Source organism: Devosia equisanguinis, from assembly GCF_900631955.1.
GTDB lineage: Bacteria > Pseudomonadota > Alphaproteobacteria > Rhizobiales > Devosiaceae > Devosia > Devosia equisanguinis.
The window spans coordinates 1-87515 of record NZ_UZWD01000049.1; the positions used below are offsets into that span (position 1 = coordinate 1).

Annotated in this window: 87 protein-coding genes; 48 read left to right on the plus strand and 39 right to left on the minus strand. The window is 62.6% G+C overall.

Going from position 1 to position 87515, the window contains the following annotated elements:
* Positions 1–448: 448 nt before the first annotated feature.
* A complete protein-coding gene (locus DEVEQU_RS17805; protein WP_126151947.1) occupies positions 449–1579 on the plus strand; it encodes a flagellin N-terminal helical domain-containing protein in 1131 nt (376 codons plus the stop codon).
* Between the two features lie 97 nt (positions 1580–1676).
* Here the strand turns inward: DEVEQU_RS17805 and DEVEQU_RS17810 are convergent, their stop codons facing one another.
* The 4 genes from DEVEQU_RS17810 to DEVEQU_RS17825 all read right to left on the minus strand — a co-directional run bounded on the left by DEVEQU_RS17810 (position 1677) and on the right by DEVEQU_RS17825 (position 4034).
* Positions 1677–2000: a hypothetical protein gene (locus DEVEQU_RS17810; RefSeq protein WP_126151948.1), complete on the minus strand. Its 324-nt coding sequence runs from the start codon at positions 1998–2000 to the stop codon at positions 1677–1679.
* A 129-nt stretch (positions 2001–2129) separates the two neighbouring features.
* On the minus strand, positions 2130–2501 hold the full coding sequence (locus tag DEVEQU_RS17815) for a hypothetical protein (protein WP_126151949.1): 372 nt from the start codon (positions 2499–2501) through the stop codon (positions 2130–2132).
* Positions 2502–2599: 98 nt separating this feature from the next.
* Positions 2600–2911, minus strand: coding sequence for a rod-binding protein (locus DEVEQU_RS17820; protein WP_126151950.1), 312 nt, complete (start codon positions 2909–2911; stop codon positions 2600–2602).
* Position 2912: 1 nt separating this feature from the next.
* Positions 2913–4034: a flagellar basal body P-ring protein FlgI gene (locus DEVEQU_RS17825; protein WP_126151951.1), complete on the minus strand. Its 1122-nt coding sequence runs from the start codon at positions 4032–4034 to the stop codon at positions 2913–2915.
* A gap of 244 nt (positions 4035–4278) precedes the next feature.
* On the opposite strand from DEVEQU_RS17825, the gene DEVEQU_RS17830 reads away from it, so the two are divergent.
* Both DEVEQU_RS17830 and dksA read left to right on the plus strand, forming a co-directional pair.
* Complete coding sequence (locus tag DEVEQU_RS17830; protein ID WP_126151952.1) at positions 4279–4698, plus strand: flagellar assembly protein FliX; 420 nt, start codon at positions 4279–4281, stop codon at positions 4696–4698.
* Between the two features lie 169 nt (positions 4699–4867).
* Positions 4868–5284 carry an RNA polymerase-binding protein DksA gene (gene dksA, locus DEVEQU_RS17835; RefSeq protein WP_126151953.1) on the plus strand — a complete coding sequence of 139 codons (417 nt, stop codon included), beginning with the start codon at positions 4868–4870 and terminating at the stop codon, positions 5282–5284.
* Between the two features lie 61 nt (positions 5285–5345).
* On the opposite strand, the gene DEVEQU_RS17840 is transcribed toward dksA, so the two are convergent.
* From DEVEQU_RS17840 to flgF, 9 genes are all read right to left on the minus strand, one after another.
* Positions 5346–5768 carry a YciI family protein gene (locus DEVEQU_RS17840; protein ID WP_126151954.1) on the minus strand — a complete coding sequence of 141 codons (423 nt, stop codon included), beginning with the start codon at positions 5766–5768 and terminating at the stop codon, positions 5346–5348.
* Positions 5769–5929: 161 nt separating this feature from the next.
* Positions 5930–6343: a curlin gene (locus tag DEVEQU_RS17845; protein ID WP_126151955.1), complete on the minus strand. Its 414-nt coding sequence runs from the start codon at positions 6341–6343 to the stop codon at positions 5930–5932.
* A 225-nt stretch (positions 6344–6568) separates the two neighbouring features.
* On the minus strand, positions 6569–6955 hold the full coding sequence (gene csgH, locus DEVEQU_RS17850) for a curli-like amyloid fiber formation chaperone CsgH (protein WP_126151956.1): 387 nt from the start codon (positions 6953–6955) through the stop codon (positions 6569–6571).
* Positions 6956–7017: 62 nt separating this feature from the next.
* On the minus strand, positions 7018–7452 hold the full coding sequence (locus DEVEQU_RS17855; protein ID WP_126151957.1) for a curlin: 435 nt from the start codon (positions 7450–7452) through the stop codon (positions 7018–7020).
* 171 nt (positions 7453–7623) lie between these two features.
* Positions 7624–9120 carry a carboxypeptidase M32 gene (locus DEVEQU_RS17860; protein WP_126151958.1) on the minus strand — a complete coding sequence of 499 codons (1497 nt, stop codon included), beginning with the start codon at positions 9118–9120 and terminating at the stop codon, positions 7624–7626.
* A gap of 218 nt (positions 9121–9338) precedes the next feature.
* Positions 9339–10076, minus strand: a complete 738-nt coding sequence (gene flgH / locus DEVEQU_RS17865) for a flagellar basal body L-ring protein FlgH (protein WP_126151959.1) — start codon at positions 10074–10076, stop codon at positions 9339–9341.
* A gap of 15 nt (positions 10077–10091) precedes the next feature.
* On the minus strand, positions 10092–11039 hold the full coding sequence (gene flgA / locus DEVEQU_RS17870) for a flagellar basal body P-ring formation chaperone FlgA (protein ID WP_126151960.1): 948 nt from the start codon (positions 11037–11039) through the stop codon (positions 10092–10094).
* A gap of 13 nt (positions 11040–11052) precedes the next feature.
* A complete protein-coding gene (gene flgG, locus DEVEQU_RS17875; RefSeq protein ID WP_126151961.1) occupies positions 11053–11838 on the minus strand; it encodes a flagellar basal-body rod protein FlgG in 786 nt (261 codons plus the stop codon).
* A 15-nt stretch (positions 11839–11853) separates the two neighbouring features.
* Positions 11854–12591 (minus strand): flagellar basal-body rod protein FlgF, encoded by a 738-nt coding sequence (flgF, locus tag DEVEQU_RS17880; RefSeq protein ID WP_126152025.1) that lies wholly within the window; start codon positions 12589–12591, stop codon positions 11854–11856.
* A 285-nt stretch (positions 12592–12876) separates the two neighbouring features.
* Here flgF and DEVEQU_RS17885 point away from each other — a divergent pair, with 285 nt between their 5' ends.
* From DEVEQU_RS17885 to DEVEQU_RS17905, 5 genes are all read left to right on the plus strand, one after another.
* Positions 12877–13410, plus strand: coding sequence for a flagellar basal body-associated FliL family protein (locus tag DEVEQU_RS17885; RefSeq protein ID WP_126151962.1), 534 nt, complete (start codon positions 12877–12879; stop codon positions 13408–13410).
* Positions 13410–14597 carry a flagellar motor switch protein FliM gene (gene fliM / locus DEVEQU_RS17890; RefSeq protein ID WP_126151963.1) on the plus strand — a complete coding sequence of 396 codons (1188 nt, stop codon included), beginning with the start codon at positions 13410–13412 and terminating at the stop codon, positions 14595–14597. Before DEVEQU_RS17885 ends, fliM begins: the two co-directional genes overlap by 1 nt.
* Complete coding sequence (locus DEVEQU_RS17895; protein WP_126151964.1) at positions 14597–15025, plus strand: DUF6468 domain-containing protein; 429 nt, start codon at positions 14597–14599, stop codon at positions 15023–15025. The genes fliM and DEVEQU_RS17895 overlap by 1 nt, the downstream gene beginning before the upstream one ends.
* Positions 15022–16041 (plus strand): MotE family protein, encoded by a 1020-nt coding sequence (locus tag DEVEQU_RS17900; RefSeq protein ID WP_126151965.1) that lies wholly within the window; start codon positions 15022–15024, stop codon positions 16039–16041. The genes DEVEQU_RS17895 and DEVEQU_RS17900 overlap by 4 nt, the downstream gene beginning before the upstream one ends.
* A 181-nt stretch (positions 16042–16222) precedes the next feature.
* The gene (locus DEVEQU_RS17905; RefSeq protein ID WP_126151966.1) at positions 16223–19519 is read left to right on the plus strand and encodes a hypothetical protein; all 3297 of its coding nucleotides are present in this window, start codon (positions 16223–16225) and stop codon (positions 19517–19519) included.
* 11 nt (positions 19520–19530) lie between these two features.
* On the opposite strand, the gene fliP is transcribed toward DEVEQU_RS17905, so the two are convergent.
* Both fliP and DEVEQU_RS17915 read right to left on the minus strand, forming a co-directional pair.
* Positions 19531–20286, minus strand: a complete 756-nt coding sequence (gene fliP, locus DEVEQU_RS17910; RefSeq protein ID WP_206437887.1) for a flagellar type III secretion system pore protein FliP — start codon at positions 20284–20286, stop codon at positions 19531–19533.
* A 58-nt stretch (positions 20287–20344) separates the two neighbouring features.
* Complete coding sequence (locus tag DEVEQU_RS17915; protein WP_126151967.1) at positions 20345–20962, minus strand: FliO/MopB family protein; 618 nt, start codon at positions 20960–20962, stop codon at positions 20345–20347.
* Positions 20963–21134: 172 nt separating this feature from the next.
* On the opposite strand from DEVEQU_RS17915, the gene DEVEQU_RS17920 reads away from it, so the two are divergent.
* The 6 genes from DEVEQU_RS17920 to flhB are packed head-to-tail and all read left to right on the plus strand — an operon-like array spanning position 21135 to position 24491.
* Complete coding sequence (locus tag DEVEQU_RS17920) at positions 21135–21539, plus strand: flagellar basal body rod protein FlgB (protein WP_126151968.1); 405 nt, start codon at positions 21135–21137, stop codon at positions 21537–21539.
* 12 nt (positions 21540–21551) lie between these two features.
* Positions 21552–21962 carry a flagellar basal body rod protein FlgC gene (gene flgC, locus DEVEQU_RS17925; protein ID WP_126151969.1) on the plus strand — a complete coding sequence of 137 codons (411 nt, stop codon included), beginning with the start codon at positions 21552–21554 and terminating at the stop codon, positions 21960–21962.
* A 20-nt stretch (positions 21963–21982) separates the two neighbouring features.
* On the plus strand, positions 21983–22315 hold the full coding sequence (locus DEVEQU_RS17930; RefSeq protein ID WP_329601478.1) for a flagellar hook-basal body complex protein FliE: 333 nt from the start codon (positions 21983–21985) through the stop codon (positions 22313–22315).
* 50 nt (positions 22316–22365) lie between these two features.
* Positions 22366–22632, plus strand: a complete 267-nt coding sequence (gene fliQ, locus DEVEQU_RS17935; RefSeq protein WP_126151970.1) for a flagellar biosynthesis protein FliQ — start codon at positions 22366–22368, stop codon at positions 22630–22632.
* Positions 22632–23402 (plus strand): flagellar biosynthetic protein FliR, encoded by a 771-nt coding sequence (fliR, locus tag DEVEQU_RS17940; RefSeq protein ID WP_126151971.1) that lies wholly within the window; start codon positions 22632–22634, stop codon positions 23400–23402. The genes fliQ and fliR overlap by 1 nt, the downstream gene beginning before the upstream one ends.
* 3 nt (positions 23403–23405) lie before the next feature.
* Positions 23406–24491 (plus strand): flagellar biosynthesis protein FlhB, encoded by a 1086-nt coding sequence (flhB, locus tag DEVEQU_RS17945; RefSeq protein WP_126151972.1) that lies wholly within the window; start codon positions 23406–23408, stop codon positions 24489–24491.
* Positions 24492–24497: 6 nt separating this feature from the next.
* On the opposite strand, the gene DEVEQU_RS17950 is transcribed toward flhB, so the two are convergent.
* From DEVEQU_RS17950 to DEVEQU_RS17960, 3 genes are read right to left on the minus strand one after another with little or no spacing between them, the layout of a single operon-like run.
* Positions 24498–24941, minus strand: coding sequence for a hypothetical protein (locus DEVEQU_RS17950; RefSeq protein WP_126151973.1), 444 nt, complete (start codon positions 24939–24941; stop codon positions 24498–24500).
* Between the two features lie 58 nt (positions 24942–24999).
* The gene (locus DEVEQU_RS17955) at positions 25000–25710 is read right to left on the minus strand and encodes a hypothetical protein (RefSeq protein WP_126151974.1); all 711 of its coding nucleotides are present in this window, start codon (positions 25708–25710) and stop codon (positions 25000–25002) included.
* A gap of 48 nt (positions 25711–25758) precedes the next feature.
* Positions 25759–26106: a hypothetical protein gene (locus DEVEQU_RS17960; protein ID WP_126151975.1), complete on the minus strand. Its 348-nt coding sequence runs from the start codon at positions 26104–26106 to the stop codon at positions 25759–25761.
* A 415-nt stretch (positions 26107–26521) separates the two neighbouring features.
* On the opposite strand from DEVEQU_RS17960, the gene DEVEQU_RS17965 reads away from it, so the two are divergent.
* From DEVEQU_RS17965 to DEVEQU_RS17975, 3 genes are all read left to right on the plus strand, one after another.
* Positions 26522–26698: a DUF4169 family protein gene (locus DEVEQU_RS17965; protein WP_126151976.1), complete on the plus strand. Its 177-nt coding sequence runs from the start codon at positions 26522–26524 to the stop codon at positions 26696–26698.
* A gap of 141 nt (positions 26699–26839) precedes the next feature.
* Positions 26840–28129, plus strand: coding sequence for an MFS transporter (locus tag DEVEQU_RS17970; RefSeq protein WP_126151977.1), 1290 nt, complete (start codon positions 26840–26842; stop codon positions 28127–28129).
* A gap of 73 nt (positions 28130–28202) precedes the next feature.
* Positions 28203–28781 carry a hypothetical protein gene (locus tag DEVEQU_RS17975; protein WP_126151978.1) on the plus strand — a complete coding sequence of 193 codons (579 nt, stop codon included), beginning with the start codon at positions 28203–28205 and terminating at the stop codon, positions 28779–28781.
* A gap of 3 nt (positions 28782–28784) precedes the next feature.
* Here the strand turns inward: DEVEQU_RS17975 and DEVEQU_RS17980 are convergent, their stop codons facing one another.
* Positions 28785–29216, minus strand: coding sequence for a VOC family protein (locus tag DEVEQU_RS17980; protein WP_126151979.1), 432 nt, complete (start codon positions 29214–29216; stop codon positions 28785–28787).
* 194 nt (positions 29217–29410) lie between these two features.
* Between DEVEQU_RS17980 and eno the strand changes: the two genes are divergently transcribed.
* The gene (gene eno, locus DEVEQU_RS17985; RefSeq protein ID WP_126151980.1) at positions 29411–30688 is read left to right on the plus strand and encodes a phosphopyruvate hydratase; all 1278 of its coding nucleotides are present in this window, start codon (positions 29411–29413) and stop codon (positions 30686–30688) included.
* Between the two features lie 122 nt (positions 30689–30810).
* Positions 30811–31497 carry an aquaporin Z gene (gene aqpZ / locus DEVEQU_RS17990; protein ID WP_126151981.1) on the plus strand — a complete coding sequence of 229 codons (687 nt, stop codon included), beginning with the start codon at positions 30811–30813 and terminating at the stop codon, positions 31495–31497.
* Between the two features lie 33 nt (positions 31498–31530).
* Here aqpZ and DEVEQU_RS17995 read toward each other — a convergent pair whose 3' ends face one another.
* Entirely contained in the window at positions 31531–32151 is a 621-nt protein-coding gene (locus tag DEVEQU_RS17995; RefSeq protein WP_126151982.1) for a hypothetical protein, read from the minus strand.
* Between the two features lie 51 nt (positions 32152–32202).
* Complete coding sequence (locus tag DEVEQU_RS18000) at positions 32203–33678, minus strand: AMP nucleosidase (protein WP_126151983.1); 1476 nt, start codon at positions 33676–33678, stop codon at positions 32203–32205.
* 169 nt (positions 33679–33847) lie between these two features.
* Between DEVEQU_RS18000 and DEVEQU_RS18005 the strand changes: the two genes are divergently transcribed.
* Entirely contained in the window at positions 33848–34321 is a 474-nt protein-coding gene (locus DEVEQU_RS18005; protein ID WP_164550477.1) for a methyltransferase family protein, read from the plus strand.
* 195 nt (positions 34322–34516) lie between these two features.
* Here the strand turns inward: DEVEQU_RS18005 and DEVEQU_RS18010 are convergent, their stop codons facing one another.
* Complete coding sequence (locus tag DEVEQU_RS18010) at positions 34517–35131, minus strand: DUF1176 domain-containing protein (protein ID WP_126151985.1); 615 nt, start codon at positions 35129–35131, stop codon at positions 34517–34519.
* A gap of 74 nt (positions 35132–35205) precedes the next feature.
* Here DEVEQU_RS18010 and folD point away from each other — a divergent pair, with 74 nt between their 5' ends.
* Together folD and DEVEQU_RS18020 are read left to right on the plus strand one after the other, a co-directional pair.
* Positions 35206–36108: a bifunctional methylenetetrahydrofolate dehydrogenase/methenyltetrahydrofolate cyclohydrolase FolD gene (gene folD, locus DEVEQU_RS18015; protein WP_126151986.1), complete on the plus strand. Its 903-nt coding sequence runs from the start codon at positions 35206–35208 to the stop codon at positions 36106–36108.
* Entirely contained in the window at positions 36105–36653 is a 549-nt protein-coding gene (locus DEVEQU_RS18020) for a DUF1643 domain-containing protein (RefSeq protein WP_126151987.1), read from the plus strand. Before folD ends, DEVEQU_RS18020 begins: the two co-directional genes overlap by 4 nt.
* A 3-nt stretch (positions 36654–36656) precedes the next feature.
* Here the strand turns inward: DEVEQU_RS18020 and DEVEQU_RS18025 are convergent, their stop codons facing one another.
* The 3 genes from DEVEQU_RS18025 to metH form a co-directional block, all read right to left on the minus strand.
* Complete coding sequence (locus DEVEQU_RS18025) at positions 36657–37598, minus strand: patatin-like phospholipase family protein (protein WP_126151988.1); 942 nt, start codon at positions 37596–37598, stop codon at positions 36657–36659.
* A 43-nt stretch (positions 37599–37641) separates the two neighbouring features.
* Positions 37642–37986 carry a hypothetical protein gene (locus tag DEVEQU_RS18030; protein WP_126151989.1) on the minus strand — a complete coding sequence of 115 codons (345 nt, stop codon included), beginning with the start codon at positions 37984–37986 and terminating at the stop codon, positions 37642–37644.
* A gap of 124 nt (positions 37987–38110) precedes the next feature.
* Positions 38111–41878, minus strand: coding sequence for a methionine synthase (metH, locus tag DEVEQU_RS18035; protein ID WP_126151990.1), 3768 nt, complete (start codon positions 41876–41878; stop codon positions 38111–38113).
* A gap of 253 nt (positions 41879–42131) precedes the next feature.
* Here metH and DEVEQU_RS18040 point away from each other — a divergent pair, with 253 nt between their 5' ends.
* The 7 genes from DEVEQU_RS18040 to DEVEQU_RS18070 all read left to right on the plus strand — a co-directional run bounded on the left by DEVEQU_RS18040 (position 42132) and on the right by DEVEQU_RS18070 (position 49597).
* Positions 42132–43175, plus strand: coding sequence for a septal ring lytic transglycosylase RlpA family protein (locus DEVEQU_RS18040; RefSeq protein WP_223214284.1), 1044 nt, complete (start codon positions 42132–42134; stop codon positions 43173–43175).
* A gap of 60 nt (positions 43176–43235) precedes the next feature.
* Positions 43236–44378, plus strand: a complete 1143-nt coding sequence (locus tag DEVEQU_RS18045; protein ID WP_223214285.1) for a D-alanyl-D-alanine carboxypeptidase family protein — start codon at positions 43236–43238, stop codon at positions 44376–44378.
* Positions 44379–44719: 341 nt separating this feature from the next.
* Positions 44720–45406: a dTMP kinase gene (gene tmk, locus DEVEQU_RS18050; RefSeq protein ID WP_126151991.1), complete on the plus strand. Its 687-nt coding sequence runs from the start codon at positions 44720–44722 to the stop codon at positions 45404–45406.
* Positions 45403–46428: an AAA family ATPase gene (locus DEVEQU_RS18055; RefSeq protein WP_164550478.1), complete on the plus strand. Its 1026-nt coding sequence runs from the start codon at positions 45403–45405 to the stop codon at positions 46426–46428. The genes tmk and DEVEQU_RS18055 overlap by 4 nt, the downstream gene beginning before the upstream one ends.
* Positions 46425–47975: a methionine--tRNA ligase gene (metG, locus tag DEVEQU_RS18060; protein ID WP_126151993.1), complete on the plus strand. Its 1551-nt coding sequence runs from the start codon at positions 46425–46427 to the stop codon at positions 47973–47975. Before DEVEQU_RS18055 ends, metG begins: the two co-directional genes overlap by 4 nt.
* A gap of 1 nt (position 47976) precedes the next feature.
* The gene (locus DEVEQU_RS18065; protein ID WP_126151994.1) at positions 47977–48756 is read left to right on the plus strand and encodes a TatD family hydrolase; all 780 of its coding nucleotides are present in this window, start codon (positions 47977–47979) and stop codon (positions 48754–48756) included.
* A gap of 4 nt (positions 48757–48760) precedes the next feature.
* Positions 48761–49597: an MBL fold metallo-hydrolase gene (locus DEVEQU_RS18070; RefSeq protein WP_126151995.1), complete on the plus strand. Its 837-nt coding sequence runs from the start codon at positions 48761–48763 to the stop codon at positions 49595–49597.
* Between the two features lie 206 nt (positions 49598–49803).
* Here DEVEQU_RS18070 and DEVEQU_RS18075 read toward each other — a convergent pair whose 3' ends face one another.
* The 7 genes from DEVEQU_RS18075 to DEVEQU_RS18105 all read right to left on the minus strand — a co-directional run bounded on the left by DEVEQU_RS18075 (position 49804) and on the right by DEVEQU_RS18105 (position 57511).
* A complete protein-coding gene (locus DEVEQU_RS18075; protein ID WP_126151996.1) occupies positions 49804–51006 on the minus strand; it encodes a molybdopterin molybdotransferase MoeA in 1203 nt (400 codons plus the stop codon).
* The gene (moaC, locus tag DEVEQU_RS18080; protein ID WP_126151997.1) at positions 51003–51485 is read right to left on the minus strand and encodes a cyclic pyranopterin monophosphate synthase MoaC; all 483 of its coding nucleotides are present in this window, start codon (positions 51483–51485) and stop codon (positions 51003–51005) included. Before moaC ends, DEVEQU_RS18075 begins: the two co-directional genes overlap by 4 nt.
* Positions 51485–52297: an indole-3-glycerol phosphate synthase TrpC gene (trpC, locus tag DEVEQU_RS18085; protein WP_126151998.1), complete on the minus strand. Its 813-nt coding sequence runs from the start codon at positions 52295–52297 to the stop codon at positions 51485–51487. The genes moaC and trpC overlap by 1 nt, the downstream gene beginning before the upstream one ends.
* A complete protein-coding gene (trpD, locus tag DEVEQU_RS18090) occupies positions 52294–53316 on the minus strand; it encodes an anthranilate phosphoribosyltransferase (protein WP_206437884.1) in 1023 nt (340 codons plus the stop codon). Before trpD ends, trpC begins: the two co-directional genes overlap by 4 nt.
* The gene (locus tag DEVEQU_RS18095; protein WP_126152000.1) at positions 53313–53912 is read right to left on the minus strand and encodes an anthranilate synthase component II; all 600 of its coding nucleotides are present in this window, start codon (positions 53910–53912) and stop codon (positions 53313–53315) included. The genes trpD and DEVEQU_RS18095 overlap by 4 nt, the downstream gene beginning before the upstream one ends.
* Before the next feature lie 185 nt (positions 53913–54097).
* Positions 54098–55606: an anthranilate synthase component I gene (gene trpE, locus DEVEQU_RS18100; RefSeq protein ID WP_126152001.1), complete on the minus strand. Its 1509-nt coding sequence runs from the start codon at positions 55604–55606 to the stop codon at positions 54098–54100.
* 33 nt (positions 55607–55639) lie between these two features.
* Positions 55640–57511 carry a peptidylprolyl isomerase gene (locus DEVEQU_RS18105; protein ID WP_126152002.1) on the minus strand — a complete coding sequence of 624 codons (1872 nt, stop codon included), beginning with the start codon at positions 57509–57511 and terminating at the stop codon, positions 55640–55642.
* A gap of 123 nt (positions 57512–57634) precedes the next feature.
* Here DEVEQU_RS18105 and tpiA point away from each other — a divergent pair, with 123 nt between their 5' ends.
* From tpiA to DEVEQU_RS18130, 5 genes are all read left to right on the plus strand, one after another.
* Positions 57635–58387 (plus strand): triose-phosphate isomerase, encoded by a 753-nt coding sequence (tpiA, locus tag DEVEQU_RS18110; RefSeq protein WP_206437885.1) that lies wholly within the window; start codon positions 57635–57637, stop codon positions 58385–58387.
* 207 nt (positions 58388–58594) lie between these two features.
* Positions 58595–59032: a preprotein translocase subunit SecG gene (gene secG, locus DEVEQU_RS18115; RefSeq protein ID WP_164550479.1), complete on the plus strand. Its 438-nt coding sequence runs from the start codon at positions 58595–58597 to the stop codon at positions 59030–59032.
* Between the two features lie 112 nt (positions 59033–59144).
* Complete coding sequence (locus DEVEQU_RS18120; protein ID WP_126152004.1) at positions 59145–60773, plus strand: CTP synthase; 1629 nt, start codon at positions 59145–59147, stop codon at positions 60771–60773.
* A gap of 269 nt (positions 60774–61042) precedes the next feature.
* Complete coding sequence (cckA, locus tag DEVEQU_RS18125) at positions 61043–63610, plus strand: cell cycle histidine kinase CckA (RefSeq protein ID WP_126152005.1); 2568 nt, start codon at positions 61043–61045, stop codon at positions 63608–63610.
* A 1-nt stretch (position 63611) separates the two neighbouring features.
* Positions 63612–64004, plus strand: a complete 393-nt coding sequence (locus tag DEVEQU_RS18130) for a DUF2237 family protein (protein WP_223214286.1) — start codon at positions 63612–63614, stop codon at positions 64002–64004.
* A gap of 407 nt (positions 64005–64411) precedes the next feature.
* Here the strand turns inward: DEVEQU_RS18130 and DEVEQU_RS18135 are convergent, their stop codons facing one another.
* Together DEVEQU_RS18135 and araD1 are read right to left on the minus strand one after the other, a co-directional pair.
* Entirely contained in the window at positions 64412–65443 is a 1032-nt protein-coding gene (locus DEVEQU_RS18135; protein ID WP_126152006.1) for an aldo/keto reductase, read from the minus strand.
* A 152-nt stretch (positions 65444–65595) separates the two neighbouring features.
* Positions 65596–66591 (minus strand): AraD1 family protein, encoded by a 996-nt coding sequence (gene araD1, locus DEVEQU_RS18140; RefSeq protein WP_126152007.1) that lies wholly within the window; start codon positions 66589–66591, stop codon positions 65596–65598.
* 284 nt (positions 66592–66875) lie between these two features.
* On the opposite strand from araD1, the gene recA reads away from it, so the two are divergent.
* Both recA and alaS read left to right on the plus strand, forming a co-directional pair.
* Positions 66876–67949 (plus strand): recombinase RecA, encoded by a 1074-nt coding sequence (recA, locus tag DEVEQU_RS18145; protein WP_126152008.1) that lies wholly within the window; start codon positions 66876–66878, stop codon positions 67947–67949.
* 342 nt (positions 67950–68291) lie between these two features.
* The gene (gene alaS / locus DEVEQU_RS18150) at positions 68292–70931 is read left to right on the plus strand and encodes an alanine--tRNA ligase (protein ID WP_126152009.1); all 2640 of its coding nucleotides are present in this window, start codon (positions 68292–68294) and stop codon (positions 70929–70931) included.
* A gap of 78 nt (positions 70932–71009) precedes the next feature.
* Here the strand turns inward: alaS and DEVEQU_RS18155 are convergent, their stop codons facing one another.
* Positions 71010–71894, minus strand: a complete 885-nt coding sequence (locus DEVEQU_RS18155; protein WP_126152010.1) for a DMT family transporter — start codon at positions 71892–71894, stop codon at positions 71010–71012.
* A 290-nt stretch (positions 71895–72184) separates the two neighbouring features.
* On the opposite strand from DEVEQU_RS18155, the gene DEVEQU_RS18160 reads away from it, so the two are divergent.
* Positions 72185–73879: a VWA domain-containing protein gene (locus tag DEVEQU_RS18160; protein WP_126152011.1), complete on the plus strand. Its 1695-nt coding sequence runs from the start codon at positions 72185–72187 to the stop codon at positions 73877–73879.
* Between the two features lie 126 nt (positions 73880–74005).
* Here DEVEQU_RS18160 and DEVEQU_RS18165 read toward each other — a convergent pair whose 3' ends face one another.
* From DEVEQU_RS18165 to DEVEQU_RS18175, 3 genes are all read right to left on the minus strand, one after another.
* On the minus strand, positions 74006–75217 hold the full coding sequence (locus tag DEVEQU_RS18165) for an NADP-dependent isocitrate dehydrogenase (RefSeq protein ID WP_126152012.1): 1212 nt from the start codon (positions 75215–75217) through the stop codon (positions 74006–74008).
* 105 nt (positions 75218–75322) lie between these two features.
* Positions 75323–75658, minus strand: a complete 336-nt coding sequence (locus DEVEQU_RS18170) for a TfoX/Sxy family protein (RefSeq protein ID WP_206437886.1) — start codon at positions 75656–75658, stop codon at positions 75323–75325.
* Complete coding sequence (locus DEVEQU_RS18175; RefSeq protein ID WP_126152013.1) at positions 75655–76092, minus strand: GFA family protein; 438 nt, start codon at positions 76090–76092, stop codon at positions 75655–75657. The genes DEVEQU_RS18170 and DEVEQU_RS18175 overlap by 4 nt, the downstream gene beginning before the upstream one ends.
* 78 nt (positions 76093–76170) lie before the next feature.
* On the opposite strand from DEVEQU_RS18175, the gene DEVEQU_RS18180 reads away from it, so the two are divergent.
* From DEVEQU_RS18180 to DEVEQU_RS18215, 8 genes are all read left to right on the plus strand, one after another.
* Positions 76171–76773: a GNAT family N-acetyltransferase gene (locus DEVEQU_RS18180; protein WP_126152014.1), complete on the plus strand. Its 603-nt coding sequence runs from the start codon at positions 76171–76173 to the stop codon at positions 76771–76773.
* A 93-nt stretch (positions 76774–76866) separates the two neighbouring features.
* Positions 76867–77463, plus strand: a complete 597-nt coding sequence (locus DEVEQU_RS18185; RefSeq protein WP_126152015.1) for a GNAT family N-acetyltransferase — start codon at positions 76867–76869, stop codon at positions 77461–77463.
* A 200-nt stretch (positions 77464–77663) separates the two neighbouring features.
* The gene (locus DEVEQU_RS18190) at positions 77664–79187 is read left to right on the plus strand and encodes a GGDEF domain-containing protein (RefSeq protein WP_126152016.1); all 1524 of its coding nucleotides are present in this window, start codon (positions 77664–77666) and stop codon (positions 79185–79187) included.
* On the plus strand, positions 79123–79926 hold the full coding sequence (locus DEVEQU_RS18195; protein ID WP_126152017.1) for an RNA methyltransferase: 804 nt from the start codon (positions 79123–79125) through the stop codon (positions 79924–79926). The genes DEVEQU_RS18190 and DEVEQU_RS18195 overlap by 65 nt, the downstream gene beginning before the upstream one ends.
* 252 nt (positions 79927–80178) lie before the next feature.
* Positions 80179–81417, plus strand: coding sequence for an MFS transporter (locus DEVEQU_RS18200; RefSeq protein ID WP_126152018.1), 1239 nt, complete (start codon positions 80179–80181; stop codon positions 81415–81417).
* Between the two features lie 175 nt (positions 81418–81592).
* Positions 81593–82210: a 30S ribosomal protein S4 gene (rpsD, locus tag DEVEQU_RS18205; RefSeq protein WP_126152019.1), complete on the plus strand. Its 618-nt coding sequence runs from the start codon at positions 81593–81595 to the stop codon at positions 82208–82210.
* Positions 82211–82308: 98 nt separating this feature from the next.
* Positions 82309–82578: a type II toxin-antitoxin system ParD family antitoxin gene (locus DEVEQU_RS18210; protein WP_126152020.1), complete on the plus strand. Its 270-nt coding sequence runs from the start codon at positions 82309–82311 to the stop codon at positions 82576–82578.
* Entirely contained in the window at positions 82578–82886 is a 309-nt protein-coding gene (locus DEVEQU_RS18215) for a type II toxin-antitoxin system RelE/ParE family toxin (protein WP_126152021.1), read from the plus strand. Before DEVEQU_RS18210 ends, DEVEQU_RS18215 begins: the two co-directional genes overlap by 1 nt.
* 361 nt (positions 82887–83247) lie before the next feature.
* Here DEVEQU_RS18215 and DEVEQU_RS18220 read toward each other — a convergent pair whose 3' ends face one another.
* Entirely contained in the window at positions 83248–84657 is a 1410-nt protein-coding gene (locus DEVEQU_RS18220) for a peptide transporter (RefSeq protein ID WP_126152022.1), read from the minus strand.
* A gap of 179 nt (positions 84658–84836) precedes the next feature.
* Here DEVEQU_RS18220 and ttcA point away from each other — a divergent pair, with 179 nt between their 5' ends.
* From ttcA to DEVEQU_RS18235, 3 genes are read left to right on the plus strand one after another with little or no spacing between them, the layout of a single operon-like run.
* On the plus strand, positions 84837–85697 hold the full coding sequence (gene ttcA, locus DEVEQU_RS18225) for a tRNA 2-thiocytidine(32) synthetase TtcA (protein ID WP_126152033.1): 861 nt from the start codon (positions 84837–84839) through the stop codon (positions 85695–85697).
* Positions 85698–85708: 11 nt separating this feature from the next.
* On the plus strand, positions 85709–86512 hold the full coding sequence (locus DEVEQU_RS18230; RefSeq protein WP_386849540.1) for an inositol monophosphatase family protein: 804 nt from the start codon (positions 85709–85711) through the stop codon (positions 86510–86512).
* A gap of 35 nt (positions 86513–86547) precedes the next feature.
* Positions 86548–87360, plus strand: a complete 813-nt coding sequence (locus tag DEVEQU_RS18235) for an inositol monophosphatase family protein (protein ID WP_126152024.1) — start codon at positions 86548–86550, stop codon at positions 87358–87360.
* Positions 87361–87515: the final 155 nt, after the last annotated feature.

Genomic DNA, 87515 nt, shown 5'->3' on the forward strand with positions numbered 1-87515 from the left:
CCCCAGGGGGAGGGAGATGGGCCGGTGCTTTTGACTAACTCTTGCCCAGAACGCGATGCGGCTCCTCCCCCTTCTTCAGGGGGAGGCTGGGAGGGGGTGTGCAGCACGCTCAAACCCATCTGCGATAGCCCTGCCTTGAGGGGGAGGGTCGCGGTGGGCGATAGTGCAGTGATCCATCGATGCCCCCGGTCAGCCCCGATAAGACACTCATCCGCGTCTCTGGCCACTTCGCTTGAGCCGCCCCGACCACCCGGTTTGCACCTCTATAAAGCCCCCGAATTTCCCGCCGCTTACCACTGAAACCCCAGCTTTCCCAAGGGTTTCCGAGATAGATACAATTTGAATTAATTTGCGATTTTTCGTGAAAAGAGGCCGCAGGACTTGGAGCCTAAACCTGATCTCGCCGGCAAGAAACGCCGGGAAAAATTCAGGAACAGGAAGTCCACAAATGAGCGTCTCTCTCTCTGCAAACACCCGTGCTGGCCTCACCGTTCTGCGCAATGTCGCTGATCAGATGTCGACAACGCAGAACCGCCTGGTCACCGGCAAGGCCGTGAACAGCCCGCTGGACAACGTGTCGAAGTTCTTCACCGCCTCCTCGATGGACTCTCGTGCCGCTTCGATCGATGCGCTCATGGACAATATCAATTCCGCCAAAAGCTCGATGAAGGCCGCCAGTGAAGGCATCAAGGGTATTCAGGGTCTGATCAAGGAGGCCCGCTCGCTCACCAGCCAGGCGCTGACCTCTTCGGCCACCACCGGCCAGGTCACGGGTTCGACCAACCTGACCAACGGCACCACCTTCGCCTCCATGGGCTTTGAAGCAGCCGATACGGTCACTGTCAGCGATGGCACCACCACCGCGACTTTCACCACCGCGGCAGGTACCGATGTCGAAGACTTCATCACTGCGGTGAACGGCACTGCCAATCTCAACGTCAAGGCAAGCCTCGACGACAGCGGCAAGCTGAAGCTCGAAAACGTCAAGGGCGGCAATGTGGTTATCGGCGGCGCTGCCGATGCCGACGAACTCGGCGCCCTGGGTGTTGCCGCCGGCACCACCAATGGTACTGCCAACGCCACCCGTACCTCGCTGGCCAAGCAGTTCGACGCCCTCCGCTCGGAAATCGACCGGATCGCCAAGGATGCCGGCATCAACGGCACCAACCTCTTGGCTGGTGACAAGATCAAGCTGGCTCTGAATGAGAATGGATCGTCCTCGACCACAATCGAAGGTACCGCTGTGAGCGCCTCATCCCTCAATATCGAAGAAGCCGCCGACAGCTGGCAGAGCGATACCGCTGTCAATGACGCCCTGAGCTCGCTGATCGACGCAGCCGACTCGCTGCAGGCCACCGCCGCCTCGTTCTCCTCGAACAAGTCGATCATCGATGCCCGTGCCGACTTCAATGCTTCGCTGTCCGACATTCTCAAGGCCGGTTCGTCCGACCTGACCGCCGCCGACATGGACCAGGAAGCCGCCAATCTGATGGCTCTCCAGACCCGTCAGCAGATGGCCACCACCTCGCTCTCCATCATGCGCTCGGCTGAAACCACCGCCCTGAGCCTGCTGCGCTAAGCACGCAGCGCAACCAAACGGAGAGGCCCGCCAGTTTGGCGGGCCTTTTGCGTTTTGGTTTTTGTTGTTGCGGAACCAAGGGCAATGCGGCGTCGCCCTAAATGGTTTTGTCGGTCAGCTGGAAAGAACCTTCGGGAGGTGTCCAGTCGCGGTGAAGACGGCGGGCGATTTCCAGTTTGGAGAGACCTTGATTGCGATCTTCCATCGCCAGCAAGGTGGTTTCGAACAGCGTTTCGCTCTCGGCGTCGCTCGATTCGGCCGGCGCGGCTGACGATGAGGCCGGTGGCGCTTCGGCATCGATATCGGCCGCTGTCGCATCTGGTATCGGCCGGCGTTTGAAGTCACGTTCGCGGCGAGGCAGATTGGGCGACCAATAGCCGCTTCGTTTCGCACGCAGCATAGGCTCGATGCCTGGGCTCATTGTCCTGTCCTTCGGCGGGACTCCGCCGAGGTCAGGCTATGGTGCCGGTGCTACGCCACCCTTGCTTTCGTTCGTAAAGCTTTCATAGATCGTTCAGAATGCGGTTAACCTCTGCTTCACCATCCGCGCTCACATGGCGCGGTTGACCGCGATACCGCGTGCCGATGCGGTTTTTGGCATGCCGACATAGCCGGTCTGGTTATACGTCTTGGTGCGGTCCTGCTGCCCAACCGCCTCGGCTACGTCGGTCAGCAAGTTCTCCGCCAGCGTCTTGGCCGTGGCAATTATGCGAAGGTTTTCAGCCATTTGGGTAGCCAGACTCTCATGGCAGTGCTGCAATCGGGCCAAGGCCTCGGGCGCTTCGGCGGCCAGCCGCTGGTTTTGCCGCTGCACGGCGCGGGCGAGGACCACATAATCCTGAGCCAGCTGGGTCTTGTTGGCGGTCAACTCACCCGCCTGCTTGTAACGCCCGGCGCGAAGCAACATGGTTTCTTCGTTCATGACGTTCACCAACGCGGTGAGCGTAGTCTCGGCCTCCGCACACAAAGTCAAGGCAGGCATGGAATCGAGGGCTGCAATGCGTTTTGCGGCTGCGGACATTAGCGATACGCTCCGTTTACTGGGATATTATTTGTCTGGCTGGCTTCCTGAACGGAAAGCATCTGCGACAGGATTTGATCGGCAATGCCGATGCCGCCGTTCTGGGCCATGGAATTGGCGAACTGCTCGGCCTGCATGCCCCGCCAGGTCTCCTCACCGAAGCCGCCGCCGAAATTCTTGTCGGGCTTGATGCCGGCAAACATTTCCTTGGTCAGCATGGTCAGAAAAACGCCTTCAAATTCCTCGGCTTGCTGGCGCATGCGCAATGTCTGGGCGGAGGAAAGGCCGGTCGCGGCATTGATGGAATTCATGTCAGAGCACCTCGATTTCGGCCTGCAGCGCGCCGGTCGCCTTGATCGCCTGAAGAATAGCGATCAGGTCGCGCGGCGAGATACCCAGCGCGTTGAGCCCATCGACCAATTGCTGCAGCGTCACCGTCTCCGGCACGACCTGCAGGGCGGTATCTGTCTGCAGCACATCAAGATTCGTATTGGGATCGACATTGGTCTGCCCCAGGCTCAGCGGATTGGGCTGCACCGTCTGCGGGTTTTCCGCGATGGTCACGGTCAGGTTGGACTGCGCCACCGCCACGCTCGACACCCGAACGTCCTTGCCCATGACGATGATGCCGGAATTCTCGTCGATGACGATCTTGGCGCTCTGGTCGGTTTGGACGATCAGCTGTTCGATATCGGTCAGCAGGTCGACAATATTGCCGTTGAAATTGCGGGGCAGGGTCAGGCGGACGGTGCTCGGATTCTCCGGGACTGCGGTGGGTACGCCGATGAAATCATTGACGGCCAGGGCGATCCGGCGGGCCGTGGTCAGGTCGGGATTGCGCAGCGACAGGCGCAGCGAATGCTGCGCGCCGAGGCTGAACTCGATCTCGCGCTCGATCAGGGCGCCGGAGGAAATGCGGCCGGTCGTGGGCACACCCGAGATGACGGTGGCGGCATCGCCCTGCGCCTTGAAGCCGTTGATCAGCACCGGGCCCTGGGCGATGGCATAGACTTCGCCATCGGCGCCGAGCAGCGGGGTCACCAGCAGGGTGCCGCCCTGGAGGCTATCGGCATCGCCCAGCGCCGCGACGCTGACATCCATGCGCGAGCCCTGGGTGGCGAAGGGCGGCAGGTTTGCCGTCACCATCACCGCCGCGACATTGGCAGTGCGGACATTTTCGCCTTGGGTGTTGACGCCCAGTCGTTCGAGCATGGATTGCAGCGACTGCTTGGTGAAGGGCGAATTGTTGAGGCTGTCACCCGTGCCGTTGAGGCCGACCACAAGGCCGTAGCCCACCAGTTGGTTCTCGCGGATGCCCTCCATGTCGACGATGTCCTTGATCCGCGCCGGGGCTGCGGCCGTGGTGACGGGCGGCAGTGCCAGAGTGGCGCTGAGCACCAGGGCAAGGCAGATTCTGAACAGGCGGTTTGGCATTGACGTCCTCGAAGCGATGGCCCCGGGGATATGATGGGGCCTTCGCTCATAGCGATGCCAGAAGCGTGCCACTCTACGAGGGGGTTGTTATCTATATGAAAAGAAAAGGAAAAATCTGGAGGCCTCGTATCTGGTCCATGCCGCTTGACCGTCGGTAAGCAATTCTTGCCGGGTGCATTAAGGCTCTGTTAACCCTCGTCGGCAGATTTTGCCGTGAGGTTCAGCCAGAGGGTGAGTCTGCTTCGTGCGTATTGATACCACCATTCGTTCGACCGGGATTCCCGGGCGTGCTGCCGCCGGCAAGGCCGGCTCGGCGCCAGCCTTCGTGCCTGCGGGAATGGGTGGGGCGGCGCGGGCTTCGGCGGCGACGCCCGCAATGCCGATGGCTGGACTTGATGCCATCCTGGCGCTGCAGACCGTTGGCGACTTCCGCGAAAGCAGGCGCCGCTCGGTCAAGCGCGGCGCGTCAATGCTGGATGCTCTCGAATCCATCAAGGCCGACCTGCTGGTGGGCAATGTTTCCGCCGACCGTCTCGACGCCCTGGTGGGGCAATTGGCCAGCATGCGCGAGCGTGGTGAGCCTGACCTGGATGCCGTGATCGATGACATCGAATTGCGCGTCAGGGTGGAGCTCGCCAAGTTCGGACGCTTCCCGCCCTTGTAGTCTTGCAATAGTCAAGACGGCTCGCTTCATCAAATTGTTGCTACTCCCGCGCTATGCACCTGTTGCAAGCGGCGTTTTCTGCGTTAACGAGCGGCGTTCTGCGTGCTTGCCCCAGAAGAGCGAGGCGCATATATAGGCCGCCAAGGGCGCATTGGAGTTGAGTCTGCTAATGTCTTCGGTTGAACTGACAGAATATCGGCCCACTGACGACGAGCCGTTCATGAACCCGCGCCAACGCGAATACTTCCGGGGCAAGTTGTTGTCCTGGAAGGACGAAATTCTTCGCGAAAGCCGTGAGACCCTCGAAAACCTCCAGGAAGAAAGCCAGAACCATCCGGACATGGCCGACCGGGCCAGCTCGGAAAGCGACCGCTCCCTGGAACTGCGCACCCGCGACCGTCAGCGTAAGCTGATTTCCAAGATCGACGCGGCGCTGAAGCGTATCGACGATGGCACCTATGGCTATTGCGAGGAAACCGGCGATCCCATCGGCATTGCCCGGCTCGACGCCCGCCCGATCGCGACGCTGAGCCTGGAAGCCCAGGAGCTGCATGAGCGTCGCGAAAAGGTCTATCGCGACGAGTGACCGGCGCATCCCGGCCAATTGGAAAAGCCCGCAGCGATGCGGGCTTTTTGTTTGATCGGTATTACTTGCCGCCGGAGCGTTCGATATTGCGGTCGTAGATTTCCTGGATTTCGGGGGTCATGACCTCATCGAAGGCTTCGGCCTCATAGACGGGGCGGATATCGATGTCGCTGTCGGTGAACATGGGATTGGGGCAGCGCTTGACCCATTCGACCGCCTCGTCCATGTCGCGCACCTGCCAGATCCAGTAGCCGGCCACCAGCTCCTTGGTTTCGGCGAAGGGCCCATCGATGACGGTGCGATTGGCGCCACTGAAGCGCACGCGCTTGGCGCTGGAACTGGGACGAAGGCCATCGCCACCCAGCATGATGCCGGCATTGATCAGCTGCTCGTTATATTTGGTCATGGCCTCGAGCAGTTCGGTGGTCGGCATGCGACCCTCTTCGCTGTCCTGGGTGGCCTTTACGAAAACGACGACGCGCATTGATGTTCTCCTCATGCGGCGTGGGCGAAATTGCCCATCTGGCCAACCGACGATCCAGGCGGCAGGCGTTCGACAAATTTGCCTGCGATATTATGCGACCTTCGAAAAACAGAAAGGGCGGAGCCCGGGGCCCCGCCTCTTTGCGTCGCTTGCCGGCTTGGTCAGAAGCCGAAGACGGTGGTGATGCCGGTCTGGTCGTTGCCGTTCTGCATGCACTGGGCATTTGTGGCCTGGCCGAACTGGAACAGGCCGCAGGTATTGTTGTTGCCGTTCTGGCTGATGGTGCCGTTATGGCCATTGCCGTCCTGGAAAATCACGCCGTGGTTGCCGCTGCCGTTCTGGTTGAAGCCGGCCGAATTGCCATTGCCATTCTGGTAGGCATTGGCGCCGGTGGCCGACATGCCCTTGACCAGCGAGAACATCTTGAGGCCCATGCCCAGTGCCTGGGCCTGTTCCGGATCGCTGGGGGTGAAGCCGATGGAAATCTGGCCGGCGGCCATCGCGGGGGCGGAGCCGACGCCGATCAGAGCGGCAGTGGCGAGGGCGGCGATGATCTTGGTGAAGCGGGTGGTCATTTGGTCTCTCCGAAGTTGAATTTGCGTTCCCTGGTTGCTGGTCTTTCCAGCTCATGAAACGACATTAGGGCCCGGCAACTGAACCGGTTCGGAGCGGCGCATTCAGATTTCGTTCACTTGGAAAATTAAGGTTTTGGCGGTTGAGGATAGGCCAACTCCAAACGGAAAAAAGCCCCGGCGGGCCGGGGCTGAGTGGGGAGGTCGGGAAGGAATAGGCAGGCTTGTTCAGGTGCGGGCGGCGAATTGCTGGGAGCAATCGAGCTGCTTGCCATTGGCGGTGACCGAAAAGTCGACATCGATCTTGGAGCCGGCATTGACCATGACACGGCCGAGTGAGACGGCGGCGTCAGGTGCGGCCGAGAAGGCGCCGCCCTGGCTGACATTGGTCGAACCGCCGCCGCCTGAACTCTTGAGCGCGAAGCGATATTCGCCGTTGAGCGCGGTGGGGCTCTGCAACACGCCCTCGACGGCCAGCATGCCGTGTTCGGTCTTGGTGCTGACGCCGCAGGCGATATCGGTGCCGGCGGCATTGGCGCTGGCACCGGCGCCCAGCGCTGCAAGGCTGATGGCGAGGGCCGCCATGGTGCCGATGGTGATGGGGGTCTGGATCATTTCATCCTCCTGGGAGTGAGCGGAGGGGCCGGCTCTGGTGCCGGCCCCGTTCGGAGCGGAGGTTACGGGCAGGCCTGCACGAAGGCGGTCACATTGCCCGAGCCCTGCTGCACCACATTGGCGTTGCAGCCATTGCCGACCTGTACACCGGCGGCGACATTGCCATTGCCGTCCTGGGTGATCATGGCGTTGTGGTTGTTGCCGAACTGGCCGACGCCACCCTGGTTGTTCCAGCCGTTCTGCCAGACATCGCCATAGTTGTGGTTGCCCTGCTGGCCGATGGCCGAAACGTTGTTGCCGCCGAACTGCTGGCTCACGCCCTTGTTGTTCCAGCCGGTCTGCTTGACACCGAACTTGTTGTTCCAGCCGGCCTGGCCGCCGCCGACCTGGTTGCCGATGCCGAACTGGTCGACGAAGATGTCGTTGGACATTGCGGGGGCGGCCGAAGCGGCGATGACGGTGGCGGCCAGGGCGGTGATGATGAACTTGCGGATCATTTTAGGCGTCTCCTTGTTGGGTTGCGGTCCCTCCGACCGCGTCGTTGATGGAGACTGTTTTACGGGTGTGATTTGGAACAGCTGCTGAAGTGGCGATTCATAATCCGTTCAGAAATGAAAAAAGGCGGAGTTTGAATCCGCCTTTTTATTTATGCCATTGATTTTAAAGGATTATGCTCCGTAGCGCCGCTTGAGATGGGCCTTGAAATGGTCGGCGTTGAGCGGTTCACCGGTGGCGCGGGTGATCAGATCGGGCGTCGAATAGCGCGATGCCTGGCTCCACACCTTGTCGGCGCGCCACTGATTGATGGCGGTGAAATCGCCCTGGCGCATCTGGGCACCCATATCCGGGATATCCTTGGCCATAGCCGAACCCAGCTGGGCCGCGATCATGGCGCCCAGCGTGTAGCTGGGGAAATAGCCGAAGGCGCCGCCCGGCCAGTGCACGTCCTGCATGGGGCCATCCTTGGGATCATTGATAGTCGAGATGCCGAGATATTCGGTCATCTTGGCGTCCCAGGCCTCGGGGATCTGGCTGGCTTCGAGCTTGCCTGCGACCAGATCCTGCTCGAGCTCGTAGCGCAGGATGATATGCAGCGGATAGGTGATTTCGTCAGCATCGACGCGGATATAGCCGCGCTCGATGAAATTCACCTCGCTCAGGATATCGGGGATGTCCCAGCCGGGAATCGCGGTCTCGCCGAGATGCTGGTGAATTAGCGGCAGCATGAATTCCCAGAAATCGCCGCTGCGGGCGATCTGCATTTCCACGAACAAGCTCTGGCTTTCATGCATGCCCATGCCGCGCGCCTTGCCAAGCGGCCAGTGCGACCACTCCTTGGGCAGGCCCTGCTCATAAAGAGCATGGCCGGTCTCGTGCAGCACGCCCATCAGCGAGGTGAGGAATTCGTCGGTACGATAACGTGTGGTCATGCGCACGTCGGTCGGCACGCCGCCACAGAAGGGGTGGTGCGACACCGCCAGCGAGCCATGGGTGAAGTCGAAGCCGGTCGCCCGCATGGCAGCGAGTCCCAGCTCGCGCTGTTTTTCGATCGGATAGGGGGCATTGAGGCTTTTACGCGGGCGCTGGGCCAGGCGCTGTTCCTGCACGGCCAGGGCGGTGGGCAAAAAGTCCTTCAGGAAGCCCTTGAGGTCGGCAAACACGCCGTCGATTTCGGCCGTGCGATTGCCCGGGTCGTATTGATCCATCAGCGCGTCATAGGGGGCGAGGCCGGTGGCGTCGGCGCGCAGCGCTGCCTCCTCGCGCACCAATGCGACCACGCCTTCCAGCGCTGGCAGGAAGCTGTCCCAATCGCCCTTTGCTCGCAGGTCGCGCCAAAGTTGCTCGGAGCGCATGGTGGCGGCGGTGCGGCGCTGCACGAACTCGGTGGGCAGGCAGGTGGCGTTGACATAGTTGCGCTCGAATTCGCCCAACGCCAGGGTCTGGTCGGTGTCGAGAGCCTCGGCCTTGGCGGCTTCGATCCAGTCGGCGATTTCGGGAGCGGTGGCCTGGGCATGATACATGCCCGCCAGTTGCGACATGGCCTCGGCGCGCTTCTCGCCACCACCCACGGCCATATGGGTGGCCTCGTCGGCACCCAGAATGGAGAGAGCGTGTTCGAGCGCTTCCAGCCGGTGGCCGAGTTCGTCGAGTTTGGCAAAGGACATGGAAAGGCTCCTGACTATCGAGCCCGATCTCTCCCACAGCCATGCCATGGGATCAAGGCTGGCGACCGGCCCGATCGTTGCGGAAACGGGGAAGGCGCAGCTGGGGGGAGCTGCGCCTTGGGGAGGGCCCTTGTGCTTCTGCGGGGCCGGTCGGTCCATCCTGGACCGACGGGGATTGCGGTGGCGCCCATGGGGGGATGGCGCCACCGGATTGGGGGTCAGAACGGCAGGATGGCGTCGAGAACCTGCTGACCGTAGCGCGGCTGCTGCACATCGGTGATCTGGCCGCGGCCGCCATAGGAGATGCGTGCCTCGGCGATCTTGGTGGAGGGGATCGTGTTGTTGGCCTGGATATCGGAGGGGCGAACGATGCCAGCGACGATGAGGTCGCGGACCTCGAAGTTCACCCGCACTTCCTGGCGGCCTTCGATGACCAGATTGCCATTGGGCAGCACCTGGGTCACCACGGCGGCGACAGAGGTCTCCAGCGCTTCCGAGCGGTTGACCGAGCCATTCCCGGTATCCTTGACGCCCGACGTGAGGTCGATGGCGGCCTTGGGGTCAAAGCTGCCGCCGCCAATACCGTCCACGGCAGCGCCGAACAGCCCGCCCATGCCCGCCGAATTGGTCGAGTTGCGGCTGCGCTGGGTCTGGTTGTTGATCTTGGCGCTGTCGTCGATGGTGACCACCACGGTCAGGATGTCACCGATGCGGTGGGCGCGCTCGTCCTTGAAGAAGCCCCGGGCCGAAGTACGGTAGAGCGAATTGGCCTGGTAGGTATCGGCCATCGGCTCGGGCATCGGCATGCGCACCGGCTGGTAGCCGGCCGTGGCGGTGGGGTCCTGGATCGTGGTCAGGACCGGAGCCTGCCCGATATTGGCCAGACGGTCGGTGGTATTGCAGGCACCAAGCGATGCGGCCAGGGTCAGGATTGTGGCGATCTTGAAGATGTTCATTGCTTTGGGTCCTGCTTAGAGGCCGGCCAGGGCGAGCGGCGCAGTGCTGACTTCGACGGCGCCTGGAGCGATGGCCGTGGCGCTGATGACGCGCTTGGACATGAGATTGAGGATCTGGACATTGGTGCCCTGGGCACCACCGGTGATGGCTTGTCCCTTCACCGTCAGGGTCATCGGACCCTTGCGGTAAAAAATGGTCACGAGGTCGTTTTTGGCGATGGTCAGGGGGGTGCTGACATCGCTGGCCTTGAGCAGCATGCCTTCGCGGCTCGGGCGGTTGAGGGCCATGCCGACCAACTGGTCGAGCTGGGCCACGCCCTGGGCATCGGCCTGGCGCACGGGGAGGGGGCGCATGACGATGTGGCTGGGCTGCAGGACGGTGCCGGCGGGGAGGGCGGCAGCCAGGTGCGGGACGTCGACGGTGAGATCGAGCGTACCGCTGAGTTCGACAAGACGGTCAGCGCCGGTGACTGAGAAACGGGCGGTGAAGCTGTCATTGCCGGGGTGGTAGCGCAGCTGTTCCAGCCGTGCGGGGGTATCGGCGACTGCGACCTTGATGGGGGAAATCAGGTCGTTGAAGTAAACGTTGACCTTCATGCTTGAGGTGACGATGCCACGCAGGCGCAGATCGTTGATGACGAGATCGCCGAGCAGCACGTCGTCGATGACGGTGGCGGCGCGCGAGACGCTGACGGCGCTGAGACCGTTGACCTCGAAAGTGTCGAGACCAATGCGGGCGGCCGCCGAGCGGATTGCCGGTAGATCGACTTGCCCGGTGGTGCCGGGCTGGGGGGCCCGGAACAGGGCGGTGTCGGCCAAGGATCCGGCATCGTCGAACATGTCGCCGACGGTAACGACCGGACCGACCACCTGCACATCGGCACGCAGCACGGGCAATGCCCAGGCGCTGGTGCCGCAGAGGGCGAATGCGAAGGCGGCGATTATGGAACGAAGCGGTTTCATCTGGCCCTCCTCATCAACGCAGCTGGCTGGTGGCGCGCATCATTTCGTCCGCGCCGGAGATGACGCGGGCGTTCATTTCGTAGGCGCGCTGCGCGGCGATCAGGTCGGCAATTTCGGTGACCGAATTGACGTTGGCCATTTCGAGATAGTTCTGCAGCAGGTCGCCGGTGCCATCGGAATTGGGAATGTTCACCTGGGCCGGGCCACTGGCTGCGGTTTCGAGGAACATGTTGTCGCCCATGGATTCAAGGCCCGACTTGTTGACGAAGCGCGCCAGCTGGAGCTGACCGAGCTGGGTCGGGGTGGTGTCGGTGCCCAGAAACGCCTCGACGGTGCCATTGGGCGAGATCGACACGCCCTTGGCATTGCCGGGGATGGAAATGCCCGGATTGAGCGAATAGCCCTGGGAGTTTACCAGCGTGCCATTGGGGTCACGCTCGAAGGAGCCGTCGCGGGTATAGGCGGTGCGGCCATCGGGCAGCTGGATCATGAAGAAGCCTTCGCCGCGGATGGCCACGTCGAGCTCGCGCTCGGTCATGCTCACATTGCCCTGGCTCATCACGCGTGGTGTGGCGACGGTGCGCACGCCCGAACCGATTTCGAGCCCGGCCGGCACCATGCTGCCCTGGTCTGAGGTTTGCGAGCCGGCGCGGGTGATCTGCTGGTAGAGCAGGTCCTGGAATTCGGCGCGCTGGCGCTTGAAGCCAGTGGTGCGCATATTGGCGATGTTGTTGGAGATGACTTCGACATTGCGTTCCTGGGCGCTCATGCCGGTCGATGCGATGTAGAGAGCTTTCATGGCAGAACCTCAGGATCAGGCGTTGGCATCGCCGAGGCGCTGGATGGCGCTGCGACGCAGCTCATCCTGCTTCTCGGTCAACGAGGCGAGGGATTCGTAGGAGCGGGTGACGCGGATCATCTCGGCCATTTCGGACACGCCCGAGACATTGGAGCGCTCGAGAAAGCCCTGCATGACGCTGGTGCCAGTGGCCGGGGTCGGCGTGCCGCCGGCGAAAAGATTGGAGCCGTCGCGGGTGAGGGCCTGCGGATTGGCGAATTCGACGATGCGCAGGCGCCCCTTCGGGCCGGCATCGGTGGCGACAGTGCCATCGGATGCCACGGTGAAGCTGGTTTCGGTGGCGCCGAACTGAATCGGGCCGCCTTCGCCCAGTACCGGGTTGCCCGACAGATCGACCAGGGTTCCGGTGCTATTGATCTGGAAGGAGCCTGAACGGGTCCAGCGCTCGCCAGCTGGCGTCTGCACGGCAAAGAAGCCTTCGCCATTGAGCGCCATATCCAGGTCGTTGCCGGTCTGCAGCATCGGACCATTGGCCAGGTCATGAACGGTGGCCCAGTCCTGCACATAAGACAGGGGTTGGTCGAGGCGCTGGAAATCCTGGTGGCGGGCCACCGGCATCACATATTCCTCAAACAGCAATTGCTCCGACTTGAAGCCAGTGGTGTTGATGTTGGCGATATTGTTCGCCACTACATCCATCTGGCGCTGCAGAGCGATCTGCCGGCTGAGGCTGATCAGTTGCGCATTCTCGATCATCTCGGTCCCCGTCTACTTCCCCGAGACCGCCGACTTCCCCAAGCCCGCCGTCTCGCCATTAACATTGCAGAAACCATGCCAGGCGGAGATTTTTAATGAAATCATACGCTTAGCAGTCTCGAAGTCTTGGCCTGCCCGGCGTTAATTTCCTGCACTGGGAAAATGCTGCCCGGCAAAAATTGCCGACAGAAGGGTGTTTGTAACCATTCGTTAACCAAGTGGGCCTTAGCTGGTCCCAGGGCCGGAATCGTCCGGAAATGCTGATATCTGGTGGGGCGTTAGATGGCTGCGGAAGCAGAAGTTTCAGGCGAAGCGCCGGCCAAGAAGGGCATTCCCAAGCTCTTCATTTTCATTGGCGCCGCGGTGCTCGTGGTGCTGCTGGCCGGCGGCGGCATCTTCTTCTTCCTGTCGTCTTCTGGTGGCTCGGCTGATGCGGCGGCTGCCTCCGGCGAGCATGGAGCAGCTAGTGCCGATGCCGGTCATGGCGCCCTCGCAGGCGACGCGCCGGCCAATACGTTCATCTTCAACCTGCCGCCGATGATGGTGAACCTCAACAGCGATGGCGGCACCCAAGCCTTCATGAAGCTGACCGTGGCGCTGGAAGTCGCCGACGAGCACATGATGACCGAAATCCAGCCCCGCCTAGCCAAGGTGGTGGATTCCTTCCAGGTCTATCTGCGCGAGATGCGCAAGAGCGATCTCGAAGGCTCGGCTGGCATCTATCGCCTCAAGGAAGAGCTGCTGCGTCGGGTCAATCTGGCGATCTATCCCGCGCGGGTGGAAAGCATCCTCTTCAAGGAAATCCTGGTGCAGTAATGGCTGGACCAAGCGATCAGGACAAATTGGCTGAGGATTGGGGGCTCGACGATATCGATGCCGCTCCGATCCCGTCCTTCGACGACGGCGATGGCCTGAGTGACGACGACATTGCCGCCGCCGCTGCTGCCGAATGGGCGGCGATGCTCGAAGGCGGCACGTCCGAGGCCGATGGTGGTGCAGATCGCGTGCTCAACCAGGACGAGATCGACAGCCTGCTCGGTTTCGACGCCACGGCGGCCAGCAATGTCGAGTTGACCGGCGTCCAGGCGCTGATCAACTCCGCGCTGGTGAGCTATGAACGCCTGCCGATGCTGGAGATTGTCTTCGATCGGCTGGTGCGCCTCGCCACCACCTCGCTGCGCAATTTCACCTCCGACAATGTGGAAGTGGCGCTCGACTCCATCTCCTCGGTACGTTTCGGCGACTACCTCAATTCCATTCCGCTGCCCGCCATTCTCTCGGTGATCAAGGCGGAGGAGTGGGAGAATTACGGCCTGCTCACCGTCGATTCCAACCTCATCTATTCGATGATCGACGTGCTGCTGGGCGGTCGCCGTGTCGGCGGCAATATCCGCGTCGAGGGGCGTCCCTACACCACGATCGAGCTGGCGCTGGCCCGGCGCATGATCGAGGTGATCCTCGAGGATACCCACCGCGCCTTCGAACCGGTGACGCAGGTCAATTTCAAGCTCGAGCGCATGGAAACCAATCCGCGCTTCGCCGCAATTTCCCGTCCGGGCAATGCCGCCATTCTCATCGAATTACGCATCGAAATGGACGATCGCGGCGGCAAGATCGAAATCCTGCTGCCCTACGCCACCATTGAGCCCATCCGCGAGCAGTTGCTGCAGATGTTCATGGGCGAAAAGTTTGGCCGCGACCCGATCTGGGAAGGCCATCTGGCGACCGAGATCTACCACGCCGACGTCGAGATCGAGGCCGTGCTGCATGAACAGGACCTGCCGCTGTCGACCTTGATCGATCTGCGCCCCGGCCAGACCATCATGTTCGAGCGCTCTCCGTCCGACCCCATTCGCCTGCGTTGCGGCGATGTCGAACTCACCGAGGCCATTATGGGCCATATCGGCAAGCATGTATCGGTGCGGGTCACGCGCCCGCTCAACCCGCCCAAGGTCACCATGGCGGCCTTCGAGGCAATCGACGAGACAATGGAAGGACGATGATGTTCGGCTTGCCCCTGGGGATATTTGTGGAAGGCGCCGTTGCCGTTCTGCTGGCGACCACCGTCGTCTATTGCATCATGCTCAACCAGCGCCTCAAGCGCCTGCATGCGGACCGCGATGCGCTGCGGCAGATGGTGGCCGACCTGGTCGGCGCCACCAATCTCGCCAATCAGGCGATCAAGGAGCTGAAGGCGACTGCCGTCGAGGCCGATCTGACGCTCAGCGCCCGCCTCGAGGAGGCCGAGCGCTTCGGGGTCGAGCTCGCCAATCACGTCAATGCCGGCACGGTGCTGATGGAACGCATCGCCAAGATCACCAGCGTCGCGCGCCACAGTCAGGCCATGGAGCCGGTTGAAGAGCCCAGCAAGGCGCAGTCGGCCTTGCAGCAATTGCAGTCGCGCGTGCGCAATCGCGGAGCCGCCGCGTGACCAATATCCGCCTGTTGCCCGTTGTCATCCTGGTGATTTCGGCCCTTCTGGTCCTCAAGACCGTTGGGCTCGTCACCAATGGTGGCTATGTGCTGACAGGCGTGAGCCTGGCGCAGGCAGCCGGGGGCGGTGGTGGCCATGGTGGTGGCTCTGCGCCGGCCGAAACACCGCCGGGTGACAATGCCACACTGCCGGCCGAACCAACTTTGACCGATGCCAGCCCGACCCTGTCCGATTCGGCGCCGACCATGGGTGAAACCAAGAGTGGTGGTGGTGGCCATGGCGCGCCGGCGCCGACCGACGCAGGTGGTGGTCACGGCGATGCCGCCGCCACTGGCAGTGATGCCGCAGCGCCCGCGACCGACGCCCATGGCCAGCCCATTGCCAATACCGTCGCCGCCGAAAATGCCTGCGATCCGCGCCCGGCCTCGCCCGACAAGGCGGCCTCGACGGCCGATGGGCAGCTGATGATCATTCCCGGCGACTGCCCGCCGCTCACCGATGCGGTACCGCAATTGCTGACCGATCGCGGCCCGGTGCCGATGACCTCGACCGATAGCGTGCCCACCGAGCAGGTGCTGCTGGAGCGCCTGTCGACGCGCCGCGCCGATCTTGACGCTTATGAGCAGGAGCTGGCCATGCGCGCTTCGCTGGTGGAAGCCGCCGAGAAGCGCATCGAGGAACGGACCCAGACCCTGCAGGCCCTGGAAGGGCAGATTGCCGCGCTGGTCGAAGAGCGCAAGAAGATGGAAGAGGGGCAGTTCGCCGAGCTGGTGGCCATGTATTCGAACATGAAGCCCAAAGACGCGGCCAGCATCTTCAACGATCTCGACATGAACATCCTGGTTCGCGTCGCCAAGCAGATTACACCCCGCAAGATGTCGCCTATCCTCGCCGCGATGAGCACCGCCCGTGCTCAGGAACTGACTGTTCGCCTGGCCTCGCTCGATGGCGGGCCGGTGGAGGAAATGAGCTCCTCCGACCTTGCTGCCCTGCCGCAGATCGTCGGCCAATAGCTTTGTGGTTTTCTTTAGGGGGGTGTTAAGCCCGCCTCGCTAGGGTTCGGCATCGAGTGTTGTAAACCTCGCATGCCGAGCCGGCGGAAAGAACTTTCTGCAGTCGGATGCGATAATAGTGCGTCGGGCGGGCAGAAAGCCGGTGAAGACCGCAATACAGTCAGGTTGGCAGCGAGCCGTTATGGTCGTCGCTGCCACGGCGATGGCCATGTACCTGGCTATGGCTGCCGCTGCCTTTGCACAGGTGCAGGGCCAGCTTTTCGGCACCGAAGAACAGGGCTATGCCCGCCTCATCCTGAGCTTTCCCTCGCGCGATGACCTGCCCGAATATACGGTCAAGGTCGAGAACGGGGTGATGTCGATCCTGTTCACCGAACCGGTTTCGATCATCCTGCCCGATGTGGCTGTCCAGCTTCCCAATTATCTCACCGTCGCGCGCGTGGACCCCGATGGCATGGGTCTGCGCATCGGCCTGCGCTCCAGCTTCACCTTCAATCGCATCGAGGCCGCCGAGCGCCTGTTCATCGACCTGATGCCGCCGGAGTGGCAAGGCATGCCGCCGCCGCTTCCGCAGGACGTCATCGACCAGTTGGCGGAGCGGGCGCGCCTGGCCGCCATCGAAGCCGAGCGCAACCGCAAGGCTGCGCTGGCCGCAGAGCTCAATCCGCAGGTCGCCCTGCGCATCGGCCGCAACCCCAGCTTTATCCGCCTGCAGTTCGATTGGTCGGTGCCCACCGAGGGTGCCTATGCCAAGCAAGAAAATACTGGCCTGATCAATTTCGAATGGCCGATCGGCATCGATGTGCGCGATCTTGTGGCCGACCTGCCCAAGGAAATCGCCTCGGTCGAAAACGTGGTGACGGCGGATGGTAGCGACATCTATCTCGAATTTGCCCGCGCGGTCGAGCCGCGCTTTTATGAGGTTACGCCCTCTCAATATGTGCTCGATATCGACATCAAGGGGCAGGGGCTGCCCGAACTGAAGGTCGAGGATCTGGCGGCGGCCGCAGCGCAGGTCAAGGCAGAGACACCAGAGGCGCCCAAACCCCAGACGTCGGCGCTTCAGGCCAATGCCGCCGAAACCATCGTCCCGTTCATCAATGTGCTGGGCAATACGGTGCGCGTGGTCTTCCCCTTCGAGCAGGATACGCCCGCCGCCGTGTTCCGGCGCGGTGACTCGGTGTGGATGGTATTCGACACCATCAGCGGCATTGCCGCTCCCGCGGCTTCGACCGATTTCGATGCCGTCGCTAGCGCTTTCGACGTCATCTCCTCGGGTGATACGCAGGTGGTGCGGATCGATCTGTCCAAGGATCGCCTGGCCACTATGGGCTCCGAAGGCATGGCCTGGGTGCTGTCGCTGGGCGACGTCATGCTGAGCCCCACCGAGCCGGTCACCCTCTCCCGCCGCCGTAATTTCGAGGGCACTTTCGAAATGGCCGCCGATATCGTGCGGCCGGCCCGTGTCCACGATTTCCGCGACCCGCTGGTCGGCGACATGCTCAAGATCGTTACCGCCTATCCGCCGGCGCGCGGCCTGACGCGTTCGCTCGACTATGTCGATTTCACCGCCCTGCGCAGCGTCCATGGTCTGGTGCTCAAGCCCAAGGCTTCCAATCTGCAGGTGGCGCTGGACGGGCAGTTCGCCGTGATCAGCACCAATGGCGGTCTGACGGTGTCCGCGCTCGACAGTCTGCGCAATTCCGGCACTCAGGGCGACGAGGCCTCGCGCAGCTCCTATATCGACCTCGCCACGCTCGAGCAGCCGGCGCCCACCAAGTTCCTCAAGCATCGCGATGAACTCGAGCAGATGGCCGCCGAGAGCGATGGCCGCAATCGCGACAATGCCCGCCTGGGGCTGGCGCAATACTATGTGGCCAATCAGTTCGGCCCCGAGGCCCTTGGCGTGTTGCGGGTGCTGGCCGCCGATCTGCGTTCGGAGGACCTGACGCGCAAGCTGCGCATGACCGAGTCGATCGCCAATATCTTGGCCGGTCGCCCCAAGGAAGCACTTCAGGTGCTCAATACGCCCTCGTTCGACCAGGACCTGGACGCCCTGTTCTGGCGCACCATTGCGCGCGCCGCCGACAACGATTATTCCGGCGCCCGGCTCGATGCGCTCGAGGCGCGCAGCGTCGCCGAGACCTATCCCGTCTGGGCCCGCAATGCGTTCTATCTCGCCGGCGCCCGCGGCGCGGTCGAGGGCAATGACGCCACCACCGCCAACCGCATGCTGGATGAGATTGCCTATTCCAATCTCAGCAGCCAGGACATGTCGCTCTATTCGCTGCTTACAGCGCGCTTGGACGAACTCAATGGCCATGATCAGGCGGCGCTCGACGCCTATGGGCAGGTGATTGCCTCCGAGGTGCGCCCAACCCGCGCCGAGGCCGTCTATCGCACGCTGATGCTGCTGGACAAGCAGGGCCGGCTCGATCTCGGCCGCGCCATCAAGACGCTGTCGGCCGAAACCATGCTCTGGCGCGGCGATGCGCTGGAGGCCGAAATGCAGACGCTGCTGGCCCGGCTCTACTTCCGCAAGGCCGATTATCGCCTCGGCTTCGAGGCCGTGCAGGCGGCAGTCGCCAATTATCCGGAAAGCCCGCAGGTCAATCAGCTGCGCGACGAGGCGCAGGTCATGTTCTCAGACCTGTTCCTCAACGGCGTCGCCGACTCGCTTGGCCCGGTCGAGGCCCTTGGCATCTATTATGATTTCCGCCAGCTCACCCCCTCCGGCGCGCGCGGCGACGAGATGGTGCGCAATCTGGCGCGGCGGCTGGTGCGCATGGACCTCTTGCCGCAAGCCGCCGACCTTTTGCGTTACCAGCTCGACAACCGCCTCACCGGCGTGGCGCGCAGCCAGGTGGCTGCCGATCTCGCGGTGATCTACCTTGCCGACCGCAAGCCCAATGAGGCATTGCGGGTGCTCAACGATACGCGCGTTCCCGACCTGCCGGCCTCGCTTACCCGGCAGCGCCGCATCCTCGAGGCGCGCGCGCTGATCGATGGCGGACGCGACCAGCTCGCCCTCGATCTCGTGCGCGATATGGATGGCAAGGACGTCAAGGTGTTGCAGATCGACGTGCACTGGAAGGCCCGTCGCTACAGCCAGGCCGGCGAAATGATGGAAGCGCTCTATGCCCAGTCCGCCGGCCAGCCGCTCGATCGCCAGACCCGCCTTGAGCTGATCAAGGCCGCCGTCGGCTATGTCATGGCCAATGATACGGTTGGCCTGTCGCGGTTGCGCACCAAGTTCGGCGAGCAGATGGTCAATTCGCCCGAATGGGCCATGTTCGACTATGTCACCGGGCCGATCCAGGCTTCGAGCATGGAATTCAAGAAGGTCGCCGCCGAGGTTGCAGCGGTGGACGGCCTCAACGCCTTCCTGGCTTCCTATCGCGACACCTATGCCGGGGAAGGAGCGCTGGTGCCCACCAATGCTACCGAGCCGAATTCCGGCGTCGCCGCAGCGCGCTGAGGGCCGCGTAACTATCCGCTGACGAAGCTGCGGACCAGCGAGCCGGCGACCAGATACCAGCCGTCCACCAGCACGAAGAAGATCAGCTTGAACGGCAACGAGATCACCACCGGTGGCAGCATCATCATGCCCATGCTCATCAGCACCGAGGCGACCACCATGTCGATCACCACGAAGGGCAGGAACAGCAGGAACCCGATTTCGAAGGCACGCCGCAGCTCCGAGATCATGAAGGATGGGATCAGCAGCTGCAGCGGAATGGCCTCGGGCTCGGCCGGCACTTCTGTATCTGACAAGTCGTAGAACAGCGCCAGGTCCTGTTCGCGCACATTGGCGCGCATGAACTCATGCAGCGGCGCCGCGCTGAGTTCGAACGCTTCTGTGATCTCGATATTGCCAGCCAGGAGTGGCGCAATGCCCTGGTCATAGCTCTGTTGCAATGTCGGCTGCATGATGAAGAGCGTCAGGAACAGCGCCAGCGACACCATCACCGAATTGGGCGGCGCGGTCTGCAGGCCAATGGCGGTTCGCAGCAGCGACAGCACCACCACGATGCGGGTGAAGCTGGTCACCATCACCAGGATGGAGGGCGCCAGCGACAAGAGGGTGATCAGCCCGATGAGCTGGATGGCGCGCTCGGTCAGCGTGGCGTCGTCGCCGAAATCGATGGACAGGTCCTGGGCCTGCACCCCGGCCGCGAACAGCACCAGAGCGGTGGCGGCCAGCCCGAAGATCAGCGGCAGGCGCGCCTTGCGAAAAGCCGCCAGTCTCGCTTTCCCTGGCTTGGATGCCGGTGTGGTGCCCACGCGCCGCGCCTTGATTGCCCTATTTGGAGCTTTCCTCTTTAGCTGAGTCGGTATCCTCGGCCGTGGAAATGTCGGTGGTTTTACCCTGCGATGTGCCGTCCTGGCTGCTCACGGGCCGCAGCAGGCCCGTGTGGCGCAGCGATTTGGGGCCGCGCTGATTGGCCGGCGTGCCCAGATCGCGCAATTGTTCGATGGCGGTGGCCGGTGCTGCCGGGGCGGCGGGCGGCACCACGGGGGTCGGAGCCTTCGGTTTGCTGGCCTCGGCTGGTTGCACCTTGTCCTGGACCTTGCGCCCCGGAACCATGGGCAGGGGGCGACGGCTTGGCTGGGCCGCGGCCGGGATTTCCTCGACGGCAATCCCAGATTCCACCAGCAGGTCCTGCGGTCCACCGACCAGGATCAGGTGCTCGACATTGTCGCGGCGAATGATCACCAATTGCCGCTTCTGGTCGACCGCCAGCGTATCGATCACTGACAGCCGCCGATTGCGGCCGCGCACGGCATTGCCGGAAAAGCCGGAGAGCATTTTCAACAGCCAGGCAACCAGCACGATAAGGACGATGACGGCGCCCAGCGCAAAGGCGGCGGTCAGAAAGCTGTTGCCGCTGTCGCTGAACAGGCCGGTGATGAATCCCACGAAAATTGCTCCACTTCTCTGCTGGCCGAATCTTTGGCGGCACTTCTTGCCTAGTTAAGCCAAGCGATTGTGCAAAATGCGAGGCTTGTGCCTTCATGCCTATACGCAGTTAACACTTGATTAACCATGGGGCGGCAAGATTTGCCTATCGCGCTGCTGATTGGAGTCGGCCATGGGCCTGATGGATATGCCGGTGTTTTCGGCGCTCACCGACAAGATGAAGTGGCATCAGGCGCGCCAGGGCCTTCTGGCCGAAAACGTCGCCAATTCGGAGACCCCCGGCTACAAGGGCCGCGATCTCAAGCAGTATAGTTTTGCCGATCGCGTCAGCGCAATGAGCTCGGCGCAGATCACCACGCTGGCAACGCAGCCGATGCACTTTTCCGTGTCCAGCGAGGCCGGGGCCTTCGGCGCGCAGCACATGGCCAATTTCGAGGTCACGCCCGAAGGGAATGGCATCACGCTCGAAGACGAGATGATGAAGGTCACCACCAATATGATGGATTACCAGGCCGCCACCTCCATCTACCAGAAATCCATCCGCATCCTGCGCGTGGCCCTGGGCAAGAACGCATAAGGGCAGGGGATCATGGATTTCAATTCGTCGCTCCGCATAGCCGCGACCGGGCTGCACGCCCAGACCGCCCGCATGCGCGTCATCGCCGAGAACATCGCCAATGCCGATTCCGCCGGCAAGACGCCGGGTGACGATCCCTATCGCCGCCGCATCCCCACCTTCCAGAGCCATTTCGATTCCGAGATCGGCGGGCGCGTGGTCGAGATCGGGCGCCTGGCTTATGACCAGAGCGATTTTACCACCCGTTATGAGCCCGGCCATCCGGCCGCCGATGCCAGCGGTTTCGTCAAATATCCGAACGTCAACACGCTGATCGAATCCGTCGACATGCGTCAGGCCCAGCGCAGCTACGAGGCCAATCTCAACGTGGTCACCGTCACCCGGCAGATGCTGGGCCGCACGCTTGATCTGTTGCGCGGCTGATTTCAGGGGGATTTTTCAACATGGCCATCACCACGCCTTTCAATGCCGCCACGGCCGCCTATGGCAATGCCCAGCGCCTGATCCAGCAAGCTGGCAAGCCGGCGACCGACCTCACCGCGCTCGCCCCATCCAATGGCGGTAATTTCGCGCAGATTCTGGCCGACAATGTGCAGGGCGTCGTCGATCAGGGCCGCGTCTCCGACCGCATGGCCATGGACATGGTCAATGGCAAGGCCAATGTCGTCGACATGGTCACCGCGCTCTCGGAAACCGAAATGGCTATCGAAAGCATGGTCACGGTGCGCGACCGGGTGATCTCGGCCTATGAAGAAATCATGCGGATGCCGATCTGATCGCTGATTTGGGTGTATCCTGACGCGGTGATTCCACGGGAACGGCAGAGATGACCGGCGCAGAAGTGCTCGATATTGCCAGCGATGGCATCTGGACGCTGCTCATCGTTTCCATGCCGATGATGCTGGTGGGTCTCGGCGTCGGCGTCGTGATCGCGCTGTTCCAGGCGCTGACGCAGATCCAGGAAATGACGCTGGTCTTCGTGCCCAAGATCGTCGCCATTTTCGTCACCATGCTGCTGATCCTGCCCTTCATGGGCGCCACTATGGCCGGTTACATGAACCGGGTGATCGACATGATCATCGTGGGCGGCTGATGATCACGGCCAGCCTCGATTGGCTGCCGGGCACCGCCTTTGCCTATATGATCCTGTTCGCGCGCATCGGCTCCATGCTGATGCTGATGCCGGCCTTGGGCGAACAGACCATCCCCGTCCGTATGCGCCTCAGCTTCGCGCTGGCCTTCACCCTCGTGGTCTATCCGCTATTGTCGCAGACCATGCCGGCGCTGCCGACGCAATTGCCCGGAATGGTGGGGCTCTTGTTCCACGAAATCGCCATTGGCCTGATGATCGGCGCCATCGTGCGTATCACCGTGATGGCCACGCAGGTGGCCGGCGCCATCATCGCCTTTCAGACCGGCCTTTCCGGTGCCATGGCGGCGGACCCGACACAAGCCGGTGCGCAGGCGGCGGTGTTCGGCAGCTTCCTTTCCTATCTCGGCGTTACCCTGATCTTTGCCACCGATCTCCATCACATGGCGCTGGCAGCGATCTATGACAGCTACACTTTGTTCTCGCCCAGCGACCCCTTGATGTTTGAGGACGCCATGCAACTGGCGATCAAGACCGTTGCGGGGGCCTTTTCGGTGGGCTTGCAGATGTCGGCGCCCTTTATCGTCTTCGGCCTGGTCTTCAATCTCGGCGCCGGCATTCTGGGCCGGCTGATGCCGCAATTGCAGGTCTATTTCATCCTCATGCCGGCCAATATCATTGTCGGCCTGCTGCTGTTCGCGCTGCTCCTCGTGATGATGATGGGTTGGTACATTACCGCCTTCGAAAATCACCTGGCGATGTGGAGGGGCTAGTCCATGTCGGACGAGGACAAAGACTCAAAAACAGAAGACCCCTCCCATAAAAAGCTCGAGGACGCCCACAAGAAGGGCGATGTCGCCAAGAGCCAGGAGGTCACGACCTGGTTCATGCTGCTGGGCTCGGCCATTGCCTTCGCCATGATCGCGCCCTGGAGCAGCGCCCAGCTGAGCTCTGCTCTCAAGCTGATCATCATGAATGCCGACCGGTTCGACGTCGAAGGCGCCGGGTTCGGCGCCTTCTTCAACAGTCTTGCCCTCACCATGATCGGCGTGGTGCTGGCGCCGCTGGCCGTGCTTTACGTCTGTGGCATCCTTGCCAATCTGGTCCAGCACAAGCCGGTGTTTTCGGCCGAGCCCATCACCCCGAAATTCTCCAAGATTTCGCCGCTCTCCGGCGCCAAACGCCTGTTCTCGGGCGAGGCGCTGGTCAATTTCGGCAAGGGCCTGCTCAAGATCAGCATCGTCGGCGCGGTCGTGGTCATGGTCTGCTGGCCCGAGCGCGATCGGCTCGACACCATGATGACCGCCGATCCCCTGGTGATCCTGCTCGACTTCCAGGAGCTGGGGAACAAGATCTTCATGGCGGTGCTGATGGTCGTCACCATCATTGCCGGTGCCGACTATTTCTATGTGCGTCAGAAATGGTGGAAGAAGCACATGATGACGGTGCAGGAGACACGCGAAGAATACAAGCAGATGGAAGGCGACCCGCATGTGAAGGGCCGCATCCGCCAGTTGCGGCACGAAAAGGCGCGTCAGCGCATGATGGCGTCCGTTCCCGATGCGACTGTGGTGGTCACCAACCCGACCCACTTCGCGGTGGCGCTCAAATATGACAAGTCCATGCAGGCGCCGATCTGCGTCGCCAAGGGCGCAGACGCCGTAGCTTTGCGCATCCGTGCCCTCGCCAAGGACAGCGACGTGCCCATCATCGAGAACCCGCCACTGGCGCGCGCCCTTTTCGCCTCGGTCGATATCGACGAGGTCATTCCCGCCGAGCACTACAAAGCCGTAGCCGAGATCATCGGCTTCGTGATGCGCCTGAAACAGCCCGGCAGCGGCGGCTGGCGCGCCAACCGATAAGACAGTTCAGCCTTCTTGGCGGTCGGTCGCGGCTTTTTTGCCGAACTGGTGCAAGAGAGCTGCGGCGAGAGCGATGAGAACAGCAATCCACCCTGCTGCTGCGCCCTCTGCACGCAAGGGGGCTCCGGGCGACGCGGCCCAACCAATCAGCAGGAAGCTCACCCAATAGCCGAAGCGGGTGAACAGGGGATGCTGCGCAATGTCTTCGCGCAGCAGGGCAAAGGCGAGCACGACATAAATGACATAGGCCTGCGGATGGAAAGCCCAGCCTGTTCCATAGAGCCCGAACGTATAGATGCCCGTAGTGTCGCCGAAGTCTGGCCCGAAAGACAGGAACCCAGTGGTTCCATCGTCGAAGTAATTGAAGAACTGGGAGGCAAAGCTCAGCACCAACGCCGCTATCATGACCAGCTGTGGCAGCGATTTGCCGTTCAGGAATTCCTTGAGCATCCGTACTAACCCCACGACCTAGATATTGAGTGGCACCGCGGCACCTATGAGCGTCGCGTCACTGGCGCGACATCATCACGCCATCGAAATAGATCCGGTTTGGGAAAGCGCCCGGCAAAGCATCATCGTGGTATGGGAAGCTGGCCGTGCTCCAGGCTTGGCCGCCGTCCGGATAGAATTCGATACTGTTTCCCGAGATGGTGTACTGCCCGGCCTCTGCCTGGTCACTATAGGCGGTGGCATCGACGCCCCCGGCGATGGAGTCCACTACCGTGGTCGACCCCATGGCATAGCGTCCATCCTCCTGAAACAGCAGTGTCTGGCCGCTACTGGCAAAAGCGCTCGTTCCGCCCCCAACCGCGGCTCCGCCATGGAATACGCCCGACAAGGTGCTGGAGCTAAACTTTTCGACAGGACAAAACAGGCCGCCGTCGAAGTTGAAGCAGCCTCCTGACGACGGCTCCAAATCAGCCTCGGTAACGTCCCCGTCGTGCCAGTCGATGCGCATGGTGCCCCCGGTGAAGCTTACATCGCCAACCGTTCCAGGGTTCTGCTCTTCGGCATAGCTTGTGCCATAGGCTGCGATGTCGTAGCTGGGCGCGTTTACAGCAATCCCCGGGCCGAAATAGTAGACGTCCATCTCAAACGAGCTGATCCACATTCTCGTCATCAAGTAGATGCCATCTGGCGCGTACTGAGCATATGAAGGTGTTGCGCCACCACCTATGAAGACGGCAGAGAGCACTGTTGCGACGAGCAGGTGTTTCATCTTCTAGACCTGAATAGTGTGGTGAGACGTGGCATTCATACGGTGCGACTAAAGCTTCGCGTCACAAACAAGGTTTCCGCCCTGTTGGGCAAGCAGCGTCAGCGTTGGCTTATCACTGCCAAGGTTCCGCCGGCCGCCGACAATTCCAAGGTCATCGTATAGGGGGCCGCTGCGGACCACGAACATGTCGAAGGACGCGTCGACTTCGCCAACTTCCCCCCGACCGCTCTGGCCCGACTTATTGGCAAGGACATAGTTTCTGCCCTCGAATCCGATGGTTGCAACAAGCGTACCGAACGCTTTGCACTCCCAAACACCATCGACTCCTGTGGCGAAGGAAGGTGGAGCGAGTGTTGTAACCACCAGGACAATGAAGGCTTTCAAAACCTGGCGCACTGCTCACCTCATTATTAACTCAGTGAGCTTTTAATAAATTGAACGGATGCTGTCAATGCAAGGGCAATTTAGAGCAACGCAATGTGGACGGCGTGCCAGCGACATGCATGGATCACCCGACCTGGTGATGACGCCGCGGCAAGGTTGGGGACAGAGGCAACCTTGAACACCTTGATCACACTCAAGTCTGCAGGAAGGGTTAGTTGGTTGCACTCTTGAAGGACAAGGCGAGCACACGCCCATGCCTATCGTCGTTGACATCAAAAGGTGCGAAGAGCTGAAGGTGGAATTTGAACGTCAGGGTGAGCCTGAGCAGGGAGACTTTGCCGCAGCATCTCATCGATGCACCGGTGATTGAGTCCGCACCTTGGATCATCTAGACTCCACGCCACCGGCAGTGCCCGAGGACCGCTTCATGGCTGACATCATCAATCTGCGACAGGTCCGCAAGCAGAAGGCCCGTTCTGACAAGGAAAATGTGGCGGCCCAGAATCGGGTTCTGCATGGCCGCACCAAGGCCGAAAAGCAGCGCGAAGCCACTGAGCGGCAGCGCGCCGAGCGTCTTATCGACGGCCACAAGCGCGAAGAATAGCCAGAATACGCCCGCGAAAGGCACTTGCGGATAACCGTACTCTGCGGTACGCCCGTTTCAATTGCTCGGCAGGCCGCGAATTTTCGGGATGGAGGCGCGGCGTCGGCGGGCGCACCTTGCTTAAAAGATCCCGGACGACCCATGACCATTGCTACAGAGACCAGCCTGGCTCCGGCCGGCGGAAATTCGGCGCGCCGCGTGCTGGCGGCCAGCATGATCGGCACCACGATCGAATTCTTCGACTTCTACATCTATGCGACGGCGGCGGTGATCGTGTTCCCGCATCTGTTCTTTCCGGCCGCCGATGCCAATTCGGCATTGTTGAGCTCGCTCGCCACCTTTGCAATCGCCTTCCTGGCCCGCCCTATCGGCGCAGCTTTTTTCGGCCATTTCGGCGATAAGGTCGGGCGCAAGGCGACGCTGGTGGCCGCGCTCCTGACCATGGGCATTTCCACGGTGCTGATCGGCGTCTTGCCGACCTATGAACAGATCGGGATTTTTGCGCCGCTGCTGCTGGCCCTGTGCCGGCTGGGGCAGGGGCTAGGGCTCGGCGGCGAATGGGGCGGGGCCGTGCTGCTGGCCACCGAGAATGCGCCAGAAGGCAAGCGGGCCTGGTACGGCATGTTCCCGCAGCTCGGCGCGCCGGTGGGCTTTTTCCTCGCCACCACCATTTTCCTGGTCCTGGCGCATTTCCTGGGCGACGATGCCTTCATGAGCTGGGGCTGGCGCGTGCCTTTCCTCGCCAGTGCCTTCCTCGTCATCTTGGGCCTGTTCATCCGCCTCAAGATTACCGAGACCCCCGAATTCGCCAAGGCCATCGAAAAGGCCGAGCGCGTCGAAGTGCCGTTTGTCGACGTGTTTCGCCGCCACAAGCTCAGCCTCGTGCTCGGCACCATGGCTGCACTGGCCACCTTCGTTCTGTTTTACATCATGACGGTGTTTTCATTGAGCTATGGCACCCGCACGCTGGGCTATAGCCGCGAGGAATTCCTGATCCTGCAGATGGTCGGCGTGGTGTTCTTCGGGCTCTTGATCCCGGTGGCCGCCATCCTGGCCGACCGCTATGGCATGCGCCGGGTTATGATCGGCGTCTCGATCGGCATTGCGCTGTTCGGCCTGGTGCTGGCACCGCTTCTGGGCTCGGGCAATGTCTGGGGCGTGCTGGGCTTCCTGTGCATCGGCTTTGCGCTGATGGGCATGACCTATGGTCCGCTGGGCACCGCGCTGGCGGCCCCGTTCCCCACCGCCGTCCGCTACACCGGCGCGTCGCTGACCTTCAATCTCGGCGGCATTTTCGGTGCGTCCTTCGCGCCCTACATCGCCGCCTGGCTGGCCGACACCTATGGCCTGCACACCGTCGGCTACTACATCATCATCGCCGCGGTCGTGACGCTCGTTGCCTTCGGCTTCATCCGCCAGACAGCGGAATAAGTCTGCCTGCCACCAAGGTCGAACCGGGTCTGGACGTCTCACCTGTGACATCCAGACCTGGAGACCTCAACCCATGCGCCTGCTGCTTGCCCTCGCAGCCACCCTTCTGGCGGCACCCGTTTCTGCAAATGAAGACCTGGCGCTGCAGATCGATCGCGTTGCACCATCGCTCAATGGCGGGAATCTGACCACACTTGGTGGGCCGGAAACGCCGCAAGCACTTGTCGATGGCCTCGATGGTCGCTGGTTTACCCTCAAGAACACGGTGCGCAATTGGCGGGGAACCGGCGATGCGGATCGGGAAAACCTCGCCCGCGCCATTGAACGCACCTGCGCGGACACTTGGGAAAACATCGTCACCTACACGACAACCAGCCCCACCACGTTCCGCGTGACGCAGCAAAGCCCCGAGGGCGATGATCACGGCACGTTCGACATGGAGCCGGTCGAGCCGGCGGGCCGCGTCTTTGCGACCACTGTCGAGGACGACTACATCGCCAAGGTGTTCGGCATCGATGCGGCTTCGCCCGAGCTCGCGGAAACCCGTGCGTTGCTCAGCGCGGGCCTCGAAATCTGGAGGCCCACGCCGGACGTGCTGGTCAATCTGCGCGCCAATCAGGAGATCGAAGTCTGGGGGCGCTGCCCAAGCTAGCCGTTACCAGTCCACCTGGCATTCCAAGCCGTCAGGGCCGAACTGCATGCTTTGAGGCGTGTACTGGAAAATCTCCAATTTCACCCCGCTGGGATCGGCCAGCCAGGCCTGCCAGGTGCCGTCGACGCCAAGTTTCTTGGCGGTGATATCGACGCCCTTGCCGCGGACATGGGCAATGAACGCGTCGATGTCCTCGGTTTCGAGGCAGATGTGGTTGATCTGGTTGCTCTCCTCAAACCGCGACTCGCCCTTCTTGAACACCTCGATAAAGGTGCGATTGCCGAAATCGAGATAGAAGCCGATCTTGTCCCGGCCGCGCATGAAGGTGAACTTCGGCGCGATGCCGATGACGTCCCGGTAGAACGCCTCCACCGCATCAAGGTCACGGGCAAAAATGCAGGTATGGGCCACCTGCCTGACGAGCGGTGCGGTCATGGTCTCTCCTCGGAATGACTGGGCTTTTTGCCCTTGCTGACATGTTAGGGCAGGCATGAAGGCGGCGCCAGAGGCCGGTTTGCTCCCTTTCCGTCACAACAGACCCAAAAATTGCGTCTGCCCTCTTTGCATTGTCACGAGGCGCGTCTAGACAGGCCCCTAGACCTCACGACATCCACGGGGAAAGGCACCTCATGTCTTCGATCATCCATATCCATGGCCGCCAGATTTTTGACAGCCGCGGCAATCCGACTGTTGAAGTCGATGTGGTGCTGGACGATGGCAGCTTCGGCCGCGCCGCGGTGCCGTCGGGCGCCTCGACCGGTGCCCACGAAGCCGTCGAGCTGCGCGATGGCGGCAATCTCTACAATGGCAAGGGCGTGACCCAGGCCGTCGAGAACGTCAACGACGTGATCGCCGACGAATTGCTGGGCATGGACGCGCTCGACCAGCGCGGCATCGACCAGGCCATGATCGATCTCGATGGCACCGCCAACAAGGGCAAGCTCGGCGCCAATGCCATTCTCGGCGTGTCGCTCGCCGTTGCCAAGGCCGCCGCCGAGTCAAGCGAACTGCCGCTCTACCGCTATATCGGCGGCCCGAACGCGCATATCCTGCCCGTGCCGATGATGAACATCATCAATGGCGGCGAGCATGCCGACAATCCGATCGACATGCAGGAATTCATGATCCTGCCCGCCGGCGCCACCTCCATTGCCGACGCCGTGCGTATCGGTTCGGAAATCTTCCACACCCTCAAGAAGGGGCTGTCCGCTGAAGGCCACAACACCAATGTGGGCGATGAGGGCGGTTTCGCACCGAACCTGGCTTCGGCCGACGATGCGCTGGGCTTCATCATGCGCTCGATCGAAAAGGCCGGCTACAAGCCGGGTGAGGACGTGTTCCTCGGCCTCGATTGCGCGGCCACGGAGTATTACAAAGGCGGCAAGTACGAGATGAAGGGCGAGGGCAAGTCGCTGTCCTCCGACGAAAACGTCCGCTTCCTCGAAGACCTGGCCAATCGCTATCCGATCATCACCATCGAAGACGGCATGGCCGAGGACGACTGGGATGGCTGGAAGGCCCTGACCGACGCCATCGGCAAGAAGGTGCAGCTGGTGGGCGACGACCTGTTCGTCACCAACACCCAGCGTCTGGTGTCCGGCATCAAGATGGGCGTCGCCAACTCCATCCTGGTCAAGGTCAACCAGATCGGTTCGCTCTCCGAAACGCTCGATGCCGTCGATACTGCGCACCGCGCCAGCTACACCTCGGTCATGTCGCACCGTTCGGGCGAAACCGAGGATTCCACCATTGCCGACCTGGCCGTGGCCCTCAACTGCGGTCAGATCAAGACCGGCTCGCTCTCCCGCTCGGATCGCATGGCCAAGTACAACCAGCTGATCCGCATCGAAGAACAGCTCGGCTCGTCCGCCAAATATGCAGGCTATTCGGTGGTCAAGGGTCGCTAAACTCTTCGCCAGACGAAATAAAAAGGCCGGGCAACTGCCCGGCCTTACTATTTTCAGCCGTGCTCAAGAATTAGGCATACAGTGCCCAAGTAGAATCAAATTTACTTGGGGAGTCTTTTGGCATGATGAAGCGTCTATCTGCCGAAGCTTTTGGTACATTCTGGCTGGTCTTCGGAGGCTGCGGATCGGCTGTGCTGGCCGCCGGCATTCCAGAGCTGGGCATCGGCTATGCCGGTGTCGCGCTGGCCTTCGGTCTTACCGTGCTGACCATGGCCTATGCCGTGGGGCATATTTCCGGCGGCCATTTCAATCCCGCCGTTTCGCTCGGCCTCGCCATTGCCGGCCGGTTCCAGTTCAAGGATCTGCTGCCCTATTGGGTCGCGCAGATCATCGGTGGTGCCCTGGGCGCAGCCGTGCTTTTTCTCATCGCCTCGGGCAAGGTGGATTTCGTGGCCGGCGGCTTTGCCTCCAATGGCTATGATGCGCTGTCGCCGCACGGCTATGGCATGGTGTCGGTGCTGCTGATCGAAGTGGTGCTCACCGCCTTCTTCCTCCTGATCATTCTCGGCTCGACCCATGGCAATGCCCCGGTCGGTTTCGCCCCCATTGCCATCGGCCTGGGACTGACCTTGATCCACCTGATCTCGATCCCGGTCAGCAATACGTCGGTGAACCCGGCACGCTCCATCGCCGCCGCGCTGTTCGCGCAGAACGGCGCCCTGGGTCAGGTCTGGCTGTTCATCGTCGCGCCGCTGGTCGGCGCCGCCATCGGTGCCGTGATCTGGAAGACGCTGCTCGCGCGCGATTGAGAAAGAGGCCCGGTGTTAGCACCGGGCCTTTAACTATACGCCTATTTTTTGCCGAAGCGAGACCATCCGCGCAGCATCCCTTTGATTTAGCTCCTTCTTACCTGTTCGGTAGGATTGCCAAAGCTTTATGGCTTCACGAAATACTTCTTCTTTTTGGCCTAATACGTTGTCGTAGGCCATCAAATCGATTAGCTCGCTATAATTTCGTCTATCAACTCGCCCATATTTCGCGCGAGTGCGGCCATCTATTTCAGGGTCTGCGGCCGTTGCCTCAATCGCATCGCGGATGGCGTTCCAATCCTCTTTGAGTTTCTCGCGACTTGGTGCACCCACAGGCTGTTCTTCTTCCACCTGCTCCGCCAGCGCAATATCGCTAACATCGCTCCTGACCTGAGCAAGGCCCTGCATCGTTGAGGCAATTTGCTCATTTAGTGATCCGATTTTGTCGGTCACATCAGCCAGTGAGGATTCCACCGAAGTCTTGTGTTGCCTCAGCAATTTATCAGACTCATCTAGGGCGCCCTTTAGGTCTCTAACGCGGCCCGAGAATAGCCAAGAACCCAGAAGAACGCCAAAGACTGCGGCGAATACCGTTAGTGCGCCAGATATGATGGTTGCTTGTGGTCCTGTAATTTCAATCCAAAATTCTTGCATTTTATTCTCCCCAAACATGTTTGGGTCTATTTTGTTTGAATTACCTTTTTATTACTGGAACGCCGTCTCCGCAAAGCTGCGCAGTTTGCGCGAATGCAGTCGCTCGGCCGGCTGGTCGCGCAGGATTTCCATGGCCCTGAGCCCCACCTGCAAATGCCGGTTGACCTGCGTGCGATAGAAGTCGGACGCCATGCCCGGCAGCTTCAGCTCGCCATGCAGCGGCTTGTCGGAGACGCAGAGCAGCGTGCCGTAAGGGACGCGGAAGCGAAAACCATTGGCGGCGATGGTCGCCGATTCCATATCCAGCGCCACAGCACGTGACTGGCTGAGCTGACGGGTGATCGCCGTCTGGTCCCAGAGCTCCCAATTGCGGTTGTCGAATGTCGCAACGGTGCCGGTGCGCATGATCTTCTTGGTTTCGATCCCCTCGGTCTGGGTGATCTCTTCCACTGCCTGTTCCAGCGCCACCTGCACTTCGGCCAGTGCCGGAATGGGGACGGAAAGCGGCAGGTCGGCGTCGAGCACATGGTCCTCGCGCACATAGGCATGGGCCAGCACATAGTCGCCTAGCTCCTGCGAATTCCTGAGCCCGGCGCAGTGTCCCAGCATGATCCAGGCATGGGGGCGGAGTACCGCGATATGATCGGTAATGGTCTTGGCGTTGGACGGGCCGACGCCGATATTGACCATGGTTATGCCTTTGCCGCGCTCGGCCACCAGATGATAGGCCGGCATTTGCGGCGTGCGCACCGGCATCGTGCCCGAAACGCCGCCGCCGGTCAGCATATTGTCGGTCATCACATTGCCGGGCTCGACAAAGCGCTGATAGACCGAGTGCCCGTTCTTGAGGTGATCCTTGGCGATACGGCAGAACTCGTCGATGTAAAAAGCGTAGTTGGTGAAGATCACGAAGTTCTGGAAGTGCTCGGCGTCGGTGCCGGTATAGTGCGACAGGCGAAACAGCGAATAGTCCACGCGCGGCGCGGTAAAGGCCGAAAGCGGGTAGGGTCCCCCACGCGGCGGCACATAGGTGCCATTGGCGATTTCGTCGTCGGTGTTGCCCAGGTCGGGCGCGTCGAACAGGTCGCGTAGCGGAATGTCGAGCGCGTTGAGCGTGGCGCCGTCCACGTGCTGGCGCAGGCCCAGCGCGTAATGCAGCGGAATGGGTGTCTCCGATTCGCCCACATCGATGGTACCGCCGTGGTTCTTCAGAATCACTGCGAACTGCTCCTGCAGATAGCCCTTGAACAGGTCCGGCGCGGTTACCGTGGTCCGGTAGATGCCCGGCGTGTGCAGATAACCATAGGGCAGGGTGCTCTCATGCTTGGAATAGCTGGTGGAGCGCACCTCGACCTGCGGGTAGAAGGCGCGCACCCGGCCCGGCGGGACGACGCCATCGGTCAGGCCCTCGAGATGGCCGCGGATAAAATCGCAATTGCGGTGATAGATATGGGCCACATGCGCCCAGGCTTCGGCCGGATCGGTGAAAGACTGCTTCTCAAGGCGGGGCGGCGTGAGGGTGGTCATGTATATCCTCTGGTCGCAGACCCGCGGCTCGGGCCTGCCTAGGCTAGGAATCGTCTTCGATGCAGCTCGACTATATCGCGATCAAGACAGTTTTGTTGAGCGGACATGCTAAGCCATGCATTGGCCTGTTGGCCACCAAGCCGGAAATAATCGCACAAGGGGGGAACTGATGGAAAAGGACAATCCGGGACTGATCATGCCGCCGCCATTCTATCCGGCGCTGTCCTGGCTGGCAGCGCTCGGCCTGCAATGGCTTCACCCGCTGCATCTCATCCCGCCCTTCGGTTTGTCGAGCTGGGCCTTCTGGCTAGGGCTGCTTCTGGCTGTCGCGGGTTTTGCCGTCGTCAACCGGGCCATTGCGGCCTTCCAGGCGGCGGGCACCAATGTCATGCCCAGTCAGCCGACGCTGGTTGTGGTTTCGACCGGCCCCTATCGGTTCAGCCGCAATCCCATCTATATCGGCTGTCTGATGCTGCATCTGGGCCTGACGCTGATGGCCGGGCTGAACTGGGGGCTGCCGCTATTGCCGCTGGTTTTGGTGGCGTTTCACCTTCTCGCGGTGTTGCCTGAAGAGCGTTATCTGCAGCGCAAGTTCGGAGACAGCTATACGCGCTACCAGGCGGTGACGCGACGCTGGCTCTAGCATTCTCACACTTCGGTGAACCGCTCTTTTCTCGCCGCAATTGCCCCCCATCTTCTGGTCAGTTCATCGGCATACGCAAGCGACCCATGCAACCGATGAGCGGGAGGCGGTCTGCCGCTTGTCCCCCAAGCCCTCAACAGCGCGGTGGACCGCTTCCCCCCAGCCGCCCGGCAGCAATGCCGAGGCGGCTTTTTGTTATTTCTTCTGCTTGCCGGTGTAATCCAGCAAGGTCTCGGGATTGATTTCGCCGTCATAGCTGGCATCGACGTCGTAGCGCACCAGCACGAATTCGCCCTCGCGAAACGCCCAGGTCCCCGAGGAACTGGCGTCGCCAATGCCGCGCCATTTCGAAAACGAGGTGATGGTCTTGGTTTCGGGATCGAAATCGGAATTGACCAGCACCAGCGTGCTGCTCATGCCGATCACCGGAACCTCCAGCAACTTGCCCTCAAAGTCCTCATCCTCATATTGCGGGTCGACCATGGGCATGGCGAAGGACAGTGGTGTCAGTCCCTCGAAATCGCGGTGAATATAGTAGGCGTGGTTGATGTTGTAGGCGCCGGCCATGCAGAACAGGCGGATGAGCGTAACTGTCTCTTCTTCGGCATCCGGGCTCCAGTCGGGCTTGTAGGTAAAGGTCCAGCTGGCGAAGTCCTCGCCTTCGGGGATGAAGCCGTCATTGAGCGCGCACCATTCGCCGCCGGCCAGGGCATGCAGCGCCCGCGCCTGCTGTTCCAGCGACGCCTCTTCGGCGAGGGCGGGGCTGAGTGAAAGCGCCGCCAGCGGCAGCCAAAGCAATGGACGGATCATCCTCTATCCCTTATGTCGAAGCCGAAACGCGGGAGCGATTTCCCGCGCCTCCATTCAAGCAGATCGAGGCCGATATGACCGCAAAAATCATCGATGGCAAAGCATTCGCAGAGAATTTGCGCGGTCGCATTGCTGGCCATGTCGAGCGCCTCAAGGCCGAGCACGGCATCACGCCTGGCCTCGCCGTGGTCATCGTGGGCGAAGACCCCGCCAGCCAGGTCTATGTCTCTTCCAAGGCCAAGCAGACTGCCGAAGTCGGCATGAACTCCTATAAGCACGAGCTGCCCGCCGACACGCCCGAGGCCGATCTGCTGGCGCTGGTTCACCAGCTCAATGCCGACCCGGCGGTGCACGGCATTCTGGTGCAGATGCCAGTGCCCAGGCATATCGACGCCAACAAGGTCATCGAAGCCATCGACCCGGCCAAGGATGTCGACAGCTTTACTCCGGCCAATGTCGGCAAGGTGCAGATCGGGCTGCCGGGCCCGGTCTCCTGCACCCCGCTCGGCTGCCTGATGCTGCTGCGCGAGGAGCTTGGCTCCCTCGAGGGCAAGAACGCCGTCATCGTCGGGCGCTCCAACCTCGTCGGCAAGCCGATGATGCAGCTGCTGCTGCGCGACAATTGCACGGTGACCGTCGCCCATTCGCGGACCAAGGACCTGCCAGACGTGGTGCGCCGCGCCGATATCGTGGTGGCCGCCGTCGGCCGCCCGCAGATGATCAAGGGTGACTGGATCAAGCCGGGCGCCGTAGTGATCGATGTCGGTATCAACCGCATCCCGGCCCCCGAAAAGGGCGAGGGCAAGACCCGTCTCGTCGGCGACGTCGATACCGCAGCCGCCGCTGAGGTCGCCGCCGCCATCACCCCTGTTCCGGGCGGCGTCGGCCCGATGACCATTGCCTGCCTCTTGGCAAACACCATCACGACCGCTTCGCTGATCAACGGCCTCACCCCGCCGAGCGACCTCACCGCATGAGCGCTGATCTGCACGATCCCGGCGGCAAGGTGCGCCTGCGCCTTGCCGAGGGGGTTCGCGGCGACGCCGTGATGAGCGCCGATGGTCGCTATCGCCAGCTCATGCGGCGTTGGCTCGGCGAGACTTTTCCGGACCACTACATCCTTTTCATCGGCATGAACCCGTCCACCGCCGATGCCAGTGTCGACGATCCCACCTGTGCGCGCGAATGGACTTTCGCACGCCGGGAGGGTTTTTCGGCCATGGTCAAATGCAATGTCGGCGACTATCGCGCCACCGATCCGAAAATGCTTGTCGCGCCGGGGATCGAGGCCGTCTCACCGGCCAATCTGCCAGCCATCCGCCAAGCTGCATCGGGGGCAGGGCGGGTGGTGCTCTGCCATGGCAAGCTGAACAAGGCGTTGGCGCCGGCCGGGCGCGATCTGGTGGCTGCGCTGCGTGTCGATGGCGTGCCGCTCTGGTGTTTCGGCACCAATGCCGATGGCTCGCCCAAGCATCCGCTTTACCTGCGCGCCGACACGCCGTTGCTGCCGTTCCCGGATTAGTGGCTAGGCCTTGGGTGTCCGGCCCAGTTTGCTCTCGATGATCGGCAGGACTCTCTCGGTCGCGGCTCGGCCTTCCTCGATAGCCTCGGCGGCGCGGTGGAAATCCATGAGTCCGATATCGACGACGCGCGGCAGGATCAGGGCATGCGGCGGCTCTCCGGCCAGCCGCGAGCGTGTGATGTGGTCCTGCATGATGTTGAGCGCATTGCCCAGCACATCGAAATAGCCTGGTGCCGCACCGCCATTGCCGAACAGCTTGAAGTTGGCCGCCTGGCTCGCCAGCGCCGTCGGCATGGTCTTGACCATTGACAGCCAATTGGTTGCTTTCTGCGCGTCCGTTTTATCAACCGCATCAGGGGTGACCGCGATCTCGGGCAGCAGGCGGCGGCCCAGCAGATCTTCGTTGAGATTGACCGCGATGATGAAGTCGGCGCCCATGGCCCGGCACAGCGATACTGGAACCGGGTTGACCAGCCCGCCATCCACGAGCCATTCCCCTTCCACATCCACCGGGCTGAAAATGCCCGGCATGGAGATCGAGGCGCGAATGGCCCGGACCAGCTTGCCCTGCCGCAGCCAGACTTCCCTGCCAGTCGTCAGATCGGTGGCCACCGCGGCAAATGGCAGTTTGAGATCTTCGATTTGCGGCGCAATCTTGAGGCCACCCAGCCATTCGGCAATGCGTACGCCATCGACCAAGCCGCCGCCAAGAAAGCCTACATCGACCAGTGAGGCGACGATACGGCGGTCCGCTGATAGCGCCCAATCGCGCAGGGCGGCGTGGCGGCCGCTGGCATAAACGCCGCCGACCAATGCCCCCATCGAGGTGCCGGCGATGATATCGGGCTCGATGCCTGCTGCCACAAGCGCGTCAAGCACGCCCACATGCGCCCAGCCACGTGCGGCACCGCTTCCCAGGGCCAGTCCGATCTTTGGTTTGCGCATAAGGCTGTCCTCGATTCTGTTTCGGGGAGGATAGGCCGATGTCCTAGGACGCTCCAGCCAGATAGAACATGCGTGCCACAGTATGGTCGCGAAGCGCCTGTGCCGGCAGTTTTCCGGTCAGCGCCAACACCACTTGTTGTGGGTCCCGCACCGCGCTGGCGTCGACCACCACGCGTTTGAATGCTGGCCGCATGTCGCGACGGTGTTCTTCAAGCAGGTTGTAGAGCAGCGCCCGCACATCGGTCTGCCCCGCACAGGCCAGGCAGACATCGCCATCGTCATGCCCATGCCCGGAATTGGCCGGCAGCCGGATCAGTGCCGTGTCACTATCCAGCGGGACGAGTTGGCCCGGCTGGGTGATGAGGGTGACGGGGATTTGCTGCGTCATGACATTTGTCCTCAAGGCCCCCACCGGACTCTCCCTGATTACGGTGGCACTTTGTGCGCTCCACGGCCTCGGCTCCAGCGCTCCCTCCCCCTTCTACAGGGGGCGGGAGGCGAAAGGGCCCTGCCTACTCCGCCGCCACCTTGCCCGGCATATAGTTCAAAATCGGCGCCAGCCAGCGTTCGACCTCTTCCACTTCCATGCCCTTGCGCTGGGCATAGTCGATCACCTGGTCGCGCTCGACCTTGGCCACGCCGAAATAATAGGCGTCGGGATGGGCGAAATACAGTCCCGACACCGACGAGCCTGGCCACATGGCATAGCTCTCCGTCAGTTCCACGCCGACCGTGTTCTCCGCGTCCAGCAGGCGGAACAGCGTGGTCTTCTCGGTATGATCCGGCTGGGCCGGATAACCGGGCGCCGGGCGAATGCCCTGATAGGTTTCGGCGGCAAGCTCTTCGGGCGCCAATGTTTCGTCGGCGGCATAGGCCCAGAATTCGCGGCGCACGCGCTTGTGCATATATTCGGCCATGGCCTCGGCATAGCGGTCGGCCAGCGCCTTCACCAGAATGGACGAATAGTCGTCATTGGCCCGCTCGAAGCGCTCGGCAATGGCCACTTCGCCCAGACCTGCGGTGACCACGAAGCCGCCGAGATAATCGGGCTTGCCGGTCTCGAGCGGCGCAACAAAGTCGGACAGCGCCATATTGGGCTTGCCGTCGCGCTTGGATAGTTGCTGGCGCAGGGTGAAGAAGGTCGCGAGTTCCTCGCTGCGATCCTCGCCGGTGAAGAGTTTTACGTCATCGCCCACCGCATTGGCCGGCCAGAACCCGACCACTGCCGAGGGTGCGAACCATTTTTCCTCGATGATCTGCTGAAGCATCTTCTGGGCGTCGGCCCACAAGGCGCGAGCGGCTTCGCCCTGCTTCTCATCCTCGAGAATGGCCGGATAGCGCCCCTTCAGCTCCCAGGTCTGGAAGAAGGGCGTCCAGTCGATATATTGGGCCAGCTCCGCCAGGTCGAAATCCTTGAACACCCTTGTGCCGAGGAATGTCGGCGCGGGCGGCGCATAGGCGGCCCAATCCGGCTTGAAAGCATTGGCCCGCGCGGATTCGAGCGGCAGGCGCTTTTTCTCCTGTTCGGCCCGCTCATGCGCCGCCGCTGCCTTGGCATATTCGGCGCGCACCTGGTCGATGAAGGTCACCTTGGTATCGTCCGAAAGCAGGTTGGACACAACACCCACCGCGCGGCTGGCATCGTTGACATAGACCGCCTGCCCACGGGCATAGCGCGGGTGAATTTTCACCGCCGTATGCACGCGGCTGGTGGTCGCCCCACCGATCAGCAGCGGAATGTCGAAGCCTTCGCGCTCCATTTCAGAGGCGACATGCACCATCTCGTCCAGCGAGGGGGTGATGAGGCCGGAGAGCCCGATGATGTCGACATTCTCCGCCTTTGCCGTTTCCAGGATTTTCTGGCTCGGCACCATGACGCCCAGGTCGATGATCTCGTAATTGTTGCAGGCCAGGACCACGCCGACGATATTCTTGCCGATATCGTGCACATCGCCCTTCACTGTCGCCATCAGCACCTTTCCGGCGCTTTGGCGGCCGCTGGCATCGCCATTGGCCAGCTTTTCTGCCTCCATGAACGGCATGAGATAGGCCACGGCCTGCTTCATCACGCGGGCCGACTTCACCACCTGCGGCAGGAACATTTTGCCCGAGCCGAACAGGTCGCCGACCACGTTCATGCCCGCCATCAGCGGGCCTTCGATGACGTGCAGCGGCCGGTCATAGGCCAGCCGTGCTTCCTCGGTATCGGCCTCGATATATTCGGTCACGCCATTGACCAGCGCATGGCTGATGCGCTCGCCCACCGGCAGCTCGCGCCAGCTCAAATCCTTGGCCTTGCCGGCGCCGCCGCCCTGGCCCTTATAGCGCTCGGCCAACTCCAGCATGCGATCGGTGGAATCGGCACGGCGGTTGAGGATCACGTCCTCGCAGGCGTCGCGCAGTTCCTTGTCGATGCTTTCGTAAACCGCCAGTTGCCCGGCATTGACGATGCCCATGTCCATGCCATTCTGGATGGCATAGTAGAGGAAGACGGCGTGCATCGCCTCGCGCACCGGCTCATTGCCGCGGAACGAGAAGCTGAGGTTGGAGATGCCGCCCGAAATATGCACATGCGGCAGGTTCTGGGTGATCTCGCGGGTCGCCTCGATGAAGTCGACACCGTAGTTATTGTGTTCCTCGATGCCGGTCGCAACAGCGAAGACATTGGGGTCGAAAATGATGTCCTCAGGCGGGAAACCCACCACTTCGGTCAGGATCTTGTAAGCGCGGGCGCAGATTTCGACCTTGCGCTGCTTGGTATCGGCCTGTCCGGTTTCGTCGAACGCCATGACCACAACGGCAGCACCATAGGCTTTCACCAGTTTGGCATGATGGATGAACTGCTCTTCGCCTTCCTTGAGCGAGATCGAGTTCACCAGCGCCTTGCCCTGCACGCATTTGAGGCCCGCCTCGATCACGTCCCATTTGGAACTGTCGATCATCAGCGGCACCTTGGCGATGTCGGGCTCGGCGGCAAGCAGGTTCAGATAGTCGATCATCACCTGCTTGGAGTCGATCAGGCCCTCGTCCATATTGATGTCGATGATCTGGGCGCCATTGGCCACCTGGTCGCGCGCGACATCGAGCGCGGTCGTGTAGTCGCCGGCGGTGATCAGCTTCCTGAACTTGGCCGATCCGGTGACATTGGTGCGCTCGCCAATATTGACGAAGGGAATGTCCTTGGTCAGCGTAAACGGCTCCAGCCCGGCCAGCCGCAGCTTGCGCTCGATCTCCGGCACCTTGCGCGGCTGGTACTGTGCCGCCATTTCAGCGATGGCGCGGATATGATCGGGCGTCGAGCCGCAGCAGCCGCCGACAATGTTCAGCAAGCCGTCGCTGGCAAAGGCCTGCAGCTGCTGCGCCATCTGCTCGGGCGTTTCGTCATAGGCGCCCATTTCATTGGGCAGGCCGGCATTGGGATAGGCGCAGATGAAGGTATCGGCGACGCCCGAGAGTTCGGCAATGTGGTCGCGCATCAGGTCGGCGCCCAGCGCGCAATTGAGCCCGATGGTGATCGGCCTGGCGTGGCGGATCGAGTACCAGAAGGCGGTCGGCGTCTGGCCCGACAGGGTGCGCCCGGACAGGTCGGTAATGGTGCCCGAGATCATGATCGGCACGTCGATGCCGCGTTCCTCGAACAGCTTTTGCGCCGCGAATATGCCGGCCTTGGTATTGAGCGTATCGGTGATGGTTTCGAACAGCAGGAGGTCGGCGCCGGCATCGACCAGCCCGCGCACCGCCTCGCCATAGGCCTCGACCAGATCGTCGAAACTGATCGAGCGATGGCCGGGATTGTTGACGTCCGTGGACATGGACGAGGTCTTGGTCGTCGGTCCGAGGGCGCCGGCGACGAAGCGGCGGCGACCATCGGTCTGCTCGGCGCGCAGGGCGGCGCGGCGCGCTACCACCACGCCCTGATAATTGATGTCGTAAACCGCGCTTTCGCAGGCATAGTCGGCCTGCGCCACCGAGGTGCCGGAAAAGGTGTTGGTCTCGACGATATCGGCACCGGCCATGTAATAGGCGTAGTGAATATCCTCGATCATGCGGGGTTCGGTGATCACCAGCAGATCGTTATTGCCCTTGAGCGGATGGCTCCAATCCTTGAACCGCTCGCCGCGGAAATTCTCCTCCGTCAGCCCCAGCCGCTGGATCATGGTGCCCATGGCGCCGTCGAGAATGAGGATGCGCTCTTCCATGGCCTTGGCCAGGGCGGCGCGCACTTCCTGCCAATCGGGCAGAACAGGAGTTTCGGCGGTCGGGGCGGGGGAGGGGCTCATTGCCGTCCTCTCTTTCTTAGGGGCAGGCGCGCGAAGGTGTCGACGCATCACATAAAGATATCTTTATATCAGTCAAGCGCCAAGCAATGATCTCTCGATGTCGGCGGCATTTGGCGAAAATGCTACCCGCCGCTGTAACCGCCCATTGGCCTTAACCTCCCCTAAACCGTAAAATTGTTCCTTTCTGTGAAAACCGGGCCATCCGCCTTATCGTCGCGCGCGAATAGTTGTGGTTTTGTAGAGAATTGCCCCTGTGACGACCTCCTGGCGCAGCGCCGTCCGCATCCTTGCCCTTGCAACGCTGATCGTGCCCATGGTGGCCGCCTGTGCCACTGGTGGAGGGCTGGGTGCCACCGTCAAGCGCGGGGCCTTTACCTCCAAGGAATATGGGGTCGCCGCCTCTCCACGCGTTACCAATAATCCCAACCCGCCCAAGGGTGGAGGGCGCTATCAGGTCGGCAAGCCCTATACGGTGCGCGGCAAGACCTATGTGCCCGAGCACAATCCGAGCTATACTGCCAGCGGCCAGGCCTCCTGGTATGGCTCAGATTTCCATGGCCGGCGCACCGCCAATGGCGAAATCTTCTCCGCCAATGCCATCACCGCCGCGCATCCGACCCTGCCGCTGCCGTCCTATGTCCGCGTCACCAATACCGGCAATGGTCGCTCGATGATCGTGCGCGTCAACGATCGTGGCCCCTATGTGGCCGGCCGCATCATCGACCTGTCGCATCGCGCCGCCGAAATGCTCGGCTACGTCAATAACGGCTCGGCCAGCGTCAAGGTCGAATATGTGGGGCAGGCGCCGCTCGAGGGCGACGATACCCGCATGCTGGTGGCCAGCTATGCCGGCCCGGCCGATTTCGGTCGCGGCAATATCCAGGTCGCCTCCAGCGAGAGCAATCGCAGCCTCGTCGGCATGACCACCAATTTCATCAGCGGCCTGTTCTCTTATGCCGATACCACCCCGCAGCAGGTGGACGCCGGCATCGGCACTGCCCATGCGGCGGTCAATGCCATGGCCAGCCAGTCACCGGAATTGCAGGCCTGGGCGCAAAGCGTCGATGCCGGTGCGCGCCACGTCAAGATTGGCCTGGGCATCTATGCCGATCCGGAAAACACCGAACGGCTGGTCGAGGAATTCGCCGTACTTGCCGCGGTGGACGAGGAGCCCGTCAAGGTCGGTGGCCGCGACGCCACCAAGCTCACCGTGAGCTACCTCAAGCCCGGCGTCGGTCAACAAGATGTGCTCGACCTGGCGCAGAAACTTGGCCTTACCGACGTCATTCTTTATTAATCATCGGGGCAGGGGCGCATATAGTCCGGTCCAGAGGCTCGAGACACAAGGACTTGCCGCATGAGACTGTTGATCGTCATTGCTGCACTTCTGGCTCTGGTGCTTCCGGCTGCTGCGCAGGTCGATTTCGACACCAAGGCCCGCTATGCCGTGCTGATGGATTATGAATCCGGCACGGTGATCTTCCAGAAGGACGCCGATACGCGTCTCGAACCGGCCAGCATGACCAAGCTCATGACCCTGGCCGTGGTGTTCAACGAACTCCGCGCCGGCCGCATCAGCCTCGAGGACAAGTTCTTCGTCTCCGAAAATGCCTGGCGCACCGGCGGCGCGGCCTCCGGCGGCTCCACCATGTTCGCCGAGCTCAATTCGCAGATCCGGGTCGAAGACCTGATCCGCTCGGTCATCATCCAGTCGGGCAATGACGCGGCCATTATCCTGGCGGAGGGCATTGCCGGCACCGAGCCGACCTTCGCCACCATGATGAACCAGCTGGCCGGCCAGATCGGGCTCGACGGTTCCCATTTCACCAATTCCACCGGCCTGCCGGACCCAGAGGAATATTCCACCGCCCGCGATTTGGCTGAGCTCGGCCGCTATCTCATCCGCGAATTTCCCGAATTCTATCACTACTTCTCCGAGCCGGAGATGGAGTGGAACAAGATCAAGCAGTCCAACCGCAATTCGCTGATCGATGTCGGCATCGGCGTAGATGGCCTCAAGACCGGCCATACGGCCGCAGCCGGCTATGGCGTGGTGCTGTCCACCGCCCAGGGCGATCGCCGCCTGGTTGCCGTGGTTCACGGGCTCACATCCATGCGCGAACGCGCCGAAGAGGGCCGCAAGCTCCTTACGTGGGGCCAGCGCGCCTTCGAGCGCTTCGCGCCTTATCCGGCCGGCAGCATCGTTGCCCATGCCGATGTCTATGGCGGCGAAGCCGGTAGTGTCGGTCTCGTCGGCAAGGGCGAAATCGCGCTCTACCTGCCGCGCGGCTCGCGCCAGTGCCTTTCGGCCACCGTCAACTATACCAGCCCGCTGCTGCCCCCGGTCCGCCAGGGCGACCAGATCGCGGAACTGCGCGTCTTCTGCAACGACCAGCTGGTTCAAACCGCTCCCCTCTACGCCAATGAAGACGTCCCCCAAGGCGACCTCGTCCGCCGCGCCACCGACGCCCTGAAGCAGTTGGCCTTGGGCTGGCTTTAAGCCATCCGCTGCGCCGAAAGTCTCTCCGGTTGACAGATTTTAAGGCTTAAACGCCACGAGAGCTATGCTCGAGTGGTGGGCAATCCACCACATCCCAGGTCGTCACCCTCGGGCTTGACCCGAGGGCTCTTTACTTGACGATCGCGCTATAAGTTCAAAGCCCGAGGGTGACGCGCCGCACCCTCATCGATCACCCCTTCTCCTCCCCCCCCTTCAGGGGGAGGCCGGGTGGGGGGCCGAGAGCCCCAAAACCCGCACCCCGCCCATCAATCTCTCTCGCGAGTCTTTTCGTGGGGCCTTTGCTGACCTAAAAGGAAAGCGACCAAGGAATCAGCCTGCCAATGCTTGAATCGCCACACCGCCACCCGGCCCGGTTCATCACCTTTGAAGGTGGGGAAGGCGTCGGCAAGTCGACGCAGGTGCGTCGCTTGCTGGTCAATCTGGATCGCCATTCCATCAGCGCCGTGCGCACGCGCGAGCCCGGTGGCACGCCCAAGGCCGAAGCCATCCGCTCCTTCATCCTGCAGGGGCGCTCGGAAGCCTGGGGCGCCGGCGCCGAAGCCGTGCTCTTTGCTGCCGCGCGCCTCGACCATGTCAACCAGTTGATCGCCCCAAACCTGGCCAAGGGCACCTGGGTGATCTCGGATCGCTTTTGCGACTCGACCCGCGCCTATCAGGGCCTGACTGGCGGGGTCGACGACACTCTCATCGACGCGCTCGAAGTGCTGGCGCTTGACGGCCACACGCCCGATCTCACCATCGTGCTCGACATGGACCCCGAAATCGCCTTCCAGCGCGTCGCCCAGCGCGCCGTCGAAGACGGGCTGGCGCTTACCGGCGACCGCTTCGAGAAGGAAGAGCTCGACTGGCACAAGCGGCTGCGCCAGAATTTCATTGATATCGCCCGCAACAATCGCGACCGCTGCTACGTCATCTCCGCCAATCAGAGCGAAGACGCGATCGAGCAAGCGATCTGGGAGCTGGTCACCGACCGCTTCCCCGAACTATCCGACGGGCCCGCGGCGTGACCGATCCCACGGCGCTTCCTGACCTGCCGCTGCCCGAACAGCGGCAATTGGCCATTGGCCACGATGCCGCCCGCCAGGCCATTCTGGCGCAGTTGGGCGAGGGGCATCTGCCCGGCGCCATCATGCTGCATGGGCCGCAGGGCATCGGCAAGGCGACCTTGGCGTTCGAACTGGCCGCCACCATCCTCACGACCACCGGCGACGAGCCCGCGCACCGCGTGCGCGAGCAGGTGCAGGCCATGTCCCATCCCAATCTCTCGGTGCTGCGCCGCCGTCCCAAGGACGCCAAGGGCTACTACACCGTCATCCGCGTCGAGGATGTGCGCGAACTGCGGGACGCGCTGCACCATACGCGCGGCCGGGCCGGCCACCGCATCGCCATTCTCGACTCCATCGATGACTGCAACCCGTCCGCCGCCAATGCGCTGCTGAAGACGCTGGAAGAGCCGCCGGCCGACACCACATTTTTCCTTATTTCCCATCGCCCCGGCTCGCTTCTGCCCACCATCAAGTCGCGCTGCCACAATCTGGCGCTGCGGCCGCTGGCCGGCGGTCAGGTGCGCGATCTCGTGGCCGCCAGCGTTGCCGATCTCGATGCCGAGACGCTCGACCGCGCCGTGCAGCTGGCCGGTGGCCGGCCGCGCCGTGCCTTTGAAACCCTGGCGCTCTCGGAGGCCTCGCCGGTCGGAGCATTGCTGGCCTGGCTGCAAGATCCGCTCGCCATGCCCAATGCCGTGCATCTGCAACTGGCCGATGCATTGGGCAGCGACGCGCAGGGCACCGACATGTCCTTTGCCCGCGAAATCCTCGCCGATTGGATGGCCACCGAAATGCGCGAGGCTGCCATTGCCGGTGTGGATCGCAGGCGTCTTGCCTCCGCCACTGACCTATGGGACAAGGCCAGCGCACTTCTGGGCGAAGCCGACAGCGTCAATCTCGACATGAAGCAGACGCTGGCGGTTATTTTCGACGCCATAAGGAAGCACTGCGCCATTTCCGCCGTTCCCGTTGAGCCAGCATGACCGCCAAGCCCTTTTACGTCACCACCGCGATTTCCTATCCCAATGGCGCCCCCCATATCGGGCATGCCTATGAGATGATCGCCACCGACGCCATCGCGCGTTGGAAGCGTCTGGAAGGCCGCGAGGTCTATTTCCTGACCGGCACCGACGAGCATGGCATTAAGATGGTGCAGACCGCCGCCAGGGAAGGCATTCCGGTGCGCGAACTGGCCGATCGCAATGCTGGCGAGTTCCGCAAGCTCGCCGCGGCGCTCAATCTTTCCAATGACGACTTCATTCGCACCACCGAGCAGCGCCACCATGAGGCGTCGCAGGCCATCTGGAAAAAGATGGCCGACAGCCACAATGGCGATATCTTCGAGTCCACCTATAAGGGCTGGTACTCGGTGCGCGACGAGGCCTATTTCGACGAGGACGAGCTGACTGAAAAGGACGGCAAGCGTTTTGCCCCCTCCGGCGCCGAGGTCGAGTGGGTCGAAGAGCCGACCTATTTCTTCCGTCTCTCCGCCTATACCCAGAAGCTGCTCGATCTCTACGAGGCCAATCCCGATTTCATCGCCCCCAAGGAGCGCCGCAACGAGATCATCTCCTTCGTGAAGGGCGGATTGCAGGACCTTTCGGTCTCCCGCACCACCTTCGACTGGGGCATTCCGGTCCCCGGCGCCGAGGGCCATGTGATGTATGTGTGGGTCGATGCGCTCACCAATTACATTACCGGCGTCGGCTATCCGGACGAGCAGAGCGAACTGTTCAAGAAGTTCTGGCCAGCTGACCTGCACGTTATCGGCAAGGACATCATCCGCTTCCACACCGTCTATTGGCCCGCTTTCCTGATGAGCGCCGGCCTGCCGGTGCAGCATCGCGTCTTCGCCCACGGTTTCCTCACCGTCGACGGCCAGAAGATGAGCAAGTCGCTGGGCAATGTCATCGACCCGTTCCATCTGGTCGAAACCTTCGGCCCCGACGCCATCCGCTATTTCTTCCTGCGCGAAGTCTCCTTCGGCAATGACGGCGATTATTCCAACGAAAAGCTGGTCAATCGCGTCAATGCCGACCTGGCCAATAATCTTGGCAATCTCGCCCAGCGTTCGCTGTCGATGATCAACAAGAACTGCGAGGCCCAGGTGCCCGTATTCGGGGCGCTCACCGAGGCCGACAATGCCATCATCGCCGAGGTCACCGAGGCACTGGCTGCGGCGCAGCAGGCCATGGACCAGCAATTGGTGCATGAGGCCACCGGCGCCATCATCGCGGCGCTGAGCTCGGCCAATAACTACTTTGCCGGCCAGGAGCCCTGGGCGTTGAAGAAGACCGATCCGGCTCGCATGGCCACGGTTCTCTATATCACCGCCGACACCGTTCGCCGCCTCGCCATCCCGATGCAGGCCTTCGTGCCGGCCTCCGCCGCGCGCCTGCTCGACCAGCTGATGGTGCCCGCCGACCAGCGCAGCCTGGCCGATGCGGCCGCGGTCAATGCTTTGGTCCCCGGCACCGAATTGCCCGTGCCGCAGGGCGTCTTTGCCCGTCTCGAAAAGCCGGCGGAATAAGATGCTGATCGATAGTCATTGCCATCTCGACTTCGAGGCGCTCGCTGCCGATATCGAAGGCGTCATGGCGCGCGCTGCTGCGGCAGGGGTCACCGGCATGGTGACGATATCCACATGGGTGGATAAGTTTTCCACCTATGCCGATATCGCGGAACGTTTCCCGAACGTCTGGTGCTCGGTCGGCACGCATCCGCACAATGCCGATCAGGAACTGCACATTCAGACCGAAGATCTGGTCCGGCTAAGTGCCCATCCGCGCTGCATTGCCATCGGCGAAGCGGGCCTTGACTACTTCTACGACAATGCTCCGCGCGAGGCGCAGGAGATCGGACTGCGCCGGCACATCGCCGCCGCGCGGATCACCCGTCTTCCACTGGTTATCCACAGCCGCCAGGCCGATGACGACATGGCCGCCATCCTCGAAGAAGAGACCGGGCAGGGGGCCTTCCCCTTCGTGCTCCATTGCTTCACCGCCGGCATGGACCTGGCGCAGCGCGCGCTGGCGCTCGGTGGCTACATCTCCTTTTCCGGCATCATCACCTTCAAGAATGCCAAGGAAATTCAGGACGTCGCGGCCATGGTGCCGGCCGATCGCTATCTGGTCGAAACCGACGCACCTTATCTCGCGCCCATTCCGCATCGTGGCCAGTCCAACGAGCCGAGCTTCGTCCGCCACACGGCCGAAAAGGTCGCCGAAATTCGCGGCGTCACGCTTGAGCAGGTCGGTCGCGAAAGCACCGCCAATTTTGGGCGGCTGTTTGCCAAGTCCGGCGTGAAGTAAGGCCATGGCCGCGCCGGATCGCATCATCGCCACCATTCTCGGCTGCGGTTCGTCCGGCGGCGTGCCGCGCATCGGCAATGATTGGGGCATTTGCGATCCCGACGAGCCGCGCAATCGCCGTCGCCGCTGCGCGCTGCTGATCGAAGGCTGGCGCGACGGCGAGGCGGAACCCACCCGTATCCTGATCGACACCGGGGTCGACCTGCGCGAACAATTGCTCGACATGGCGGTCAACCGGGTCGACGCCGTATTCTACACCCATGAGCACGCCGACCATACCCACGGCATCGACGATTTGCGGGTTCTGGCGCTGCTCAACCGCAAGCGGGTCGATGTCTATTTCACGCCCGAATGCGGTGCCCGCATCCGCGAGGCCTTCGGCTATTGCTTCACCACCCCGGCGGGCAGTTCTTATCCGCCCATTCTCAATGCCCACGAAATCGCCGCCGGCGACACCATTTCGGTGACTGGCCCGGGCGGCACGCTCGATATCAGCGCCTTCCTGCAACTGCATGGCGATATCAATTCGCTGGGCTTCCGCGTCGCCGATTTCGCCTATAGCTGCGATCTCTCGGGCTTTCCCGAACAATCGCATGCCGCCATTTCCGGGCTGTCGCTCTGGGTGCTCGACGCCCTCCGCCCGACTCCGCATCCAAGCCATCTGAGCCTGCCGGAAAGCCTCGACCTCATCGCCCGCTTCCAGCCGCGCCAGGCCGTGCTCACCGACATGCACATCGACCTCGACTACGCCCGCACCGAAGCCGAGACGCCCGCCAATGTCACCCCGGCCTTCGACGGCATGCAGATCGATGTACTGAGTGGAGAAATCTTGAACCGGTAGGGGTGGGCGTACGCGCCACCCACTCTCACCGCGCCGCCCTCGGGCTTGACCCGAGGGCCTGTCGGAGAATCACAGGCCTCATTTAACGTCGCGGTTAGAGCCTCTCACGTTCTGGTTGATGCGGCTCTATCGCCCCCCCCTTGAGGGGAGGGCCGGGGATCTAGCAGCCCTCAGGTCGAGCCCGAGGGCGGAACGGCATAGCCCCCTCAAAACCCATCCAGCGGCAGCGCATCCACCAGCGCGCCCACCGCTTGCCCCGGATCATGCTCCGGCTGCACGATCAGCATATCCGCATGCGCCAGCGACGAGGTATGCCCGCTATCGGTCTGGGAAATCGGCAGCAATTCGGGCCCGGTCGGCATGTGCAGCAATTGCGCCCGCATGAAATGCCGGCGCGCCGTATTGGCCGGTGTCGGCCCGGCCAGCGGCAGGCGCCAGGGCGTCGGTTCGGCGGCACCCTGCCAGCGGCGCAGCGCCGGCTTGATGAAAACCTGCGCCGTCACCATGGCCGAAACCGGATTGCCCGGCAGCCCGAACACCAGCGTCTTGCCATGCATGCCGAACATCAGCGGCTTTCCCGGCCGCATATTGATGCGCCAGAAATCCAGCGTCACGCCCAATTGCTTGAGCACGTCCTGCACCAGGTCATGTTCGCCCACCGAGGCGCCGCCGGTGGTCACCACGATATCGGGCGCGTCGGCGAACACCGCCGCGAGCCTCGAGCGCAGTGTTTCCGCGTCATCGGCAATAATGCCGTGATCCCGCACCTCGGCGGCATAGGGCGCCAACATTGCGGCCAGGCCAAAGCTGTTGGACGCCACGATCTGGTCCGGTCCCAGCGCCTGGCCGGGCAGCACCAGTTCGTCGCCCGTGGCCACCAGCGCGATGCGCGGACGTGTGGCAACGCTGAGGGCCGGATAGTTGGCCGCAGCCGCAACCGAAATCTGCATCGGTGTCAGCCGCGTTCCGCGCTCGATCAGCATCTGTCCGGTGGCGAAATCATTGCCCCTGGGGCGCACGCTGTGGCCGGGCCGGGCAGGGGCCGTAAAGCGCACCATGTCGCCCTCGCGCACCGCCTCTTCCTGCATGATCACCGTATCGGCTCCGGCTGGAACCGGCGCTCCGGTAAAGATGCGCACGGCTTCGCCGGGGCCCACCGTCCCGGCAAAACCGGCGCCGGCCTGCGACATGCCGATGACCTTGAGCCAAACGCCCTCGCTCACGTCGGCGGCGCGCATGGCGTAGCCGTCCATGGCGCTGGCGTCGAAAGGCGGCTGGTCGTGCTGGGCGATGACATCGGCAGCGAGCACGCGGCCCGCAGCCTGGTTCAGCGCTACCGCTTCCGGCACCACGTCAGGCACACGCGCCAGAATGGCCCTGAGCGCTTCGTCGACGGGCAAGAGGCTCATGGCTGGCGCACGAAATCGCCGGACTTGCCGCCCGATTTTTCCACGAGGCAAATATCCGACACCACCATGGCGCGGTCGATGGCCTTGGCCATGTCGTAAAGCGTTAGGGCGGCGGTCGAGGCCGCGACCAGAGCCTCCATTTCCACTCCGGTCTGGCCGGTGGTCTCAGCCGTCGCGTCGATGCGGATGGCACCCTCGCCATCACCCGCAATCTCAACGCTGACCTTGGTCAGCGCGATCGGGTGGCAGAGCGGGATCAGTTCGGACGTCTTCTTGGCCGACATGATGCCGGCAATGCGCGCGACGGCCAGGGCATCGCCCTTCTTGAGCCCACCGCCGAGAATGGTGGCGATGGTCTCGGGCTGTCCGGTCAGTCGCGCCTGTGCCACGGCGCGGCGGCGAGTGACGGCCTTGTCGCCGATATCGACGATATGGGCCTCGCCCCGCGCATTGAGGTGGGTCAGGCGCGCCTCGGTCATCAGCGCACGGTCTCGGGGGCGCCCATCAGCAAGGCTCGGGTGGCCGCCACCACATCGTCCTGCCGCATCAGGCTTTCACCCACGAGGAAGGTGCCGACGCCACAGCGTTCGTCCAGCATCTTCACATGCTCATGGGTGACGATGCCGCTTTCGCTGACCAGCATCACGTCCGCAGGTAGGCCGGCCGACAGGCGCACTGTGGTTTCGAGCGAAGTCTCAAAGGTGCGCAGGTTGCGGTTGTTGATGCCGATGAATTTGGCATCGAGCCCCAGAGCCCGGTCGAGCTCGACCTGGTCATGCACCTCCACCAGCGCGTCCATGCCCCATTCCTGGGCGGAATCGAGCAGGTAGCGCGCCACGTCGTCATCGACAGCGGCGAGAATGATCAGGATGCAGTCGGCGCCCCAGGAGCGGGCCTCGGCCACCTGATAGGTTTCGAACAGGAAGTCCTTGCGCAGCACCGGCAGCCGCGTGGCGGCGCGGGCTTCGATCAGATAGCTGGGCGAGCCCTGAAAGCTCGGCCGGTCGGTCAGTACCGAGAGACAGGCCGCGCCGCCGGTCTCGTAGTCCCGGGCAATCTGGGCCGGGTTGAAATCGGCGCGGATCAGCCCTTTGGAGGGGCTGGCTTTCTTCACTTCGGCGATCAGGCCATAGTCGCCTTTGGCGCGCTTGTCCTTGAGCGCCTTCAGAAAACCGCGCGGCGCTGGCTGGTCATGCGCCTCTGCCACCACCTCGGCCCAGGGACGCATGGCTTTTGCCGCGGCGATTTCTTCGCGCTTATAGGCTTCGATCTGCTTGAGAAAATCGTTCATTCGGCTCGTCCGTTCGATGCCGCCACCAGGCGGGCGAGTGTCTGTTTGGCCTTGCCGCTGTCGATGCTTTCGCGCGCCATGGCGATGCCGTCTTCTATGCTGCTCACCTTGTCGGCGACAAAAAGGCCCGCCCCGGCATTGAGCAACACGGTTTCGCGATAGGCGCCCGGGGCGCCGTCGAACAGGGCAACAATGGCGGCAGCATTCTCCGCCGGGTCGCCGCCCAGAAGGTCCTTGGGATCGGTCAGCTTGAGGCCGACCTGCTCGGGATGCAACTCGAAGCTGCGCAAGTCTCCGCCCATGATCTGGGCGACAAAATTCGGGCCCGAGGTGGAAAGCTCGTCCAGCCCCTCGCTCGAATGTACGACCCAGGCCTTGATCGCCCGGTTGGCCAGCAGCGCAGCCGCCACCGGCTCCACCCATTCCTGCGCATAGACGCCGAGCAGATAGCGCCGCACGCCGGCCGGATTGGATTGCGGGCCCAGGAGATTGAACAGGGTGCGCACCCCGATCTCGGCGCGGGCCGGACCGACATGACGCATGGCCGGGTGATGATTGGGTGCGAACATGAAGCCGATGCCGGCTTCGGAAATGGTCCGGCCGATCTCCTCGGGGTTGAGGTCGAGCTTGACCCCCAGCGCCTCGAGCGCCTGCGACGAGCCGGAGCGCGAGGACAGTGCCTTGTTGCCGTGCTTGGCCACCGGCACGCCGGCGGAGGCAACCACCAGCGCGGTGGCCGTCGAAATATTGAGGCTGCCGACGCCATCGCCACCGGTGCCGACGATATCGATGGCATCCTCGGGCGCGCTGACAGGGACCATCTGCTCGCGCAGGATCGACACGGCGGCGGCGATTTCACCGACGCTTTCGCCCTTGATGCGCATGCCCATGAGGAAGGCGCCGATCTGGCTTTGCGTCGCCTCGCCCTTCATGATGATGCGCATAACGCCGCGCATTTCCTCGCCGGTCAGGTCTTTGCCGGACGCGATCTTGTTGAGCGCTTGCTTGATATCCATCACGCGGCCTGCTTTCCGTTGAAGTCGCGGGCGATGTTGAGGAAATTCTGCAGCAGCGCGTGGCCGTTTTCCGACGCGATGCTTTCCGGATGGAACTGCACCCCGTGAACCGGCAGGGTCTTGTGCTGCATGCCCATGATCAGCCCATCATCGGTCGTTGCCGTCACTTCGAGCACATCGGGCAGCGTGTCTGCCCGCACGATCAGCGAGTGATAGCGCGTTGCCTCGAAGCCGGCATTGAGGCCGCGGAAAATGCCCTTGCCGGTATGTTTGATCTTGCTGGTCTTGCCATGGACCAGATGCGGCGCCCGGATCACTTCGCCGCCCAGCGCTTGGCCCATGGCCTGATGACCCAGGCATACGCCGAGCATGGGGATCTGCGCCTTGAAGCGGTCGATGACCGAAAGGCATATGCCCGCCTCATTGGGCGTGCAGGGGCCGGGCGAAAGTAGGATCGCCTCGGGCGCCATGGCGGCGATCTCTTCGAGCGTGATCTTGTCGTTGCGGCGCACGGTGATATCGGCGCCGAGCTCGCCCAGGAAATGGACGAGGTTATAGGTAAAGCTGTCGTAATTATCGATGACGAGGGTCTTGGTCATTTGGGCCTGCCTCAGGAGAGTGGGTTCTGGTGACGTCGTTCAGAACCAGCTTTGCCATCGATGACCCGATATTGCCCTATCGTCACCACCGGGCTTGACCCGGTAGTCCATGCCGCAACCAAGATGGATTGCCCGGTCAAGCCGGGCAATGACGGTCGACGGATAGTTCATCGAAATATCCACCATCACTGTCCCACTCCCGCTTCCCCGGCATAGCGTAGCGCTTCTTCGGCGGCGCTGAAAAGGGCGCGGGCCTTGTTCTCGCATTCCATCTGCTCGAGTTCGGGCTGGCTGTCGGCAACGATGCCGGCGCCGGACTGCACGTAGAGCTTGCCGTCCTTGACGATGCCGGTGCGCAGGATGATGCAAGTGTCCATGGTGCCGTCGGCGCCGAAATAGCCGACGCAGCCGCCATAGATGCCGCGTCGCGACTTTTCCAGCTCGTCGATGATCTCCATGGCCCGCACCTTTGGCGCGCCCGATACGGTGCCCGCAGGGAAGCCCGCCGAAAGCGCATCGACGAAGTCATATTGCGGGTCCAGCACGCCCACCACATTAGAGACGATGTGCATGACGTGGGAATAATATTCGAGGAAGAACTTGTCGGTGACCTTCACCGTCCCGGTCTTGGCCACGCGACCCACATCGTTGCGGCCCAGGTCGAGCAGCATCAGATGCTCGGCCAGTTCCTTGGGATCGCTCAGCAGCTCCGCCGCCAGTTCCTGGTCCCGCGTCGGGGTCGAGCCGCGCTTGCGGGTGCCGGCGATGGGGCGGATGGTCACTTCGCCATTCTGCACCCGCACCAGGATTTCCGGGCTCGAACCGGCAATGGAAAAATCGCCGAAATCGAGGAAATACATATAGGGGCTGGGATTGGTGCGGCGCAGCGCCCGGTAGAGTGCAGTCGGGGGCAGGGTGAAATCGGTCGAGAACCGCTGGCTCAGCACCACCTGGAAGATATCGCCGGCGGTGATGTAGTCCTTGGCCTTGGCGACCATGGCGAAATACTCGTCGCGCGACGTATTGCTTGTCACCGCGATGGCTTCGAGGTCGGCAACGGCCGGGGTGGCGGGCAGGGCGCGCGACAGCCGGGCAATGGCGTCGTCGATGCGGCTTTCCGCCGAAGCCAGTGCCTGCTGGGCGGAAATCCCGTCGCGCACATAGACCGGCGCCGTCAGGTAAAGCTCGTCCTTGAGCGTGTCGAAGATCGCCAGCAGCGAGGGGCGCATCAACACCGCCTCCGGCGTGCCAAGGGCGTCTGGGCCGTCCGTCGGCAAATGCTCCATATAGCGGACCATTTCATAGCCGAGGTAGCCATAGATGCCGGCCGATTGCGGCGGCAGGCCGGGCGGTACCTCGATCTGACTTTCAGCCACCAGACTGCGCAGCGCATCGAGCGGCTTCTCGGCCATGGGCTCGAAGGCTTCCGGATCGACCTGCGCCTGGCGATTGATCTGCGCCTGGCCGTCGACGACCTTCATCAGCAGATCCGGCAAGAGGCCGATGATCGAATAGCGGCCGCGCGTCGTGCCGTCCTGCACCGATTCCAGGAGATAGGAATGGGTGCGGCCGGCAGCCAGCTTCAGATAGGTCCCCACCGGAGTTTCGAGGTCGGCCACGACGCGACGCCAGACGATCTGCGACTTTCCGGCTTGGTATTGCTCGGTAAATCGCTTGGAAAAGTCGTCGCCCATTGGTCAGGTTCCGGTTGGTGGGGCGGCCAGCTTTTACTGGCCGTAATTGAGGGTGAGAAGCTGGGTCAGGGCCTGCTGGTTGATGCGCAGACCTGCATCGTCGCGCAATGCACCGACGAATTCGGTATAGAGCCCGGTGCGGGCCTCGTTTTCGACATTGGTGATCGCCTGCGGTGCCAGCGGTTCGGTCGGCGCGGTGTTCTCGGCCACGTCGAACACCACATATTCGCCGGTGCTCGACACTGCCGAGCCCTTGTGATCAGGCCCGCCGGCAAACACGGCCTGTGCGATCACATTGTCGATGCTGCCATCATCGGCGCCAAAGCGCGAGAACGGGGTGCTGATCTGCGGGAAGAGATTGAGCGAGACGGCGACATCGGCCATGGCCTCGCCGGCTTCCAATCGTGCCACCAGCTCCTTGGAGAGAGCGAGCAGTGCGTTATTGGTGCGCTCCTCGGTGATCAGCGTGGTCAGCTGGTCGCGCACTTCGTCTAGGGTCTGGTCACGGGCGGGTTTCACCTCGGCGAGGTCGAACCAGAGATGAGCATTGCCGGTCAGGCTGACGGCCGGGATCAATTGGCCATCCTGCGCCTTGAAGATCGCCTGGCTGACACGCGAGCGGTCTTCCGGTGCGAGATTGGGCAGCACGGAGAGTTCGGTGCCGGCGGCGGTGACCTCGGCTTCATAGAGCTGCAGGCCGAAGCGCTCGGCAATCTCGGTCAGCGGCCGGAAGGCGGCGCGCAGTTCCTCGATCTGGTCGAGCACATCGTTGATTTCATTGCGGGCCTGGGCCGTGGCCAGCGAATTGCGGATCTGGTCGCGGGCATCGTCCAGTGTCGGTTCGCCGGCAGGGACGATCTCGGACACATGGATGGCGCGGCGGCCCCCAATGCCATCGATAAGTGTAAAGGCACCCTGCTGCAGGCCAAACGCGGCGCCAGCCAGCGCGGCATCGGTGACTTCGCTTTGGGCCAGTGTGCCAATCGGGGTGGGGGTAACGCCGGTTTCGGCGACGGCGGTGGCGAAATCCTTGCCTTCAGCGGCTGCGGCCTCGAACTGTGCGACCTGTTCGGTGGTCAGCGCCACCTGTTCGATGGTGCGGCGTTCCGGCGTGGTCAGCGTTGCCTTGGCGCGCTCATATTCGGCGGCGATCGCGGCATCGTCGATGGTCTTGGTGGCGGCAAGCGAGGCGACGGACAGGTCCAGCATCTGCACGCGACGGCTTTCCACGGTGCGGAATTCGCTCTGGTGCTGGGTGAGATAGGCAGCCAGCTCGTCCTCGGTCGGTGCGGCCGGGGTCTCGATATTGGTGTCGGTCAGGGTGATATAGTCGATGGTGCGCTTGGTCGCCGCATAGTTGTTGACCAGGTCGAGGCCGACCTTGGGCAGGGCGTTTTCGGCGAACAGGGACTTGGTGATCTGCTCGCGCTTGGCCTCGTCACCGCGCGCCTTGAAATACTCGGCCTCGGTCCAGCCGCTCATCTGCAGCACCTGGGTGAAGGTGCTCGGGTCGAAATTGCCCAGCGTGCCCTGGAAGGACGGGTCTTGGCGCAGCATCTGGCCGAGCTTGGCCTCGGAAACGCCGACGCCGAACTGATCGGCCAGATTGGTAAGTGCCGCGCCCTCGGACAGTCCGAGAATGACGGCGGTGGGAATGCCGAAGCTCTCCGCCTGCGCCGCGGTCGGCACCGAGCCGAGCTGCTGGGCGACGCGGTTGATCTGGCTCTGATAGGCCCGCAGAAATTCGCGGGAGGTGATTTCCTCATTGCCCACGCGCGCCACAGTGTTGCTGCCGAAATCGGCGATCACATTGTTGATGCCGAAGCCGGCAACGCCCACGAGCAGGAATGCCCCGAGGATCTTGCCGGGCCAGGATTTTGAGAAATCACGCAAACCAACGAGCATATTGAGCGTTCCACTTGAAGGTCCCGGGCTTTACCGCAAGGGTTCGGCAGGACTAGTAAGACAATTCCGACAGCCGGGGTTAGGGCAAAGCCCTCTCTGGCGCAAGAGGCAGGAGTAGCAAGATTGACGACCATCTCACCGCTAATCGCCGGAAACTGGAAGATGAATGGGCTGACCCATTCGCTCGAAGAGCTGAGTGAACTCGCCAGATTGCTGACCACCGGGGAGGCGCCGCGCGCCCTCGTCGTGGTCTGCCCACCCGCAACATTGCTCGCCGCGGTCGCCGCGCAGGGCGCCTCCAGCGGCATTCTGGCCGGCGGCCAGGATTGCCACACCGACGCGTCCGGCGCTCATACCGGCGACATCTCCGCCCCCATGCTCGCCGATGCCGGCGCGCAATTCGTCATTGTCGGCCATTCCGAACGCCGCGCCGATCACGGCGAATCCGATGGGGATGTTCGCACCAAGGCGGAGGCCGCCATCGGCGCCGGTCTCAAGCCCATCATCTGCGTAGGCGAAAGCGAGGCGCAGCGCGATGCCGGCGAGGCAGAATCGGTCGTCGTGCAGCAGTTGGCCAATTCCATTCCCGACGCTGCCGCTCAGCATGAAGTGATCGTCGCCTATGAGCCGATCTGGGCCATCGGCACCGGCCGCACCCCCAGCCTCGACGACATCCGCCAGATGCATGCCGTCATCCGCGACAGTCTGGTGCAGCGCTTTGGCGGGGCAGGGGAAACCATCCGCATTCTCTATGGCGGGTCGCTCAAGCCGGTGAATGCACGCGAAATCCTGGCGGTCGATCACGTCAATGGCGGGCTCGTCGGCGGCGCCAGCCTCTTGGCAAAAGACTTTTACACCATTATCTCCGCCGTATGATCCGGCGATGATCGGTCGGTTGCAGCGAAAAACGCTGTGGCCGACTGGTATTTGCCATTCGAGCGGTGTATGACCCCGCATCTCCTGATGCACATGCGGCGAAAGTGATACTTTCACTTTGGCCGTCAAGTCGCGACAAAATAAACATGAAGCCATTTTCCGCTCATGCGGCTTGATGGTTTCAGCCTGACACGAAGACGAAGTTTCATGGCCAACGTTCTGCTTGTAGCCTATCTGTTGATCGTGCTGGCGCTGATCGTCGTCATCCTGATGCAGCGTTCCGAAGGTGGTGCGCTTGGTATTGGTGGCGGTGGTGGCGGCGGCCTGACCACGGCGCGTGGTTCGGCCAATCTGATGACCCGGACCACGGCAATCCTGGCGACGCTGTTCTTCGCATCCGCCATCGGACTGACCATTCTCAGCGAACTGGATCGCGGCACTTCCAGCATTCTGGATCAGGCCGTCGGCACCCAGGATGGCGCGGCGCCGTCCAGCGTTCTCGATGCGCTGAACGCCATGCAGCCGAGCAATTCGGATCTGCCGCTGCCGGCTGACGCGACGCCGAGCGCTCCTGCTGCCGGCGCGAGCGACCTGCCGGTGCCTGCGGCGCCGGACCAGACGACGACCCCGGTAACGGGCAACTGATCCGCCGCAAGGCGTAACCGGAAAAGGGGATGGCGACATCCCCTTCTTCTTTTTGTGTAGAGCGCACTCCCCGCTCTGCGAATCGTTCATGATGTGCTTATGGTGATCGCCCATGGCTCGGTACGTTTTTATCACCGGAGGCGTGGTCTCCTCCCTTGGCAAAGGTCTTGCTTCAGCGGCGCTTGGCGCTGTCCTGCAGGCACGCGGCTATAAGGTCCGCCTGCGCAAGCTCGACCCCTATCTCAATGTCGATCCCGGCACGATGTCGCCGACCCAGCACGGTGAGGTTTTCGTCACCGATGACGGGGCGGAAACCGATCTCGACCTGGGTCACTATGAGCGCTTCACCGGCCGCGCGGCCAACAAGCGCGACAATATCACCTCGGGGCGCATCTATTCGGATCTGCTCTCCAAGGAGCGCCGCGGCGAATTCCTGGGCGCGACGGTGCAGGTCATTCCGCACGTCACCGACTCGATCAAGAATTTCGTGCTCGAGGGCAATGAGGACTATGATTTCGTGCTCGTCGAAATCGGCGGCACAGTCGGCGACATCGAGGGTCTGCCCTTCTTCGAGGCGATCCGCCAGCTTGGTAACGATCTGCCGCGCAATCACGCCTGCTACCTGCATCTGACCCTGATGCCCTATATTCCCTCGGCGGGCGAGCTCAAGACCAAGCCGACACAGCACTCGGTCAAGGAACTGCGCTCCATCGGCATCGCGCCGGACGTGCTGCTGGTGCGCTGCGACCGTCCGATCCCGGAAGGCGAGAAGAAGAAGCTCAGCCTGTTCTGTAACGTGCGCGAAACCGCCGTCATCCAGGGCCTCGACGTTGGCTCGATCTATGACGTGCCGATGGCCTACCACAAGGAAGGCCTTGACCGCGAAATCCTCGCTGCCCTCGGCATTACCGATGCGCCAGAGCCGGACATGTCGGCCTGGGAAGAGGTGTCCAAGCGCTACCACAACCCCGAAGGCGAAGTGAACATCGCCATCGTCGGCAAATATACCGGCCTCAAGGACGCCTATAAGTCACTCAGCGAAGCCCTGACCCATGGCGGCATTGCCAACAAGGTCAAGGTCAACCTGCAGTGGATCGACTCGGAAGTCTTCGAGCGTGACGATCCCGCGCCCTATCTCGAACATGTCCACGGCATCCTGGTGCCCGGCGGCTTCGGCGAGCGCGGCTCCGCCGGCAAGATCGAGGCGGCGCGCTTCGCCCGCACCAAGGACGTGCCCTATTTCGGTATCTGCTTCGGCATGCAGATGGCCTGTATCGAGGCGGCCCGCAACACGGCCGGCATCAAGAATGCATCCTCCACCGAATTCGGCGCCACCAAGGAGCCGGTGGTTGGCATGATGACCGAATGGGTCAAGGGCAATGAGAAGGAAAGCCGTGCCAAGGACGGCGATATGGGCGGCACGTTGCGCCTCGGCGCCTATCCGGCCCAGCTGACCCGCGGTTCGCGCGTTGCCGACATTTATGGCTCGACCCGCATCTCCGAGCGCCATCGTCACCGCTACGAGGTGAACATGGACTACCGCAAGCTGCTGGAAAAGAACGGCCTCTTGTTCTCCGGTGTCTCCCCCGATGGCACGCTGCCCGAAATCGTCGAGCGCACCGACCATCCGTGGTTCATCGGCGTGCAGTTCCACCCGGAGCTCAAGTCCAAGCCGTTCGAGCCGCATCCGCTCTTCACCAGCTTCATCTCCGCCGCCGTCGACCAGAGCCGTCTGGTCTGACGCCTCACGCTTGCTCCGGCGCGCCACCAGCGCGCTGGCTCGCTCATGTGGCTCAAAGCTGCAACCCGCACCGCCCTCGGGCTCGACCCGAGGGCCAATTGCGGAGCCACCGGCATCAAGCGGCACAAGGCGCAGGCTGCCCCCAAAACAAAACGCCACATCGCGTGTTGAAAACCGCCTTCGCCCTCCCATGCTGGCGGCCCATTTGCTAGACCTGTCTGCATGTCCCGATTCGGGACGGTCTCGAGGCGCACTGGAGCAAGCGACCCATGGCATCGACGCCGCTCGGCGAGGACAACTATCCCGAACCGATTCTGTCGGCCGGTCGGGGCGCTGCGGGCCTTTGGCGCGTGCTGCTGCTCGGCGTGCTGCTGATTGCCGCCGCCGTGGTCTTCGTGGTGTTCGGTCATGCCATTCCCGCCGAACTGGTAATGACCTTTGTCGGCCTCCTGGCCGTGTCGGGCGTGTTCTTCCTGTTCGGCCTGGCGGCGGGCCTCTTCCGCTTCGCCGGCGGTGAAGAGCGCCGCACCATCAGCAATGCCATGGTCGACAGCCTGCCCTTTGGCGTCGTCATTGCCGATCGCGAAGGCAAGATTGCCTATGTGAACCAGAATTACGGCAATCTGCCTGGGGCGCTGACCAATGGCGTGCCCGTGGGGGTGCCGCGTCTCTTCGCGGGTTATTCCGACGCCAGCGAGGCGATCTATCGCCTGTCGCGCGCCGCCAAGGATGGCCGCAGCGCCATCGAAGATATTCGCGTCATTGGTGGGCTGGGCGGGGCCCAGGCCGATGCCAATCGCGCCTTCTTCTACCGGGTCGCCGTACGGCCGCTGCCCGAGACCGATGAAGGCCGCCGCGCGCTTGTTGCCTGGTCGGTCGAAGACATAACCCGCGACCAGGAAAGCAACGAAACTGCCTTCCGCGATCTGCAGCGGGCCATCGACTATCTCGATCATTCCCCGTCCGGATTCTTCTCCGCCGATGCGCAGGGACAGATTCAATATCTCAACTCCACGCTCGCCGATTGGCTGGGCTATGACCTGGCCGAGTTCAATGTTGGCCAGCTGCGTCTCTCCGATATCGTGCGCGGCGACGGTGCTTCTCTGCTGATGCGGGGCAGGGGTGATGGCGAAATCCGCACCGAGATCATCGATATCGACCTGGTGCGCCGCAACGGCACCGCCTTGCCGGTGCGCCTCCTGCATCGCGCTGCCCGCCTGGCCGATGGCGAACTGGGCGAGACGCGCACCCAGGTGCTCGACATGTCGAGCGCTCCCGACACCGAGGAAGAGCTGCGCGCCGCCGAAGTGCGTTTCTCGCGTTTCTTCAACGATACCCCCTTTGCCATCGCCACGCTCGACGCCGAAGGCCGGATCGTGCGCACCAATGCGCCGTTCGGGCGGATTTTCCGTTGGTCCGGCGAGGCCAAGACGCTCGAATTGCAGCCGCTGCAGGACCTTATCGGCGAAGGCAGCCGCGACAAGCTGGTGCGGGCTTTAGCCGATGCCACTGCCCAGCGCAGCGAAGTCGAACCGGTCGATGCCGTTCTCAGCGTCGAGGGCGACCATGCCGTCCGCCTTTACATCTCGGCCTCCGAGGTCAGCGCCGGCTCGCCCGAGCAGGTCAATGTCTATGCCCTCGACATGACCGACCAGCGCAAGCTCGAAGCCCAGTTCGCCCAGAGCCAGAAGATGCAGGCCGTGGGTCAGCTCGCCGGTGGCGTCGCCCACGATTTCAACAATCTGCTTACCGCCATCATTGGCTTCTCCGACCTCCTGCTGCTCAAGCACAAGCCGGGCGATCCCTCGTTCAGCGAGCTGATGCAGATCAAGCAGAACGCCAATCGCGCCGCCGGCCTCACCCGCCAGCTGCTGGCCTTCTCCCGCCGCCAGACCCTGCGCCCGCAGGTGCTGGAACTGCCGCTGATCGTCGACGACCTTACCGTGCTGCTCAAGCGAATGATCGGCGAGAAGAACCAGCTCAGCGTCGAGCATGGCCGCAATATCTGGCCGGTGCGAGCAGATGTTGTGCAGCTCGAACAGGTGATCATCAATCTCGTGGTCAATGCGCGTGACGCCATGCCCAGTGGGGGCGCGATCACCATCCGCACCGCCAATATCAGCGAAGACGAAAGCGCCAATCTCAAATTCGAGGGCATGGTTCCGGCCGACTACGTGCTGATCGACGTGCAGGATACCGGCACCGGCATGAGCCCCGAGGTTCTGGCCAAGATTTTCGAGCCCTTCTTCACCACCAAGGAATTGGGCAAGGGCACGGGCCTCGGCCTCTCGACGGTCTATGGCATCGTCAAGCAGACCGAGGGCTTCATCTATCCGGTCTCGACCGTCGGGGTGGGCACCACCTTCAAGATCTTCCTGCCGCGCTATGTGCCCACGGCCGAAGAATCGTCGGCCAAGGCCGCCGCGGCAGCTGCTCCGGCGCGCGATCTCACCGGCCATGAGCGCATTTTGCTGGTCGAGGACGAGGAAAGCGTGCGCGCCTTCTCCGCCCGCGCCCTGCGCGCCACCGGCTATGAGGTGCTCGAAGCCGAAGGCGGCGAAGAGGCCATCGAGGTACTCGAGGATCACGATTACCAGGTCGATCTGATCATTTCCGACGTGGTGATGCCGGAGATGGATGGGCCGACCATGCTCAAATCCATCCGCCACAAGATGCCCGATCTCAAGATCATCTTCGTATCCGGCTATGCCGAGGAGAGCGTGCGCCGCGATATCGAGGATGATCAGAGCGTCGATTTCCTGCCAAAACCCTATTCGCTCGACCAGATCAATTCCAAGGTCAAGGAAGTTCTGAGCCGCGTTGGCAAGGCCAATTGAGGTGGTAGCGCCCGTCATCCCCGGTCCCCATGAGTTCAACGTGTTGGGCGAGGCGCTGCAGCCCTGCTCGGACGATCCGCTGACCGGCTTTTTTCGCACCGGCTATTGCGCCGCGGGTCCCGAGGAAGCGGCGGTACATCTGGTGTGCATCGAGGCGAGCGCCGCGTTCCTGGCCTATTCGGCCAGCGTCGGCAACGATCTCTCGACCCCGCGCCCGGAATTCGGTTTTGCCGGCATCGTGCCGGGCAATCGCTGGTGCCTCGTCGCCGCCCGCTGGGCCCAGGCCCACGCCGCCGGCAAGGCCCCGCGCCTCTATCTGCGCGCCACCAACCGCAAAGTGCTCGACTTCATCCCGCTCGACCTTCTCAAGGCCTACGCACTAGATCTGAATTAGCGCTTCAACGCGCGATGGCGCTGCCTGCACCAAATATCCTACGCTTATAACCAGAACGCGAAACGCTCTAGCGCTTGCCTAGGCTGAAATCAGCGCTTGTCGACTATGAACCAGGCAATGGAATAGCCAATAAGAAGCATCATCCCTACGCTGACAAGTACCGTGAAGTCTGAGGGTGAACCGGACTGGAACTCTTCGAACATGGTCGGATGGCGGCGGCCGCGGCTACCGTTGTAGAAGAAGAAATAACACGCCGAGCACAGGATGGAGCTTGCCAGTTGTAGGGAGCCACGTACGGGCCCATCCCACCATTTCATCTGCGACCACATGCACCTGAGCCGTTCGAAGGCTGTGGAAGTTATTTAGCAAGTCTTTGTGGTGGTCGGACGTGAAACTCGCGCATACGATTAACGGGCCGGGATGACCCTTCCACCCGGAACCGGCGTGCCCTCGGCGAGCAATCCCTTCTCCGCAAGCGCCGACCACAGTGCGTCCGGGATATCCACGTTCCACCAGTCCAGAATGCCATCCAGCTCTTCGGGCGAGCGCGGGCCGGGCAGCACGTTGCATACGGCCGGATGGGTCAACGGGAAGCGCAGCGCCGCGGCTGGCAGCGGCACGCCGAAGTCCCGGCAAACGGCCTCGATGGCCCGCACCTTCTGCACAACCGCCTCGGGCGCCTTGGCGTAATTGAACTTGTCGCCGCCCACCAGGATGCCGGAATTGAACGGCCCGCCGACCACTACCGAAGCCCCGCGCTTGACGCAGGTGGTAAGGAACGGATCGAGCGAGGTCTGCTCCAGCAGGGTATAGCGCCCCGCGAGCAGGAACACGTCCCAATCGCCTAGCGCGAAGGCGTCCATCAGCACCTGCCACTCGTTGACCCCAAGCCCGATGGCCGACACCGCGCCACTGGCCTTGAGCTCCTGCAGCGCCCGATAGCCGCCTCTTTCCAGCTGCTGCCAATAGGGCCTGTTGCCCTCGACGCCATGGGTCGCCGTACCGATATCGTGGACATAGAGAATATCTACCCGGTCGAGCCCCAGCCGCTGCAGGCTGTCCTCATGCGAGCGCATGATGCCGTCATAGCTATAGTCATAGGCCTGGTTGAACGGCAGCGGATCGACCCACAGGCCCTTGTCCTGCCGCGCCGGATCGACCGGCTTCAACAGTCGCCCGACCTTGGTAGAGATCACAGGCCGATTGGCCGCCCGACGCAGCACGTCGCCGGTCAGATGTTCGGAACGCCCCAGGCCATATTGCGGCGCTGTATCGACATAGGTGAGACCCTTGTCGAGCGCGTGCTGCAGCGTGGCGCGCCCCTGCGCGTCCGGGACTTCGGTAAAAATACCGGCCAGCGATGCGGCCCCCAACCCCAGCGTCGTCACCTCGAGCGCGGTCTGGCCGATGCGGCGCTTTTCAAGGGGGCTCGTGGTCATGATCGGTCTCCGAAAGGGTGACGACTAACTGACATGTTAGTTGCGTCGAGTAAAGCGGGCGCCCGTTCTCGGCCGGCTCGCCTCGGCGTCCCGCCCACAAAAAAATCGCCGGACCAGGTCCGGCGATTTCGATCATGGTCGTGGTGCCTGGCTCAGTAGAGCCCGGTCACCGCCACCTTCTCTTCCGCCTCGATGCGCACCGGATTGCGCAGCGGCAGGCCGAACTGGCTTTCGGTGATTTCGAAAGTGTCGTTGGGCTTGGTGGAAATGCCATCGGCAAAGCTCAGCGTCGCGGTGCCGAACATATGCACATGCACATCGCCCGGCTGGCGGAACAGCTCATATTTGAAGTGGTGATATTCGAGATTGGCGATGGTGTGGCTCATATTGTCCTCGCCCGAGAGGAACGGCTTTTCCCACAGGACCGCGCCATCGCGCAGGATACGCGACGTGCCCTCGATATGGGCCGGCAGGTCGCCGACGCGCAGTTCCGGCCCGAACGAGCAGGCGCGCAGCTTGGAATGGGCCAGATACAGATAGTTGATCCGCTCGGTGACGTGGTCAGAAAATTCGTTGGCCAGGGCAAAGCCCAGCCGGCGCGGCTGGCCATGCTGGTCGATGATGTAGATGCCGGCGATCTCCGGTTCTTCGCCGGCGTCGAGCGCGAAAGATGGGGAGGGGATGGCCTCGCCGGGCCTGGCGACGATATGGCCATTGCCCTTGTAGAACCATTCCGGCTGCACGCCGGTTTCGCCCGCGGCCGGCTTGCCGTTTTCTAGCCCCATGCGGAACATTTTCATGCTGTCGGTCAGCTCTTCGGCGGGCTTAGTGCCATTGGCCTTGTGCATGGCGTCGCGCGTCGCGGCGGAACCGAGATGGGTGAGGCCGGTGCCGGTCACATGCAGATGGGTGGCGTCGGGGTGGTCGATCGGCGACAGCAGCCTTCCCTCGGCCAGCAAGGCAGCCTTGTCGATCACGGTGCCGAGACCCTTGGCGTCGACCACGGCAGCAAGGCCGCTGCCGGCATTGAGCGCGGCCTGTGCCAGTTCATAGACGCTGGCAACGCCGGTGACGGTCTGGGTCTGGCCATTGCGGGTGACGCCGACGGCGCGGTTTCCCTTGTCGTCGACAAATTGGATCAGATGCATGGGGGCGGTCCTTGGCTTGCTGGGCCATTGTTCACGGCGTGTGGCCGCATAAAACGCATCCCATGCCCGCCTGTCCAGATAAAAATCATACTTTTGCGCCGCCACTGCCGCCCCCGACAGAATCGGGCTATCCCTGCACCTCCTGGCGAGCCTGCCGGTTTTCTCTGTGTTCTCATTTTGTGCCTTGACTTGGCTGAAACAAAATGAGAACAAACAAAGCACGAATTGAGCTTTGGTCCTCTCGTTGCGTGACCTTCGAGAGCGTGAAATAAGGAGACAGCATCATGGCAGCTTCGCCGCTTCGCGTCGTTGAGGGTGGATCGATGGACAAGGACAAGGCTCTTGCGGCCGCGCTGAGCCAGATCGAGCGGAATTTCGGCAAGGGCTCGATCATGCGCCTGGGCGAAAACTCCGCCATTGAGGTGGAGTCGATTTCGACCGGCTCGCTGGGTCTCGATATCGCGCTCGGTATTGGCGGCCTGCCCAAGGGTCGTATCGTCGAGATTTTTGGGCCTGAATCGTCGGGCAAGACCACGCTGGCGCTGCATGTCATCGCCGAAGCGCAGCGCAAGGGCGGCATCTGCGCCTTTGTCGATGCCGAGCATGCGCTTGATCCGGTCTATGCCCGCAAGCTGGGCGTCAATGTCGATGATCTGCTGATCTCCCAGCCCGATGCCGGTGAGCAGGCACTCGAAATCACCGATACGCTGGTGCGGTCCGGCGCCATTGACGTTCTGGTGGTCGACTCCGTGGCGGCTCTGACGCCCCGCGCCGAACTCGAAGGCGAAATGGGCGATGCGCTGCCCGGTCTTCAGGCTCGCCTGATGAGCCAGGCCATGCGCAAGTTGACCTCCTCGATCTCCAAGTCGAAGTGCCTCGTCATCTTCATCAACCAGATCCGCATGAAGATCGGCGTCATGTATGGTTCGCCCGAAACCACCACCGGTGGTAACGCGCTCAAATTCTACGCCTCCGTGCGTCTCGACATCCGCCGCATTGGTGCGCTCAAGGACCGCGAAGAGATCGTCGGCAACCAGACCCGCGTGAAAGTGGTCAAGAACAAGCTGGCTCCGCCCTTCCGCCAGGTCGAATTCGACATCATGTATGGCGAAGGCATTTCCAAGACCGGCGAATTGCTCGATCTCGGCGTCAAGTCCGGTATCGTCGACAAGTCCGGTGCCTGGTTCTCCTGGGACAGCCAGCGCCTCGGGCAGGGCCGTGAAAATGCCCGCCAGTTCCTCAAGGACAATCCCGAGATCGCCAACACCATCGAGCAGGGTGTGCGCGAAAGCTCAGGCCTCCTGGGCGAAGTGCTTCTCGTCGCCGGCGGCGAAGACGATCCGGCCAGCGACGACTGATCACCTTCCGATCCCATGCATTAGCCCCTGCTTCGGCGGGGGTTTTTTGTTCTATTGGCCGAATATTCCCCGACGCTCCGCTCTGTCTTCGGGCTTGGCGCGTCTTTGCTCTCCGCTTTGCCCTCGGGCTTGACCCGAGAGCAGGTATTCGCCCAAAGCGGCCAGGTGTCGCCGCCCAATATGTTTGCGAAGCTACGCCGGCTGGCCAGACGGAATAGACGGCAAAGACGAAACTTCCCGATCTTGCCGCTGGGGCGCTGGACACGGCTCATCGCCTCACGATAAAAAGCCCCGTTTTTCCAAGAGGACGCGTCCGCGTCCGCTCGCCATGAAAGCCTGTGCATGACCAGCGTAAACGATCTCCGTTCGAGCTTTACCGGATATTTCGCCCGCAATGGCCACGAGGCCGTCGCGTCGAGCCCGCTGGTCCCGCGCAACGATCCGACGCTGATGTTCACCAATGCCGGCATGGTGCAGTTCAAGAACGTCTTTACCGGGATGGAAAAGCGGCCCTATTCGACTGCGACGACGGCGCAGAAATGCGTGCGCGCCGGTGGCAAGCACAACGATCTCGACAATGTCGGTTTCACCGCCCGTCACCACACCTTCTTCGAGATGCTGGGCAATTTCTCCTTCGGCGATTATTTCAAGGACCGCGCCATCGAACTGGCCTGGAACCTGCTGACCAAGGATTGGGGCCTGCCCAAGGACAAGCTCATGGTCACCGTCTATCAGGACGATGACGAGGCCATGGCGCTGTGGAAGAAGATCGCCGGTCTCTCGGAAGATCGCATCGTGCGCCTCGGGGCCAAGTCCAATTTCTGGCAGATGGGCGATACCGGCCCCTGCGGTCCGTGCTCGGAAATCTTCTACGACCATGGCGACAAGATCTGGGGCGGCCCTCCGGGTTCGCCCGATGAGGATGGCGATCGCTGGATCGAAATCTGGAATCTGGTGTTCATGCAGTTCGAGCAGCATGCCGATGGCTCGCGCACCGGCCTGCCGCGCCCCTCCATCGACACCGGCATGGGTCTTGAGCGCATTGCCGCCGTCATGCAGGGCGTGCACGACAATTACGACATCGACCTGTTCAAGGCGCTGATCTCGGCCGCTGCCAATGCCACCAATGCCGATGTCAACGGCCCGGGCAATCGCAGCCTGCGTGTCATTGCCGACCATCTGCGCTCGATGAGCTTCCTCATCGCCGAAGGCGTGCTGCCCTCCAATGAAGGCCGTGGCTATGTGCTGCGCCGCATCATGCGCCGCGCCATGCGTCATGCCACGCTGCTCGGCACCTCCGAGCCGGTCATCTACAAGCTGGTGCCGACCCTAGTCCGCGAGATGGGCCAGGCCTATCCCGAATTGTCGCGCGGCGAGGCCATGATCGCCGAAACCGTGCGCCTCGAAGAAGGCCGCTTCCTCAAGACGCTGGGCCGGGGCCTGCAGATTCTCGAAGCTGAAACGGCTGCCCTGGGTGACGGCGATACGCTCGATGGCGCCACCGCCTTCAAGCTCTACGACACCTATGGTTTCCCGCTCGACCTGACCCAGGACGCGCTGCGCACCCGCAATATTGCTGTTGACCAGGCCGGTTTCGATGCTGCCATGGCGCAGCAAAAGGCCGAGGCGCGCAAGAACTGGGCCGGTTCGGGCGAAGCTGGCACCGACACCGTCTGGTTCGGCCTGGCCGACAAGCTCGGCCCCACCGAATTTCTCGGCTACGAGACCGAGACCGCCGAAGGCGAGATCAAGGCGCTCCTGGTCGATGGCAAGGAAGTCGACACCATCGCGGCCGGCCAGGATGGCGTGGTTGTCGTCAACCAGACCCCGTTCTACGGCGAAAGTGGCGGCCAGGTCGGCGATAGCGGCGTGATCAAGGCCGAAGGTGTCATCGCCGAGGTCACCGATACCAACAAGCACCAGGGCGTGTTCGCCCATCGCGTCTCCGTAAAGGAAGGCACGCTCAAGCTGGGTCAGCCGGTCGAGTTGATCGTCGATCACGACCGCCGTTCGGCCATCCGTGCCAACCATTCGGCCACCCATCTCCTGCATGAGGCGCTGCGCCTGGTGCTCGGCGATCACGTGGCGCAGAAGGGCTCGATGGTCTCCGCCGATCGCCTACGCTTCGACTTCGTGCACACCAAGCCGATGTCGCCACAGGAAATGGCCGAGGTCGAAGACATCGCCAATGCCATTATCCTGCAGAACACTCCGGTCGAGACCCGGCTGATGGGTGTCGAGGAGGCCAAGGAATCGGGCGCCCGTGCTCTCTTTGGCGAGAAATATGGTGACGAAGTGCGCGTGGTTTCCATGGGCCTGCCCACCGGCAATGGCCTGGGCTGGTCGGTCGAGCTCTGCGGCGGCACCCATGTGCGCCGCACCGGTGATATCGGCCTGGTCTCGGTGGTCGCCGAAAGCTCTGTGGCTGGCGGCGTGCGTCGCATCGAAGCGCTGACCGGCAATGCTGCGCGTCATCGCGGCAATGCCAGCACCAATATCGTCGCGTCCGCCGCCGGTATTCTACGCTCCGGCACCCATGAAGTGCTGGACCGGATCGAGGCCCTGCAGAACCAGCTCAAGAGCGCCGAAAAGGCCCTCTCCGATGCTCGCCAGAAGCTGGCTTTGGGCGGTGGCGGCGAAGGCGGCAGTGCCTCCGAAACCGTCAATGGCGTGACCTTTGTCGGCCGCGTGGTCGAGGGCGTCGCCGCCAAGGACATCAAGTCGGTGGTCGATGCGGAAAAGAAGCGTATCGGCTCGGGCGTCGTCGTCATCGTGCTCAAGGGCGAGGACGGGAAGGGCACCGTTGCCATCGGCGTCACCGATGATCTCACCGGCAAATATGCCGCCGGCACGCTGATCAAGTCAGCCACCGTGGCGCTGGGCGGGCAGGGCGGCGGTGGCCGTCCCGATATGGCCCAGGGCGGCGGCCCCGATGGCGCCAAGGCCGACGACGCCATCGCCGCAATCCGCGCATTGCTCTGATCGGCTTGGGCCGTCGGCCCTCACAAAATGAATCCAGGCATCAGGCCATCCGGTTGATCCGGATGGCCTTTTTGTTTGCTATTCGCCGATGCGGAAGAAGAAGACCCGCGGCTTCCAGCGGATCGGCCGGCGTTCGCTCAACACGTTGAGCAGGCCCGCACCCACCACCACGATCATGCCGACAATTGCGATCCAGTCCGGATATTCGCCAAAGAACAGCGCACCGAACAAAATGGCCCAGATCAGCTGGCTATATTGCACCGGCGCGATGAGATTGGCCGGCGTCTGCTTGGTGGCGGCAATCAGCATCAGCCCGCCGACCCCGCCAAGCAGGCCGATACCGAGCAGCACGACCAATTGCAGGGGCGTCGGCATGACGAAATTGGGCAGCATCAGCGTGCCGTTGATGATGGCCGAATAGAAGACCTGGATGCCCACCAGGCTGACCCGCCGCTCGCGCGGCGCCACATGGCGCAGGATTACCGTGGTCACCGCGCCCAGGCACGCACCCAGCATGATCACATAGTGTCCCAGCTCCAGTTCCCGCATTCCCGGACGAATGACCAGCACCACGCCAAGGAAGCTCACCGCCAGCAGCAGCCAGCGCTGCAGCGCCACATGTTCCTTGAGCACCAGCACCGAAAGCAGGGTGACGAAGAGCGGCGTGGTGAAGCCGACGGCGTAGACATCGGCAAAGGGGATATGGGTAAAGGCATACATCACGCAGGCGGTGCCGGTGATGGCCGTGGCGCAGCGTAGATGCACCAGCCAGGGATGGTGGAGCTTGTAGATGTCCCGCCAGCGCTCACCCCTTTTGGTCAGCATCACCGGAATGATCGAAAAGCTGGTGGTGAAGAAGGCGATCTCGAAGACCGTCAGGGACGGGCCGACGGTCTTGATCAGCGCGTCGGCGATCGAAAAGGCAGCATAGGCCATAAAGGCGAGAATGACGCCGACAGGCATCGCAAAATCCGAAATGAATGGAGGGACTCAGGAAAGCGCGAGTACCATACAAGCGGATTGTCTCCACGTCATCATGGCAGCGGGGGGAATTGCGGCGCTGCGGCACCAGCCGCAGCAGCATTTGCTCCCCCGCAATCATGGGGTGATGTGCAGGCCGGAATGCCCCTAAAACTGGGGTCGTCGGCAGCTGCAAGTCTGAATTAACCGTTCATGTCGGCTTCATGCTAAGCATGGCTTGTTGTGCGCGGATGCGGGGGCGGTGTGCAGCCCGCTTTTTGGAGGGCATTCCAATGCATAAATTGAAGAAGCTCGTTCTGGGCGCGGTCGCCGCGCTTGGCCTGGCCTTTCCGGCCATCGCGGCAGAACGCGCCATCATCGTTCTCGACGGCTCCGGCTCCATGTGGGCCCAGATCGACGGCAAGGCGCGCATCACCATTGCGCGCGAAACCCTCGATTCCGTGCTGTCCAGCCTGCCTGACGACCTCGAATTGGGCCTGATGACCTATGGCCATCGCGAAAAGGGCAATTGCGGCGATATCGAAATGCTGGTCGAGCCGGCGCCGGGCACCGGTGCAGCCATCGCCGCCGCCGCCAACGAGATCAATCCCAAGGGCATGACGCCGCTCTCGGATGCGGTGCGGCTCGCTGCCGAAGACCTTCGCTATACCGAGGAAAAGGCCACGGTGATCCTGATCACCGATGGCCTGGAAACCTGCGAGGTCGACCCTTGCGCGCTGGCCACTGAGCTGGAAGGCCAGGGCGTCGATTTCACCACCCATGTGCTCGGCTTCGGTCTTTCCGACGAAGAGGGCCGCCAGGTGGCATGCCTTGCCGAGAATACCGGCGGCAAATATCTCTCCGCCCAGAATGGCGCCGATCTCGTCGATGCGCTCACCACCACTGTGGCCCAGGTGGTCAAGGCCGAGCCGAAGCCCGAGCCGGCCCCGGCACCCGCACCGGTCGCCGACCACAATTACCGTCCGTCCGCCTCGCTGGCCGAAGGCGGCCCGAATATCGGCGACGGCGGCAGCGACGACCTGATCTGGGAGTGGCATCAGGTTAATGCCGATGGCAGCAAGGGCGAGTGGATCGGCACCGACTATTATGCCCGCTTCAAGGGCACCCTGCCTCCGGGCGACTACATCATGACGGCCAAATATGGCTATGCCACTGCCGAGCAGCCGGTGACCATCACCAAGAATGAAGTGGCTTCCCCGCACTTCGTGCTCAATGCCGGCCGCCTGCTGCTGCATCCGCGTGCATCTGAAGGCGATGAAGTCGATCGCGATGCCTCGACCGAGGTCAATGCCAATGGGGCCTATGTCACCACGGCTTACGGCGAAGTTGCCCTCTACGTTCCAGCCGGCGAGATTGCCGTTACCGTCAAGCTCGGCTCGGCCATGGTTGAGCGCACCTATACGCTGAAAGCCGGCGAAACCATCGATGAGGACGTCATTCTCGGGGCGGGTATCGCCAAGGTGAATGCCGACTATGTCGAGGGCATGAAGGTCGAGGATGGCGATCTTGCGGTCGAAATCTTCGAGGCCAAGAAGGCGATCGACGGCAGCCGCAAGAGCGTGGGCTATGCCTATGGTCCCGACAGCTCCTTCGACCTGCCGGCAGGTGACTATGTCGCCGTCGCCAAGATGGATGCGGCTACTGCCGAAACGCCGTTCACCGTCGAGGCCGGCAAGGCCGTCGATGTTTCGGTCTTCCTCGGCGCAGGCGTGCTTGCCCTGACCATCCCTGAAGCCAAGGCCGTCGAAATCTTCGAGGCCAAGCGCGACATCCAGGGCAATCGCAAGTCGGTGGCCTATGGCTACGAAACCGAAATGCAGAAGGTTCTGCCGGCTGGCGACTATGTGGTGGTTGCCGAACACCACGACGGCAGCGGTGAGTTCGAAGCGCCTGTGACCGTCAAGGCGGGCGAGCGCAACGAATACACCATCGAAGCAGCAACAGCCGGAAAGTCCAAGAGCAAGTAATCTGACCGTCCCGGTGCCAAGCGCCGGGACGGACCACAAAGAAGAAGGGCCGGAGCATCGCTGCTCCGGCCCTTCTTTTTGTCTGCTACCATCCCGGTGTCGTGCCGGGACACAAGCGAACCTGGCTTATGCCATTGCCTTCTGCAGGTTTTGGTCGATGGCGTCGAGGAAGCCCAGGGTCGAAAGCCAGGGCTGATCCGGACCGACGAGCAGGGAGAGATCCTTGGTCATCTTGCCTTCTTCGATGGTGTCGACGGTGACCTTTTCCAGCGTCGATGCGAACTTGGCCAGCGCTTCATTGTCGTCCAGCTTGGCGCGGTGGGCGAGGCCACGGGTCCAGGCGAAGATCGAGGCGGTGGAGTTGGTCGAGGTTTCCTTGCCCTGCTGGTGCTGGCGGTAGTGACGGGTCACCGTGCCGTGGGCGGCTTCGGCTTCCACGATCTTGCCATCGGGCGTGGCCAGAACCGAGGTCATCAGGCCGAGCGAACCAAACCCTTGGGCCACGATGTCGGACTGCACGTCGCCGTCATAGTTCTTACAGGCCCAGACATAGCCGCCGGACCACTTGAGGGCCGAGGCGACCATGTCGTCGATCAGGCGGTGTTCGTACCAGATCTTCTTGGCTTCGAACTGTTCCTTGAACTCGGCGTCGTAGATTTCCTGGAAGATATCCTTGAAGCGGCCGTCATAGGCCTTGAGGATGGTGTTCTTGGTCGAGAGATAGACCGGAACGCCGCGGGCAAGGCCGTAGTTGAAGCTCGAATAGGCGAAGTCGCGGATCGAGTCGTCGAGATTGTACATGGCCATGGCCACGCCGGCGCCGGGGGCCTGGTACACTTCGTGCTCTATGACCTGGCCATCTTCACCGGTGAACTTGATCGACAGCGTGCCCTTGCCGGGAAACAGGAAGTCGGTGGCGCGGTACTGGTCGCCGAAGGCGTGACGGCCGACAATGATCGGCTGGGTCCAGCCCGGGACGAGGCGCGGCACGTTCTTGCAGATGATCGGCTCGCGGAAGATCACGCCGCCCAGTATGTTGCGGATGGTGCCGTTGGGCGACTTCCACATCTTCTTGAGGCCGAATTCCTCGACGCGCTGCTCATCGGGAGTGATGGTCGCGCACTTGATGCCAACGCCATGCTTCTGGATGGCATGGGCGGCATCGACCGTGATCTGGTCGTTGGTGGCGTCACGGCTTTCAACGCTGAGATCGTAATATTCGATCGGCAGGTCGAGATAGGGATGGATGAGCTTGTCCTTGATCGCCTGCCAGATGATGCGGGTCATCTCATCGCCGTCGAGATCCACAACCGGATTGGCGACCTTGATTTTGCTCATCGAAAAACTCCCTAACAGAAATACGGTTTTCGGCCTTCGCCGTTCGTCGGCCCGTATAGCATCGCGGGCAAAAAGCGCAAAGTCCGCCTCGGCAAGGGGCCATGCCTATTTCGGCGGCAGCGTCGCTACGAATGCCTGCGCCAGCTGCAGCCAACCGGCCAGCGCGTCGTCATCCTCGATGGCGTCGCCGGGCAGCACGACGAAATCCCGCATGGAGCGGCCATTCATCACCATGACCTCGGCGCCGGGTCGAGCTAGCGCTTCCTCCATGGCGCTCTGGCCGACGCGCACGATCAGCGCGCCTTCCTTGGTGGGACAGACCAGCATATTGCCGTTCATCATGAAGGCGCGGCCGCCAAACATCTTCTTTTCGCCATAGACCAGCCGTGGCGGCATGACGTTGCGGATGCGTTCGGCGAGGTCTTCGGATGCCATGCTCATGGCGTCTTCTCCGGGCGATATGCGGAATGCTGCGGCATCGCCGCATCTACCAGGTCCCAGGGGGCGTGGCTGCGGGCAAAGATCAGCTGGTTGGGCTGGAACCAGGCGTTTTGCCCGGCAAACAAGCCCACGGGCAAGATGCGGAAAGCCGGAGCCCGCGACGATTGCGCCATGACCGTTGTGCCGCATTCGGGGCAGAAGTGCCGCGTGAACAGGGCGCCGGAATCGGCTGCGCGGACAAAGCTTTTGGTCGCGCCAACCGTTTTCACGCTACCGACTGGTGCCAGCACCACCGAGGCGTGGCCACCGCCCGTAGCCTTCTGGCAGTTGAGGCAGGCGCATTGAAACATCGAAATTGCCTGCCCGGAAACGCTGAGCGTGATGGCGCCGCAATCGCAGCTGGCGGTGAGGTCGAGATGGGGCATGGAGCTCATGATCGCGAGGCTGGCATGGCCGCCACCGCCTCGCAAGAGCCGGGTTGCCTTTGGGCGGCAGGGAGATGAAATTGTGACATGTCCATACGCCCCGATTATCCGCTGAACACTGCCCGCCTCGTCCTGCGCCCCTTCACCCGCGGCGATGTCGACGCCGTCTACGACTATCGCAGTCGTGAGGACGTGGCGCGCTATCTGTTCGACCCACCGCTCAGCCGCGACGAATGTGCGCTGGCCATTCAGCAACGCACCACCCAGCTGGCGCTCGAGACGGAGGGAGACCGCATCATCCTCGCCGTCGAGACCAGGGACGACCAGTCCCTGGTGGGCGAGGTGTCGCTGATCTGGCGGTCGGTGGAGGCGCGACAGGGCGAGCTGGGCTGGATCTTCCACCCCGACCATCACGGCCGGGGCTATGCCACCGAGGCGGCCGCCGAACTGCTGCGGCTTGGCTTCGAAGATGCCGATCTGCACCGCATCTATGCCCGCTGCGATTCTCGCAATGACGGCTCCTGGCGGCTGATGGAGCGGCTGGGCATGCGGCGCGAGGCCCATTTTCGTGAACACGCCCTGTTCAAGGGTGGTTGGGACGAGGAATTCTACTACGCGCTCCTGCGCGCGGAGTGGGTTTCGCAGGGCGCATCCGGCGCGCTTCGGGCTGCCCGATCACAATCGTCGTAAAGGTACGATTTTCCGCGTAATCTCAGGAACTTCGTTTGGAGGCACACGTTCTCGACGCAGGGCATTGGGCAGCGCTTTGCGGAGGAACGAACCATGGCGATACTACAGCTACCGATCGAGACAGCTCACCTCTCCCTCAGGCCCTTCGAACGCTGTGATGTCGAAGCCGTAGCCCGCTATCATCTTCTCCCCGGCGTACAGCGTTATGTGATGCGCCAGACCCGCTATACCGACGACGTTGCCCTCGCCGTCGAGCATATGCGCAGCCAGGTTCAGCTCAATCGTCCCGGCGAAACCCTTGTCCTTGCTCTCGTCCGCAAGGGCGACCAGCGCGTCGTCGGCCAGATTTCCCTCACCTGGGCCGATGCCACCTCGGGGCAGGGCGAGTTGCGCTTCGCCATCGATCCATCACAGGCCGGCAATGGCTACCTGACCCAGTCCATCGGCGCCATGCTCGATCTGGCCTTTGACCATTTCGGCATGCACCGGGTGATGGTGCGCGGCGATGGCCGCAGCCATCATACCAATGCGCTTATGCAGAGGCTGGGTTTCCGCCTGGAAGCGCATTATCGTGAGCATGCGCTGTTCCGGGGCGAATGGGACGAAGAGCTGCATTTCGCCATGCTGGATCGGGAATGGCGCCGCAGCACCAAGGTACAGATCCTGCCCCTGCGGGAGCGCGTCGCTTGACCTCACGCGCGCGCAAACCTAATGCGCTGATCCATCTCGGTCGATCAGCTTAAATTGCATGGCTGGCCTGCATTCTGGATGCAAGAGGCAGGCGGAGATGCTTTAGTGCGGTCAAGGCACCGGCCGGACGGGCGTCGGGATTCGAGGGGGATTCAGACTCCACGGGTTGGTGCCCTAAAAATGCGTCAAGAAGGCCCCCTATGCCAACCATGCCTGCCGCACCCGTTTCCGGGCCCGGTCGTGATTATGCTACAGCAGCGTCGCGGCTGCTTCTCGTTCTCGCAACCACCATCTTTTTCGCCTCGCTTGCGGGTATTCTTTCGCGTCCTAACGGTTTCCTTGCCGCGTTCTGGCCGGCGAATGCCATCCTCGCCGTGATCTTGCTGCGCGTCGCGGCACCCATGCGCTTTCCGGCGCTGATCGGCGGGCTTCTGGGCTATCAGGCTGCCGGCTATGCGACGGGGGATGTGTCCTGGGGCGCCATCCAGCTCACCGCCGCCAATATGGTCAGCGCCGTAACCTTCACCTTTGCCTACCTGTCGTTTTGCGAAGAGCAGATGAGCATTGGTCGGCCCCGCGCCATCCTGGCGCTGGTTGGCGCCTCCGTGCTCGCCGCTGCCGCCGCCGGCGTGGCCGGTGCCCCGATCCTGGCCGAAATCTCGCATGCGAGCTATTTCGATGCCTGGCGCACCTGGTTCGGCTCCGAGATCATGAGCTATCTGGTGCTGGTGCCGGGCCTGCTGGCACTGGGCTGGCCGCTGCGTCGTCCCCGGCTCGCCGACATCCGCCGGCTGACCGCCAGTGCCACGCTCTTGCCCGCCCTGGCCGTGGTGGCCACTCTCGCCGTCAGCGTCGTGGCCGTTGAGCCGATCGCCATCGTCTTCCCGGTGCCGGCGCTGATCTGGGCGGCGCTGGTGCTGCCGCTGCCGGCCACATGCCTTCTGGTGATGCTGTTTTCCAGCGTCACCATGTTCGCGGTCAAGCTGGGGCTTTATGACTTCGGAACCGGCGGGCTCAGCGATCCGCTGATTTCCTCGGTGCATCTTGGGGTGGCGATGATCGCTCTGGCCCCGGTGCTGGTGGCCGCCGTCACCGCCGATCGCCGTCGCCAGTTCTCGGAGCTCGAAAAGGCGGCCCGTTTCGATGCGCTGACCGGGGCGCTCAATCGCGGCGCCTTCATGGCCGAGGGGGAAGCGATGGTCACGGCGCAACGCCGCGCCCATGCACCGATGGCGGGTCTGTTGCTCGATGTCGATCATTTCAAGCGCATCAACGACCTGCACGGCCACGCCGCCGGCGATCTGGCGCTTACGGCCATGGCAGCCGTCATCCGCAAGACCATTCGCGGTGGCGATCTGTTCGGCCGGCTGGGTGGGGAGGAATTTGCCCTTCTGCTCCCCGACGCCGATCTCGACGCGGCGGCTCTGGTGGCCAATCGCATCTGCCGTCAGATCGAGCGCCTGCAGACGCCCATTGCCGATGGCACCATTCTCACCATGACCGTCAGCATCGGCGTCGTCGCCTCGGTCGAGACCACGGTGGAATTGTCCGAAGTGCTTTCGCTTGCCGACCGGGCAATGTATGAGGCCAAGCGCGCCGGGCGGAACCAGGTTCAGCGCTGCGATCTTGACGCGATGCACTACGACGAGGACAGCGATCATGGCGGGAACCGACCGGTCTCAGGAAGCCAGCTTCAAGCCGACTCCGGCCATCATTCTGTGTGAGCCGCAACTGGGTGAGAATATCGGCTCGGCCGCCCGCGCCATGGCCAATTTCGGCCTCTGGGATCTTCGCCTGGTCCGCCCCCGCGATGGCTGGCCCAACGAGAAGGCCATTGCCGCAGCGTCACGCGCCGACCACGTACTGGAGCGCGTTCGGGTGTTCGAGACGCTCGAAGAGGCCATATCCGACCTGACCTTGGTCTATGCCACCACGGCCCGTTCCCGGGACATGCAGAAGGACGTGCTCGGCCCCGAGGAGGCGTCCAACACTATGGCCGGCCATATTGCCGGCGGGCGCGGGGCAGGGCTGTTGTTCGGCCGCGAGCGCTGGGGCCTGCTCAATGACGAAGTCGCCATGTCGGACGCCATCGTCACCCTGCCGGTCGAGCCGGCCTTCGCTTCGCTCAACATCGCCCAGGCCGTGCTGCTGATGTCCTATGAATGGCGCCGCACCAGCGCCGAGGGCAGGGCATTGCCGTTCAGCGAGGGTCTCGACGAAGCCGCGCCGCGTAACGAGCTCGTGGGCCTGTTCGAGCATCTCGAAGGCGTGCTCGACCAGTCCGGCTTCTTCACGACGCCCGACAAGCGCCCCAGCATGGTCAACAACCTGCGCACCGCCCTGACCCGCGGCCGCTTCACCAGCCAGGAAATCCGCACCCTGCGCGGCGTCATCTCCTCCATCGACCGCCGCCACCTCCGCCCCAACCCCAATCGCGCCAAAAAGACCGACGCGGACGAGTAATTTCCCACTGACCGGGCCGCCCTCGGGCTCACCCTCCAGTCCCACCCACCACCGGCCGTCACCCTCGGGCGAAGACCCGAGGGCTCTGCCCTTAAAGCCCTATCGCCAAACGCAGCCCCCGGCTTAGCGCACCGCCCTGTGCCACTCTTCATCGAGTACCACCCCCAAACCCATCAATCTTGCGCCTAACCGGACGGAATCGCGTTTATCGCCTTTGACGGCCCCGCGCCGGCATGCGAAGCCTGCGACATTATGAGCAGTCACGCACCCTCCGAGCCCTCGAAGCTCGCCTTCAGCTATCTCGGCTTCCGCTTTTTCTGGCTCACCACGCTGTTGGTGAGCTTTGCCGTGCAGATCATGTCGGTGTCGATCGCCTGGCAGATCTATGACGTCACCGGCAATGCCTTCCTGCTCGGGCTGGTCGGGCTCTGCCTGTTCCTGCCGGCGCTGCTGCTGATGTTGATTACCGGCCTCACTGCCGACCGCTTCAACCGGCGCGGGATCATGGCCATCTGCCTTACCGTCGAACTCGGCTGCGCCATTGCCTTCCTGACGCTGGTCAATGTCGAGGCGCACGAGGTCTGGCCGATTTTCGTGGTGCTGGTGGTGCTGGGAACGGCGCGGGCCTTCTGGGGCCCTGCGGCGCAGTCGCTGGCGCCCAATCTGGTGCCCGCCGAAGCGCTCAGCAATGCCATTACTGTCAATGCCTCCGCCTGGCAGTTTGCCTCCATTACCGGGCCCGCAGTCGGCGGCTTGCTCTATGGCGTCGCGCCCGGCTTTGCCTTCGGCACCGGCGCAGCCTTGCTCATCTGCGCCGTCGTCACCGTGCTGCTGATTCCGCGCCCAGCGCAGCGTCAGTCACATCAGGCCACCAGTCTCGAAACCATTTTCGGCGGCTTCCGCTACATCTTTTCCAACAAGGTGGTGCTGGGCGCCATTTCGCTCGACATGTTCGCCGTGTTGATGGGCGGGGCGGTGGCGCTGCTGCCGGTCTATACCAAGGATATCCTGCATGCCGGGCCGATGGAGCTTGGCCTGTTGCGCGCCGCGCCGGGGATCGGCGCCATCCTCATGGCGCTCTATCTCACCCGTTTCCCGGTGCGTGATCATGCCGGCAAGATTCTCTTCATCTTCGTCGGCCTGTTCGGCGCCTTCACCGTCATCTTCGGTCTCTCGACCACCGTGTGGCTCTCCATTCCCGCTTTGGCGCTGGTCGGGGCCTCCGACATGGTCAGCGTCACCATTCGCGAAACCATCATGCAGCTCTGGACGCCCGAGGAGGTGCGCGGGCGCGTCAATGCGGTCAATTCGGTGTTTATCGGCGCCTCCAACGAGCTGGGCGAGTTCCGCGCCGGCACGGTGGCCCATTTCATCGGCCCGGTGCCTGCAGTGGTCATTGGTGGCTTCGGCGCCATAGCGGTGGCGGTGATCTGGAGCCGGCTGTTCCCGCAATTGCGCCAACAGCGCCATATCGACAAGCGCATGGCCTGAAAAAGCCCTGCGGCGCTTGACTCGAGGGGGCAGGGCCTCTAAGACGCGGCCACCTATTCCGGCCATATGGCCCGTAGGCGCACCCGGGATTCTCTCATTGGGAGGTCTGTCGGTCCTGTCGCAAGCCAGGGCAGAGGAGGGCGCGATCCATTCAAACGTTTAAGAAGGATACGCGATGTCGAAGCGTCATTCCGTAAAGTACAAGATTGACCGTCGCCTTGGCGAGAACATCTGGGGCCGCCCGAAGTCCCCGCTGAACGCTCGTGCCTATGGCCCCGGCCAGCACGGTCAGCGCCGCAAGGGCAAGCTCTCGGACTACGGTCTGCAGCTGCGCGCCAAGCAGAAGCTCAAGGGCTACTATGGCTCGATCACCGAGAAGGCCTTCCGTCGTCTCTATGACGAAGCGGCCCGTCGCAAGGGTGACACCGGCGAGAACCTGATCGGCCTGCTCGAAGGTCGCCTGGACGCCATCGTCTACCGTGCCAAGTTCGTCCCGACCGTGTTTGCCGCCCGTCAGTTCGTGTCCCACGGCCACGTTCTGGTCAACGGCAAGCGCGTCAACATCCCGTCCTACCAGGTCCAGATCGGCGACAAGGTCGAAGTGCGTGAGCGCTCCAAGCAGCTCGCCATCGTCCTCGAAGCCAACCAGCTCGCCGAGCGTGACGTTCCCGATTACGTGGAAGTCGATCACGGCAAGCAGGTCGCGACCTTCGTTCGCGTTCCCGCGCTGTCGGACGTGCCGTACCCGGTCCAGATGGAACCGAACCTGGTCGTCGAATTCTACTCGCGTTAATCGCGAAACGACCCCAAATGCCGAAAGGGCCGCTCTCCGGAGCGGCCCTTTTGTTTTGGGCTTTTCGGCGCTATTTTGACGGAACGGAGAGTGTGTCCATGAACAAGAAACTAGACGTTACGCTTCCCGACGACGTCGTTGCCGTCATTGAAGGCGCGGTAGCGGCCGGCCAGTTTGGCACGTCAGACGAGATGCTGGCAGACGCCGTTCATGCCTGGACACGTCATCAAGAGGATAGAGCCAACACGATCGCTTTCATGCGTGAGCGCATTCGGCAATCGCTCGATGATCCGCGGCCGTCAGTCCCCATCGATGAAGCTTTTGAGCGTATCTCCGCAAGGGTAGATGCCCTGTTCGAAGATCGCTGATGCTCACACTTCCCGTCCGTTTCAGGGAAGGGGCGCTATCAGACCTCGAAAACATCTGGCAATATTTCATCTGCGAAGGCGCGTCGCGCGCCACCGTGAAAGCTTTTGTGGGTCGCCTTCGCGACAAGTGCGAACTGATCGGCCGACTACCCTATGGTTATCCCGCGGCCGGCGCCGAATACCCCAACCTGCGCACGGCGCCATTTGAGCATTCAGCGATGATTTTCTACGCTGTGACCGATGTTTGCGTGGAGATCGTCAACATCTACTATCGTGGCCGTGACTATCGTGCAGTCCTAGAAGACTAGAATAGGCCGCGCGGGAGAGCCTTTCATTTCCCCATAGAACCTATCCACAAGTGCTGGCACGGTCTCTCGCTGGCCCACCGGCCGTCACCTCGCCCGAGGCTGTGCTCAACCCGAGCTCGGGAGATCGATCCCGGACCGTGGCCAGGATGTCATCCCGTTATCGCCGTCGTTTTTGAAAGTCACGGCGGGGCGTGAGCATCACGCGCCCTTTCACCGGCGTCACCCTCGGGCCCGACCCGAGGGCGTTTCACGCACGTCAATTGGCTCTGGCAAAGACCCCTCGGGTCAAGCCCGAGGGTGACGAATTGAGGTGGGAGAAATGCAAATGAATAGGGGCGGCACCGCCGCCCCCTGGACATGCTTAGAGCGTGGCGGCGTCGCCGAACTGCTCCTTGATCGGCTCCTGGTCGGTCGGAATGAAGCCTTCGAACTTACGCAGACGCATGTAGATCGACTGGAGCTCCACAATCGTCGTCCAGGCGCGCGCGAAGAACTGGAAAGAGCTCGCGACCTGCCCGAAGGCCTGTTGCACCTGCTGGTACACGCCCAGCGTGATCGTACCCGCCAGGATCGAGGGTGAGAGCGTCAGAAGCGGCACATAGCCTGCGACTTGCAGATAGGCATAACGGGCGAGGTTGAAGTAGGTGTAGTGGAAATACAGCCGGAAGTAGTTTTTCTGCACATTGGCGAACAGCTCGCGGAAGCTCGGCGGTGTGGCGCGGTCCGGATTGTCCTCGCCATAGACCAGCTCCTTGCGGAGCGCCGCTTCCACCTTCTGGTTCTCGAAATTGAGGCCTGGCAGGCGAATGCCGACGATCCACAACAGACCCGTTCCGAATGCCGCCACCACGAGGGCGATCCACACCAGGCTGCCGGGAATATTGTCGAAGCCGTAAAGCGCGGTGATGTTGGTCGAGAGCCCCCAGAGAATGGGGAGGAACACAACGAGGGTCAGCAGACTGTCGAGGAAGCTGGTGCCGAGGTCTTCCACGATCGAGGCAAAGCGCATGGTGTCTTCCTGCACACGCTGGGCAGCGCCTTCCACGGTGCGCACGCGGTCCCAATACTGCATGTAGTAGGAGGTCATGGCCTTGCGCCAGCGGAACACGTAGTGCGAGTTGAAGAAGGCCAGCATGACGAGGAATATGATGTTCGGCAGCAGCACCGCCATCAGAGTGATGACATAGGGCCAATATTCGTCGGGCGATACCGATCCCGGATTGCTCAAGGCGCCTTGCAGCACATTGAAGAAGCCGCCCTGCCAGGCATTGATGAAGGCGGCGAGTTGAACCTGGGAGTAGGTTGCGAGGAACAGAACGGCGCTGCCGACCACGCTCCACCAGTACCATTCGTTGCGCTTGTAAAAGTACCAGAAGGCGCAGAACAGGGCAGTACAGATCAGGATGTACCAATATTCCCAGATGCGCGCGCCGTTGAGGAAGTTGCTGTCTTCGGCAACGCAGTTCGTGGCGCTGACTGTCGGCACTGCTGCTGGCGTTGTGGACTCCTGGGTCGTCGGTGCCGGCGCATTGGGGTCGGTCGCCTGGGGGCCGCCTTCGGGCGTGGGTAAAGCCTCAGGGGCAGGGGCCACGGGCGTTTCCGCCGCTGGCACCTGGCTCGGTGCACAGATGGCGGGAGCGAGGAACCTGTCGATGCTGATGACGGACCGTACGGGGTCGCCGGCAAGCTGGAATACCAGTGTCGTCAGCAGCATCCAGAGAATGGCCGACGAGAAGAAGATCTTGGGGACGGGAAAAAAGGAGCGAAACACCGGGAGACTCCAGGGTGCCGTGAGGATGGTTTATCTAACTGTGGCAAACGGGTTAAAACAAGGAAGGGAAGTTAAGCTTTGGTAAGGTTGTGCACCGCCGCTTTGACTTCCCATCGCCCGATATCGGCGCTATCAGCTTTTTCGACCGATCAAACGAGAGTTTTGCCATGAGTGCGGCGATGGAAGCCCCCGCCATCCCGGAAGACGACGCCGACACCTCCGGCGCGCATCCGATCTACGCCCATGCCCCGCGCTCGGTGGAGTTCAACAAGCTGCGAAAGCGGCTGATCCGCAATACCCGCGAGGCGCTGGACAAGTTCGCCATGGTGAGGCCGGGCGAAAAATGGCTGATCGCGCTGAGCGGCGGCAAGGATTCCTATGGCCTGCTCGCCCTCCTGCTCGATCTCAAATGGCGGGGCCTGTTGCCGGTCGAGCTGCTCGCCTGCAATCTCGACCAGGGCCAGCCCAATTTTCCCAAGCACATCCTGCCCGAATTTCTGACTGGGCTCGGTATCGCGCACCGCATCGAATATCAGGACACCTATTCGATCGTCACCGACAAGTTGCCAGCCGGGGCCACCTATTGCTCGCTCTGCTCGCGCCTGCGCCGCGGCAATCTCTATCGCATCGCCCGCGAAGAGGGCTGCACCGCCCTGGTGCTCGGCCACCATCGCGACGACAGTCTCGAAACCTTCTTCATGAACCTCTTCCACGGCGGCAAGCTCGCCGCCATGCCGCCCAAGCTGGTCAATGACGAGGGCGATCTCGAAGTCTTGCGCCCGCTGATCTACTGCGCCGAAGAGGACCTGCAGCGCTTTTCCGACGCCATGGCCTTCCCGATCATCCCCTGCGATCTCTGTGGTTCGCAGGACGGCTTGCAGCGCAATGTCACCAAGGCCATGCTGACCGACATGGAAAAAGCCATGCCCGGCCGCAAGGACGTGATGATCCGCGCCCTGGGCAATATCAATCCCAGCCATATGCTCGACCCCAAGCTCTTCGATTTCGCAGGCCTCTCCACCAGCCGGAGCCCGTCTTGACCATCGACGTCATGCGCCTCGCCGCCATCCTGCGCGATGCCGGCAATCAGGAAATCGTGCCGCGTTTCCGCAATCTGGACGATGCCGATATCGGGCAGAAGGCCAATGAATATGATCTCGTCACCGAGGCCGACCTCGGCGCCGAACGCGTCATCACCGCCGCCTTGCGCGACCTCTATCCCCAAGCGCTGATCGTCGGCGAGGAGGCCTATGCCGCCGACAAGTCCATTCTCTCCGGCCTGGTCGAAGCCGATCTCGCCTTCGTCATCGACCCGGTCGATGGCACCTTCAACTTTGCCGCCGGCAATGGAATGTTTGGCTCTATCCTCGCCGTGGTGCGCCGGGGTGAGACCATTGGCGGGCTGATCCTTGATCCCCTGCGCGGCGATGTGCTGATCGGCGAGCGCGGGGCAGGGGCGCGGCTGGTGAAGTCCAGCGGTCAGAGCCGCCCCATCAGGGTTGCCGCGCCCACCAGCCTCGACACTATGGTTTCGGTCGCCTGCTGGAGCTATCTGCCCGACCCCATGCGCGCCCGCGTCGCCGCCAATCTCACCAAGGTCAAGCTGGCCATGGCCTATGGCTGTTCGGCCTATGAATATTGGATGCTCGCCAGCGGTCGCGCGCATTTCTCCGCCTCGCATGGGGTCATGCCTTGGGACCACCTGGCCGGGGCGCTGATCCATGCCGAAGCCGGTGGTTTCAGCGCCCATTTCGACGGCACGCCTTTCCGCGCCGGTCGCATCGATGCCGGCATTCTCAACGCGCCCGACAAGGAGAGCTGGCAGCTTATTGCTCGCGACATTCTCGGGCTCTGAATCGACCACACCTGAACCGACAAGGACTTCATGCCATGAATATTGATCGTCTGGCCGCCATTCTCCGTCAGGCCGCCAAGGATGAGATCATGCCGCGCTTTCGCCGGCTCGATGATGGCATGATCCAGACCAAGACCAGCGCCTTCGACCTCGTCACCGAGGCCGATACCAATGCCGAACGCGTCATCACCGCCGCCATCAATGCCCACTCGCCCGATACCGTGGTCATCGGCGAGGAAGCGGTCTCGGCCAATCCGCGCCTGCTCGATACGCAGTTCGAGGATCGAATCGTCATTTACGTCGATCCCGTTGATGGCACTGCCAATTTTGCCGGTGGCCTGCCGCTCTTCGCCGTCATGGCCTCGGTGGCGCAGAATGGCGAGCCGGTCGCCGGCGTCATCTACGATCCGCTGGGCGACGACTTCCTGATGGCCGAAAAGGGCTGCGGCACCTGGCAGGTCTTTCCCGATGGCCGTCGCATTCGCCAGAAATTCGCCGATCCCGTGCCGCTGTCGGAAATGGGCGGTTCCGCCTCCACCGCCTTCCTGCCGGTCGAGCAGCGCCGCGTCGTCCTCGCCAATCTGGCCAAGGTCAAGATGACCGCCAATTACCGCTGCGCCGGCCACGAATATCGCTACGCCGCCGGCGGCAATGCCCACTTCCTCGCCTATGGCAAGCTCATGCCTTGGGACCACGTCGCCGGCGCGCTGATGATGCGCGAAGCCGGCGCCACCGTCGCCAAGTTTGACGGCACCCCCTACACCCCCCGCGACCTCTCCGGCGGCCTCCTCATCGCCACCGACCCCGACAGCTGGCAAACCCTCCGCCAGGAGGTTTTCACGGTCTAGCCTTCGGCCCCCGCGGCGCCGCCCGCCCCCCGCGGGCTTCTCCCCCCCCCCCCCCCCCCCCCCCCCCCGGGGCCCCCCCCCCCCCCCCCCCCCCCCCCCCCCCCCGCGCCTCTCCTGTGGGGGTGGGGGGGTTGGGGGGGCCCCCCCGGCTGGGA

Excerpts from the sequence above, each read along its gene's own strand:
- DEVEQU_RS18030 (WP_126151989.1), bottom strand. The coding sequence starts at position 37,986 with ATGACGCAGCAAATCCCCGTCACCCTCATCACCCAGCCGGGCCAACTC.
- trpE (WP_126152001.1), bottom strand. The coding sequence starts at position 55,606 with ATGGGCGACGACTTTTCCAAGCGATTTACCGAGCAATACCAAGCCGGA.
- folD (WP_126151986.1), top strand. The coding sequence starts at position 35,206 with ATGACCGCAAAAATCATCGATGGCAAAGCATTCGCAGAGAATTTGCGC.
- DEVEQU_RS18235 (WP_126152024.1), top strand. The coding sequence starts at position 86,548 with ATGAATATTGATCGTCTGGCCGCCATTCTCCGTCAGGCCGCCAAGGAT.
- fliQ (WP_126151970.1), top strand. The coding sequence starts at position 22,366 with ATGACCGGCGCAGAAGTGCTCGATATTGCCAGCGATGGCATCTGGACG.
- DEVEQU_RS18180 (WP_126152014.1), top strand. The coding sequence starts at position 76,171 with ATGTCCATACGCCCCGATTATCCGCTGAACACTGCCCGCCTCGTCCTG.
- DEVEQU_RS17855 (WP_126151957.1), bottom strand. The coding sequence starts at position 7,452 with ATGATCCGCAAGTTCATCATCACCGCCCTGGCCGCCACCGTCATCGCC.
- ttcA (WP_126152033.1), top strand. The coding sequence starts at position 84,837 with ATGGAAGCCCCCGCCATCCCGGAAGACGACGCCGACACCTCCGGCGCG.
- DEVEQU_RS18210 (WP_126152020.1), top strand. The coding sequence starts at position 82,309 with ATGAACAAGAAACTAGACGTTACGCTTCCCGACGACGTCGTTGCCGTC.
- DEVEQU_RS17810 (WP_126151948.1), bottom strand. The coding sequence starts at position 2,000 with ATGAGCCCAGGCATCGAGCCTATGCTGCGTGCGAAACGAAGCGGCTAT.
- DEVEQU_RS18005 (WP_164550477.1), top strand. The coding sequence starts at position 33,848 with ATGGAAAAGGACAATCCGGGACTGATCATGCCGCCGCCATTCTATCCG.
- tmk (WP_126151991.1), top strand. The coding sequence starts at position 44,720 with ATGCTTGAATCGCCACACCGCCACCCGGCCCGGTTCATCACCTTTGAA.
- DEVEQU_RS18120 (WP_126152004.1), top strand. The coding sequence starts at position 59,145 with ATGGCTCGGTACGTTTTTATCACCGGAGGCGTGGTCTCCTCCCTTGGC.
- DEVEQU_RS18000 (WP_126151983.1), bottom strand. The coding sequence starts at position 33,678 with ATGACCACCCTCACGCCGCCCCGCCTTGAGAAGCAGTCTTTCACCGAT.
- DEVEQU_RS18230 (WP_386849540.1), top strand. The coding sequence starts at position 85,709 with ATGCGCCTCGCCGCCATCCTGCGCGATGCCGGCAATCAGGAAATCGTG.
- DEVEQU_RS17955 (WP_126151974.1), bottom strand. The coding sequence starts at position 25,710 with ATGAAACACCTGCTCGTCGCAACAGTGCTCTCTGCCGTCTTCATAGGT.
- DEVEQU_RS17965 (WP_126151976.1), top strand. The coding sequence starts at position 26,522 with ATGGCTGACATCATCAATCTGCGACAGGTCCGCAAGCAGAAGGCCCGT.
- flhB (WP_126151972.1), top strand. The coding sequence starts at position 23,406 with ATGTCGGACGAGGACAAAGACTCAAAAACAGAAGACCCCTCCCATAAA.
- eno (WP_126151980.1), top strand. The coding sequence starts at position 29,411 with ATGTCTTCGATCATCCATATCCATGGCCGCCAGATTTTTGACAGCCGC.
- DEVEQU_RS17845 (WP_126151955.1), bottom strand. The coding sequence starts at position 6,343 with ATGACCACCCGCTTCACCAAGATCATCGCCGCCCTCGCCACTGCCGCT.
- DEVEQU_RS18155 (WP_126152010.1), bottom strand. The coding sequence starts at position 71,894 with ATGCCTGTCGGCGTCATTCTCGCCTTTATGGCCTATGCTGCCTTTTCG.
- DEVEQU_RS17815 (WP_126151949.1), bottom strand. The coding sequence starts at position 2,501 with ATGAACGAAGAAACCATGTTGCTTCGCGCCGGGCGTTACAAGCAGGCG.
- DEVEQU_RS17805 (WP_126151947.1), top strand. The coding sequence starts at position 449 with ATGAGCGTCTCTCTCTCTGCAAACACCCGTGCTGGCCTCACCGTTCTG.
- DEVEQU_RS18170 (WP_206437886.1), bottom strand. The coding sequence starts at position 75,658 with ATGAGCATGGCATCCGAAGACCTCGCCGAACGCATCCGCAACGTCATG.
- trpC (WP_126151998.1), bottom strand. The coding sequence starts at position 52,297 with ATGAACGATTTTCTCAAGCAGATCGAAGCCTATAAGCGCGAAGAAATC.
- DEVEQU_RS18200 (WP_126152018.1), top strand. The coding sequence starts at position 80,179 with ATGAGCAGTCACGCACCCTCCGAGCCCTCGAAGCTCGCCTTCAGCTAT.
- DEVEQU_RS18165 (WP_126152012.1), bottom strand. The coding sequence starts at position 75,217 with ATGAGCAAAATCAAGGTCGCCAATCCGGTTGTGGATCTCGACGGCGAT.
- metG (WP_126151993.1), top strand. The coding sequence starts at position 46,425 with ATGACCGCCAAGCCCTTTTACGTCACCACCGCGATTTCCTATCCCAAT.
- DEVEQU_RS17905 (WP_126151966.1), top strand. The coding sequence starts at position 16,223 with ATGGTCGTCGCTGCCACGGCGATGGCCATGTACCTGGCTATGGCTGCC.
- DEVEQU_RS18190 (WP_126152016.1), top strand. The coding sequence starts at position 77,664 with ATGCCAACCATGCCTGCCGCACCCGTTTCCGGGCCCGGTCGTGATTAT.
- DEVEQU_RS17885 (WP_126151962.1), top strand. The coding sequence starts at position 12,877 with ATGGCTGCGGAAGCAGAAGTTTCAGGCGAAGCGCCGGCCAAGAAGGGC.
- DEVEQU_RS18195 (WP_126152017.1), top strand. The coding sequence starts at position 79,123 with ATGGCGGGAACCGACCGGTCTCAGGAAGCCAGCTTCAAGCCGACTCCG.
- DEVEQU_RS18070 (WP_126151995.1), top strand. The coding sequence starts at position 48,761 with ATGGCCGCGCCGGATCGCATCATCGCCACCATTCTCGGCTGCGGTTCG.
- DEVEQU_RS18065 (WP_126151994.1), top strand. The coding sequence starts at position 47,977 with ATGCTGATCGATAGTCATTGCCATCTCGACTTCGAGGCGCTCGCTGCC.
- DEVEQU_RS18045 (WP_223214285.1), top strand. The coding sequence starts at position 43,236 with ATGAGACTGTTGATCGTCATTGCTGCACTTCTGGCTCTGGTGCTTCCG.
- DEVEQU_RS17970 (WP_126151977.1), top strand. The coding sequence starts at position 26,840 with ATGACCATTGCTACAGAGACCAGCCTGGCTCCGGCCGGCGGAAATTCG.
- DEVEQU_RS17825 (WP_126151951.1), bottom strand. The coding sequence starts at position 4,034 with ATGCCAAACCGCCTGTTCAGAATCTGCCTTGCCCTGGTGCTCAGCGCC.
- DEVEQU_RS18105 (WP_126152002.1), bottom strand. The coding sequence starts at position 57,511 with ATGCTCGTTGGTTTGCGTGATTTCTCAAAATCCTGGCCCGGCAAGATC.
- DEVEQU_RS18075 (WP_126151996.1), bottom strand. The coding sequence starts at position 51,006 with ATGAGCCTCTTGCCCGTCGACGAAGCGCTCAGGGCCATTCTGGCGCGT.
- fliM (WP_126151963.1), top strand. The coding sequence starts at position 13,410 with ATGGCTGGACCAAGCGATCAGGACAAATTGGCTGAGGATTGGGGGCTC.
- DEVEQU_RS18010 (WP_126151985.1), bottom strand. The coding sequence starts at position 35,131 with ATGATCCGTCCATTGCTTTGGCTGCCGCTGGCGGCGCTTTCACTCAGC.
- DEVEQU_RS17895 (WP_126151964.1), top strand. The coding sequence starts at position 14,597 with ATGTTCGGCTTGCCCCTGGGGATATTTGTGGAAGGCGCCGTTGCCGTT.
- metH (WP_126151990.1), bottom strand. The coding sequence starts at position 41,878 with ATGAGCCCCTCCCCCGCCCCGACCGCCGAAACTCCTGTTCTGCCCGAT.
- dksA (WP_126151953.1), top strand. The coding sequence starts at position 4,868 with ATGTCTTCGGTTGAACTGACAGAATATCGGCCCACTGACGACGAGCCG.
- DEVEQU_RS18160 (WP_126152011.1), top strand. The coding sequence starts at position 72,185 with ATGCATAAATTGAAGAAGCTCGTTCTGGGCGCGGTCGCCGCGCTTGGC.
- DEVEQU_RS17980 (WP_126151979.1), bottom strand. The coding sequence starts at position 29,216 with ATGACCGCACCGCTCGTCAGGCAGGTGGCCCATACCTGCATTTTTGCC.
- DEVEQU_RS17920 (WP_126151968.1), top strand. The coding sequence starts at position 21,135 with ATGGGCCTGATGGATATGCCGGTGTTTTCGGCGCTCACCGACAAGATG.
- alaS (WP_126152009.1), top strand. The coding sequence starts at position 68,292 with ATGACCAGCGTAAACGATCTCCGTTCGAGCTTTACCGGATATTTCGCC.
- recA (WP_126152008.1), top strand. The coding sequence starts at position 66,876 with ATGGCAGCTTCGCCGCTTCGCGTCGTTGAGGGTGGATCGATGGACAAG.
- DEVEQU_RS18025 (WP_126151988.1), bottom strand. The coding sequence starts at position 37,598 with ATGCGCAAACCAAAGATCGGACTGGCCCTGGGAAGCGGTGCCGCACGT.
- DEVEQU_RS17840 (WP_126151954.1), bottom strand. The coding sequence starts at position 5,768 with ATGCGCGTCGTCGTTTTCGTAAAGGCCACCCAGGACAGCGAAGAGGGT.
- flgH (WP_126151959.1), bottom strand. The coding sequence starts at position 10,076 with ATGAACATCTTCAAGATCGCCACAATCCTGACCCTGGCCGCATCGCTT.
- DEVEQU_RS18185 (WP_126152015.1), top strand. The coding sequence starts at position 76,867 with ATGGCGATACTACAGCTACCGATCGAGACAGCTCACCTCTCCCTCAGG.
- DEVEQU_RS17950 (WP_126151973.1), bottom strand. The coding sequence starts at position 24,941 with ATGCTCAAGGAATTCCTGAACGGCAAATCGCTGCCACAGCTGGTCATG.
- DEVEQU_RS17930 (WP_329601478.1), top strand. The coding sequence starts at position 21,983 with ATGGCCATCACCACGCCTTTCAATGCCGCCACGGCCGCCTATGGCAAT.
- flgC (WP_126151969.1), top strand. The coding sequence starts at position 21,552 with ATGGATTTCAATTCGTCGCTCCGCATAGCCGCGACCGGGCTGCACGCC.
- DEVEQU_RS17820 (WP_126151950.1), bottom strand. The coding sequence starts at position 2,911 with ATGAATTCCATCAATGCCGCGACCGGCCTTTCCTCCGCCCAGACATTG.
- fliR (WP_126151971.1), top strand. The coding sequence starts at position 22,632 with ATGATCACGGCCAGCCTCGATTGGCTGCCGGGCACCGCCTTTGCCTAT.
- flgG (WP_126151961.1), bottom strand. The coding sequence starts at position 11,838 with ATGAAAGCTCTCTACATCGCATCGACCGGCATGAGCGCCCAGGAACGC.
- DEVEQU_RS18215 (WP_126152021.1), top strand. The coding sequence starts at position 82,578 with ATGCTCACACTTCCCGTCCGTTTCAGGGAAGGGGCGCTATCAGACCTC.
- secG (WP_164550479.1), top strand. The coding sequence starts at position 58,595 with ATGGCCAACGTTCTGCTTGTAGCCTATCTGTTGATCGTGCTGGCGCTG.
- flgA (WP_126151960.1), bottom strand. The coding sequence starts at position 11,039 with ATGAAACCGCTTCGTTCCATAATCGCCGCCTTCGCATTCGCCCTCTGC.
- DEVEQU_RS18020 (WP_126151987.1), top strand. The coding sequence starts at position 36,105 with ATGAGCGCTGATCTGCACGATCCCGGCGGCAAGGTGCGCCTGCGCCTT.
- cckA (WP_126152005.1), top strand. The coding sequence starts at position 61,043 with ATGGCATCGACGCCGCTCGGCGAGGACAACTATCCCGAACCGATTCTG.
- DEVEQU_RS17860 (WP_126151958.1), bottom strand. The coding sequence starts at position 9,120 with ATGTCCTTTGCCAAACTCGACGAACTCGGCCACCGGCTGGAAGCGCTC.
- DEVEQU_RS18095 (WP_126152000.1), bottom strand. The coding sequence starts at position 53,912 with ATGACCAAGACCCTCGTCATCGATAATTACGACAGCTTTACCTATAAC.
- DEVEQU_RS18175 (WP_126152013.1), bottom strand. The coding sequence starts at position 76,092 with ATGAGCTCCATGCCCCATCTCGACCTCACCGCCAGCTGCGATTGCGGC.
- DEVEQU_RS17995 (WP_126151982.1), bottom strand. The coding sequence starts at position 32,151 with ATGCAAGAATTTTGGATTGAAATTACAGGACCACAAGCAACCATCATA.
- aqpZ (WP_126151981.1), top strand. The coding sequence starts at position 30,811 with ATGATGAAGCGTCTATCTGCCGAAGCTTTTGGTACATTCTGGCTGGTC.
- rpsD (WP_126152019.1), top strand. The coding sequence starts at position 81,593 with ATGTCGAAGCGTCATTCCGTAAAGTACAAGATTGACCGTCGCCTTGGC.
- DEVEQU_RS18135 (WP_126152006.1), bottom strand. The coding sequence starts at position 65,443 with ATGACCACGAGCCCCCTTGAAAAGCGCCGCATCGGCCAGACCGCGCTC.
- csgH (WP_126151956.1), bottom strand. The coding sequence starts at position 6,955 with ATGATCCAGACCCCCATCACCATCGGCACCATGGCGGCCCTCGCCATC.
- moaC (WP_126151997.1), bottom strand. The coding sequence starts at position 51,485 with ATGACCGAGGCGCGCCTGACCCACCTCAATGCGCGGGGCGAGGCCCAT.
- araD1 (WP_126152007.1), bottom strand. The coding sequence starts at position 66,591 with ATGCATCTGATCCAATTTGTCGACGACAAGGGAAACCGCGCCGTCGGC.
- DEVEQU_RS17975 (WP_126151978.1), top strand. The coding sequence starts at position 28,203 with ATGCGCCTGCTGCTTGCCCTCGCAGCCACCCTTCTGGCGGCACCCGTT.